Below are 115343 nucleotides of genomic sequence, written 5' to 3' on the forward strand. Positions count from 1 at the left end.
ACTTGAAGCCTCTCAGCACCAATTGAGCAGTGTTTGGGAAGCCTTTGAGGCAGCTCTGTTTCAAGCCAAAGCGGCTCGTGACGATGCCAGCGAACCCATGCCTTCTGTGCCCGTGTGGGCTGAAGAAATTCGCTTGGCTCGGGGTGGACAGTCTAGCCAGTCTAGCCAACCTGGTTATGCCGGGCACTCCGAAGCAGCACCAGCAAAGCAAATGGCAGATGCCGCTGCAACGTCGTCAGATGGCGCTGCAGAAACAAGCGCTGAAACAACTGCACAAGCCAATCCTGCCAAGCCTGCCAAGACGCCCAAAGTGAGCAATACCAAAATGGATCCCGCTCAGCGTTTGGCATTGCGCGAAGCAGCCAATCAAGTGGTAACGGGTGCCATGACTTTGTTGGCCGCTGAAAATAACGAAGCCAACTTGTTGGCATTCAAACAAGTCCTCAAAGAGCACGGTCGCAACATGGACACCCAAATGGACCTGAAGGTTCATGAAGCATTGATCGCTGCGGGTGAGTCAGAAGGCTGGCAACGCCATGTGGCCGATCAATTGCGATTGGCCTTGGTCTTGAAGGCGGAAGGGCTGTTCAAAAAAGTACCTTTGAAAGCGCCCCATCAAACTGAAGCGGCAGGCCAAACCGAAGCCGACAAGCCTGAAGCATCCAGCCAAGATGAAACCAGCCAAGAAGCGACCATCCAAGAAGCGACCAATCCTGAGCCTGTGCAAGCTGATGCGCCAAAAGCAGAGGCTTCAAAAGCTGAAGAGTTCCAACTAGAGCCCACTGTGGGCGGCCGCAAGATGCAAGATGGATTGCGTCAATTGCGTGAAGAATGGAAAAAAGCCGATCAAGGCGGACTGCCCAACCACGCTTTGTGGAAGCGCTTTGATGCAGCTTGCAACCAAGCCTACAAAGTGGTGCAGGCCTGGCTGGATAAGATTAAAAACGAAGCCAGTGAGCACCGTGCTCAACGCCTCGCTCTGATCGAAGAGGTCAAGGCATGGGGTGAAGCCAACGCGCAAAATTCAGATTGGCGCATGCAACTGCGCTCACTGCATCAGTTTGGCGACCGTTGGCGCTCTGCAGGCCATTTGAGTGAGAAGGCATTTGCAGAATTGCAACCCCTGTGGAAGCAGGCTTTGCAGACTGCTGCAGCTCCCTTGGAAGCGGCTCAAAAAGCCAGCACCGAACGCCGCCAAGCTTTGATCGCTGAGGCAGAGCAGTTGGGCGCGGCGCCCATGTTGCGGGTAGATGCTGTGAAAGCTTTGCAACAAAGCTGGCAAAACGAAGCCCAAAGCGTGCCCATGGATCGCCGCATTGAGCAAAAAATGTGGGAAGCTTTCCGCAAACCCATTGACGAGGCATTTAGCCGCAAGACAAGTGCTCGCGAGCAAGCGCCTTCGGCCAACATGTCGGCGCACGACAGGCTTGTTTTGGATGCCTCCAATGCATTGAAAGCGGCCAACGCATCTGGCGATGTTCAGAAAATCAAGACTGCCATGGCGGCCTTGGATGCGGCATTGAAAGGGCAGGCTAATGCTCAAGCTAATGCCCAAGCTAGTGCTCAAGCTACTGTCCAACCTAATGCCCAAGCGAGTGCAGAGGATCAAGCTGCATCACCTGCCAACACAGGCATCATTGCACCTGATGCCGTTGCAGAATCTTCTGAACCCACAAAGTCTGAAGCGCCCCCCAAGCCCGCTCGTCCTTTGGTGGCCATGCGCGGCGATGACCGCCCTGGTCAAAAGAAGTCGGTTCCTGCACCCGCAGGTCGTGGCCCAGGCGATCGCCGCGATGGCAAAGGCGCACCTCGTTTTGACCGTGGTGATCGTGGTGATCGATCAGATCGATCCGAACGCCCCGACCGCGGTCCGCGTTTGAGCGACACCGCCTTCAGAGCGCAACGCGATGCGATGGAGCACGCAGAAATGGCGCTCCGCAAGTTGGCAGCCCAAGCCCACGGAGAATCTCTCACCAATTTATTGACGGCATGGGAAAAACGCCAAGCAGATTTGGTGCCCTCAGCGCCAGATTTGGGACGCAATGTGAATGCAGCAGCCAGAGCTGCTTGGTCGCAAGCCGTTGGCCAGGCACCTAAAGCTTCAGCGGGCGAATCCATTTTGCGTTTGGAAATGGCGGCTGAAGTGCCCACACCTGCCGAGAATTTGAACGAGCGCCGAGCCCTGCAGTTGCAATTGCTCACTCGCAAAAACCAACCCGGCCCCGAGCAAACGTGGGCCTTGGATGTCACAGCAGTGTTGTCTTCTGCGCACGACCCCAAGGTTGCACGCCGTTTGCAAAATGCTTTGAAAAACTTGTTAAGAAGTTAAGAAGTAAAGAAGTTAAGTCAGTTATCGAGCAAGCTGATGCGTTCATGCTTGCCTGTTGAATGCCAGCGCAGCACTTCTGCGCGCGGCATTTCGGCTGCGGCATCCCAGTCGCTCAACACATGGCGTGTTTGGGTCGAACCCAAGCGGTGGTCATCAGGCCGATGGGTATGGCCATGCACCAAGCTGTGTGCCTCGGTCTGTGCCAGCCACTTCGAAGTCCATCCGTCATCAACATCTGCATAGAGGGTGTGAGGGTCTTTCTTGAGCAATTCAGATTGCATCCGAAGTTGCCGTGCAATGCTCTCGCGCTCTGACAAGGGTTTGGCCAAGAATGTGGATTGCCAAGTTTCTTGACGCACCATGAGTCTAAATTCTTGGTAACTGGTGTCTGCCAAACAACCTGCATCGCCGTGCGAAAGCAAAATTTTTTGAGCTGCAAAGTTCAAGAGCGTGGGGTCTTGCAAGTCCTGAACTTGGCATTCATCGAGGAATGATGCGCCTACCAAAAAATCGCGGTTGCCTCGCATGAAGGCCACGTGTTTTGTGGCTGCGCACGACTTCAAGACCGAAGCGCACTGTTGAAGAAAAACGTGATGGGCTACGGCGTCATCGCCCACCCACACTTCAAACAGATCGCCCAAAATAAAGACCGCATCTGCAGTCGTGTTTTGCATGTAGGTTTGCCACACTTCAAATGTGGCCATCTCTTGATCTTGCAAATGCAAGTCTGAAATGAAATCAACCGTGCGCCAATTTTCAGGGGCTTGGAGCACCTGAAAAGGCAACACGGTTGCACTCATGAACAGGTTTGACGCAAAAATTAAAGCGCCACAGCCTTTTCAATGATGACGGGCTCTTGTGGCACGTCGTCGTGGAAACCATTGCGACCTGTTCTAACTTCTTCAATGGCATCCACAATGTCAGTGCCTGACACCACGTGAGCAAACACTGCGTAGCCCCAGCCTTGCAAGGAGGGTGCTGTGTGGTTCAAGAAGTCGTTGTCAGCTGTATTGATGAAAAACTGTGCCGTGGCAGAGTGGGGCGCTTGAGTGCGCGCCATGGCCAAGGTGTATTTGTTGTTCTTCAAACCGTTGTTGCCTTCGTTTTGAATGGCTGCATCGGAGTGCTTTTGCTGCATGTTGGGCTCAAAGCCGCCGCCTTGAATCATGAAGCCAGGAATGACGCGGTGAAAAATGGTGTTGTCGTAATGGCCTTTGTTGACGTACTGCAAAAAATTCTCGGTGCTGATCGGTGCTTTTTCGGCATCGAGTTCAATGAGGATGACGCCTTTGCCGGCGATGTGGAGTTCGACTTGAGGATTGCTCATGGTTATTGCACCAAAGTGATTGATTGAATGACTACAGGGGTTTTGGGAACGTCGGTTCTAAAAGGACCACCCATGCCGGTAGGCGTGGCTCTAATTTTATCCACGACATCCATGCCAGAGGTAACTTTGCCAAAAACCGTATAACCGAAAAGTTGTAGGGCGTTGAGCAAATTTTCACGTGGTACGTTTTCATAGACCTGTCCACGGTATTCAAAGCGTTTAACGGGGTCGCCATCGGGGATGGGCGTAGGGTCTAGAAAAGCGTTGTCCACGGTGTTGATGAAAAACTGGGCCGTGGCTGATTGAGGGTCATTGGTTCTGGCCATGGCCAAATAACCGGTTTGATTTTTGAGGCCCGCCGTCATGGCTTGTCGGCCTTCGTGCTGAACAGGTGCGCGGGTGGGGCGCTCTTTGTACTTGATGTCGTAGCCGCCACCTTGAATCATGAAGTTGGCAATGACCCGGTGAAAAATGGTGCCGTTGTAGTGCTTGTCCTTCACATATTGAAGGAAGTTGGCCACTGTTTTGGGCGCTTTGTCGGGGTATAACTCCACCATGATCTCGCCCATGTTGGTGGTAATTTTGACTTTGGGCGACTCTTGCGCGTGGCCCAGCAAAGGCATCAAGGCCAAGCCCAAAGAGAGTGCCAATGCACTGCAACAGGCTGCTAAGTTTCGGCGAGCTAGGTTTGGATTCATGACTTTAGCGCACAGCGCGAATGTTGGTCGTGGTGGTGGTGGATGCAGCCGGTGCTGGCAAGGGCAGCAGGGCGGGGCCTGCTTGCACGGCTTTGGCCTTGGCGTAGGCTTGCTGGGCCATGGCCGTGTACAAGTCGCCTAAATTTTGATGTGCAATTTTATAATTGGGTCTGGCTTGGATGGCCAAGAGGAAGGCGGTGGTAGCGGCATGGTAGTTGCCCTGCGCCGCATGCAGAACCCCTAAATTGTTGTATGGTTCTGGCAATTCGGGAAACTCTTGAATAAGCGCTTGAAGTTCTTCAATGGCTTTGTCTGATTGACCCAGTCCGGCCAAGATTTGGCTGTTCATGAGGCGCAACTGCGGTGAAACAGCAGAGCCAGGCTTGGCGGTGCTTTGCTTGATGGCAGACTGCAGTTTTTGCTGCGCTTGCGTCCACTGCTTGTTGCGAATGTGTTCTTCAATCTCCAACGTGTCATTGGCCCAAGCCAAGCTGCTGCCTAAAAACAGCGCAACTGTGAAAACTCTCAGTAGAAACCAGTGGAAGAACATGGCGATCGAATTTGAATGGGGCTTTGTCAGCGGCTAATTTGGGCTTTATACTGAGGCAAATTGTAACGGAGGCCTCTCTTTCAGGCTGTCCTTGCAACAATTAGGGGGCTGCGGCCCCTTTTTGCACCCGAACAAGAAAAACAGTTTTTCATGAGCTTGCGCATTTACAACACGCTGACCCGCGCTGTTGCCAATTTCTCTCCCGCAGAAGCTGGCCATGTTCGCATGTATGTTTGCGGCATGACAGTGTATGACTTGTGTCATGTTGGACACGCGCGCTCCAATGTGGCCTTTGACGTGGTTCAGCGCTGGCTCAAAGCCAGTGGCTACAAGGTCACGCACATTCGCAACATCACCGACATCGACGACAAAATCATCAAGCGCGCTGTTGAAAACGGCGAAACCATTCGCGCTCTCACCGATCGCATGATCGATGCCATGCACACCGACTTTGATGCATTGGGCATTGCCCGTCCTACTGCCGAACCACGCGCCACCGAATTTGTACCGCAAATGCTAAGCATGATTGGTACATTGGAAGACAAAGGCTTGGCTTACCGCACGCCCCAAGGCGATGTGAATTATGCGGTTCGCAAGTTTCCGGGCTATGGCAAGTTGTCTGGCAAATCGCTTGACGAATTGCATGCAGGTGAACGTGTGGCGGTGCTCGATGGCAAAGACGATCCGCTTGACTTTGTGTTGTGGAAGAGTGCCAAAGAGTCTGAGCCCTCCGAAGTGAAATGGGACAGCCCATTTGGCCCAGGCCGACCTGGTTGGCACATAGAGTGCTCGGCCATGGCTTGCCAAATGCTGGGCAACAGTTTTGACATTCATGCGGGCGGTGCCGATTTGCAGTTTCCGCATCACGAAAATGAAATTGCCCAAAGCGAAGGTGCCACAGGTGAGACCTTTGCTCGCTTTTGGATGCACAACGGTTTCATCAATGTTGACAATGAAAAGATGTCCAAAAGTTTGGGCAACTTTTTCACCATTCGCGAAGTGCTCAAAGCCTTTGATGCCGAAACCGTGCGGTTTTTCTTAGTTCGTAGCCACTACCGCACACCCTTGAATTATTCCGATGTGCATTTGAACGATGCGCGCGGTGGTTTAAAACGCCTTTACACCGCATTGCAGGCTGCCACGCCAGCACAGGTCAACATTGATTGGGCAAATCCCTATGCGGCGCGTTTCAAAGCCGCCATGGATGAAGATTTTGGCACCCCAGAAGCCGTGGCGGTGCTGTTCGATTTGGCGGGTGAAGTCAACCGCAGCAAGTCAGCCGATCAAGCGGGTTTGCTCAAGGCCCTGGGTGGTGTTTTGGGTATTCTGCAAACAGACCCGGTGGCCTATTTGCAAGCTGGCGCAGGCTTGGACGAAGCAGCCATTCAGGCTCACATTCAAGCACGTGCCGACGCCAAGGCAGCCAAGAATTTTGCGGAAGCCGATCGCATTCGCAAGCTATTGCTCGAGCAGGGCATTGTGCTCAAAGACTCTGCCGCAGGTACCACCTGGGAAGCCGCTCAATGAGCCAAGCCGACGTATTGATGACTCCCGAATATTGGGCCGCCGCTTGCGCGCACTTGTCTAAAAAAGACCGTGTGATGAAGCGAATCATCCCTCAGTTTGGCGACGTATGCTTGGTCTCTCGCGGTGATGCGTTTGTAACCTTGGCCCGCAGCATTGTGGGGCAGCAAATTTCGGTCAAAGCCGCTCAATCTGTATGGAATAAATTTGCGGCCCTGAACAAAAAAATTACCCCTGCAGGTGTTTTGAAGCTCAAAATAGACGACATGCGCGCGGCTGGTTTGTCGGCTCGCAAAGTGGAGTACTTGGTCGATTTGGCGCTGAACTTCCATGGCAAAAATGTCAGCGTCAAAGAATGGCAGCACATGGACGATGAAGCCATCATTGCCGAACTTATTGCTATTCGGGGCATTGGCCGGTGGACGGCCGAGATGTTTTTGATCTTTCACCTCATGCGCCCCAACATCTTGCCCCTCGATGATGTGGGTTTGATCAATGGCATCAGTAAGAACTATTTTTCAGGCGAGCCAGTTAGCCGAAGTGACGCCCGCGAGGTGGCTCAAGCTTGGCAACCCTATAGTACAGTTGCAACTTGGTATATTTGGCGGTCGCTCGACCCATTGCCGGTTGAGTATTGAGTTCCATAAAGGAGGCCCATTTTGGCCAAGCGTACATTTTTAGACTTTGAGCAACCCGTGGCGGAACTCGAAGGCAAAATTGAAGAACTTCGTTACGTGCAAAGTGAGTCGGCTGTCGACATTTCTGAAGAAATTGATCAGCTCACCAAAAAGAGCCAGCAGCTCACCAAGGACATTTATTCCGATTTGACGGCCTGGCAAATTACCAAAATTGCCCGGCATCCCGAGCGTCCTTACACCCTCGACTACATCCGCGAAATTTTCACAGACTTTGTGGAAATGCATGGCGACCGCCACTTTGCCGACGACTTGTCCATTGTGGGCGGCTTGGCTCGTTTCAATGGCTCACCTTGCATGGTGCTGGGTCACCAAAAAGGGCGAGATACCAAAGAGCGTACCCAGCGCAACTTTGGCATGAGCAAGCCCGAGGGCTACCGCAAGGCTTTGCGCCTGATGAAGACCGCTGAGAAATTCAAGCTGCCCGTTTTTACGTTTGTCGATACGCCCGGCGCTTACCCTGGCATAGATGCTGAAGAGCGCAGCCAGTCAGAAGCCATTGGCCGCAACATCTTTGAGATGGCACAGCTCGAAGTGCCCATCATCACCACCATCATTGGTGAAGGTGGCTCGGGTGGTGCATTGGCCATTTCGGTAGCCGATTCGGTGCTCATGCTTCAGTACTCTGTGTATTCAGTCATCAGCCCCGAAGGTTGTGCTTCCATTTTGTGGAAAACCTCAGAGAAGGCAGAAGAAGCGGCCGAAGCACTTGGCATCACCGCGCATCGTCTCAAAGCTTTGAATTTGGTTGACAAAATTGTGAACGAGCCCGTGGGCGGCGCACACCGCGATCATGCGCAAATGGCTGCATTCCTCAAGCGTGCTTTGGGCGATGCATGGCGCCAAGTGACCGATTTGAAACCCAAAGAATTGGTCGAGCGTCGCTATGAGCGTTTGCAAAGCTATGGCCGTTTCACCGACACCAAAGTCAGCAAATAATTCTGCGCTTGCTGGCGCGGCATTGCTTCCGCCAAGCTTTCAGCCTGAACTTCCATTGGCCGTCGCTCTGAGTGGCGGCGCCGACTCAACTGCTTTGTTGTGGGCCTGCGTTCAGCGCTGGCCTGGGCAGGTGAGGGCTGTGCACATTCACCATGGTTTGCAAGATGCAGCCAATTTGTTTGAAGCGCATTGCCGCGCCTTGTGTGAGCAATGGCAAGTGCCCTTGGTGGTGTGCAAAGTGAATGCACGAAACGAAGCTGGACAAAGTCCCGAAGATGCAGCCAGACGAGCCCGCTACTTGGCCATGAGCGAGTCTGTTCACCAGCACCCAGATTTGCAAGGCGTGAAGCACATTGCCTTGGCGCAACATGCAGACGATCAAGTGGAAACCTTGTTGTTGGCGCTGTCTCGCGGTGCAGGTTTGCCAGGTTTGGCTTGCATGCCAAGCCTTTGGATTCGTGATGGCTTGCAATGGCATCGACCGTTTTTGAGTTTGCCAGGCGCCAAGCTGCGTGAGTGCTTGGTTCAAGCCGGTGTCAGTTGGATAGAAGACCCCACCAACCAAGACGAGCAGTTCACACGCAACCGCATTCGCGCGCAACTTTTGCCAGCATTGGAGCGCGCTTTTCCGCAATTTAGAGAGACGTTTGCGCGCAGCGCATCGCATGCAGCGGAGGCGCAAGACATTTTGAACGACATTGCGCAAGTCGATTTGGCAGGCGTGATGGACAATGGCATGCCCAATATCAAAAATCTTCAACTGTTGAGCTCGGCCAGGCAGTCTTTGGTGCTCCGGCATTGGTTGAAAGTGCAGCACCAAACCACGCCCAGTGCGGCACAACTGGCTGAGCTGTTGTCTCAAATTGCGTCTTGCATCACGCGCGGCCACCAATTGCACCTGAAGGTGGGCAGAGGCTATGTGCGCCGAGAGGGTGCTGGTTTAACTTGGACCGCTGAAAGCTAAGCGTATAAACCCTTTAAATATAGGGTTCTCCCGAGTACAATCGACAGGTTTTGCTGAAATTTCCCTTTATTCACTTTTCAAAATGGCACTGATCGTTCACAAATACGGCGGCACTTCGATGGGCTCTACAGAGCGCATTCGAAATGTGGCCAAACGCGTCGCCAAATGGGCACGGGCTGGCCACCAAATGGTGGTGGTGCCCAGCGCCATGAGCGGCGAGACCAATCGCTTATTGGGCTTGGCCAAAGAATTGGCCCCCGCCAAAACAGACACCGCTTACGACCGCGAACTCGACATGTTGGCCGCTACGGGCGAGCAAGCCTCTTCTGCTTTGTTGGCCATCGCTTTGCAATCTGAGGGCATGCAGTCTGTGAGCTACGCGGGCTGGCAAGTGCCCATCAAGACCAACAGCGCTTTCACCAAAGCCCGCATTGAATCGATTGACGACGTTCGCGTGCGTCAAGATTTGGCAGCGGGTCGTGTGGTGATCGTGACTGGCTTTCAAGGGGTAGACCCCGACGGCAACATCACCACCTTAGGCCGCGGTGGCTCTGATACATCGGCTGTGGCTGTGGCCGCTGCCATGAAAGCCGACGAGTGCTTGATTTACACCGACGTTGATGGCGTGTACACCACAGACCCTCGGGTAGAGCCCGAAGCGCGCCGCTTGAAAACGGTGAGCTTTGAAGAGATGCTTGAAATGGCATCGCTTGGCTCCAAGGTATTGCAAATTCGCTCGGTTGAATTTGCGGGTAAATACAAAGTGCCAATGCGTGTGTTGTCTAGCTTCACGCCTTGGGACATCGACATTCACGAAGAAGCCAAGTCTGGCACCCTGATCACTTTTGAGGAAGACGAAAAAATGGAACAAGCCGTAGTCTCCGGCATTGCCTTCAACCGCGATGAAGCCAAAATTTCTATGGTGGGCGTGCCCGACAAGCCAGGCATCGCGTATCAAATTTTGGGCGCTGTGGCCGATGCCAACATTGAAGTCGACATGATCATTCAAAACATCAGCAAAGACGGAAAAACCGACTTCAGCTTCACGGTGCACCGCAACGACTTTGCGCGCACCATGGACTTGTTGAAGGAAAAAGTGATGCCCGCATTGGGCGCCACGCAAGTTACGGGCGATGCCAAAATTTGCAAGGTCTCCATTGTGGGCATCGGCATGCGAAGCCATGTGGGCATTGCCAGCAAGATGTTCCGTTCATTGAGCGAAGAGGGCATCAACATCCAGATGATTTCAACTTCAGAAATTAAAACCTCTGTGGTGATTGACGAGAAATACATGGAATTGGCCGTTCGCGCCCTGCACAAGGCCTTTGACCTAGACCAAGCCTGATATAATTTTCGAGTGCTGGAAACGTGACCGAGTGGCCGAAGGTGCTCCCCTGCTAAGGGAGTATGGGGTGTAGAGCCTCATCGAGGGTTCGAATCCCTCCGTTTCCGCCAGCGACTTCTTTCAATATTTCAATCCTTCAAACGCCTGTTTGCAAGTTGTTGATCTGATTGAATTTTTTCTTCTCAAGCTTTCCCCGATCTTGAAGAAAGTCACCCTTTTAAAGGGTGATCGAACTGTTGAGACGGCTTTCTGCTCAAAACCTCTTGACTTAGCCCGTTCAAAACCTGAATTTGAACCGTACCGATTGCACGCGGTTTTTGCGATGCTGCACACCAACATGAGCCCAAAAAATACTCTTGCGAATGCCAGAATCCCGTCAGTCGTCCCAAGGTTTCTCAGCTTTTGAACCTGTCCGATGCTGATTTGAGATGCCCCTTTGCTTCAACCAGCAGACCGGCCTTCCCTAGACCGAAGGCTGGCATGTTCACGTAAACATTCTCATGAGTACCTGGGCTGGCTTTGTAGGTTTCGTGCCATATGCCAACAATACCGTCCGTACCAACAGCTTTATTGAACGCTTGCCAAGCTGGCAAATGAGCCGAATCTTTGTTCTTTGCGTAATCAATGAGTTGCTCCATTGAACGCCAGTATTGAACCAAAATGATCGTTCGAGAAAACCACATCTCGTGGTGTATCAAGCCCAACTCTGGTTTTTTATAAAGTTCCGTGAGCATTTTGGGCATCGCGTTCAACACAGGCAAATACTTGTGAACGGCCAATGGCTTGTTGATGCGCATACCTATAAGGAAGACAACAAAATCGCCATCCATTCGTGCTGTCATTCGGTCTTTGTGAATCATATGTACTCCAAGAGTCAGATCGTATTTGGATGCCATTCATCCTGTATCTTTACTTTCCTTTTTGGAAAAAATTAAGCTTATTAAAAAAGCTATTGATTTTTCCTAAAAACTCTTTGCCGAGTAATGCGATGCTTAAAACAAACGCGATCTCACCACCCACAATAAGAGCAGTCGTGATGGCCGCTCCCATCTCAATGGATAAATTCAAAAAGGGGAGAATTGAAATTGCTGCCCAAGCTATGAATGACAATACAAAAAGGAAGTAACCAATAACATGTCTCATCGACTTCATTTTTGGCAATCCACTTTCCACGTGAGTTGTCTAGGACTGCGTCAAAGCGAGAACCTGCGTTGGGCTGGAAGGGGTCTTCGAACTAGCTAATCGGCAGCTAAGTTTGGACCCTGAATAGCAGGTGGGCTCACATGCAATGCGGATGGTCCTGAGTGTGAAAACAGCTCTCTGACGGTGTTGACTGCTAGCAGCATGAACATGACGGCGCAAAGGCGGTATGTCAATGCCACCCATTTCTGACCAGCCTTCTTGAAGATCCTGTCGATTGCAGCTGCGCAGAAAACTGCCCAGGTGACAGAAGCAATCATGAATCCGGAAAAAAAAGTCGCATAGTCCTGCATGCTGGGGTCAGCTATTCCAAGCGCTCCCAAAGCACTCCCTAACGCTGCCCAGTACGCTAGATTTTGCGGGTTCGTCAGTGAAAGAATCACGCCTGATTTCAATCCCGATCGCGCTTTTTCATCTTGATTTTCATTTACACTGAATGCAATGGAAGCTGCCTTCCAAGAGTCCCAGGAAAGCCAAATCAAATAGGCTGCGCCAACAAGGCCTACAGGCCATTTCAATGCGTCGACCTGAAGTAGGAGCCCCACCCCCATCAAACCGAGAACAGCCCATGTTGCATCCCCCACAAGTGACCCAATCTGGACGGCGAGAGCGGCCTTAAAACCGCCAGTGGCACCGCGCCGGACAGTCTCAGCAAAAACAGCGCCTGGGGTGGCATTGAACACAAGCCCGAGTAGAAATGCAGCAAACAAAATGGTCATGATAGACATCGATAGAGTGTTTTAAAGAATAGTTATCCTATCTTCAATTCTCCATCGGCCGTCGGTTCGAACCCCGACCCTGCAAAAAAAGGGGTCTGGAAACCCACGCAACGAGTGTCTGTCTCAACCTTTAGAAAGATGAACTGACCCCCAAGTGCTTGATTTGCTTACCCATTAAAAACTTAGGTAGTTTGTGATGACGTATGTTCTGGGCCGCCAAGACTATTTCGAACTGATTCCAAGTCGTTCGAACAATTTACAACCCGTTCGGGGCCTCCTTGGGTGCGCTCCTAGAACACCTTCTGGACCAGACAGGCTTCTTCATAGGCCTCAATGTCTTTGAGCCGGTACAAAACTTTCCCCACGATTTTCAAGTACTGCGGCCCTTCGCCGACGGTGCGCCAGCGCTGAAGGCGTGCGACTGAACACACCCAACGATCGGCAAGTATTGTTTCTGTCAGGAGCTGGCGGGTAGGTTTGGCCGGGACCTCTGGAGCCAGGTGTTGGGGTTCGAACTTGGGTTCGTTGGCTGCGGTTTTGGCGATGCCGCTGGACAAGGCGTCCAGCACGTCACCCATTTTTTCAGTCCGTGGGTTCGAAGACGAGGTGTAGCTAGTAGCCATGGGCTTGCTCCTTGATGCCTATATGCAGTGGTTTCATATAGGTTCATACCGGTTGGCTGGGTTTTTTTCTCAGCAGGGGGTGGTGCATGCCCCGCGAGGTTTTATTTCGACCATTAAAAACGGTGTGTTGTGGGCCTGTCAAAAGCAGTCGCACCTAACAATTTCGCGATTTTGACTTGGACCACGTTGACTTTTGTCATAATCGGGCGATGCATACCCTGCGCAACTCAAAACTCATCGCCAAACTGGTGTTGGTGTGGTTTGCGCTGTTTTTGGGTTCTGCCATCGCCGCCACAGTCATCAAGCCTGATAGCTTGCAAATGGTCTGTACGGCGAGCGGCGGCATGAAAATGGTGGACATAACTGGGGATGACGGGGAGCTCAAAGCCTCGGCTAGCATGGATTGCCCACTGTGTGCTTCAGTAACGGCTCCGCCCCCACCGTTGACCGTTCAATTCGAAAAATTCTCCCCCTTGGCGCATGCCCTGCACCCAATTGCAGCGGCCCACATTGCGTCTGTCACTGCGCCGCCGCTTCCTTCGCGCGGACCTCCGACTTCCCTTCTGTAACTCTCCAAGCGGTCAGTCTCTGACCTTGGTGCATGACTCAGCCAGTTCAATCGCTGGTGCCTTGCGTCGTCCTCGTTCGAAAGTGGGATAGCGATAAGCATCCCCTAAGAAAATAAATTTTGGACTTTTTTAATTTCTACACATTTCAAGAGAAAAATGAAAAATAAAGTCAATTCAATTTAAAAAATTAGTTTTGCAATGACGCCGCTATCGTTAGCGGTATTGGCTGCATTGACAGGTTCGCATGTTTCTGCCCAAGAAACAACGATGTTGGAGCCTGTCATCGTGACAGCGACAAAAGCCGATCAACCATTGCTTGGCACACCTAACTCTGTAACGGTCTTCAATAAGGATCAAGTTGAAAACTATCGAGTTAGGTCAGTTGAAGATTTAGCAAAGTACACACCTAACTTAAAGTTAGACAGTGGCTATGGCGCTGGCTCAAGAGGTTTCTTGTCCATTCGCGGTGTTGGTAACACACCAGGATCAATGGATCCATCTGCATCCGTATATGTCGACGATGTCCCGTATCACGACTTTATGACTTATGCACAACCTTTGTTCGATGTTAAGCAAGTTGAAGTGCTCAAAGGTTCTCAAGGCACACTTTATGGCGGCTTTGCTCAAGCGGGTGTGATTGATATTCGCTCTGTCTTGCCAGGTAAAGAAACTAAGCGCAGTGTTTCTTTAGATGTTTACTCACCTAGAAATACCCGCGCCACTGCTTCCTTGTCTGGTGCTGTGAATGATGTTTTGAGTGTCGGTGTGTCTGTGCTGGATGAGCGCGGTGAATCGTTTATCAAAAACGTGACCCTCGGTAAAAGAAGTGATCGTCAACAAAATGCAGTTCGCCTGCAAGGCGTGTTGAGGCCAGACGCTGACACAGAAGCTTTGCTAACTGTCTTACACCATAGCCAACGAAATAACGGGGGCTCAGACTACCTACCAGTAAACCGAGCGACTTACAACACTTATTCTGGAGTGAGTACAGGTAATTTTGAAATTGCAAACAATATTGAAGGCTACCAAAACCTGGATACAGATGCGCAATCTTTGCGTTTGAAAAAACGCACTTCAGGGGTGGAATACACCGTGGTTGCGGCAAATCGTGAGAGTAAAAGTAAGTCCCTGGTGGACTTCAACTACACACCTACTAGTACAGGAGGTTTGTATGCTTCTTCGAGTGACGACAAAATTACGAATCAGTACTTTGAGACGCGAGTAAGATTATTGCCAACGTCTTCGAACGATGCAGACGTGACATTTGGTTATTCTTGGATGAAGCAAAAGTACGATGTGAACAATGTTGCAAGCACTTCAAGCTTCGGTGGATTCACAGGCGTTTATGACTTGATTAAATCGAACGGCACAAACAACAGTGTGTTTGCGAATGCACGTATGCCTATGAACAAAGATGGGCTGTCGATGATTGGTGGAGTTCGTTACGAAAAAGCAGAGCGGTATGGCCAAAATGGGCCGTCCGACTTCCGGTCAGCGCCCCAGGCACCATACTTTTGGGATGGCATAGTTCAGCCGACTACGATTCAGTCAAATCAAGTGACTTGGAAACTTGGACTGAGTAACATCATGTCAAATGGCGCAGACCTGTACGCTCACGTAGCTACCGGTTGGAGACCGGCCGCTGTGAATTATTACTCAGAGGGGCCGAACCCAAGAACTGTACACAAAGAAAAGTCTATGACCTATGAGGCGGGCTACCGTCATGCCACAGAGTCACAGTACCTTTCAGCGGCTGTTTTCTTGACAAAAATTAATGACTATCAAGAAACAAAATACGGTGCTAACCCTGGCTCTGGTTATTTGGCTAATGTTGCCAAAGTCGAAATTCCTGGCTTTGAAATTGAAGCCAAGCAAGCTGTGACTAAGTCAATCAGTGTTTTCGGCGGCCTTGGCTACACACATGCTCGCTTTGATAAGTATTCAGAATTTCCAGCTCTCGAAGGTAAGCCACTTGGCAACAGACCCGACTGGAATCTGCATGTGGGTTCAGAGTACAAAACAGGTCGTATGACTTACGCTGCAACAGTTGTTGCCACAGATTCCTTTTACTCTGCGTATACAACCGCCGGTGCAACAACCAAAGTTGACGGACATCTGGTGGGCAACCTCCGCGCCACTTACAAGGAAAAAGACTATTCCTTGACTGCGTTTGTCGATAACGTCGCGAACAAAGAGTATTTCTTGAATGCAGGTTATTACAACTATGGAGCTTCACAGCCAAGAGGACAAGTTGGATTGCCTCGCACTGTGGGCGTTAAATTGAGAATGGACTTTTGATGAAGCAACGCCGTAATTTTTTAAGTGCGGCGGTTCTGCTCACCCTGTTTAGGGCGAGCGGAGCGAAGGCCCATGAGTCACAGTCGATGCAATCTACCCCTGCATCCTCAAGCTCAACACATGACATGTCTGGCATTCCTGCAGACTGGCGGGGCAACGAAAAAATTGCCATGTTGCTTTATCCGGGCTTCACGGCTCTGGATTTTGTAGGTCCCCAGTATATGTTCGGCAATTTGATGGGTGCTCAGATTTATTTGGTTTCCAAAACACTTGAACCAGTGATGAGCGATACCCAGATGGCGATCATGCCCAATGCAACCTATGACGATATTCCAAAGGATCTCGACATCTTCTTTGTGCCAGGTGCAGGGTCGGCCATCTTTGATGTCATGAATGATATGTCGACGATGGCATTCATTCAAGACCGCGCGTCTAGGGCCAAATTGGTTGCTTCGGTCTGCACGGGTTCGGTCATCTTGGGTAAGGCGGGCTTGCTGAAGGGCAAGCGAGCAACAGGCCATTGGATCTCTCGTCAAGAGTTAGAGGTGTTTGGTGCGATTCCCGTAAATGAGCGTGTTGTCTGGGATGGTAACTTGGTGACAGGTGCTGGGGTGTCAGCAGGTCTGGATCTCGGGCTGGAGATCATTGGTCGATTGAAGGGAGATTTCTTTGCGGAGTCCATTCAGCTCCTTGCGGAGTACGACCCGAAGCCCAAGTATCAGTCGGGAAGACTGGAGACCGCAAAGCTTGAAGTTCGAAATTTGATGGAGCGCATGTTTGTCGGCTATCGAAAGAAAATTCGCGCTATGGTTCCTTAGTGCGGGACGGAGCAGTTCGAATCCCCGACGTCACCAAAAAAGGGGGGTCTGGAAATTCACGTAAAAAGCGGCTGTCTCAACATTTAGAAAGATGAACTGGACACCAAGTGCTTGATTTGCTTGCCCATCAAAAACTTAGGCGGTTTATGATGAGGTATGTTCTGCCCCGCCAAGACTATTTCGAACTGGTTCCAAGTCGTTCGAACAATTTACAACCCGTTCGGGGCCTCCTTGGGTGCGCTCCTAGAACACCTTCTGGACCAGACAGGCTTCTTCATAGGCCTCAATGTCTTTGAGCCGGTACAAAACTTTCCCCACGATTTTCAAGTACTGCGGCCCTTCGCCGACGGTGCGCCAGCGCTGAAGGCGTGCGACTGAACACACCCAACGATCGGCGAGCATTATTTCGGTCAGGATTTGGCGGGCAGGTTCGGCCGGGACCTCTGGAGCCAGGTGTTGGGGTTCGAACTTGGGTTCGTTGGCTGCGGTTTTGGCGATGCCGCTGGACAAGGCGTCCAGCACGTCACCCATTTTTTCAGTCCGTGGGTTCGAAGACGAGGTGTAGCTAGTAGCCATGGGCTTGCTCCTTGATGCCTATATGCAGTGGTTTCATATAGGTTCATACCGGTTGGCTGGGTTTTTTTCTCAGCAGGGGGTGGTGCATGCCCCGCGAGGTTTTATTTCGACCATTAAAAACGGTGTGTTGTGGGCCTGTCAAAAGCAGTCGCACCTAACAATTTCGCGATTTTGACTTGGACCACGTTGACTTTTGTCATAATCGGGCGATGCATACCCTGCGCAACTCAAAACTCATCGCCAAACTGGTGTTGGTGTGGTTTGCGCTGTTTTTGGGTTCTGCCATCGCCGCCACAGTCATCAAGCCTGATAGCTTGCAAATGGTCTGTACGGCGAGCGGCGGCATGAAAATGGTGGACATAACTGGGGATGACGGGGAGCTCAAAGCCTCGGCTAGCATGGATTGCCCACTGTGTGCTTCAGTAACGGCTCCGCCCCCACCGTTGACCGTTCAATTCGAAAAATTCTCCCCCTTGGCGCATGCCCTGCACCCAATTGCAGCGGCCCACATTGCGTCTGTCACTGCGCCGCCGCTTCCTTCGCGCGGACCTCCGAACTCCTCTCTTTGATCTCCAAGCGGGCATAGCACATAGGTGCTGCCCCTTTTTGGTTGGCGACCTGCTTCTTGCAGGAACTCGCCTGCGATCTTTGAAGGAAAAATCTGTGATTAATTATTTCTCTCCTCGCGGAGCAATGCGCGGCATCGTTTTGGCTGCAGCTACAGCTTTGCTATGGGCCTGCTGGGCCATCGGCTACGTACAAGGCTTTTCTGGGGTCAGTGCCCCTGAGGTCATTTGGATATTAAATTAATTAAGAAAGAATCAAATGAAAAAATTTAACTTAACCCCCATTGCAGCTGTCACGTTGATGTTAAGTGTCAGTGCCTTTGCGCAAGTTTCAATGCAGACGCTTCCCGCAGTCATCGTTACCGCAAGCCCAATTATTGAGTCCAATAACATAGATGGTTTTTCAGGTTTTTCGACAAAAGTTACCGATGCCCAGATCAAAGACTTGGGTGCTTTGGATCTGGCTGCAGCTTTGCGAATGACGCCTGGAGTGCAGATTTCTCGCTACAACGAAGTTGGCTCGTACAGCGGTGATCAAGGCGGTAATGTCTACATTCGCGGCATTGGTGCAAGTCGTCCAGGCAGTGAGATCAAAACCTATTTAGATGGTGTTCCAGTCTACATGGGTATATGGAACCACCCGTTGATGGATTTATTGCCATTGAGCGGCATCGGCTCCGTAGAAATCTACAAAGGACCGCAGAACCTTTCTAGTGGCAATAATTTTGCGTCTATCAACCTTCACACGAAGCGAGCGAAACAGGACGGCGTGCAAGGCGATGTGAATGCTTCGGTCGGTTCTTTTTCAACCAAAGTGATACAGGCCAATTTGCTTGGTCGCAAAGATGATGTTGATTTTTCTCTTGCCTTTGGTAGTGTTGACTCCAATGGCGCAAGGCCAAACTCTGATGGCACTTTGCGTAATGCCATGGGGCGGATCAGCAAAAAGATCGATAGCTCATGGAGCGTGGGCGCAAGCTTTCTATCGGTCGATAACAAAGTTGGTGATCCCGGTGACAACCGATTTGCCGTATCCAATGCAGCGATTGGGCCCTACAGTTTTTCTAATGGTATTGGCAAAAACGATTCGACGACAAATATGTTGACTGCGTTCGTGTCGCATCAGCACGGTGACTGGAAAGGAGAGTTCAAGGTCTACGACAACCAAGGACATAACAATTTGACCAACGATGCCAACTGGGGAACCTTCAACAGCTCTTACAGGATGACCGGTTTCCGTTGGAAGGAGGAGTTCTCTCCGTGGCAAGGCGGTCAAGTGGTTGCTGGTGTTGATCAGGAAATTGTTTCTGGAGCCATTAGCGGCCCTCACGTTGGTTCTGCCGTAGGCACACCGTTTGCGTTTGGTACAGCTGGTTCAGCTGATGTGCCTTCATTCAAAGTTGTCTCAACATTTGCTGGCGTTAATCACAAAATTGACTTGGCCAATGGATGGGTCATGCAACCATCAGTGGGTATGCGGTTTTATAACAGCAACTTTTATGAATCAAAAGCAGCGCCCAATGCTGGTGTTTCTTTGATTTCCGAGGCAGTGGTTATTTATGCCAATTATTCAGAAGCTTTGCTGTATCCAGGTGCGGAGACCTACACCCTGACCCGTGCCATCCCAATGGCGTTTGCTGCAAATAACGGATGGGACCGTTTGTCACCATCGGAAGATAAGCACACTGAAATTGGTCTGAAGTGGGATGTCAGCGCCAAAACGCATATTGACTTCAGCGTTTTCCAAGATGAAATCAGCAAACGTTATGTTTGGACAGGTTTTTATGGTGGTGCGATTGCAAATCCTGCCTCCGGGACTTGGTCAAATAACTTCCCTTCCTACAAGGTCAATGGTGCCGAGTTGTCTGTCAAGCATGAAATTAACAGCCAATGGATGATGTTTGGCGGTGTAACGGTGCTCGACTCATCGTTGAGTAACCTCCCATACGCCCCTAAGACAGCCGTCTCTACTGGCGTGACAGGCACGGTTAGCGGGTACCGCGTAGCCTTCGACGCGCAACATCAAACCAGCATGTATTCTTTGACTCAGGATCGCGGCACTTTCTCACCCAATGAAGTTGCGTCATTGACTGTTGCAAATGCACGAATTGCTTACCCGATGGCTAGCCTTGGCAAAAAAGGTGAGATATATGCAGCAGTCAATAATCTTTTTGATGCCAACTATCAATACAACGCGGGCTACCCTATGCCCGGTCGTAATTTCCGAGTTGGCGTAATAGCAAGCTTCTAATTGAAAGTCGACCCTTATGAAAAAGAATTCACTCTCAACTGTGTTGCTGGTTCTAATGTTTACACTTCCTTGTGTGCAATTGTTTGCACAAGAAGTTAAATCTGCGAATCACTCGGCAACTCATGCTATGACGGATGCTCAATCCATTGAGCATGTGATGAAGGCATTGTTTGAAAAGCCTGATGCACCGTTGAAGGTTTCACCAATTTCAATTGAAGGTGACTATGCCGTTGCAGGCTGGATTCAGGATCAACGGGGTGGTCGCGCTTTGTTAAAAAGAGAGAAAAATAAGTGGTCAATCCAAGTGTGTGGAGGAGATGGGTTGACACAGGCCAATACACTTACCATGACTGGTATGTCAAGCGCTTCAGCAAAGCGCTTGGCAGCCAAAATATCGACTGCAGAAAAAAACATACCAACTGAGCAAGTTAAAAAATTTGCGCTATTCGAAGGAATGGTGAAGGTTGATGGCGGGAAGCATGATCCACATGCGAGCCATGGTTCTAATGCGCATTCGAAATGACACAGTGAAAACTTTCGGTAAAAGAAGATGTCTCAACATTTAGAATGATGAACCGGACCCCAAGAGCTTGATCGGCTTGCCCTTGGGGGATTTAGGCGGTTTGCGATCTGGTATCTTCTAGCCCGCCAGTAACTTCTTTCAAAGCTTCCCCTGATCTTTTACAAAGTCACCCTTCAATGGGGTGTTCCTACCAGGGTGCTGTTGAATCAGGAACTCTATTTTTCTTTTCGAAAAAAATTGAACCTGTTTAAAAAAGTTTTGATTTTTCCTAAAAACTCTTTACCGAGTAATGCGATGCTTAGTACAAAAGCGATCTCGCCACCAACAATCAGAGCGGTCGTGATAGCAGCGCTCTTCTCAATGGATAAATTCAAAAAAGGCAGACTTGCAATGGCTGCCCAAGACATGAATGACAATACAAAAAGGAAGTAGCCAATTACTTTTTTCATTGTTCTTTCTAGTCGGGTTTTGTAATTAACAAGTGTTCATGGCTCACTATTCGTTGAGCTGCTTCTGGAAACAAGCAAGCCACCAAACAGATCGGCTATCGCGCAGGCGGTGGCCTTCGTGTTCACTGCCAAACCTACCTCGCTTCCCAGTTGAAGACCGCTAAACAGCGCCAGCAAAATGGCTGCAGTGCCATCGCTGTCAACCGACTCACGAATCCAACCCTCAGCCATTCCCTGCTCGAGTTGACGCGAGATCATTTGTCGCAATGTTTGGTCTACCGCTAGCAGCCTTTTTCGGCCCTCGCCGTCGCGAGCCAGTTCCAACCAACTGTCGGTGCCGAGCTCGAACCCTTTGGGCTCAATGAGTTGTTCGAGTTCTTCCGCTGTAATTTGCGTCAGCCAGAGAATGCCCTCTTTTGTCGAGAGTTGCGCGATTTCCGATCGCAGGCGCTCGAACTCATCATCGGCGATGGCTGCGATCATCGATCGCTTGTCGGGAAAGTGACGGAAGAGGGTGCCCGCGCTGAGGCCCGCTTCCGCACAGATGTCTTCAGTTCGCGCAAGGTGAAAGCCCTTGGCTTTGAAGACGCGGGCAGCAGCTGCGAGGATGTCCTGTCTGCGCGTCGCATGCAACGCCTCGTCCCGTGTTCTGGCCATGCTTTTCCTCAGCAAAGAATTATGGATGGAGTAATTCGTCGCATTATATTAAAATCTGGCAGGTCTTAACTTGATTGAAGTCTGACATGGTCACCCCTTCATCCTCCTTGCCTATCGCCCCGATGCCGCGTCAGGAGTTCGCTGACGAACTGCGCGGCTTCGCTCTGCTTGGCATCATCTTTGTCAATGCCCCATTCCTCGGTATTTCGGCCGACGGTTTCACTGCAGACTCGGTACTCGCCTGGTATGACCGCGCAGCAGCATTTGCCGTCATAGCGTTGGCACAGGCGAAGTTCTATTTGCTGTTCGCTTTCTTGTTCGGATACAGCATGCACTTTATTGTCAAAGAGGAAGGTGCAACTTCTGTACGCCGTTTCCGGCGTCGACTGCTGGGCCTCGGTGTATTGGGTATTGCGCATGCAGCACTTCTTTTTGTGGGTGACATCTTGTTTTTATATGCAGTTTTGGGAGTCACTCTAATTTGGATGCGCCGTCTGAGTGATCGGGTGGTTATGCGCGTAGTAGTTCTTGCTGGGATTGTTTGGGTACTTCTACTGACTGCTCTCCCGTTGGCAGTGATGTCAGTTATGGCAGAGCCCGCCGGATCTTTTTCTGATGAGGAGTGGATTGTTGCCAGTCAATCGTTTAATCAAGCGATGCGAGAGGGCAGTTTTTTCGAGGCAAGTGCTGCGCGGATTTCTTTCTGGACCTTGGCATCATCATCGATCTTTTTTCTCAACGGCTTGGGCGTACTGGCGGCGTTTGCACTCGGCCTAGTGGCTGGCAGACGCAACCTTTTTGCTCGACCCGAACTTCACAGGCCACTTTGGCAGTCTGGTCTGCGCTGGGGTCTAAGCACCGGACTGTGTCTCGGATTCCTGTCGGCGTGGCTCGTTGTAGGTCCTGGCGCACAGGTCGGCTCTTGGGGGCTGCGCGAAACGGCAGGGATAGCACTCGGATTCGCTGGAGCGCCGCTACTCAGCTGGGGTTATGTATCGGTACTCGCCACAATGCATGCAGGTGGCGTGCGGGGTCTAGCCATCTTCAGGCCGGCGGGTAGGATGAGCCTGAGTTGCTATATTGGAGAGTCGCTCATGCTGTCGTTGGTTTTCTGCGCCTATGGTTTGGGCCTGTTCGGCAAGCTCAATGCGGGAGCGGTATCGGCGCTGGCTCTGGGTACTTGGATTGCACTCGATTTGCTTGCAAAAGCAACGCAATCTCGCTGGGCGTCAGGACCTTTGGAAAGCTTGCTACGGCGATTTAGCGCGGGTTGATGGCTGGTATCTAGGCATCACAAAAAGAGCTCTTAAAAATCACGTTTGTCGCATTGATTCTTAAGTTTTAGAAAAAAGCCGGTGAATAGAGCTGCGCAGCCAAGCATGGCCTGGATCTTTTTGCAGGCGCTGGTGCCAATGAAGCTGAACATCGATCACTGGCGCTTTAACTGGCGTAGGCACAGCGCGTACTTGCCCGTGTTGTACACAAAAGTCGGCCAGGTCTTGGGGTACGGTTGCAATCAAGTCTGTCGATTCAATGATGGGCAATAAGCTCAAAAAATTGGATATCTCCAGAACCACGCGTCTAGTGATGCCTTGTTGCAAAAGGTGTTTTTCAAAAACATGCTCACGGCCATGCGGCTTGACGACCACATGCGAGGCTGCCATGAATTCGTCTAAGCTCATTCGCTCGCCAATCACAGGATGTTTTATTCTGACCAAACTCACATGTGAAGAACGCATCAAGCGCTGCTGAAAAAAGCCCGCCTTCTGCAAATCTGGAAAGTAGCCCATGGCCAGGTCGGCTGTACCAGATTCCAAACTATCGGCGGCAGCATGCCTTGGCATAGCCAAGGTGCACAGTTTCAATTGAGGTGCTTCGTGAGTCAACATGGCCAAGATGCGAGGCAAAAAGTTAGCTTCGCCAATGTCAGGCATCAGTACCGTGAAAGTTCGATTTGACGAGCGCGCTTCAAACTGAGCGGGCTGCAAAATTTCGCTTTGCACCATTTGAACAACCTGCCTCACAGCCGCGCTTAACTGCAAGGCGTGGGGTGTTGGTTTCATTTCTAATCCGGCACGAATGAACAAAGGGTCATCTAGCAAGAGCCGCAAACGACGCAAGGCCGAACTCATGGCGGGTTGACTCAGGCCAATGGCTTCGCCAGCGCGGGTCACATTGCGGTGTTCCAACATGGCGTGAAAGGCCACAAGTAGGTTTAAATCGACGGCTGCAATATTCATCGGCTGAATTCTACCTATTCAAATAATTGTCTGGATGAATTAATTGTAGATCTCTAAACTGGGCAGCTCGGATCTAATTCCAATCTTTGGAGACTCCTAATGAAGGTCCTCAATTGACATGAAGTTGGCGCGCTACCTCAATGAACAGATTGCACAGATGGTGGCCGAATCTTCGGAACGCCTGGTAGGCCCTGCCACTTTGCAGCAACTGGTTAAGACCAATGGTCTGAGATTTTTGGGCTTGCCCTCACTTTCTTGAATAACGATTTATGACCCATGCTTCCTCATTGGTTTCTGCGCTGCGCAGTGTTGCGCTCACTGTTCCAGACCTTACTTTGGCTGAAGAATTTTTCACTCGCACCTGGCATTTGCTGGTGGTCGCCCGAACAGAAAAGGCTTTGTACTTTCGCGGCGCAGGTTCCGACCACCATCTGCTGGCATTGCACCATGCGCCGGGTGCTGCGCAGATTCTGCACATCACGCTAAGAGCGCGCAGTTTGGATGCGCTGGCACTGGCTGCACAAAGGACGGCGGCTGCAGGAGGCCATGTGTTGTCACCGACTGCGCCTTTGAATGAACCCGGTGGGGGGCATTCAGTCACTTTGGCTGACCCTGATGGCCGTGTGTTTCGTTTGGTGTACGACGACGAACAACTCGAAGCCATCGATGCACCCGACATGCCTATGCGCTTGGCTCATGTAGTGCTCAACAGCAGCCATGTTGAAGACACTCGCAAATTCATGGAGACGGCTTTGGATTTCTCTATGTCCGACCGCACCCGCATCATGGCTTTTATGCGTTGCAACAACGACCATCACAGCGTGGCGCTGGGTGATACCGACAACAACGCCCTGAATCACATTGCCTTCTTGATGCCAGATATCGACGCCGTCATGCGCGGTGGTGGACGCATGCAAGAAGCAGGCTTTCCCATCGAATGGGGCCCAGGCAGACATGGCCCGGGCGACAATGCCTTCAACTATTTCATCGGCCCCTTTGATGTCGTCATTGAGTACACCGCCGAGGTCGAGCAAATTGATGACAGTTACCAGACGGGCCAGCCGAGCGACTGGACTTGGCCGCCTGGTCGGTTCGATCAGTGGGGTATTTCGCCACCCCCAAGTGCACGCTTGAAAGAGGCGCAGCGTGCTGTTGTGTTTGTCCGTTGAAGGAGACACCAGTGTTTGATGTTGCCGTCGTTGGATTTGGCCCCACTGGCGCTGTGGCAGCGGGGCTACTGGGTTTGCAAGGCATCCGCACCTTTGTCTGCGATGAACAGACCGAGGTGTATGACAAGCCACGCGCTATTGCACTCGATCACGAAATCATGCGTGTGTTTCAGCAACTGGGTATTGCTGAAGCCATAGAGCCTTTCATGGAGCCCTTCACCAACTCTGAGTTTTATGGTGTTGATGGGCAGCTCATCAAATGCATGTCGACTGTGGCGCCGCCATACCCGCTGGGTTTCTCTCCGTCCCTGGTTTTTACGCAGCCCGCACTAGAAGCGGTGTTGCGCCAACGTGTCAGTGGCATGCCCTCTGTGCAAGTCAAGCTGGGTCATCAAGTGACTGCTTTGCAGACAAGCGATGATGCGGTCTCAATCACCGTCACCAATGCACAAGGTCATAGCAGCCAAGTGACAGCGCGCTTCTTGATTGCATGCGACGGAGCTTCTAGTTTTGTCCGAAAACAGGTGGGCATTGAACTGGAAGATCTAGGCTTTGACGAACCTTGGCTGGTGGTCGATGTCAAGGTGAACGAGAAAGGCATGGCCAAACTGCCCAAGGTCAGCATGCAATATTGCGAACCGCAAAGACCCTGCACTTATGTCATCGGACCCAAAAATCATCGCCGCTGGGAAATCGCCATTAATCCCAATGAGGATCCGAAACAGATGGCAACACCTGAAGCCACCTGGAAGCTTTTGTCGCGCTGGCTGCAGCCTGATGAGGCCACTTTGTGGCGGCAGGCTAGCTATCAATTTCACGCACTCGTGGCCAAAGAATGGCGGCACAAGAGAGTTTTTATTGCAGGCGATGCCGCGCACCAGCAGCCGCCTTTTTTAGGTCAAGGCATGTGCCAAGGTATTCGAGATGCGGCCAACCTTTGCTGGAAACTTGCCCATGTACTTCACGAGCGCGCAAGCGATGCATTGCTCGACAGCTATTGCACTGAACGCAAAGGCCACGTCACTGAGTTGACTTCACGCATCAAGGGCATTGGCCAATTGGTGGGGCAGCGTGACTTGCAAAAAGCCAGGGAGCGCGACGCCAGATTGCTTGCTGAATGCGGCGGTCAGGTAAAGCCCACACCGCGGCAAAACGTTCAGCCTGCGCTTGTCGGAGGCTGTTTGGACTCAGCCAAGCATTTGGCGGTGGGCACTTTGTTTCCACAAGCCTGGATAGAACAAGCTGCCAGCCCAGTTCGCATGGACGATTTGCTCGGTTGTGGCTGGCGCTTGCTGCTCCAATCTGATGTCGATACCAGTTGGGAACAAGCAGCAGCTGCTGCGCAGCCTAGTCTGAGCCTGAAAGTGCAAAGACTGAATGCGCCCGGTTTTCAAGAGTCTTCCGGTGTGTTGGCCTCATGGTTTGAGCGCATGGGCTGCCAAGCGGCGTTGGTGCGACCAGACCACTATGTGTACGGCGCTTTCAATAACGCGCAAGACCTTCAGGCCGCACTAATGGTGTTAAAGCCATGAGTTTCTATTGATTGATTGACCTTATTGACTTCACTTCTATACCCATAAAACCACCATGAAATTTCTCAGCTATTCTTTTCAAAATCAAGCCTCTTGGGGCTTGGCTACCGATACCGGCGTTGTCTCTTTGCACAGTGCCCAATATCCAACTTTACGAAGCGCCCTGGTCGCTGGGGTTTTGGAAAAACTAGGTGCTTCAGTCCTAGGTCAACCCGACACTTGCACGCTAGCGCAAATCCAATACTTACCCGTCATTACCGACCCCGGTAAGATCATTTGCATTGGTCACAACTACGAAGAGCATCGTGTTGAAACCGAGCGCGATAAGACAGAAAATCCCACCGTATTTTTGCGTGTGGCAGATTCACAAACAGGCCACCTGCAACCCTTGCTCATGCCGCCTGAATCAGATCACTTTGACTACGAGGGTGAAATTGCTGTGGTGATCGGTAAAGGCGGCAGACGAATTGCGCGCGATCAGGCTTGGGAGCATGTGGCAGGTTACAGCGCTTACAACGATGGCTCGGTGCGAGACTGGCAACGTCACACCACGCAGTTCACACCCGGAAAAAACTTTGTTGGCACTGGCGCCTTTGGACCTGTCTTGGTCACGCGAGGCGAAATTGCTGATGGTGAGGAGTTGAATTTGACCACCCGTTTGAACGGTCAAGTGATGCAGCATGCCACCACGGCCATGTTGATTTTTCCAATCCCTCGCTTGATCGAATACGTTTCCACTTTCACCACATTGGCACCTGGCGATGTGATTGTCAGTGGCACACCCGGTGGTGTGGGTGCACGTCGCAAGCCACCAGTTTGGATGAAAGAGGGCGATCTGGTCGAGATCGAAGTGTCCAAAATTGGGGTTCTGAGTAATCGAGTTGAAAAAGAAAAAATTTGAAGGTAAGCCCGTTCTTCTGAACGGGGGCCTTCAAAAGCAAGAGTTTTAGACGGGTGTCATATTTTTTAATGAAACAGGAGACAAACATGCAAAGAAGATCATTCAATAAAGCTTTGTTGTCGGCAGCTGCCGCATTGACCGCTGGTACGCAGGGAGTGGCTTTGGCGCAAGCCTGGCCTGCTCGGCCTATCAAGTGGATCTTGTCGCAGCCTCCAGGAGCAGGACCAGATATCTTGGCGCGTTTTGTTGCCGACAATCTGAGCCGACGCTTGGGTCAGCCCATCGTGGTGGAAAACCGACCTGGTGGACAAAACGTCATTGGTGCGCAAGCGGCCATGCGATCTCCGGCCGACGGCTATACCTTTTATTACGCCACCACTGCCGCCATGGTCACCAACGTCTTTACTTTCAAGGCCTTGCCTTACGATCCAGAGAAAGACTTTGCCCCTGTTCGTTTGATTGGTCGCAGTCCGTTTGTCATCGCTGCTGGTCCAGCTTTCAAAGGCAACAACTTGGCCGATGCCATTGCACTTGCCAAAGCTCAACCTGAAAAAGAGGCCATTGCCACGGAAGGTCCCAAAACCTTTTCGGGCATGCTGGCCGATTCTTTCGCCGCCATGGCGGGCTTCAAATACACCCATGTACCCTACAACAAGGCACCCGAGGCTATTCAGGATTTGATCGGTGGCCGTGTGAACTTTATTTGTTTACCTGAGGCAGCACTCCTAAGTTACATTCGCTCTGGTCAGATCAAGGCCTTGGCGGTTAGCTCAGCTCAGCGCACGGTCAACTTGCCCAATGTGCCTACCTTGTCCGAAACCTTTGCTGGTTTTGAATACACCGGTTGGAACGGTCTGTTTGCACCTGCAGGAACACCTGCGGCCATTTTGGAAAACCTTAACCGTGAACTGGAGGCGGTACTCAGGCAGCCCGAAGTGACGCAGCGATTGTTGGCACTGGGATCGATCCCTGAAGCCAAAATGAGTGTGGCTGAGTTTGACGGATTCATGCGTGCTGAAAGGACTCGCTGGGCGGGTATTGTGAAGGCCATTGGCATCAAGCCAGAATGAGTTTGATGGGGGCTCAGGGTTTGATAACCCAAAAGCCCTCTAGGACGCGTTTGGGTAAAGACCCTATTTTCAAGTTGACAGTTCATAAGTGCTCTGGACTTTCTGAAGGGCGCATTGACATTGCGCACACTGCGTTGGTCTGACCCTGTCATCACTCGGGTTTTGTATTTCGCAATGATATGATCTTTGGAAGACATAGATTCACAAGGAGACAAGCAATGAGCCGCAGGAACAGCATTAAATTTCTAGCGACCCTCTCCCTTCTGGCTGCCATGGGCTCTGTTCATGCGCAGGCCAACTATCCGAACAAAGCTATACGTTTGGTCGTGCCTGCAGCACCAGGGGGTGCGGCCGATTTCTTTGCCCGTCTCGTAGGCCCCAAACTTGCCGAAGCCCTAGGGCAGTCAGTGGTCATTGAAAACCGCTCGGGTGCCTCTGGCACCATTGCAGCCGATTTGGTCGCCAAGTCTGCTGGCGATGGCTACACGGTTTTGATTGGTCAATCAACCAGCGTGGTGGTGGCGCCGCACATGTATGCCAAACTCAATTACGACACCCGAAAAGATCTGACACCGATCACGCTGGTAGCCGAGATTCCCAACGTGCTGGTGGTGCACCCCAGCGTGCCAGTTAACAGCGTGCAAGACTTAATCAACCTGGGGCGTTCAAAGCCCGACACTTTGAACTACGGTTCTTCGGGTAATGGCGCACCCACTCACTTGGCTGGCGAAATGTTTGAAATGGCCACCGGCGCCAAAATTCGCCATGTGCCATACCGCGGTGCAGGCCCTGCCACCAATGCCTTACTGGCTGGAGAGGTTCAGGTTATGTTTGGCCCAGCGGTAGCTGTGATGCCGCAAGTGCGTTCGGGCCGAATCAAAGCGCTGGCCGTCACATCGGCGGCCCGTTCGGCCGTAGCCCCCGAGCTCCCCACACTGGCCGAGTCTGGCCTTAAGGATTTTGAAATCACTTCGTGGTTTGGCTTGTTTGTGCCGTCTAGTACACCAGCGGCCGTTGTCGACAAGCTCCACCGCGAAACTGCCAAGGTGCTTCGCTTGCCCGACGTGCAGGAACGCTTTGCCAAAGAAGGCGCCACGGCTGGTGGCAACGCGCCAGCTGCCTTTGCCGAGTTTGTCCGTGCCGAGTACGACAAGTTTGGCAAGCTTGTGAAAAGCAAGGGCATCACTGCCGATTAAAACCACGGGGGCAACCCCTTCTACTGCTCAATTTTCCAGGAACATTCATGAACAAAACCGAACTCTCTTCCTTGCGGCCCCGGGCCGACCAGCCCATGTCGCTCAACATGAAGCTGATCTCGCACAACGAGCTGCAGGGCTTCGGTGGCATGGGCGAGGGCGTTGCCATGCAGATGGCCGACGACGGTCGCCGAATTCTTTGGCTGGCGCATGAATCGGCTCCCAAGAACTTCACCGGTGTTGATGTCACAGACCCCAAAAATCCCAAGGTCATTGTCCAGACTGAGTTGCCGCACATGAAGATGCGATCCAACTCCCTAGACGTGGTGGGCAACATCATGGTGGTGGCCAATCAGGTCAAGGAGCTGGGTGACAAACCCGCTGGCATCAATATCTATGACATCAGCAAGCCTGAGACGCCCAAGTTGTTGTCTCACTTTGATTGCTCTGGTCCTTACTCTCGCGGTGTTCATGCGGTCTGGTTTGTCGATGGCAAAACGGTGCACATGGCTGCTGGTGCGCACGACTTTCAGCCGCGCAATCCCAAAGACGATCAGATCTACCGCATCATCGATATTTCCGATCCCACCAAACCCTTCGAGAAGGGCCGTTGGTGGTATCCGGGCACCCGCGAAGGCGACAGCGCGCCACCGCCCCCACGCTTGCCGGCTCAGTTTGATACAGGCTTCCGTGCGCACAACACCAACGTGTTTCCTGAAAGGCCAGACCGTGCCTATCTCGGTTACATCGATGGCGGCGCCATTGTTCTGGACATCAGCAACCCATCAGACATCAAGATGGTGTCGCACTGGAACCATTCGCCACCATTCAATGGTTTCACTCACACGCTGCTGCCATTGTTCGAACGCAATTTGTGGATCGTCTCGGATGAGTGCGTGCAAGACGACGGCAAAGACTGGCCCAAATTGGTGTGGGTGGTCGACTCGCGCCTAGACAGCAACCCACTGCCTATCGGCACTTTCCCTGCACCGCCCTACGACACCTTTGCCAAGCGAGGTGGCCGCTTCGGCGCACACAACCTGCACGAGAATCTGCCCGTCTCTTGCTCCTTCCGTTCGGAAACATTGTTCATTGGCACGTTCTTCAATGCGGGCGTGCGGGTGTATGACACCTCCAACCCCTACCAGGTGCAGGAAGTGGCGTATTACGTGCCGGCTGCGCCTGCGCTCTCGCCCCAAGGTGCAGTGCAGCTCAACGACGTTTATGTAGACGATCGGAAATTGGTTTACACCGTCGACCGATTCTCGGGTGGTCTTTACATCCTCGAAATGAATGTCTGACGGCTTTGCAACGGCGGGCGCACGTGATGTGCTCGCCAGCAAGATTCCGGTCACCCTGATCACCGGCTTTCTGGGCGCAGGCAAGACCACCCTGGTGAGTAAACTCATACGGCACCCCGATATGGATCGGGTGGCCGTGGTGATCAATGAGGTGGGCGAGATTGGGATAGACAACGACCTGGTCAAGATGTCTACCGAGAACGTGAGCTTGCTGGCCAACGGCTGCCTGTGTTGCAGTGTGCGCACCGATTTGCAAGACACCTTGCGCGAGCTCTTTGGCGAGCGTCGCGCTGGACTCATTCCTGATTTTGACCGAGTCATTATCGAGACCACGGGCCTAGCCGACCCGGGCCCCGTAATTCAGACACTGTCGAGCGACACCATGTTGGGCGCGCACTATCGCCTCGACGGCGTGGTTACGCTGGTCGACGCCATCAACGCACCAGACCAGATGGCTCGCCAGCCAGAGTTTCAACAGCAGGTGGCGCTAGCCGATCGCGTGTTCATCACCAAGTCCGACTTGGCTGAGCCTCAGGCGCTGTCGTCGCTGGCTCAGGACATTGCCAGCATCAACCCGCGTGCCGATATTCAAAGCTGCCCCATGGGCGAGGTGCACCCGCGTGAGCTCAAGGGCTTAGGCCTACAAAGCAATAGGGCGAGTGCCGACACGCTGCGATTTTTGGGTGAGCTTCAAGACAATGCACCTGCCAATGGTGAAGACGGCGTTGCCAAGGAGCCCGGCTACTTGGGTGCCCGGCTGCCAGGTCGGCATCACCCTTCGGTGCGCACGCTGTCATTGCGTTTCGATCAGCCTTTTACTTGGGCCGCTTTCTCTGCGGCCGTGGAGTTGCTAATTTCCTTGCGGGGTCAGGACATGCTGCGCGTTAAGGGCATTGTCAATGTCGATGGCAGCCCGGTGGTGGTGCAGGGCGTGGGGCATGTATTCCATCCACCAGTTACCCTAGATCGCTGGCCCAGTGAGGATCAGACAAGCCGCATTGTTTTCATCACCCGCAATATGGAAGCCGATCGATTGCGGGCGCTGTTTGAGGCGGTGGGTGGCATTGGAAGCAGTACCCCTGATTAATTTATTTAATCAAGTTTGATACCAGTATTGGTAATGATGGTGCCCCATTTGCGGGTTTCGCTGTCAATGAATGTTTTGAAACTGGCTGCAGTGCCGCCGCCAACAATCAAGCCTTGTTTGACCATGCTTTGCCTAAATGCAGGCTCAGCCATGGCCGCATTGATGTCGGCATTCAATCGGTTCACAACATCCGCTGGTGTGCCAGCGGGAGCGAAGATGCCGTTCCAAGCCAAGGCATCAAAGCCAGGAAAACCAGCTTCGGCAACGGTCTGCAAATCGGGGCGTGTGGGCAAACGTTGTTGGCTAGTGACCGCAATCAATTTAAGGCGGCCGCCTTGCACCAGAGAAAGCAATGCTGGTTCTACAGCCAGCAATGCTTGAGTTTCGTTTTGTGCCACAGAGAGAGCGGCAGGGGGCGAACCATTGAACGGAACGTGTGTGGCTTCAAAACCTGCAGAGGCCTTGAGCAATTCCATTGACAAGTGAGAAGAGCTGCCAAGGCCAACAGAGGCATAGCTCACTTTGTCGCCTTGAGATTTAGACCAAGCAATAAACTCTCGCAAATTGTTGGCAGGGTGTGCAGCAGGTACCGCCAACACATTGGGTTGAGAGCTTGTGAGCACAATGGGCAGTAAATCCTTGGCAGGGTCGTATGGCATTTTCTTGAACATGAAGGGTCCAAAAGCGATGGGGCCATTGAAGCCAATGCCAAGTGTGTAACCATCTGCAGGAGCTTTGGCAACCAAGTCCATGCCAATGGTGCCGCCTGCCCCTGGCTTGTTGTCAACCACCAAAGGCTGTCCCCAACGCTTGCTCAAAGTTTCGCTCATGCCGCGCACAATGACGTCCAAAGAACTGCCTGCTGGCGCAGGCACAACAACTTTGACGGGTTTGGTGGGCCAAGTTGTTTGAGCTGCAGCTGGCATGGCCACAAGGTTGATCAAACAAAGGCTGGCGCTGGCCAATGTGGTTTGAAGCAGCGTGCGTCGGGTAGAGGAAGATTTCATGATGGTCTCCATTGGAATTCAAATAATTGGGGTCAGATTAACATTAATTTCCAATCAGTGAGGGCTGAAGGCAAGGGGGCTGAACGATTTCTGGTACTCCAGTATGAGGAAGCCCCCTTGCCTTCAGCCCTCACTGATTGCCTAAATTAATGTTGATCTGACCCCAATTATTCTTATTCGGCTTTGATGCCTGCGCGTCGAATGATTTGGGTATAGCGCTCGAGTTCCACCGCAATGATGCGGCTAAATTCAGCGGGCGTTGTGGCGTACAAGTCAAAGCCAATGTTTTGCAGTTGGTCGCGCACCTCGGGTTGGCTCAAAATGGCGGCAACGGCTTTGTGCAGCTTGTCAATAATGGCGGGTGGTGTGCCGGCTGGGGCTAAGAGGCCTTGCAGGTTGTCAGCCACCACCTCTGGAAAGCCCGACTCAGCCAGAGTAGGTACGTTGGGCATCACGGCGCTTCTGCGGGCGCTGGTTACAGCGATGGCTCGCAGGGTGCCAGCTTTCACGTGTGATGTGGTGGGGGGCAAAGCGGAGCAACCAAAGGTGAGCTGGTTGCCCAACACCGCATTGACCACGGGCGCTGCGCCTTGGTAGGGAACATGAATGGCCTCGCCATTGGCAGCCATCTTCAAACCTTCACAAGCAATATGCGGCGTAGTGCCAACACCAGGCGTGCCATAAGTCGTGGGGTTGCGCTTTTGCTTTAAGTGAGCCGCCAAATCGGCAACATTTTGAATGGGCGAAGAAGGGTGCACGTAAATGATGTTGGGCGATACCGCTGCATAGGTGATGGGCGCAAAATCTTTGATGGGATCAAATGGCGCTTGCATGGCGGGGTTGGACACAATGTTCGAGCTGGAGAACAACAAGGTATAGCCGTCAGCAGGGGATGTGGCCACGCTCTTGATGGCAATGTTGCCGCCCGCACCCGTTCTATTTTCAATCAAGATGGGTTGACCCAAAGAATTTTTGAGGTGGGTTGCAATCACTCGAGCAATGACATCGGTAGGGCCGCCAGCTGCAAAGGGAACTACCACGCGAATGGGTTTGTTGGGGTATCCGTCTGCGCTTTGGGCGTGGGCTTGGGCTTGGGCTTGTATTGGCCCGGTTAAAAACAATGCGCACAGGGCGGCTAGGGATGTGCTGAACAATTTCAATGTCTTCATGACGTATCTCCTCTGAGGTTTAGAGTCTGCTGAACTGGTGAACTGATTTGGCTTTGGATGTGGTTGACTTTGACGTTGACACATCTTCAGTGGCACTGAATTTGTCTGACACCACCAGCCGATAGGGATTGGTAGGAACATAGAGTTCTTGGTACATCACTGCCATGCCGCCGGTTTCTATTGCGAGCAGTTCCATTTTGGCGCCGACGGCATCGGGCTGTACTTCCATAACGCGTTGCAATGCTGCGCTAAATGGCGCCATTGTCATCGACTGCTCAATGTGCGAAATGGCAACTCGGTAGTGCTTGGCCAAAAGCAGCTTGATGTTGGCACTGGCCAACTCTGCTGGCGGGCAAGTCATGAGCAAAGGGAACCGCAGCAGGTCGACATAAATTCGGCTCAGAACATTGAACTCTCGGTTGATTGAAATCTTGCGATCAATTCTCAAAACACTTTGCCCGTTTTGATTCAAAGGCGCAGACCAAGGGCCTTGCGCTTTCATGAGTTTCCTGCCAATGAGTTGAGAGTAAACAGGCAAGAAACCATGTGGCCCCACAAAACGGCAGTGCAGCGGATGCTCTAGCAAGTGTTGAGGGTGCGCCACAAAGCTGCCAGCGCCACGCCGGCGAACCACCAAGCCCTCACTCACCAGAGTGCCGAGTGCGCGCTGAATGGTGCCAATGCTGACGGGAAGCTGTTCGGCCAGCGCTGTTTCTGTGGGAAGTTTTTGTCCGGGCTTGAGCGCGCCAGACTCGATGGCTTCTACAAAGCCAGCATACAGGCCGCCGTGTTTGGGCATGCCTGCAACGGGCTGGTTTAGCTTTCTCAAAACACTCTCGCGCCATGTCATGGTCATGAGCAAAAAACCTTGTTCACATCAGAATCAAATTACTATATAGTAATTAAGGTGTTTCAATCAATGTTTTCTCGCTACGGGCAAACCCACAAGCGCTCACATATCAGTGTCGATAGGAATCCAAGTTGAAGGCGGCTCCCTTTAAATACGTGTTGGCTCAATCACTTGAGCACTGTCTCGAACTGCTGGGCGAGCACGGTGAAGACGCGCGACTTTTGGCGGGAGGGCAGAGCTTGATGCCGTCTCTGGCCCTGAGGCTGAGTGCACCCGCTTTGCTGATTGACATCAACCGTGTGCAAGAGATTTCAGAGCCGCCTCAAAGCACCACCGACGTGGTTCGACTGTCTGCACTCACGCGCCATGCCGATCTGATCACATCGCCTTTGGTCAAGGCCAGTTTGCCATTGCTGCACCGAGCAGCTCCCTGGATTGCGCACCCAGGTATTCGAAACCGTGGAACCATAGGCGGCAGCTTGGCTCTGGGTGATCCGGCTTCCGAATTGCCTGCCTGTGCCGTGGCCGCTGACGCCACTTTCATACTTCAAAGTAAGTCAAGGGGTTCTCGGCGTGTGCCAGCCCGAACTTTTTACCAAGGCATGTTTCGCAACGCCTGCGCAGCCGACGAGATGATCGTGGCTGTTGAGTTTGCGCGCATGGATGCATTGCAGACCGGTTTCAAAGAAGTGGCTCGCCGAAAAGGCGACTATGCCATGGTGGGGTTGGCGGGTCAGGCCAAGCGAAGTGGCCAACGTTTGACGAATGTTGGTTTGAGCTTTTTTGCTGTGGGCGATTACCCCGTATTGGCCGAACCCATCTGTCAGGCCATCGAAGCTGCAGATTCTGCTTCGCAGGCAATTGCCATGGCGCTTGATGTGTACGAACGCGATATGCAAGCATCGGCAGATTTGTGGTGTTCTAGCCAAGCCAAAAAATACATTGGGCGCTCAGTGCTCGAGGATGTCATTCATGACCTTTATCAGTGATCAACAGTCCGATACAGGGCTGAACATCAAGTTGCAAGTCAACGGGCAGCCCGTGCATGCTCAGGTCTCGGTACGCCAGCACTTGGGCGATTTTTTGCGCGAGTCGCAGGGCTTTAAAGGCACGCACATTGGATGCGAGCATGGGGTGTGCGGTGCCTGCACCGTGCAAGTTGATGGCCGTGCGGTGCGCAGTTGCCTCACCTTGGCAGTGCAGGCTGATGCTGCGCAAGTGTTCACCATCGAGGGGCTGTCTGACGATCCCGTGGTGCGTGCCCTGCAAGACAGCTTTGTGCGATGCCATGCCATGCAGTGCGGTTTTTGTACGGCTGGCATGCTGCTCACGGCAGCGGAGTTGTTGCAAGCTCAGCTTGAGCCAAGCCGAGACGAAGTGCGTGAATATTTATCGGGCAACTACTGTCGTTGCACGGGCTATGAGTCCATTGTCAATGCGGTGATGGATGCCGCACAAACTTTGCGAGAGGCCAGTGGTGAATAGCGCAGAACTTCCTTCTTCGCACTTGCACTTGCACTTGCACGATGGCATAGGCGCTGCAGTGCCGCGCGTTGGCGCAAAGCGCTTGGTGCAAGGTCAAGCACGCTACTGCGACGACATCGAACTGCCACGCATGGTCCATGTTTGCTTTTTGCGAAGCCCCTATGCCCATGCGCGAATTCTCTCAATTGACACCAAAGTGGCGAGTGCCATGCCAGGTGTTGTCAGTGTGCTCACCGGCGCCGACTTGAGTGCACATTGCAAGCCATTTTTAGGCGTATTGAATCACTTGCCAGGCATGGTTTCGGCTCCGCAGTGGCCCTTGGCCCATGAGACGGTACGTTGGCAGGGTGAGCCAGTGGTCATGATTGCCGCCCAGACTCGCGCACTGGCCGAAGATGCGCTTGCCATGGTGGAAGTAGACTGGGAGCCACTTGAGGCGGTAGTAGACCCTGAAGCCGCGCTGGCTCAAGACGCCACCGCCATTCACCCAGAGTTGGAAAAAGCCAACTTGGCTTATGAGGCGCGTGTAGATCGTGGTGACTACGCTGGTGAAGTAGCCCGATCGGCTTTGAGTTTGTCTCTGAGTATTTCTACTACCCGTGTCACGGCCGTCACGCTCGAGCCGCGCGGCGTGGTAGCTGATTGGGACAGTGGCCGCGAAGAATTGACGGTTTGGATGGGTACCCAAGTGCCGCACATGATGCAAAGTGTGTTGGCCACGCATTTGCGCCTTGCAGAGAATCGGGTGCGTGTGGTGGCCCTCGAAACGGGCGGTAGTTTTGGTTTGAAAATCCACACTTATCCCGACGAGTTTGCTGCTGTGATGTTGTCTAGATTGCTGGGCCGTCCAGTGAAGTTTATTGCCGACCGACTCGAATCATTCAGCAGTGATGTTCACGCCAGAGCGCACACCGCGCGGGTTGAAATTGCGGTCTCCCAAGATCATCAAATTCGAGCCTTTGGTGTCGATGGGTTGCTGGGTATTGGTGCGTATTCCAAGCATCCTCGCGGCAGCGTGAACGAGGTGCGTCACGTGGTTAATCTATTGGGCGCGCCCTATCAATTTGCAGCTTTGCACGCGCATGTGCGCGTAGCTTTTCAAAACAAAACGCCCTATGGCATGTATCGAGGTGTGGGGCACCCCATTGTTTGTCTGCTCACAGAAATGGCCGTGGAATGTGCCGCTCGCAAACTCAAGGTAGATCCGGTTGAGTTTCGTTTTCAAAATTACCGCCCCGATTCAGATTACCCAGCTGAGCTGCTGTCGGGCACCAAATTAGAAGCACTGTCGCACGAAGCTTGTTTGCGCCAATTGGTAAGCTTGATGGACTATCCTGCGCTGCGCCAAGCGCAGGCAAAAGCATTGGCCGAGGGCCGTTACCAAGGCATTGGCTTTGCCACCTTTGTCGAAAATTCAAACCATGGCTCTGCCACGTATGGCCGAGGCGGAGCGCCCATTGCTGCCAACGATGGATGCACCGTTCGACTCCAAGCAGATGGCACTGTGCTTTGCAGCAGTGGCGCCACCGATACTGGGCAAGGCACTGAAACCGCACTGACGCAAATAGTGGCTCACACCTTAGACCTGCCCCTGTTAGATGTTCGCATGCAGTTGGGTGACACAGCTGCTGCACCGGTGGGTGGTGGCAACTGGGGGTCTAGAGGCACGGGTGTGGCCGGCGAGGCAGCTTTGCAAGCCAGCCTGGCGCTCAAAGAAGAGGTACTGCGATGCGCCAGCGTTTTGTGGGAAGTTCCCCAAGATCGCATTCGCTTGCAAGACAAACAACTGCTTGATGTGCTGGGCGGCCAAGTGCTTGGTACGCTGGCGCAGCTTTGCCAGGCGGCCTATGTGCGGCCAGACTTGTTCAAGTCAGGCCCTGTTCCGCAATTGGCCGTGACCCGCTTTTATGCGCAGCGCGAATACGATGGCGGCATCTATACCAATGGTGTGCAGGCCAGCTGGGTTGAGGTTGATGTTCGCACAGGTTGTGTGCGCTTGCTCAAGCACTGGATCGTTGACGATTGCGGCGTGGTCATTAACCCTGCGCTGGCAGATGAGCAGTTGCGCGGGGCGGTAGTGCAGGGCATTGGTCAGGCTTTGTTGGAGGGTTGTCTGTACGACGATCAGGGGCAGCTGATGAACGCCACCATGGCCGAGTACCTCACGCCCATGGCTGGCGAAATGCCAGACATTTGCGTGGGCCATGTGGTCACCCCTACCCAATCTTCAGAGCTAGGGGCCAAGGGTGTGGCCGAAGCGGGAATCACTGGTGCCATTGCGGCGGTGGTCAACGCGGTCAACGACGCGCTGTTTCCGCTCAACGGACAGGTTACTGATTTGCCCGTCACCCCAGATCGTATTTTGAAAGCCATCGGCGTGATTCACTGATTTTTAAACGGAGGAGTTATGAAATTGATCCAAGTTCGCAAAAAGATTCTGAATATCGAAACCACTTACCACGAGGGGGGTGAAGCTGCGCAAACCCCACTGCAAATTGGTGTGATTGCCGTGGTGGTCAACAATCCATTTGCAGGGCGATTTGCCGATGCCAATGAGTTGGCCGAGTTTGTCAAACAAGGCCGCAACTTGGCCAATGAAATGGTGCCGGAGTTGGTGGCCGCTTTGGGCGGCGCAAGCAACATTGAGACCTACGGCAAAGGCGCTATTGTGGGTGTCAATGGCGAACTCGAGCATGGCGCCACTTGGCATGAGGCGGGTGGTTGGGCCATGCGGGCCGTCTTGACCAACGCCAAGTCGATTGTGCCAGCCAGCAAATTTGTGGGCTCGGCGGGTAGCCGTTTGCATGTTCCCCTGCATCACATCGAGGCCTGCTATGTGCGCAGCCACTTCAATACCGCCGAGGTCAGTGTGTCCGATTCACCGCGGCCCAATGAGTTGCTTTTTGCACTGGCCATGTCTACCGGTCCTCGCGTTCATGAGCGCTTAGGTGGTTTGCGTGTCGAGCAGATTTCTGTGGGCGATGGTCAGCGATGAAACGACTTCTGCAGACAACCAGAGTGTGAACTTATGAGAATTTTGATTTATGGCGCGGGCGCCATTGGCAGTGACTTGGGTGCTTTGCTCAGCGCCAGCGGAGAGGACGTTCAACTGTTGGCACGCGGTGCGCAGTTGGCGGCCTTGCAAGCCAATGGGGTGACTGTGGAGTACCAAGGTCAGCCAAGTGTTCAGGTGCCAGTTAAAGCGCTTTCTGCTGAAGAATCCAGTGGACGCTTTGATCTGATTTTTGTCACACTCAAGTCTACTCAACTGGCTGCCGCTGCAAAGTCCATCGTTTCTCTCCTGGCACCCGACGGTGTGATGGTGATGATTCAAAACGGATTGCCGTGGTGGTACTTTGATGGCGTTGAATCAGCTCACCAAGGCGCACGTTTGTCTTGCCTAGATCCTGATGGCGTGCTTCAGCGGGAGATGCCCTTGAGTCAAGTGCTAGGCGCCGTGATCTACCGGCCTGTGACTCAAACAGCACCAGGAAAAATCTTTTTGCCCAAAGTCATGCCACCGAAACTGCAGATTGGCGAAGTTGACAATCAGCTTTCGAAGCGGCTACAAAGCATTGCCGATTTGGTCAGTCGCGCAGGTTTACCCACAGAAGCGACGCAAGATATCAGGCGCGCCAAGTGGCAGAAATTGATGATGAACCTGATTTGGAATCCCTTGTGCTCAATCACTCAGTCGTCGCCAGGCTATATCGTTCAAAGCGCATTGGCTGCCGACATTGTGGGTTTGATGATGCTCGAAGGAAGTGCTGTGGCTCGCAGCGTTGGCATTGATTTGAAGGTTGATCCGCTGGCCGAGTTAGAGCGTGTACGACACAACTTGGCACAAACACCCTCGATGCTTCAAGACGTTCGTGCGGGACGACCGATCGAGTTTGATGCCATCATGAATGTGGTTGTAGAAATGGCCCAGCTCACAGGGGTAGCTGTGCCTACGCTGAAGTCTGTTGCTGCCATGCTGGATGTGCTGAATGCAGGGGTCATTCGCCAAGGAAAGGGCATTGGCTTTTTGAACAGTTAATAATTGGGGTCAGATCAACATTAATTTCCAATCTGTGAGGGCTGAAGGCAAGGGGGGCTGAACGATTTCTGGTACTCCAGTATGAGGAAGCCCCCCTTGCCTTCAGCCCTCACGGATTGACCAAATTAATGTTGATCTGACCCCAATTATTTTTTTGGAGAAGTTTGTGGCGATGTCCAAACGTTTGATTTTTTGCTTGCGTTCTGCCGTTGGTATGGGCGCTCTTCTGTGTGCATTTTTTGTAAAGGCTCAGCCCGTGAATTCAGCGCTCATCGATCCCCATTTATGGCTAGAAGAAGTGCAGGGCGAGAAGGCCTTGGCATGGGTGCGTGAGCGCAATGCAGTTTCGACGGCTCAATTGCAAGCCGTGCCGGTGTTTGCAGAAAACCGCGCCAAAGTACTCGGTGTGCTCAACAACCGCGATCAAATTCCAGGCATCACACGTCGGGGTGATTACTTTTACAACTACTGGCGAGATGCCAAGAATCCGCGGGGAATCTGGCGTCGCACCACGCTGGATGAATATCGCAAAGCCGAGTCAAAATGGGACGTGCTCTTAGACCTCGATGCACTAGGGAAAGCAGAAAAAGAAAACTGGGTGTGGGGCGGCTCAGACTGTTTGGCGCCTGAATACAACCGCTGTTTGATTTACTTGTCGCGTGGCGGTGCAGATGCCAAGGTATCGCGTGAGTTTGACATCGGCAAACGAGAGTTTGTGAAAGATGGCTTTAACTTGCCAGAGGCCAAATCGCAGCTCGATTGGGTGGACATCAACACCTTGTATGTGGGCACCGATTTTGGACCTGGCAGCATGACGCAAAGCGGCTATGCCAGAATCATCAAGCGCTGGACGCGCGGTACGCCGCTGGCCCAAGCTGAGCTAGTTTATGAGGGCAAAGAAAGTGATGTGGCCGCGTTTGCCACCGTTGACAAAACGCCCGGATTTGAGCGCATCACCTTTGGGCGATCAACAGACTTTTACAACAACGAGATCAATCTGTTGGTTGAAGGCAAGCTGGTCAAGATTGACAAGCCCAGCGACGCAACATTGTCTTGGCGGCGCGAATGGGCTTTTTTGTTGTTGAAAAGTGATTTAAAAGTTGCAAACAATACATTCAAATCAGGGAGCTTGCTGGCCATTCGATTTGATGCTTTGATGAAAGGTGAGCGTAACTTTGAGGTGTTGTTTGAGCCCACAGCAACGCGCTCATTGTCGCGAGGCGGTCCTACTATTACGCGCGATTTTGTGTTGCTCAACATCATGGACAACGTTGCCAGCCGCATTGAAGAGCTCCAATTCCTTGGTGGCAAATGGCAACGCCGCGAAGTGAAAGCGCCATTTCCGGGCGCATTGGGTGCAGCGGGCATGCACGATCCTTTTGTCAAAGATGATCCGCTGGCCAACCACTACAGCATGTCGTACCTCGACTTTTTAACGCCGGCCAGTTTGTTCTTGGCCAAGGCTGGCAGCGATGAACGCGAGTTACTCAAGCGCAACCCGACTTTTTTTGACAACACAGGAATGCGCACGGAACAACGCTTTGCCACATCAAAAGACGGCACCAAAGTGCCTTACTTTGTGGTGTATCCCAAAGGCGCAAAAACCGATGGCACCAACCCAACCGTGTTGTACGGCTATGGGGGCTTTCAAATTTCAATGACACCTTTTTACAGCGGTGGTTGGGGCACCACATGGCTCCAGCGCGGCGGTGTTTTTGTGGTGGCCAACATACGCGGTGGCGGTGAGTTCGGTCCTTCTTGGCATCAAAGCGCCGTGAAGCAGAACAAGCAAAAAAGTTATGACGACTTTGCTGCTGTGGCCGAAGATTTGATCAAAGCTGGCATTACCAAGCCACAGCACTTAGGCATCATGGGCGGTAGCAATGGTGGCTTGTTGGTGGGCGCAGTGATGGTGCAAAGGCCAGAGTTGTTTGGTGCTGTGGTGTGCAGTGTGCCCTTGCTCGATATGCAGCGCTATCACAAGCTATTGGCCGGCAACAGTTGGATGGCTGAGTATGGCAACCCTGACAAAGCCGATGAGTGGGCTTACATCAGCAAGTACAGTCCTTATCAAAATGTCAAAAAAGGCGTGAAGTACCCCAAGGTGCTGTTTGCCACCTCAACGCGCGATGACCGTGTTCATCCTGGGCATGCCCGCAAAATGGCAGCTCGGATGTTGGAGCAAGGCCATGATGTTCTTTATTTCGAGAACATAGAGGGTGGGCATGGCGGCGCTGCCAACAATGAGCAGCGTGCCAATTTGGTGGCGTTAGAGAATACGTTTATGTGGGTTAGTTTGGGCGGACTATGATTAAAGGCGCATGTCCAATGACAGGTTCAGCTGTGGCTTGGCATAGCGGTCAGTGCGTAGGTAATCGCCGTTGGCGTACTGCGAGAAGTTGACCCCGTTGGGTGGGCCAAATTGCTGAACGCCTGCGCTGGCTGCGGCTCTGAAAGACATGGTGGGACTCAAGAACATCAATGCAAACACGTCGACGCTTCGAGCTGATGAGCGTTTGAGAACCAGGTCTTCAGTCTGGCGGGTGTCATAGCCAGGCGTATAGTTGAAGTTGCCGCCAATGCTCAAAGGCAAACCCGTAATCCGTTGATCAAAACCAAAGTTGGCAGACCAAGGCTGTTGGCCATCCAAGCGATTGTTGGGTCCATTCAGGGCGGCAATGCTTGAGTTGTAAATGCTCAGTGAAGTCCGAATATTCAAAGCCTTGGCAGTGCCCAGCAATTTGGGCATCAAATCGGAAGCGCGGCCGCGCAACTCAAACTCAAGCCCACTGGTAACGGCGTCTGAAAAGTTTTGTGGCTGCGAGATCCAACGCGGTGCATTGGCCCAGTTCACTGTGCGCAACTCAGTCACATTCCTCACCACATTGGTGAGGTTGCGATGAAATATGCCGACGCTGAAGATGCCGTCATTGGTTAAATAATTTTCATAAGCGATGTCAATGCCTGTTGCGAGTTCTGGTGTGAGGGCAGGGTTGCCCATGCGATCGGGGGCCAGCGGCGTATTGGTAAGGTTGGTGTTGGTGTATGCCCCGTTGATCTGGGGCCTGGCCAGCAATGTGTTAAGGCCTGGCGCTTTGTAGCTTCGTGTCAAGCTGGCACGAATCATGTCCCGACTTTTGGGGTTGAACTTGTAGGTTACATGGGCCAGCGGCGACAACACACTGCTTTCATTGCGAACTGGAGATGCTGTAGTGGCGCTTTCAGAAATAATGCGCTCATTGCGCAAACCCAAATAGAGTTGCCACTGGGGTGAAATTTCCCACTCGTCTTGAATGTAAAAAGCTTGTCTGCGCACTTGCGCTTCAAAGGGTTGACCTTCAAAGCTTGGCAGCAAAGCATTGCCAGCCGCATCCTTGGTGGTTCGGCGTTCCAGACGATCTCTGTTTTCTAGATCCCATCCCGCAGTCAATGAGTGCGAGCTGCCCAGCAGGTGGCTGTACTTGCCAGACTGCGTGATGGCATCGTCTTGGTTGCTGCCCACGGTGTTGAGCTGCAAAGCGCCTGAGCGCAAGTTGCGCGAGTCAAAAGCAGAGCGTCCTTGCTGAAAGCCCGCCTTGATTTCAATGCGTTGGTCTGGGCTGAAACGATTGACCCAAGTTAAATTGCCGCGTCGATTTTCCCAATAACCATCTTGGATGGAATTGTCGTCAAAAACGGGATTGCCAGAAATGGTGCGGTTGAGAAAATCGTTGCGGAAGTTCCAGTAGCCTTTTTGGAAAAATGTGGCAATGGAGAGGGTTTGTTCATCGCTGAACTTGAAGTTAAAACGCGGAGCAATGTTGTAGCCCCAGCCCCATGAAGTGGCAGTGCCTATTTGTTCAGAAACGGCAGTCTTTCCATCAGTGCCTTCCATTTGACGGTCTATGGTGGTGCGAGTCTGGCGGTCCCACTCAAACAGCGAAACCGGCAGAGACATGTTGAAAGGACCTTTCGATTCGCTGATCGAATAGTTGATGTTGGCCATGGGCCTGTCGCGGCCGTTGCTAACACCAAGGCGCAAGCTTTGTTGTGAACTGCGCGGGGCTTCTTTCAAAATGATGTTGATCGTTCCAGCCACGGCTTGTGCACTTTGATCTGCTGTAGGTGCGCGAAGAACTTCAATGCGCTCAATCTGGGAGGGGCTGAGTTGGTCAAGGTTAAAGCCTTGAGGTGCGGGATCGCCATTGATCAGAATTTGAGTGTAGCCAGCACCCAGGCCACGCATGCGGGGGCCACCCGAGCTGACATTTACCCCTGGCAGGCGGCGCATCACGTCGAGCGCGTTGGTGTCTCCAAAACGATCGAGTTCTTCGCGACCATAAATCTGTTTGGCCACACTGGCCGCACGCCTGAGTTCGGTAGAGCCTTGCCGGCCCACAATCTCAACGCGTTGGATGACGCTGGTTTGTGGGGCAGTGGTGGTTTCAGTTTGGCCACCAACGCTACTGTCTTGGGCCCAAACGCTCATTGGCGCTGTCAGCGCAGCCAGTGCCATCCATGTAACGGGCTGACGCGGGATCATGCCAACAGGTTCACGCCTAATGGCATGGATGGATAAGCTTTTCATGGAATGGGACTTTTAAAAATGTATTGAAATAGTTCTTATTTTCGCAACTGAACAGGGCTTCGCAAGCCAGTATTTGGGATTTGAAAATAGTCAGAACAGGTATTATGCAAATTATTGCAAATCTAATCACTAAATAATGAAATTTATAAAGTTCAATTTTTGTTTTGTCGGTTTTTGCTTGTCTTTTGCTGTCTTTGCCCAATCGAACAAGGCCTTTCACTTTGCCGGCATTGATGTTCCCCCGCCATTGGCAGCACAAAATGTTCAAGATGTTTATTGGGGTGTGGCTGTCAATGATCCATATAGATTTCTAGAGCAAGTCAAAGATCCTGCGGTCGTGAATTGGATGAAAGGGCAGGCAGAAGCAACAGAGTCTATTTTGAAGCAAATTCCCGGAAGAGCTTCCATCTTGGCGTCTCTGAAGGAGAAAGACTCAGTGGGCGGTTCGGTGATTTCGGCTATTACCCGAACCGAATCGGGGCGCTGGTTTTATTTGAAACGCGAGCAAGGGCAATCTCAAGCGAAGCTGGTTTGGCGAGATGGGGTGGCTGGTGAAGAGCGGCTTTTGGTTGATCCAGTAGCAGTGACCAAAGAAAAAGGCAGGCCGCATGCCATTCAAAGTTTCCATCCTTCACCCGATGGCAAATTGCTGGCCTACGGCATGCATGCATCAGGTTCTGAAATTGGCCACATGCATGTGATTGAAGTGGCAACGAGCAAGTCGCTATTGCCGCCCATCGATCGGGTTCGATTTGCGGGTGCCAGTTGGCGCAAAAATGGATCTGGCTTGTTTTTTTCACGTTTGCGTCCAGGTTTTGAGTCTATGCGGTCGACAGAGCGATTTGCAGACACTGGGCGTTATTACTTGGATTTGAATCAGACCAATCCAGACAAGCTGATCTTCAGTGCTTCGATGTATGCCGAACTCAAGCTGCCAAGCTTTGCGACAGGTTATGTACAAGAGCTGCCTGGCACCGATTTGGCGGGCATGGTGGTTAACTTTGGGGTTGACAGGCGCTTGGCCATGTACGTGGCCAACTTGGACGACGTGATGAACGGCAAGGCCAAGTGGCGCGAGGTTTTCAACCAATCGGCCGATATTCGCGAAGTTGACATGGGGCATGGCAATGTCTACTTGCGCAGTGCACTCGACGCGCCTCGTTTCAAAATTTTGAAACTCAAATTGACACAGCTTGATTTGAAATCTGCTGAAACTTTGTTGCCAGAGTCTGAAGGCGTGCTGCGCGCCATGACGGTCAGCCAAGACAGCCTGATTGTTACGCGAAGAGAAGGTGTGAACACGGCATTGCTTCGATTGCCTGTGGCTTCTATCAATGGTTTGGGGAGTTCAAGCTCAAGTTCAAGCGCTAACAAAATAGATGTCCAAAAAGTGTCCTTGCCTTTAGAGGGCAATGTCACTGTGGTGGGCAGCATTGATCATCCCGATTTGATTGTGGCCGTGAGCAGTTGGACGCAATCTTTGCGTCGCTATGTCTTTACGCCAACGGCTTCAAGCAACTCAAATGCCGGTCAGTTTGTTCGTTTGAACTTAGCGCCGCCTGTAGAGCCTGTGCAAAGGGCCGAAATAGTGGCCCGTGAAGTGATGGTGCCCAGCCACGATGGGGTGAGAGTGCCGGTCTCCATCATCATGCGCAAGGATGCAGTTCTAAATGGCAAGAACCCCACCATTTTGTATGGCTATGGTGCTTATGGGACCACTGAAGAGCCAGCCCGAAGCAATGGTGTGATGGCGTGGGTGGAGCGCGGCGGTATTTATGTTTATGCACACGTGCGCGGGGGTGGCGCGCTGGGCAGTCAGTGGCACGAAGCAGGTCACAAAACCACCAAGTTCAATACTTGGAAAGATGGTATTGCTGCGGCCGAATGGCTGATTGCCAATGGCTATACCAGTGCGGCAAAGTTGGGTATTTATGGTGGCAGTGCGGGAGGTATTTTTGTAGGCCGCGCCATCACTGAACGTCCTGATTTGTTTGCTGTGGCAGTACCTTCTGTGCCCGTGTTGGACATGGTTCGTTCTGAGCAGCGTGCCAATGGCGTGGCCAATATTCCTGAATATGGCACCGTGAAAGTGGAGCCTGAGTTTCACGCACTTTTGCGAAACAGTTCTTACCACGCAGTGAAAGAGGGCGTGCGCTATCCTGCCACCATGCTGATGCACGGCGTGAACGATTCCCGTGTGGATGTTTGGCAAAGCTTGAAATTTGCGTCGCAATTGGCCAATGCGCAAAAGGGCGCTCAGCCTGTGTTGCTGCGCTTAGATTATGAAGCCGGTCATGGGTCGGGATCTAGCGCTGAACAGGCGATGCAACGCACTGCTGAGTTCCAAGCATTCATGCTTTGGCAGATGGGTGAATCAGGATTTCAACCGGAACGCAAGTGAGACGTTACAAATTTTTCTTGCTACTTTTGTTGTTGGGTCTGACGGGGTGTGCAAGTCAAACGCGCAATATGGCCGAAAGCATCAATCCAAGTACGCCGCAATTCAGGGAACCGGCTTGTCAGCGTTCGTTTGCATTGGCGCCGCTGCATGATGAGATCAAGTTGGCGCGGACCATTGCAACGCCTTCATTGTTGTTGCTTACAGGAGGTGGCTATTTGTTGCCATTGTTGGGGTTGAACATGGGCTTGGATGCAATCGATCACTACGATGCTTCTTATGTATCAAAGGTGTGTGGAGGCATGGCAACCCCGAGTCGAAATATTTTGGAGAAAGTGTTGTTGGGCGCGGGGTTTAGTTTGTTCACTGGGAATATGAAGGTGTGGTCGCAGTAGTTTTTTGTCTTTGAAATTTGCTGTGCTCGCTGCGGAAGGTTGCATTGGGCAGGATCCTCATACTGGAGTACCAGAAATCGTCACCTGTCCAATGCAACCTCCCACAGACTGCGAACAGTATTCAATTTTTTTGAGAGATTTGCACCCTGCAATCAATTTTGCTTTAGTGGAGTTGTTCACCTGAACTAAGTTGCAAAGCATGGGTGAGGGGGCTGACGATTTCTGGTACTCCAGTATGAGGAAGCCCCCTCACCCATGCTTTGCAACGTTCCCACTCAAAGAAACCAAAAATTAATGTTGATCTGACCCCATTTAAAGCTTCACAACTTGAAGGGACTTAGAGAGGCACTCAACTTCGATGCGAGTTGCAAAACCCAGTGTTTCGCCATCTGCCGCTACGGGTACCAATGTGGTGCAGTGGAGGGTGGCGTTTGAAAAAGCATGGCACTGAATGCGGGGGTGACCCAGATGCTTGCCAATTAAAAGGCGTGGCAGCATGAGCAGAGTTTGCAAACGGTTGAACGTGCCGCCCACGAGCAAGTTGAGTTGACCGTCATTGATGTTGGCATGGGGTACGGCGGGCATACCGCCGCCATAAGTTGGGGTGTTGAGAGAAGACGCTAGCAAGCTTTGCCCCTCGAAGACCTGTTCACCATGGATTTCAATTTTCAGTGGCCAGTTCTTCAAATTGACCAACTCACGCAAAGTGGCAAGCAAGTAACGGGGCAGACCTCTTAGAAATTTAGGCCCTGCCAATGCGCGGTTGCCAACCGAAGCATCAAAGCCAACCGCTAAACTTGAATGAAAAAAAGTAGTTGTATTCTGGTCTAGCACAGCACGACCTATATCGATGGCGCTAACTTGACCTTCAAGTGCATAGGCCAATGCTTGTTGCCAGGTCATGCGATGCAAACCCCATGCGCGTGCGCAATCGTTGCCGCTACCGTATGGCACCAGACCGACTGAATGTCTGCCTTGTAACAAACCGGGCAGCATTTGATTCAAGGTGCCGTCGCCACCTATAAGCACAACGCGTGTTTTGGGCGGCAACTGAGACAGAAGCTCGAGCGCCTTCTCAATGCTGTCGGGAACCACAATTTGGGGCGAATCATTTTGCGGTGGCAGTGCATGGCACCATGCCTGCACGTGGCTGATAAGTTGCTGTGCCCGACCCCCAGCCGCATGAGGGTTGATCAAAATGAGTGCAGTCATGTGCGCGAGCAAACCCTGTTCTAGGAAATTACGCAAGGACAAAGACCCTGCTGTAAACGCAGCTTAGTAATAACCCGAATACGCAGGTCTTTAGAATGAATAATATTGTTAAATAAGATTTTATTGGGAATTCCGCATGTCCAGGTCCAAAACACCCTCCTACAAATTGACCACCCTGACAGTTGCATGCATTGGCCTTTTGGCTTTGACTGCAGTTCAAGCTCAGACACCACCAGCACCCGACTCTCCTCCAGCAGCTCCAGCCGCTCCAGCTGCTCCATCGGCTGCACCAGGCGCCGCACCTGCTACGCCGCCAACCCCTCCCGCTGCCCCAGGCGCATTGAGGCCCATGAAAGACTTTCTGAGGGATGCCAAGGCTACACCCGGGTTTTTTACACTCCACCAAAAGGACGACAAGATCTGGCTCGAAATTTTGCCCAGCCAATTAAACAAACCATTTTTCTTTTCCTACAACATCCCCAATTCAGTGGGTGAGCGCGGTTTGTATGGCAGCCAAATGGGCAGTTCCAGATTGGTTGAATTTAAGAAAATAGGCAATCAAATTCAATTGATTGCCAAGAACACCCAGTTCTTTGCGAAAGAGGGCACACCGCAAGCGCAGTTTGTCTCAGAATCTTTCTCCGACAGTTTGCTAGCCAGCGCAGCTGTGCTTACGCAGCCCCATCCCGAAACCAAATCGGTGTTGATTGAGGCCAACAGTTTGTTGTTTTCAGATATTCCTGGATATCAAACCCGATTGGAGGCAGCATTCAGAATGCCTTTTGCTGTTGACACGCGCAACACGTCTTTCTCTGCTGTCAAAAACACAGACAAGCTCACAGGCTTAGAAGTGAAGGTGCATTTTTCAGTGCCCAGAATTGCTGCGCCGCCCATCATGCCAGGTCCTGGGGCCATGACGTCACCGCCGCGCGCTACGCCCGACCCACGCAGTCTTTTTGTGTCTTTCTATTACAGCCTCATGCCCCTGCCTGAGCCGATGCAAACGCGCATTGCCGATGAGCGGGTGGGTTTCTTTACAGTGGCTCGCACCGACTACACCACCGACCTCAATATCAAACCAAAAACGCATTTCCTCAAACGTTGGCGCTTAGAAAAGAAAGACGTCGCTGCTGCTGTGTCTGAGCCTAAAGAGCCTATCGTTTTTTGGCTTGACAAAAACATTCCAGAAAAATATCGCAAATCGGTTTCTGAAGGTGTTTTGGAATGGAACAAAGCATTTGAAAAAGCGGGCTTTAAAAACGCCCTGGTCGTGAAGCAACAACAGGCCACAGACGACTTCAACAACATGGATGCCAAGCACGCATCAGTTCGTTGGTTCACGGGCGCTGATGTAGGCTTTGCCATTGGCCCTTCTCAAGCCGACCCCCGCACCGGCGAAATTTTGGATGCCGACATTGGTATGTCGGATGTTTTTGCTCGAGGCGCACGTAGGGCTGTGATTGAAGACATGGGTCATGCGCACTCTGCCCACGGTGCCCATGGTGTAAATGGCGAGATGTGCAACCACGCACATTCTTCTGCGCAAGAATTGAATTACGCCCTAGATTTGCTAGAAGCCCGCGGCATGGAGCTAGACAGCCCTCAAGCTGATGCCTTAGCGCAGGCTTATGTCAAAGACGTCATGATGCACGAGGTGGGCCATACCTTGGGCCTGCGTCACAATTTCAGAGCCTCTACGGTGTACGACTTGAAACAAATTCAAGATCCCAACTTCACCAAGATCAATGGCGTGACATCTTCCGTCATGGACTACAACCCCTACAACATTTCACCCAAAGGTGAGAAGCAGGGCGAGTACGTCATGTCCACGTTAGGCGCATATGACTATTGGGCCATTGAGTTTGGTTACAAACAATTTCCACCAGGCCAAGAGGCTCAAGGACTGGCACAAATTTTGGCCAAAGCCAGCCAGCCTGAATTGCAATTCGACTCCGATGAGGATGCAGGCTTTGGCAGCATGGGCGGTGTCGACCCCTTGGTCAATCGATTTGACCTAGGTGCAGACCCTCTGGCTTATTACAAGCTGCGCATGAAACTCTCACGCGAATTGTGGGACCGTTTGCAAAACATGAACTTGGCCACGGGTGACAGTTATGAACGCCTCACAAGGAGTTTCCGAAGCGGCTTTAATCAGCTGAATCGCGTTGCACCATTGGCAGCCAAATACATTGGCGGTGTGCACATTCGCCGGGAGCGCGCAGGCAGCAAAAAAGCAGTGTTTGAGCCTGTGAGTGCTGCGCAGCAAAGAGAGGCATTGGCCGTCATTACCAAAGACTTCTTTGGTACAGACAGTTTCAAATTCAAACCAGAATTTATTGCCCGTTTGGCTACAGATCGATTTGAGCGCACAGAAGCCGAAGGCAGTATGCAGACCTCTGTTGCCGCTTTGGTAGCTGGCGTGCAAAGAGGCATTCTCGATCATGTTTATTCTCCTTCTGTAGCCTCTCGCTTGGCTGAAGTAGGCATGAAGGTGAATGATCCAAAAGAGACTTTGGGTTTGTCTGACGTGTATGACACCATTCAAGATGCCATTTGGTCAGAGGCCAAAACAGGTCAAGAGACCAGTTTGATGCGCCGCAACTTGCAACGCGAACAACTGCGCCGCATGGCCGATGTGCTGGTGAAGCCCGCAGGTCCATGGCCAGCCGATGCCCGCAGCATCATGCGTGAAAACGCACGTCAGTTGGTCAGCGTGTTGGAAAAAGCCAATGCCAAACCCGGTTTGTCTAAAACGACACGTGCGCACTATGCAGATGCACTTGACACTTTGAATGCGAGTTTGAAAGCTTCCATGCAAAGAGCAACGCCTTAAGCCAATTCAGCGTCCTTTGAAGAATCAGCGCTGTAGTGGGCTGCGTCTTCATGGAACGCTGAAGCGAACGATGTTTTCTTGCACCAACATCATGGCTGGGGCATTGGAAGTCGCCAAATAAACGTCGTAAACAATTGAATTGGCGTCACGCACCTTACCGCTCTGGAGAGTCCAGCCACTGGTGTTGACGCGATCGTTGCTGGTGCCATCGATGGCCACTTGATGGTAATTCACACCAGAGGCGCTAAATGATGTACCTGTACTGACGTTTTGCCAACCACCTGCGCCAAGTGTGTTCAATGTACTCAAATTCGCCCAATTGCTACCCGCCATGTCCAAAACATCTGCAACTCGCAGTGTGATTTGGTTGGCAGCCGTATCCGTTCGCAAATCAATGCGTTCAATGCTGTTGATGCGACTGGCACCCTCTATGTTGCCCACTGACGTGTTGCTGATCAAAGAGAAATCCAAACCCAGTCCGCCAGTACCGCCCATGCGCAGCGTATCAATGCCGCCGCCGCCATCGATCTTGGCCAGTTGCGTGGTGTTGCCGCCAGCGCCATAGTTGTTTTGCAGTGCGGTGATCATGCTGCTGTTGACGGTAAAAATGTCCTTGCCCATGCCGCCTAACAAAACGTCGGCACCGCTGGCCACAAACGTGTCATTGCCAGTGCCAGCGGAGAAGCTGCCGCCTGCCAATGTTTGACTGCCAGTGGAGGTGAGGGTGTCGTTGGCACTGGTGCCAGTGTTATCCACCGCAGTGCCAGCTGCAAACGCGCCTGCCTTGCTACCGAAGATGATGTAAGACCGACCTGTTTGAACACCACTGTGAGCTGCGTCATACCCGTGTGCACCCACAATCAAATCGGCCAAGCCGTCGCCATTCACATCCCCAGCAGCTCCTACCGAGTAGCCACTTAAATCTTGCGCACCTTGACCCACGATGGCAAAGCCGCCAATGTTGTTGCCAATGTCCGTTAAATTCACTTGCGTGGTGCTTGACTTGCCATACACCACAAAGCTGTGGCCTGTATTGGCGCCACCACCTTCCGCTTTAAAGGGTGCGCCCAAAATAATGTCGGCCAAGCCGTCGCCATTGATGTCACCTGCACTGCTCACACTGTGACCGCTTTGTTCATCGTCGGTACTTGACACAATGGCAAAACCGCCTACACCCGCGGCTACTTGACCTAAGTCGATGGTGGCATTGGCGGTGCTTCTGCCAAAAACAACATAGGTTTTGCCGCTGTAGGGGTTGGCGTTGGCCGAACCACCGATGATGGCGCCAATGATAATGTCGCCCAAGCCATCGCCATTGATGTCACCGCCACTGCTAACCGACACGCCGCTGAAGTCGGAGGTATTTTCGCCGCGAATAGCAAAGCCACCGATGTTGTTCTTGATGTCTTCAAGGTCAACTGCAGCGTTCCCATTTTTACCCAACACGACATAGGTCATGCCAGCATTGGTGCCGGCGGTGTCATTGAAATAAGCGCTGACCAGCATGTCTGCTTTGCCATCGCCGTTAAAGTCGCCAGCGCTGCTGACGGAAGTGCCACTTTCTTCGCCAGCTTGCCAGCCAGAAATCACAAAGCCTGGCACACTGCCGCCCACACTGCCTAGCGAAATGGTCTGCAGGGCTGACAAAGCAGCACTCCCGTAAACCACATAAGTTTTGCCAGTGTTACCTGCCAAACCCGACACCACTTGAAAGTGCGCACTGATGATCATGTCACTCCAACCATCACCATTCACATCGCCCGCACTGCTGACAGAAAATCCTGCCGTGTCAAAGGTGCTGGTGATGCTGAGGGCGGCTGATGTGGCGCCTAGCGCGACGATGTCTTTTTGGTATTCGGCCAAGCTGCCCGTGGCGTTATTGGCTTTGCCATAGACTAAAAATGCGCCACCTGGGTTTGAGCTGGCGGCATCTTGCGGCATGCCAATTAGCACATCTGCAAAGCCATCTTTGTTCATGTCACCCACACCCGCCACAGAAAATCCCAGCCAACCTTTGGTGACGTTGTAGTACATGTACTGACCATTCACTTGCCCCGTGTCGCTGTACCCTGTAGGGACATTGCTGGTGTTTTGGCCGCCTTGGTAAACAACGGCTGCGCCGCTTTGAGATCTCACGGTGCCATTGCTTTCTGTGAAGTTGCTCAGTGGAGCACCCATCACCACATCGCCATAGCCGTCGCCATTGACGTCACCAGCCAAACTCACCGCAAAGCCAAAGTAGGCGCCCGTGTTGGGAGCTTCAATGGCATAGCCGCCAATGTTGTTGGCAATGTCGTCCAAGTAGATGGCGTTTTTGAAGGTGTTGACGTTGAGGGTGGGGGAGGCGCCTGCAAGGCCCGCATTGCCGGCGGTGTCGGTGTAGCTGCCGGCTGTCACGGTGATGCTTGCTGCAACCAAGGCTGTGTCTGCAAAGGGGGTGTACACCGCTGTGCGCGTGAGGCCTGTACCAGAAATGGCGCTGAGCGTGCCTTGTGTTACCACCACATCGCCAGTGGTGCCATCCCACGCAAAGGTACTGCCAGGGTCTTCACTGAACGTGAAGGTGATGTTGGCGGTTTGGCCCATACCCACGGTTGATAAGTTGGAGGTAATGACCACCGTCGGCACGGCTGTGTCGTAGCTGATCGAGACTGTGCCGCTGGCAGAACCCAAATTGCCTGCGGCATCTTGATAGCTGAGGTTCTTGACGGAGACGGTGGTAGTGCCGGCATTGACGTTGGCGGGTGGTGTGAAATCAAAGCCTCTTATCACGCCCACTTGTTGGCTCGGTACGGTGCTGAGAGTCACGGTACCCGCGCCAGTCACAGTCAAATCGCCAACGCTGCCATCCCACGTGAAGCTAGTCCCTGGGTCTTCACTGAAAGTGAAATAAACCCGTGTGGTTTGACCCGCTACGAGGTTGTTTGAATTGGCGCGACCTGTGACGGTGGGTGCCACAGTGTCAATGCTGAGGCTGGGCGTGGTACCAGCCGCCCCTAAATTGCCTGCAGTGTCTTGATAGCTGAGGTCCGTGACGGTGATGCTGGCGTTGCCACTTGCCAAATTGGCAGTGGGTGTGAACACGGCAGTGCGTGTGAGGCCTGTGCCACTGATGGCCCCCAGTGTGCCGCCGGAAACCGAGACATCACCCGCGGTGCCATTCCAAGTGAAACTTGTGCCAGGGTCTTCGCTGAACGTGAAAGTGATGTTGGCCGTGCTGCCTGCTTTGACAGACGTCACGTTGGAAGTGATGGCCACAGACGGCGCCACCAAGTCGATGCTGATGGCCGGTGTTGTACCTGCAGTGCCATTGTTGCCTGCCAAGTCTTGGAAACTGTTGGCTGCCACCGTGATGCTGGCCGTGCCGCTGGCTGTGTTGGGGGTGGGCGTGAAGGTGGCTGTGCGCGTGAGACCTGTGCCGCTGAGGGCGCCCAAGGTGCCGCCAGAAACACTGACATCACCGGTGCTGCCGTCCCACTTAAAACTGGTGCCCATGTCTTCACTGAAGGTGAAAGTGATGGTGGCAGTTTGGCCTGCCAAAAGGACGCTTCGGTTTGAAGTGATGGCCACAGTGGGGGCTGTGGTGTCGACTTTGTAATTGGCATTGTTGGCCACCGCGCTGTAAATGGTGGACGCCAAGTTGCCGTAGGTGTCTTGCAAAATGGCGCCGTTGTAGCTGATGCCATTGGCATTGAGGCTGATACCGTCAATGTCTGTTTGCCCAGCCTGAATGGTGTATTGGAAGGTCAAGGCATTGACGTCAATGCTCACATAACTGGCTTGCACCACGGTGCTACCAACGGTCAAGGCCAAGGTGGGTAGCCCTCCGCTGGTGATCATCTGCATGTTGAATTTATTCATGTAGACCGAGATGGTCAATACATCACCAGCATTGAGGAAATTGTTGACAACGCCTGAGCCTGATAAAGCAAATCCTGAGGCCAAAGGTGCAATGTTTTCAATGTGGTAATTGGGGCTGGTACCCAGTACGCCTAGGTTGCCAAATGCATCTGTATAGCTATTGGCTACAACAGAAAGTGTGAGGTTGTAAATTTGCGTTGCCGCAGTGGGTGCCGTGAAGGTTGCGGTGCGTGTCAGGCCCGTGCCACTGATGGCGCCGATGCTGCCGCCGGTAAAGGACAAATCGCCAGTCGTTCCATTCCAATTGAAGGATGTCCCTGGGTCTTCAGAAAATGTGAAGGTGATCAAGCTGGTGCGTGTACTAGACAACACGCTGTTGCTCATGCTGATGCTGACACTGGGGGCTTGGGTGTCAATGAGAATGGCAGGCGCTGAACTGGCGACCAAGCTGGCATTTTCGGCGTAGTCCTTAATGGCACCCGCATTCAAAACGATGGACGAGTTGACCAGTTGTTGGTTGGCCGTCGGCGTGAAGGTGGCGGTTTTGACCAGAAGACTGGATACCGTTACCCAATTGCTCAATGAACCGCCCGAAATGACAATGTCGCTGCCTAGACCAAATGTATTGAAGTTTTGAATCCATTCGCTGGCTGTAAAAGTGAACGTCGCTGTTTCACCCGATTTGAGGGCGGTCTTGTTACTGGTGATGATCAGTGTGGGCGCTGTGGTGTCGACGATGTTGCCGCCATTGAGTCTTTCTAAATGGGAGAGTGACGCACTGTTGCCTGATGCATCTTTGATGGTGCCACCGTTCAGGGTCAAGGTGTTGGCCACAATGCCATAGCCGTTGGTATCGGTTTGACCGGCCAAGATGGTGTACCTGAACAGCATTATCTTGCTATTTTGTTGCCAGCTTGGGTCGTAGGTTGCTTTGACGACGGTGCTGCCAATCAATAAATCAATGGTGGGTAAGCCACCTGTCGTCACGATCACTGGTGCCTCAAGAAATGAGACATAAGCACCAATCCTCGTTCCTGCTGCGCTGTAGGAAAGCATATCGCTTTGGAACGAGACGCTCGAAACGCTCATTCCCAACGTATCTAGCGTCATGCTAGGCGTGTTACCTTGTGCACCCGTGTTGCCTGCTGCATCGGTGTAACTGCCCGCATTCACCACCACGGTGGCGTTGCCACTGTTGACATTGGCTGTTGGCGTGAAGACCGCGGTACGTGTCAGACCCGTGCCACTGATGGCGCTCAAAGTGCCATTGCTGAGGGTGATATCGCCCGCGCTGCCATCCCATACAAAACTGCTACCTGGGTCTTCAGAAAACGTAAAGGTGATATTGGCTGTTTGCCCCACCAACAACTGGGTCCTGCTGCTGGTAATAGCTACTGTCGGCGCAGTGGTGTCTACCTTATAGGCTGCATTGTCAGCCCGTGCAATGGCCGTGATAACAGCGCTGTTGCCAGAACTGTCTTTGATGGTGCCGCCGTTGAGCACCAAGGCGTTGGCCGCATAACTCAAACCATTGGCATCATTTTGCCCAGCCACAACCGTGTAGTTGAACAGCAAATCCGTTGTGCCAGAGCCTGAAACATAGACTGTAGCATCCCCTGAACCGCCCACATTCAATGAAACTTTGGGTGAGCCGCCGCTGGTATTCACAAGCACCGCCTCACTGAATGTGGCAGTGATTTGCACCACATCGCCCGCATTCAAGGTGTTGCTCAAAATGCCGCTTGCACCCGAGATGTTCATGCTGGTGAGCGTGGGCACACTGGTGTCAATGGACACGCTGGCACTACTGCCTACTTGGCCTGGGTTGCCGGCCAAATCGGTATAGACCGCTGAGGCTGTAGACACCACACCTGCGGTGGTACTGCCCGCCGTCGGTGTGAAGGTAGCGGTGCTCACATAGTTGGCGCCGCTTAAAACAAAAGGACCGATGGCACTGAGCGTACCGCCGCTAACGGTTAAATCGCCTGCGGTGCCATTCCATGTGAAGCTGGTGCCAGTTTTATCGTTGGCTGTGATGGAGAGCGTGGCTGTTTCACCTGCTTTGAGACTGGCCATATTGAACGACAGTGACACCGAAGGTGCAAGGGTGTCTACCATGTAAACCGAGTTGCTGTTGACTGCGGCAGAACTTATGCTGGCAGAGTTGCCAGCTGCGTCTAGCAGCACCGCACCATTCAAACTCAAAGCGTTCAGTGCAATGGCAATGCCATCGGCATCGTTTTGCCCAGCTGCAATGGTGGTGGTAAACACCAGCGTATTGCTGCCAGCACCCGAAACATAAGTGGCCTGCACGGTGCTGCTGCCCACCAGCAATGCCAGTGTGGGTGAGCCCTCAGTTAAATTTAAGTTAACTGCCTCTGTGAAAGTGACACTCACATTGGCGGTGTCGTTTTCATTGAGGTACGTATTCAGAATGCCCGTTGAGCCACTGAGTGCCAAAGTAGAAATGGTGGGCGCCAGTGTATCGATGGTTAGGCTGGGTGTGCCGCCTGCACTGCCGTTGTTGCCTGCGGCATCTTGATAAGCCCCAGAACTCACAGCAATGCTGGCGGTACCTGTATTCAAGCTTGGCGTCGGGGTGAACACCGCCGTACGTGTGGTGCCTGTGCCTGAAATAGCGCTCAGGGTACCGTTGTTAAGCGTGATGTCGCCGGTGGTGCCATCCCAAACAAAGGTGTTGCCTGGGTCTTCGCTGAAGGTGAAGGTGATGTTGGCTGTCTCACCTGATTTAAGCTGGCCCACATTGGATGTGATGCTCAAAAATGGCGCAGTGGTGTCAACCGTGAAGCTGCTGTTGTCGGCTGTGCCAGGGGCAAGCAAGGTGGTGGTGTTGGTCCGCGGGTCTTGTAAGGTACTGCCGTTCAATGACAAAGCGTTGGCACCAATGGCAATGCCATTGGCATCGGTCTGGCCCGGTTGAATGGTGTACGTGAACAACAAATTGGCAGTGCCTGCACCTGAGGCGTATGTGGCATTCACGGTGCTGCTGCCAATCTGCAAAGCCACTGTGGGCGAGCCCGATGTTGTGTTGAGCGTTTGTGCTTCAGAAAAATGGGCTGTGACAGTCACTATGTCGCCAGCATTCAGGGCGTTGTTTTGAACGCCTGTGGCGCTGCTAACTTGAACGTCCATCAAGGTGGCAGGCGTGGTGTTGAGTAACAAGCCGTCCAGTGTGTTGCCGCTTCCCAAATTACCAGCCGAATCAGTGTACAAATTGTTGCTAACAGTGATGCTGGCATTGCCACCCGACAAACCCTGCGTAGGCAAAAATGTGGCGGTACGGGTTAGGCCTGTGCCAGCTAGCGCAGACAAGGTGCCGTTGACCAAGCTCACATCTCCCGCACTGCCATTCCATGTGAAGGTGCTGCCCGGATCTTCGCTGAAGGTGAAAGTAATGAGGGCGGTTTCGCCGCTTAAAAAGACGCCCTTGCTGCTGGTAATGCTGACCAGCGAAGGTGCCGTTGTGTCCACCAAATAGTTGGCGTTGTCGCCAACGGCGGCAAAGGTCAGAGTGGGTGTGTTGCCTGCAGTATCGGTTAAGACTTTGCCGTTCAAACTCAGGCTGTTGGTGTTGATGGCAATGCCGTTGACATCGGTTTGCCCATTCAAGATGGTGTAGTTGAAAACCAATTGCGCCGTGCCAGAGCCAGAGGCATATTGCGCGCTAACTTCGGTGTTGCCAATGGTGAGGTTAAGGCTGGGTGTGCCTACGTTGGCATTCAAGAAAACAGCTTCTGTAAAGTTAACGGCTACCGACACCACATCGCCTTGATTGAGCAAACTATTTTGAATGCCAGTGGCGCTGAGCAGGGCCACGCTAGAAACTGTAGTCGTGGTGGTATTGATGCTGATGTTTTCCGATTTGTCCGTGACGCCTGCCGATGCTTCTAGGCCAATGTTGCCTGCGGCATCGGTGTAGCTGTTGAGTACGATGGCCACATTGGCCGTGCCTGCACTCACGCCAGAGGCGGGTGTAAGGAGGGCAGTGCGCGTTAGTGGGTTGCCGGTGGTGCTAAGGGCGCTTAAGGTTCCCCCCGTTCCGACTAAGTCGCCGCTGGTGCCATTCCAAGTGAAGCTGCTGCCAGGGTCTTCGCTGAAGGTGAAGGTGATAGTGGCCGTTTGTCCAGAGATCAAAGCACTGGTGTTGCTGGTCACTGTGGCTGTAGGACGGGTGGTGTCTACCAAATATTTTGCATTGTCAGCTACTGCATTAGACGCAATGTTGCTGTTGTTGCCCGAGGCATCTTTCAAGGACCCGCCATTGAGATTGAGTGCGTTGGCACCGATGGCAACGCCATTGCTGTCGTTCTGGCCATTGGCCACTGTAGCTGTGAACACCAAAGCATTGCTACCCGAACCTGAAACATAGGCCGCTTGTACCGTTGTACCCCCCACAATCAGTGCCAAATAAGGCGTGCCGCCACTTGTGTTTACGGTGATCACATCGCTGTAGGTAACGGTAGCGCTGAGCGTATCGCCAGTATTCAAATTGTTGATGGTGGCGTCTGATGCGCTAACCACACCTCCCGAAGATTGACTCAAAGCTAAGCTTGAAATGGTGGGGGCTAACGTGTCTAAATTGAGCGTAGGTGTGGTACCTGCACTGCCATTGTTGCCCGCACTATCTTGATAGCTGTTACTTGTAACGCCAATACTGGCCGTGCCACTGCCTTGGTTTGTAGCAGGCGTAAAAACAGCAGTGCGCGTGAGGCCTGTACCGCTAATGGCACCCAAGCTACCGCCAGTTACCACCACATCGCCCGAAGTGCCATCCCACGCAAAGCTGGTGTCTGGATCTTCAGAGAAAGTAAACGTGATATTGGCGGTGGTACCTACCGTCATAGAGGAAATGTCGGATGCGATGGTGACCGTGGGGGGCGTGGTGTCCACCATGTATGCAGCATTGCTGCTCACGGCCAACAAGCCGATGCTGCTGGTATTGCCATTGGCATCTTTGAGGGTAGCGCCGTTTAACAGAAGTGCACTCGCTGGAATGGCGACACCATCGGTGTCGGTTTGGCCGCTGACAATGGTGGTGGTAAATAGCAAGGCATTGGTGCCTGAGCCCGATACATAGGCTGCAAACACAGTGCTTGCGCCAATGGTCAATTTGAAGGTTGGCTGACCTCCATCGGTGTTTAAAACGATGACATCGCTAAACGTGGCCGTCACACTCAAGGTGTCGCCCGCGTTGAGTGTGTTGTTGAGCTTGCCCGTTGATCCGCTTAAAAGGACGCTACTGATGATGGGTGCCAAAGTGTCGATGCTGATGCTGGGCGTAGTGCCTGCTGTGCCCAAGTTGCCGGCCACATCGGTGTAACTTGAATCGGAAACGGTAATGCTGGCTGAGCCACTGGCCAAATTGTTGGTAGGCGTAAAAGTAGCGCGGCGCACGTTGCCTAGGCCAGTTAGCGCACTGAGCGTGCCGCCTGTTACAAGCACATCGCCTACGCTGCCGTCCCAGGTAAAACTGGTGCCCGGGTCTTCTGAAAATGTGAAACAAATCAAACTGGTTTCACCCTTTATGAGGCTTGCAGCCGAAGAGGTGATGACCACTGTGGGGGCCGTGGTGTCAACGGGGTACAAAATGTTGTCGGCCACGCTGGCATTGCCCAGTGCTAAGTTGTTGCCTGGCACACTTTTTAAAGTGCTGCCATTGAGGGTGAGGGCGGACGATGGAATGGCAATGCCATTGGCATCGTCTTGCCCTGCCAAAATGGTGTAGCCGAATACAAAGTCGGTGGTGCCACTGCCAGACACATAAGCGGCTTGAACCAAGGTGCTGCCAATGGTCAAGCCCAAGGTGGGTGATCCTGCAGTGCTGTTTAAAACGATGGCTTCGCTGAAAACCACTCTGGCCAAAATCACATCGCCCGCATTGAGCAAGTTGCTAACAGCACCCGTGGCGCTGCTCAGACCAACTTGGCTGACGGTTGGGGTGGTTGTGGAAAAGGTGAGCAAAGGGGTAGTGCCGGCACCGCCCGTATTGCCCGCTGCATCTGCGTAAGTGCCTGCATTGACCGAGATACTGGCGGTGCCAGATACCACATTGACATTGGGAGTGAAGGTGGCTGTTCGCGTTAAACCTGTGCCGCTGATATTGCCCAGTGTGCCGCCACTCACTACCACATCACCTGCATTGGATGCCCAAACAAAACTGCTGCCAGGGTCTTCGCTAAAGGTGAAAGTGATGCTTGCAGTTTCGCCTGCTTTTAAAGTGGCCACATCGGAGGTGATGCTGACACTTGGCGCAGTGGTGTCGACCAAATAGAGCGGATTATTGGCTACTGCGATGGACGTGACGACGCTGGTGTTGCCTGCGCTGTCTTTCAAGGTTGCGCCATTCAAGCTGAGCGCATTCAAAGCAATGGCCACACCATCGGTGTCGGTTTGCCCGCTAGCAATGGTGGTGCTGAACACCAAATTGGCTGTACCAGAGCCTGACACATATGTGGCTTGCACCGTGCTACTGCCAATTAGCAAAGCCAGCGTGGGCGAGCCTGCCGTGGTGTTGAGCGTGACCGCTTCGTTGAAAGTCACGGTGGCACTCAGAGTGTCAGTCGCATTGAGCAGTTTGACAGTTGCATCAAGAGGGCTGGCTACAGCGCCAGTGGCGTTGCTAAAGACAAGACTAGAAATGCTAGGGGCAAGGGTGTCGAGGGTGATGTTAGATGAAACGCCAGTGCTGCCGTTGTTGCCAGCAGCATCTTGATAGCTGCTGGCTGTGACGGTGATGTTGGCGGTGCTGTTGGCCAAATTGGGCGTTGGAGTGAATACCGCTGTGCGAGTGGTGCCAGTGCCGCTGATGGCACCCAAGGTGCCGCCGATTATTACCAGGTCGCCAGAGCTTCCGTCCCAGGCGAAGCTTGATCCTGGATCTTCAGAAAATGTGAAGGTGATATTGGCCGTCTCACCGGCTTTGAGCGCAGCTACGTTGCTGGCAATGCTGACTGTGGGCGCTAGGGTGTCGATCGAAATGCTGGGTGTAGTGCCTGCGCTGCCAGAATTACCCGCACTGTCGGCGTAACTCAAATTGGTCACAGTGATGCTGGCGTTGCCACTGGCCAAATTGGCAGTGGGTGTAAACACTGCATTGCGAGTCAGTCCTGTGCCGCTGATAGTACCCAAGGTACCTCCGGTTACAACCAAGTCGCCTGAACTGCCATTCCACGCGAAGCTTGTTCCTGGATCTTCAGAAAATGTGAAGGTGATATTGGCCGTCTCACCGGCTTTGAGTGCGGCAACATTGCTGGTAATGCTGACTGTGGGCGCTAGGGTGTCAATCGAAATGCTGGGCGTGGCGCCTGTGCTGCCAGAATTGCCAGCACTGTCTGTGTAACTCAAATTGGTTACAGTGATGCTGGCGTTGCCACTGGCTAAATTGGCAGTAGGTGTGAATACTGCAGTGCGTGTTAGTCCGGTGCCGCTGATGGCGCCCAAGGAGCCACCCGTTACCACCAGGTCGCCAGTGCTTCCGTCCCAAGCGAAGCTTGTTCCTGGATCTTCTGAAAATGTGAAGGTGATGTTGGCTGTTTCACTGGCTTTGAGCGCAGCTAAGTTACTGGTAATCCTGACGGTTGATCTCAGAGTGTCGATGGCTATGCTTGGAGAAATGCCTGCACTACCTGTATTGCCGGCGCTGTCTGCGTAACTCAAATTGGTCACAGTGATGCTGGCATTGCCACTGGCTAAATTGGCAGTGGGTGTGAATACTGCAGTGCGAGTCAGTCCTGTCCCGCTGATGGCACCCAAGGAGCCACCCGTTACCACCAGGTCGCCTGAACTACCATTCCAAGCGAAGCTTGTGCTTGGATCTTCCGAAAATGTGAAGGTGATGTTAGCTGTCTCACCGGCTTTGAGCGCGGCAACATTGCTGGTAATGCTGACTGTAGGCGCTAAGGTGTCGATCGAAATGCTGGGAGTGACTCCCGCACTGCCAGAGTTGCCCGCACTGTCTGCGTAGCTTAAATTGGTCACAGTGATGCTAGCGTTGCCACTGGCTAAACTGGCAGTGGGTGTGAACACGGCAGTGCGTGTCAGTCCTGTGCCGCTGATGGCACCCAAGATTCCGCCCGTTACCACCAGGTCGCCAGTGCTTCCATCCCACACAAAACTGCTACCAGGATCCTCAGAAAATGTGAAAGTGATGTTGGCCGTTTCACCTGCTTTGAGTGCGGCAACATTGCTGTTAATGCTGACTGTGGGCGCTAGGGTGTCGATCGTAATGCTGGGTGTGACTCCCGCACTGCCTATGTTGCCAGCACTGTCTGCGTAACTTGAGCTGGTTACAGTAATGTTGGCGTTGCCACTGGCTAAATTGGCCGTGGGCGTGAAAGCTGCATTGCGCGTCAGTCCTGTTCCACTGATGGCACCCAAGGTTCCTCCCGTTACCACCAGGTCGCCCGAGCTACCATCCCAAACAAAGCTAGATCGTGGATCTTCAGAAAATGTAAAAGTGATATTTGCCGTCTCACCAGCTTTGAGTGCAGCAACGTTGCTGGCAATGCTGGTGCTTGGCGCGGAGGTATCTACTTTGTAGCCAGCGTTGTCTGGGCTGACAACACTGGCTGGCAAGCTTGTCGTGTTGCCATGGGGGTCATTGATGGTGCTGCCATTGAGTTGCAATGCATTGGCGTTAATGGCAATGCCGTTGATGTCTGTTTGACCGGCCAGGATCGTGTAGCTAAAAACCAAATCTGCTGTGCCTGCACCAGACACATAACTCGCTAAAACTTGGGTGCTGCCGATCTGTAAAGCTAGCGTTGGCTTACCGCCAATGAGGTTGAGAGTTTGGGCCTCAGAAAAATGTGCAGTGACGCTAACGGTATCGCCGGCATTGAGGATGTTGTTTTGCAAACCTACGGCACTGGAAAGTTGCATTGTCTCAAGAGTGGCGGGCGTGGTGTTGAGCAACAGACCCGTGAGGGTGTTGCCGATGCCCAAGTTACCAGCTGGGTCTGCAAATACACCGTTGTTAACGGTGATGCTGGCATTTGCTCCCGTTAAGCCTTGGGTAGGATAAAACGTAGCAGTGCGCGTAAGGCCTGTGCCGATGATGGCTGTTAGAGTGCCTTCAACCAAAGTCACATCGCCCGTGGTGCCATTCCAAGTAAAGGTGCTCCCAGGGTCTTCACTGAAAGTGAAGGTGATGGTGGCGGTTTGACCGCTCAAGAATGTGCTTTGGCTTGAGGCAATACTCACCAGTGTGGGCGCTGTGGTGTCTACCAAATAGCTTGCGTTGTCTGCAACCGCACTAAACACATTGACCGCTGTGTTGCCCGCTGTGTCCGTAAGGGTTCTACCGCTGAGGTTGAAGGTGGGGCTGCTCATATTTCTGGCCAAATTGCTGGCCACAATAGAAATGCCGTTGACATCGGTTTGAGCTGCCAGCACGGTGTAGGCAAATACCAGTGTGTTGGTGCCAGAACCGGAGGCATACATTGCGTCAACTTCTGTGCCGCCAATATTGAGTTTCAGGCTGGGCGTGCCCGCACCAGTGCCTAAAGTGACCGCCTTGTTGTAGTTGGCTGTGATGTAAACCACATCGCCTGCGTTGAGCAAGTTATTTTGAATGTTGTCGGCACTAGAAATGACCACAGAAGACAATGTGGCGGGGGAGGTGTTGACAGTGATGTTGGCCGATTTGTCGGTCACGCCAGCCACTGCTTCTAAGCCCAAGTTGCCTGCGGCATCGGTGTAGCTATTTAAATTCACGGCCACATTGGCTGTAGCGTCAGTAAGCCCCAATGCTGGCGTCAAGATGGCGGTGCGGATCAGTGGGTTGCCTGTGGTGCTCAGAGCGCCTAAGGTGCCCCCTGTCACAAGCAAGTCGCCAACATTGCCGTCCCATGTCAAAGAGTTACCAGGGTCTTCACTGAAGGTTAAGGTAATGATGGCGGTTTGCGCCGCATTCAAAGTACCAGCGTCAGAGGAGATTGCCACTGTGGGGCGGGTGGTATCGACCAAATACTTGGCGTTGTCTGCCACAGATGCAGAAGTGATGATGGCTGCGTTGCCACTGGCATCTTTGAGGGTGGCGCCATTTAGACTGAGCGCATTGAGTGCCAGGGCCACGCCGTTGCTGTCGTTTTGTCCGGCAGCGACGGTGGTGCTAAAAACCAAGGTGTTGGTGCCTGAACCAGAAACATAGTTGGCCTGAACAGTTTCAGTGCCAACTGTGAGCGCCAAAGTGGGAGAGCCCGAAGTGAGATTTAAAAAGACAGGTTCATTGAATGTGACTGAGGCATCGATTTCATCACCTGCATTGAGCCATTGAATGCTTGCGTCGTTGAAGCCGGGCAATGCCCCTCTTGCATTCGTGATTTTTGTGTCATCAATGCTGGCTGACAATGTATCGATGTCGATAGGCGGACTTGAGGCAGCCAAGCCAAGGTTGCCTGCAGCATCTTGATACGTTCCAGCGTTCACCGAAATACTGGCACTGACACCCGATTGGTTTGGAGTCGGTGTGAATGTGGCCGTGCGCACAAGGCCTGTGCCACTTAAGGCGCTCAATGTGCCGCCTGTGACAACAATATCACCTGCCGTGCCATCCCAAACAAAAGAGTCACCAACATCCTCGCTGAAAGTGAATGTCATCACCAGGGTCTCATTGCTTTTGACGGATGTAGAATTGCTTGTGATGACAACGCTGGGAGGGGTGGTGTCGCTTGGAGGTGGAGCGGGTGGTGGTGAAGGAGCCAGAGGAGGTGTAGGAGCAGGTGGAGTTTCATTGCCGCCTTTGCTCCCGGCAAATACGGGAATGCCAATGGCTGTAGCTGCAATTTCCCCCAAACCTACAGTGGCTAACAAAGCAGGTGTTGCGCTTGGCATGAGGCCTATCAAAGAGCCTGGGTTGTATAGAGCTACTTTGCAATCTAAGGCGGAGTCACTTTCAGTCCAAACCAAGCTTTCGGCTACATCAAATATTTCGGGTGGATAGTGCGAAATGACTTGAACCTCAGTACACGACTCGTTTTCTAAGCGGTAGACGGGTGCGTTTTCGACAGGCGTGAGTGAGGCTACAAAGTAATCTTGTATTTGAATGGCCGTTTCGTCATCAAATAAAACTTTCAGGTCTTTGTTTTGTCTTAAAAGTTTTTGACCTTTTTGATGAGCCCCTGTTTCGATGTTCAACAACTTGTACCGCGCACCAGACTCTGCTTTCACCAGCAAAGGTGCATTGACCAAGTTAAAGCCTCCTTTAGGCTCAGATGCATTGACCAGTCGCAAAAATCGTTCGGTGCCATCGGGCATCAAAATGTAAAGGTGTAGCTCATTGAAATTCATGACTTTTAACGCTCGTGAAGCGCTCCTGAAAAAGCTTTCTGAATGGGCTTGGACAGGTATTGCCATACTGACCTAGAGCGAGTGCGAATATCCAAAGAGGCTGTCATGCCTGGCTTCAAATCGGTGGGTTTGATCCGATCTGAAACAGGCATGGGAGCTAACTCAACTTGAATTCGGTAATAGGTTTGTAACGAGCCATTGGATCCAGACTCCGTCAGGGTGTCTGAGCTGATGTGGCTTAGGTTGCCATTGAGCATGCCGTACACACTGAAATCAAATGCATCCAACTTGACAGAGACTGGCAAGCCAACTTTGAGCTCACCAATGTCACTCGGATTGATTTTGGCCTCGATCACTTGGCCACTTTCTGTTGGTGATATTTGCATCAGCTCATCGCCAGCACGCAAGACGCCGCCAACGGTATTGATTCGAATGACTTTCACAATGCCAGCCACTGGTGTGGTGAGCACACTGTGGTCTAGCAAACTTTGGCGCTCATTCAATTTGAATTGATTGGATGAAATTTCTTCTTCTAGGCGCACCAGTTCAAGTTTGGCATCTTGCAAATACTTGTTCTTGAGCGTCAATATTCTTCCTTGACTTTCATGCAACTGTCGCTGCGATTTCATCAGTTCAATTTGACTTAAGTCGCCAGACTTGAAGAGAGATTGGCTAATGCGCAGTTCTTCTTCTGAAAGCAGCAAGCTCGAATTTAAAAGCGCCAAATCTTCGTTCAAGCCTTGCTTTTTTTGCTTGTAAATTTGTTCTTGAGCCAATTTGAATTGACCACGAGCATCAAATTTTTCGTCAAATGTTAAGAGTTCGCCACTGGACTCGGCGTAAGCACGCATTCGCGCAGCTTGCAAAGCCGTTAGCTTGGCTTGAATTTCTTGAAACCCAGCCTCCGATCGGGTGCTTTCTAATTTGGCAACAACTTGACCGGCTTGAACAGCTTGGCCCTCAGATACCAAGAGCTGTGTCAACACGCCGCCATCTGCAGCTTGAATAATTTGATTTCTTGCCACAGCAATGACTTGGCCTGAGCTGCGAACGGTTTGATCCATTTCGGACTGGGTGGACCAAAGCGCAAAAACCAAAAGGGCCATGGCCAATAGACGGGTGGGTGTGATGAGTTGGCGGGCATGAGCCCAAAAATAAAGGCGTGTCATGCTTGTAGCTTTTGAATCACTTGCTCTTTGGGGCCATCCAGCACAATTTGGTGATTGGAAATGACCACCAATCGATTGACCAAGCTCAACATCTCGGGCTTGTGCGTAACCAAAACCAGCGTGTCTTGGGGCCTCAGCGCTTGTTGCAGAGCTTTGGTAACGTGGTCTGCCAAGTTGCGATCCATAGACGCGGTGGGCTCATCCAACAACCAGATGCGGGGTCGTCGCAGAAAAACACGGGTTAAGTTGACCAACTGGCGTTGGCCTCCCGACAGTCCTTGTCCGCCCTCAAAAATGGGCAAATCAAATCCCAAAGGGTGTCGAGCGATGATGGCTTGGTGCAGACCAGTTTGCAGCGACACCCCTTTTAAGATTTCATCGCCCGGATCCAAAATGCCCACCAACAGGTTGTCGCGAAGGGTGCCTTCAAACAAGCGGCCCTCTTGTTGCAAATAGCCTAGCTGCTCTGACAAAAGAGGTTTTGCAATGTAAGTCAGTGCTACGCCGTCTAGCGTGATATCACCTTTTTGTGGTTTGTACATGCCACTTAAAAGGCGAAGTAGGGTTGTTTTTCCAGATCCGATGGGACCCAACACACCAATTTTTTCGCCATCTTGAATTTGCAGCAGTGGCACTTGAAGTGCTGTCTGGGTGTTGTAGCTGTAGGCCACTTCTTTGAAGTGGTAAGCACCTTGCACAGATTGCAAGAGAATGGGTTGTTGCGTCTGGTGGTCGTCAGGAAGATGCCAAATTTGGTCAAGACCTTGAAGTGCCGACTTGCAGTAGCCCCAGTGAATCAACTGGCCTGGCAAAGCAGCCACAGGCTGCAAAATACGACCCGACAAAATGGTGCAAGCGATGAGGCTCCCCATGCTTAATTCGCCCCGACTGATCATCAATGCACCGGCGGCTACCATGCCAATGTAGGCTATTTGTTGAAACGCTTGGATGCTGTGTTGAGCAGATTCACTGATATTTTTCAGGCGCAATTCTTCTGAGCGCGCAGCATCTGAAAGGTTTTGCCAAATACTCAATTGACGCCAGCCGCCTTGTCCTGACTTGAGTGTTTCAGCGCCTTCGATAGATTCCACCAACAAACCAGTTTTGCGCATGCTGGCGAGGGAAGCCTGGTGACTGCGCGCTTCCACTTCATGAATACTTTTGAAACCAATCCAAAGTGACACGAGCAAAAAAATCAGGGGAATTAATGCAATCCAGCCTGCAATGGCAGCAACTATGAAAAAGAAAATAACTGCAAATGGCGCGTCGATGAGCAGCTGGGTGGCTGAGTTGGTTAGAAAACTCCTAACGCTTTCGTAGGCTTTCATCTGCCCTGCCAAACTGCCCACACTGGTGGGTAAAGTGTCTAAGCGAATGTTCAAAAAGCGAAGAAATACCTCGCGTCCTAGGCGCTGATCAATTTGAGCAATGATTTTTTCATGGAGATCAGAGCGAATGGCACGTGTCAGCCACTCAAACAGAACAGCTGCCAGGGCACCCAAACTCAAAACCCAAAGTGTGGCCACCGCGCCTGTAGGAACAACTCTGTCATAAACATGCATGCTGTAAAACGAGATGGCCAATGCCAACACATTGAGCATCAAGCCACCAATGCATGCATCCAGAAACAGCCGTTTGTGTTGTAAAAACTCAAATTTGATCAAGCGCCAAATTGGACTGGCCGAGCGGTCGAAGGGTGTTCGAAAATCAATTTTGACTAACTCAAACGCACGCAAGCTGCTAGTGCTTATTTCGCCTTCAGAGCCCTCAGAGCCCTTAGAGCCTTCAGCGCCTTGAGCGCCTTCCATGATCCATTCCGATTGGGCATTGAAGCTTTTTAATACGAAGCATTCCCCTTGCTTTGAAATAGCCAAACAAGGTAGGTGAGAGGGGTCTAACTGAGAGTTGCTGATCCAACGAACAGATGACCATTGCATCTGCGTTTTGAATTTGGACAAAACTTTTTGGAAACTCAATGGAGGAGAGCTGATGTCTGCAAAGCACATCTGGAGGGCTGTTTTGTCGAGGCTTTGTCGTTGCAATTGTGCCAAGCGCAGAATAGCCATGAGAAAGGCATTCATGGGCTTTCCCATCGTGCAAGGCCAAATGCAAGTATTTGTAAGCGCCAATAACTCAACTGCATAGAAGTGTCGTTCTCGATCAAGCTCATTTGGCTTTGCATGGTTTCTTGCGCCGCATTCATTACTTCAATCCAAGTTTTTCGGCCACTGTCAAATTGCCGAAGCCAAGCCGTTTGAATGTCTTGCAGTGACTCTAAATTCAATTTCAATTCCTCAGCCTTGCTTTGCCTTGCAATGAGGTTCAAAACATCAGATTGAACTGTTTCGCTGAGGAGGCGTTGGGTCAATGCAATTTCATGCTGAGCGCTATCGTGTTTGGCCATCAAGCTGGCCAGCTGGTTTTGCATGCTCAGTCCCGCGCCGGTTGTGGCTGTTACTCCTATGAACAAACGATTGACGTTTTGTGCATTGGCGAAAGCGTAATTGCCGCGTTGGTGTTCTGCCCGCAAGTAAACTTCAGGTTGATAGGCCGCTCGCTTTTCATCAAGCTCTGCCTCTTGAATTTTCAGTTGGCTCTTTAAGCGCAATGCCACCGGGGATTGACTGGTGCTCAGGGCATCCCAGTCGATGTTCTCGGTGTTTTGCAGATGTGCCTGGCTGTCATTTGAAGGGGCTGAAAGTGCATCTGTTGCTTGGCTGAGTGGCTGTGCTTCGGGTACCCATTGCTTCAACCTGAGCCATGCCAAGTCTTCTTGCATTTTGGTTTGGTTCAATAGTTGTTTGACCATCGAAACTCGCAGCCTAGAAAGTTTCACTTCACTTTGTGTTGACAGGCCTTGCTCAGCACGCCGCTCAATTTTTGCTTGCAAATTTTCTAGTTCGTTTTTGGTTTTCAGAAGCGCTGTTTGCTGTCTTTGAAAATTGACAACCTCTGTCCAAGCCTGCAGTGTCTTCAATGCTAAGCCCTGCTGTACTTCAAGCAATCTGGCGACTTCGATCTCTTGGTTTGCAGCGGCTTTGTTTTGCTGTGCACTCAATCGGCCCCCCGTCCACAGGGGCTGTTGCAATCGATAAATGGCAACTTGTGGCGTTCCTGAATAAGAAGGATCGTTGCCACCTTTCGATTGAGCTCGCTCTAAGGTTATGGACGGTGTTGGGTAGAAGGCTTGTTTCGAAACCTCAATGTCAAAGCCTGTCGACTTCAGGTTTTGAACCTGAATCAAAACTTGGGGATGGTGTTGGATGACCTTCTTCCAAAGAAGGTGCAGGTAAGCGGGGGAATGGGAAAAAACCTGCGGCTGCGCGGCCAAGCCAAAATCAGGATCTTTTGCGTTGGAGTAAAGCGGAATGCCGCTTATCAACACAAAAATACATAGCGGTAGATGCCTAAGTACTCTTTTGTATTTGTGAAAATGTATCAGTAAATCAATCAGTTGTGAGTAACTTTATTATCTCACTGATAAAGGAGCCAGCTATTTGAGGCAAATCTGCGCTCAACAAGGCCTTCATTTTATGCGCTAATTAGTATTCATTTAAGAATGCCAGGCAGAACTCTCGCTTAGTCGTTTGCACCCAAAGACAAGGCCACTTCTCTGGACTTTGCGTTGGCTGCCTCAGCATTGGCAACTTGGGAGTGTTGCGTGGGCCAGCCCTGCATGTGTTGCAAGGCAATGCCAGCCAAGGCATCGACCCAAACCGGTTCATCATTCAAGCAAGGGATGTAGTTGAATGTTTTTCCACCCGCATGCAAGAAGGCTTCGCGGCCTTCCATGCTAATTTCTTCCAGAGTTTCAAGGCAGTCGCCGGTAAATCCTGGGCACACCACATCGACACTTTGGGTGCCGCTTTGGGCCAGTGAAATGAGTGTGGGCTCGGTGTAGGGCTCGAGCCATTTGGCTTTGCCAAATCTTGACTGGAATGTCACCATGTACTGTTCGCTGGTGAGGCCTAATTTTTCAGCCAACAAACGACCTGTTTTGTAGCACTCGCAATGGTAGGGGTCGCCCAATTGAAGTGTGCGCTCTGGTACGCCATGAAAACTCATGACCAATTTTTCTGCGCGGCCATGTTGGGCCCAATTTTTTTGGATGCTTTTTGCCAGGGCATCAATGTAGCCGGCGTCATCATGGTAGTGATTGACAAACCGAAACTCCGGCAAGTTTCGTGCTTTCAAACTCCAGCGATACACAGCGTCAAAAACGGGTGCCGTGGTAGTGCCACTGTATTGTGGGTAAGCAGGCAACAACAAAATGCGCGTTGCACCTTCCAATTTCAAAGCATCTATTTGTGAGCCAATGCTTGGAGAGCCATAGGTCATGGCGTACTTCACTGCAACATGATGGCCTTTGGCGTTCAACGCGGCTTGAAGGCCCTGTGCTTGTTTGTCTGTCCAAACCCGAAGGGGTGAGCCTTCTTGGGTCCAAATGCTGGCGTACTTGGCTGCCGATTTGGCGGGTCTGATGCGCAAAATAATGCCGTGCAAGATGAGCCACCAAACCGCTTTGGGAATTTCGACCACACGAGAGTCACCCAAAAATTGAGCCAAGTAGCGACGCAAAGCGGGTGCGGTGGGTTCATCGGGTGTGCCTAGGTTGCAGTAAAGCACACCTGTTTTGGCACTTTGTCCGTGTTTGAAAGGGGGTTCTTTTTGAAAAGCCATGCGTTATTCTCTCTCACCATGATCGATTTTTTAAAAATTAAAGCAATCTCCCTTGATTTGGACGATACTTTGTGGCCCGTTTGGCCAACCATTGGCCGCGCCGAGGAAACCTTGGCAGCTTGGCTGGCCCAAAAAGCCCCGCAAACTGTGGCCTTGTGCGCCATTCCGGGATATCAAAGGAAAATCAGAGAAGAAATGCCTGGGCTGCGTCCCGATTTAGGGAACGACTTGTCGGCCCTCAGGCGCGAATCTATTCGGGTGTTGTTGCAAAGAGCGGGCGAAGATCCCAACTTGGCAGAACCAGCATTCGATGTTTTTTTTGAGGCGCGGCAAAAAGTCGTTTTTTATGAAGACGCCATGCCAGCCCTTGACTTTTTGAAGTCCAAGTATCCCTTGGTAGCTTTGTCCAATGGCAACGCCGACATTCACAAAGTGGGCCTTGGCAATTATTTTATGGCGGCGTTCAACCCTATCAACTTGGGTGTGAGCAAACCCGATGCCAAGATGTTTAATGCCGGCGCTCAAGCCCTCGGTGTATTGCCAGAAGAGGTACTGCACATTGGCGATGATCCACATTTGGATGTGTTGGCTTCACAGCGTGCAGGCATGCAGTCAGTTTGGGTTAACCGTGATGAAAAACAGTGGGCACATGACACACACCCCGCGCCGTTCACGGTGAAGTGTTTGAAATCGTTGTGCGATGCGTGGCCTGTTGCATCAAGGTAATTTTTTGAGGGCTTGAATGGCTTGAATGCCAGACATCACTGCGCCTTCCAAAGTGGCAGGGTAGGGGCCCTCGATGTAATCACCACAAACACTCATGCTGGGGTAGGGCGTGGCCGAAGGTCTTTTTAAATGGGGTGTACAGGCAAACGTTGCCCGCTTTTCAACCACAGTTTGAATCAACTGAAGTTGGTCTGCGTCATGCCCTACATGCCCCACATGCCCCAAGGTTTTCAGTAAGTCTTTGGCCTGTTGCATCACCTGATCTTCAAGCACTGGTTTGCTTTCTCGAACGGCACTGGCCACAAAGGCCAACAAGCCTGGCGTGTTGGCATGCTTGCAAATTAAGCCTCTGTCGAATACGAATTGTGCAGGTGCTTTCTTGTTCGAGATCAGGGCCATCATGGGGTGAGGCAGTTGCACGTGCTCGGGTGCTTGAATGTAAACAGTGGCAATGGCTTCGTATTCAATTTGCTGTGTTTGAGCAGACCATGTTGCATTGAATGGTTCTATCAATCGGGCGGCTTCACTGGCCGTAGTGGCTACCACCACTCGGTCAAAGAAAGCGCCATCGACTTGCCAAGATGGGGTGCTGTTTTCGAGCCATTGCAGGCTTTCAATTCGTGCCCCCAAGCGGCACTCAACGCCTTTGCTTTGAAGCCACTCGATGGCTGCGTGCGGAAAAATTTGACCCAAATCTTGTTTGGGAAGGAGCAGGTCGGCACTGCCAGCAGGCCCCAACAGTGCATCCTGCATGACCCTTAAAAAAACACGGCCACTGGCTTCTTCAGATGGGGTGTTGAGGGCGGCCACACACAGCGGGTCAATCAGATCTTGCATGAGTGTGGGGGTGAGTCCTTGACAAACATCTGCCACGCTCATGTGCGCATCACAAGAGAATGTGTTGCGTTGCCATTCAAAAGCTTTTTGCAACAAACGCAACTTGTCGATCAAGCGCCATCCCTTGGCAGTGGCAATGCCCCAAAGCAAATTCAAAGGGAATGGCAGATTTTTTAAAACCAAGCCAGTGCCGTCTGGCTTGATCAATTGCAAAGGCAATCGCCAAAGCGCTAGATTTTCTTGAACACCGACAGACTTCATGAGGCGCAAACTTTGATGGTAGGCGCCAATCAAGATGTGTTGGCCATTGTCTAGCACCCAATCATTTTTGCCTTGAATGGCAAGGCTGCGTGCGCGGCCGCCCCAATGCCGGCTGGCTTCAAACAAGGTAACTTGATGGCCAGCTTGTGTGGCGCAAATGGCAGCACTCAGACCCGCCCAGCCTGCACCCACAATGGCAATTTTTTGAGAGTGTTTGTGATTCACTGTGGCAGTGGGTCTTAGAGCCGGCCGAGGGCTTGAATTTTCCATGCCAGCCAAAGTTTGCGCAGAGGCGTGAGCGAAACACGTTGATGCAAAACTTGAAAGTTGTCTGCTTCAATCTCACGCAACAATGTTCTGTAAATGCTGGCCATCATGAGGCCTGGTTTTTGAGTTCGTTTGTCGGCGGCCGGCAACAATGCAAATGCTTCTTCGTACAAACTGTGTGCGCGTGCAGCTTGGAATTTCATAAGGGCAGTAAATCGATCTGAATACTGCCGCTGCATCAGATCCTGTGCTTTGACATCAAATTGTTTGAGCTCATCAATGGGCAAATAAATTCTGCCGCGCATGGCATCTTCACCTACATCTCGCAAGATGTTGGTCAATTGAAAAGCCAAGCCCAATTTGTGTGCGTATTGGGTTGTTTGAGGGTCAGTTTGGCCAAAAATTTTAGCGGCCACCTCGCCCACCACGCCTGCCACCAAATGGCAATAACGCTGCAAGCCCACATAATCCAAATAGCGTGTTTGCGACAGATCCATTTGGCAGCCTTCAATGACGGACAACAAATGGTGAGCTTCAATGCCATAGTCGCTGGTATGAACTATCAGTGCTTTCATGACGGGGTGGGTCGCATTGCCCGCAAAAGATTGAAGCACTTCGTTTTGCCACCAAGCCAGAGTGCTTTGGGCCACGCTGGGGTCTGATATTTCGTCTACCACGTCGTCTACTTCTCGGCAAAAAGCATAGAAAGCAGTAATGGCAGCTCGCCGATTGGCGGGTAAAAACAAAAAGGCGTAATAAAAACTGCTGCCAGAGTTGGCCGCTTTTTGTTGAACGTATTCTTGGGGTGTCATGGTGTTTTATTGTCCCACTCTCTGGCTTACATCCAGGTGGCTCTCCAGAAAAGAACGGGTAAGTCCCATGCCTTTAGCGTAGGCCGATGTTGAAAAGCCAAGGGGCCGAGTTTTTCAACTTTTTCTAAAATGCGCAATCCGCCCTGAACCACTCCTCTCAGCTCTAAACCTGCCCGTCCGGGCACCTCATGAACCAAGGGCGCGCCAGACATCATGAGCGCGCGGGCATGTTGGCAAAGCTCTTGAACAAGTTGGCCTCTATCCATTGAAGCTTGTAAATTTTGTGGCACATAAAACCGGCCTCGTGGAATGTCTTCACTCAGGTCCTGCCAAAAATTAATCAATTGAAGGGCGCTGCAAATGGCATCACTTTGGCGCAGTGCGGTTTCATCTTTCACGCCATAAAGATGCAGCAAAAGCCGGCCCACAGGGTTGGCTGACAACTCACAATACTGCAGCAGTTCATCGATGGTTTTAGCTTGGCTGCTTTGCGCTGTGGCCAAGACATCTTGTTCAAATGCCTTGAGCAAATCATTCAAGTGTTGAATGGGCAATTTGAAATCTTGGATCACTTGATGCAAAGGCAAAAAGATTTCTGGATGAGGGCCTTGCTGCGTTGGCCCATGCAAAAGCTCATGTCTGAAACTCTGCAAGGCCTCTAGTCTTTGAGCCGCATTTTCTTGCCCCTCATCGGCAATGTCATCGGCCGCACGGGCGAAGGCATAAATGGCCGCAATGGCGGGCCGAAGGTGAGGCGGACACAAAATCGAAGCCACCGGAAAGTTTTCAGGGTGGGTGACGGGAAGGGCTTGGACTTCCTTCGAATTGGCTTGATGGCTTGGCATGAATCCTTGTATTTTCGCTTGACAAGCATCATGGATTACCCTAGATTACTAACCAGTCAGTCATTAATTTGGATTTTCCAATGCCACAGTCTTTTCCCCGCATTTCTTCTTTGTCCATGGTGTTGCTTCTTTTGAGCTGGGGCTTAACCGCTTGCACGCCCAAACAAGAAACCGCGGAACCCATTCGATCTGTCAAATTGTTCACGGTGGGTGAATCCGATTTGAACGTGCAAGGGGAGTACGCGGCCGAGGTGCGGGCTCGAACTGAAAGTCGATTGGGATTTAGGGTGGGCGGCAAGATCTTGGTGCGCCAAGCTGAAGTTGGTCAGCGGGTTCAAGCTGGGCAAGTGTTGGCCGAAGTCGATGTTCAAGACTACGCGCTGGCTGCCCAGGCAGCTCAAGCCTTGGTGGTAGGAGCACGTTCGCAACGCGATTTGGCGGCTGCAGACTTCAAACGTTATGAGGCTCTGTTGGCCCAAAACTTCATCAGCGCAGCCGAATTGGAGAGGCGATCTACCACCCTGAAGGCCGCGCAAGCTTCATTGGATCAAGCGCTGGCGCAGGCCCAAGCGCAGTCCAATCAAGCAGGGTATGCCAAATTGATGGCCACCGTCTCTGGTGTGGTCACAGCTGTTGAGGCTGAGCCAGGGCAGGTGGTTTCGGCAGGGCAGCCGGTAGTGAGGTTTGCCCACGATGGTCCTCGCGATGCTGTTTTTGCAGTTCCTGAACATGTGGTGGGGCGCCTCAAATTGGGACAAAAAATGACGGTCACTGTGGGCAACACGCCGCAAACCATTCAAGGCCAGGTGCGAGAAATTGGTGCGAGTGCCGACCCCGCTACCCGAACATTCACTGTCAAGCTAGGGCTAGACAAAGCGGAGTCATTGCCCTTGGGCATCACCCTGAATGTGCAAGCGCCCCAACTTGCTGGAAGCCTATCAGATGTGATCAAAGTGCCCACCAGCGCCTTGCGCCAAGAAGCCAATCAGACCAGCGTCTGGGTGTATGACCCTCAAACTGCCACCGTGCTTTCTCAAGTGGTTCAGGTGGCAACTGCTGATGGCAATGAGGTGGTCATTGCTTCTGGGTTGAAGCCGGGTCAACAAATTGTGAGTGCAGGCGTACATGTTTTGTCACCTGGCCAAAAAGTGACGGTTTACAACGCCGCCGCCGCCCCTTCACCTGCAACAAAGTAAATCATGCGCGCAGAACCAAAAACAGGTTTTAACCTGTCAAAGTGGGCCCTTGATCATCCTGCACTCACGCGGTATTTGATGCTGGTCTTGATGCTGTTGGGCGTCTTTGCTTTTTTCAATTTGGGCCAAGACGAAGATCCTCCCTTCACATTTCGAGTGATGGTGGTAAGAGCCTATTGGCCTGGAGCAACGGCCCAACAAGTGGCTGAGCAAGTAACCGATAAACTGGAGCGAACACTCCAAGAAGTACCCTTTGCAGACAAAATTCGCAGCTACTCCAAACCTGGCGAATCGCAGATTATTTTTCAAGTCAAAGACTATTCCAAGCCCTCTGAAGTGGCCAATGTTTGGTACACAGTGCGCAAGAAAATAGGTGACATGCGCGGCAGCTTGCCTACGGGTGTGGTGGGGCCTTTCTTTATAGATGATTTTGGAGATGTGTATGGCGTGATTTATGCCTTGCAAGCAGATGGCTTCACACCAGCAGAAGTGAAGAAATTTGCAGACGATGTCAGGCAAAAAATATTGCGTGTTCAAGATGTTGCCAAGGTTGAACTTTTTGGTGTGCAAGATGAAAAAGTTTTCATCGAAATCTCTCAAAAGAAATTGGCGGTCATGGGCATTGACATGGGGGCAGTCATTGCCCAATTGGCACAGCAAAATGCCATTGAATCGGCGGGCACTTTGAATCTGCCCCAGGATGCTATTCAACTTCGTGTCAATGGGCAATTTAACAACTTGGAGTCACTCCGGCAAATGCCAATTCGCGGCTTTTCAGGGCAGCAAATTAAATTGGGTGATCTGGGAACCATCAAGCGCGATTACATCGATCCACCCCAAGTCAAAGTGCGGCACAACGGTGAGCCGGTTATTGGTTTGGGTGTGTCCATGGCCAAAGGGGGCGACATCATTGAGCTTGGCAAGGCCCTGAAAGTGAGCATTGCCAACATAGAAAAATCACTGCCCGTTGGTGTGAAATTGGTTCAAGTACAAGACCAGCCTCAAGCTGTGTCTAGTTCGGTCAACGAGTTTTTGAAAACATTGATCGAAGCCGTTGCCATTGTGTTGGCGGTGAGTTTCTTGTCTTTGGGTTTGCACAAGCGCCCCGGCATCCATCCATTGTGGCGCCGCTGGACGCTAGACATTCGGCCTGGCTTGGTGGTGGGCATTACCATCCCCTTGGTGTTGTCCGTGACGTTTTTGGCCATGGATTATTTCAACATTGGCTTGCACAAAATTTCATTGGGCTCGCTCATCATTGCCTTGGGCTTGTTGGTGGACGATGCCATCATTGCGGTTGAAATGATGGTGAGAAAAATGGAGGAGGGCTACGACAAAGTGCGTGCAGCCACCTTTGCCTATGAGCTTACAGCCATGCCCATGCTAACGGGCACCCTGATTACGGCGGCTGGGTTCTTGCCCATTGGTTTGGCCAAATCCATCACAGGTGAATACACCTTTGCCATCTTCGCTGTCACCGTCATTGCCTTGTTAATCAGCTGGGTGGCTTCGGTTTATTTTGTGCCTTACTTGGGCACCTTGTTGTTGAAAGCGCCACCGCATGTGAACGCGTCAGAACAAGCGGTTATTCATGAAATGTTTGACACGCCTTTTTACAACGCCTTTCGCAGAGCTGTCACTTGGTGCGTGTTCAATAAATGGAAAACCATTGCCATCACCCTGATTATTTTTGTGCTGGGCTTTGTGGGCATGGGCAAAGTTCAACAACAATTTTTCCCAGACTCCAGTCGGCCAGAAATCATGGTGGAGTTGTGGTTGCCTGAAGGTGCTAGTTTTGTGGCCAGCGAAGAAGTGGCCAAGCGCGTTGAAAAACGCTTGATGGCTGAGCAAGGTGTGAACTCAGTGAGCACGTGGGTGGGGTCTGGCGTGCCACGTTTTTATTTGCCGCTTGATCAAATTTTCCCTCAGTCCAATGTTTCTCAGTTGATTGTGGTGTCCAAAGATTTGAAATACAGAGAGTCGCTGCGAGTCAAATTGCCCGCCGTGTTGGCTGCAGAATTTCCAGAGGTTCGAGGGCGCGTCAAACTTTTGCCCAATGGCCCGCCTGTGCCTTACCCGGTGCAGTTTAGGGTGGTGGGCGCCGATCCTTTGGCGCTACGCTTGAAGGCCGACGAAGTGAAGGCAGCTTTGCGCACCAACCCCAACACGCGCGGTGTGAACGACAACTGGAATGAGTCTGTCAAAGTCATTCGCTTGGAAGTCGATCAAGCCAAGGCGCGTGCTTTGGGTGTTACCAGCCAATCCATTGCCCAAGCTTCTAGAACCATTTCATCTGGATCGACCATTGGCCAATTTCGCGATGGCGACAAGCTGATTGACATTGTGTTCAGACAGCCCCAGTCTGAGCGCGATGCCATTACCGATTTGGCTGGCGCCTATGTTCCCACCGCTTCTGGAAAGTCCATTCCATTGTTGCAAATTGCCAAGCCAGTGTTCAATTGGGAGCCAGGCGTGATGTGGCGGGAAGGGCGAAGCTACGCCATCACGGTCAATGCCGATGTGATTGAGGGTATTCAAGGTGCCACAGTAACTCAGCAGTTGCTGCCCGATTTGAAAAAAATAGAAGCCCAATGGCAGGAAAAAGATGCTGGCGAGTACCGCATTGAAGTGGCGGGTGCAGTGGAAGAGAGCTCCAAAGGCTCTGCCTCCATTGCGGCGGGTATGCCGCTCATGCTGTTTGTCACCTTCACGCTATTGATGCTTCAGCTCCAAAGTTTTAGCCGAGCTTTGTTGGTGTTCATTACCGGCCCACTTGGCATCGCCGGCGTTGCGGGCGCCTTGCTGGTTCTGGATCGGCCCTTTGGCTTTGTCGCTTTGCTGGGCGTCATTGCCCTGATGGGCATGATTCAACGAAATTCGGTCATTTTGATCGATCAAATTGAGCAAGACAGGGCTGCTGGTGTGCCTGCCTGGGAGGCGATTGTGGAGTCGGCTGTCAGGCGCTTGCGGCCCATTGTGTTGACCGCTGCTGCGGCTGTTTTGGCCATGATTCCACTCTCGCGAAGTGTTTTTTGGGGCCCAATGGCCGTGGCCATCATGGGGGGATTGATTGTGGCAACAGCCCTCACTTTGTTGGCTTTACCGGCCATGTATGCCGCCTGGTTCAAGATTGCGCCCCCACCTAAATCAGTCTAAACCCGACGAGGGAAAGGGGGACTTCAGCCCAGAAGTCCTCACTTCCATGGTTAAAATAGAAGGTTGACCGATTCAACCCATATCGATGGGACCCGCGCGGGTGGCGAAATTGGTAGACGCACCAGGTTTAGGTCCTGACGGTAGCAATACTGTGCGGGTTCGAGTCCCGCCCCGCGCACCACTTACTAACAAGAGAAGACCATGGCAGTTACTGTAGAAACATTGGAAAAATTGGAACGCAAAATCAGCTTGTCACTGCCTGTGACGGTCATCCAATCTGAAGTTGATGCTCGTTTGAAGAAAATGGCACGCACCGTCAAGATGGACGGTTTCCGTCCTGGCAAAGTGCCCATGAACGTGGTGGCACAGCGCTATGGTTACTCAGTGCAGTACGAAGTCATGAACGACAAAGTGGGCGAGGCATTTGCCTTGGCCGCCAATGAAGCCAAAGTGCGCGTTGCTGGCCAACCCCGCATTTCTGAAAAAGAAGGCGCACCTGAAGGTGAGTTGGCTTTTGATGCCATCTTCGAGGTGTATCCCGAAGTCAAATTGGGCGACCTCAGTGCTGCTACGGTTGAAAAGCTCAGCGCCGAAGTGACCGAAGAAGCCATTGACAAAACGGTCGATATTTTGCGCAAGCAACGCCGCACTTTCTCGCAGCGCCCAGCTGCTGAAGCGGCCATCGATGGCGATCGTGTGACGGTCGATTTCGAAGGCAAAATTGACGGTGAAGTGTTTTCTGGCGGCAAAGCTGCCGACTTCCAATTCTTGGTGGGCGAAGGCCAGATGCTGAAAGAATTTGAAGAGGCTGTTCGCGGTATGAAAAATGGCGAAAGCAAAACTTTCCCATTGTCATTCCCTGCCGATTACCAGGGTCAAGATGTGGCCGGCAAAACAGCCGACTTCTTGGTCACCGTGAAGAAAATTGAAGCGGCTCATTTGCCCGAAGTGAACGAAGCCTTGGCCAAGTCCTTGGGCATTGCAGACGCTTCTGTTGAAGGCCTGCGTGCCGACATCCGCAAAAACCTCGAGCGCGAAGTTAAGTTCCGTTTGTTGGGTCGCAACAAACAAGCCGCAATGAACGCTTTGGTTGAAAAAGCCGAGCTCGATTTGCCCAATTCAGTGGTGCAGAGCGAAATTGAGCGTTTGAAAGAAGGCGCCCGCGCCGACCTCAAACAGCGCGGTATCAAAGACGCCGACAAAGCCCCCATTCCCGACGACATCTTCCGCCCCCAAGCTGAAAGCCGTGTGCGTTTGGGCTTGGTGGTGGCTGAGTTGGTCAAGGCCAACACCTTGAACGCCACTGAAGCGCAAATCAAAGCCCACATTGAAGAGTTGGCTTCTAGTTACGAGCGTCCCGACGATGTGGTGCGTTGGTACTATAGTGACAACCAGCGCATGTCTGAAGTTGAAGCAGTGGTCATTGAGACCAACGTGGCTGACTTCATCATGTCTAAGGCCAAAGTCACTGAAAAAACCATCTCCTTTGACGAGTTGATGGGTCAACAGGCTTAAGAGCCGATTTAAGCCAAGCGCCTCGCATTTTTCGTATTTACCAACATCTGTTTGGAACCACCATGAATTCACTCGATATTCAAGCCTTGGGCAATGTGCCCATGGTGATCGAAACGTCAGGCCGCGGTGAGCGCGCCTACGACATTTACTCCCGCTTGCTCAAAGAACGGGTGATCTTCTTGGTGGGCGAAGTCAATGACTACACCGCCAACTCGGTGGTGGCCCAATTGTTGTTTTTGGAAAGCGAAAACCCCGAGAAGGACATCTCTTTCTACATCAACTCACCCGGCGGTTCGGTCAGTGCTGGCATGGCCATCTACGACACCATGAACTTCATCAAACCCGATGTGTCTACCCTGTGTACCGGCATGGCAGCCAGCATGGGCGCATTTTTGTTGTCCGCTGGCACCAAGGGCAAGCGTTTTTCATTGCCCAACTCCAAGGTCATGATTCACCAGCCTTTGGGCGGAACGCGCGGTCAAGCCACCGAAATTGAGATTCACGCCCGTGAAATTCTCAAAACTCGCGAACAACTCAACAGAATATTGGCTGAAAACACCGGCCAGCCTTTGGAAAAGATCCAACTCGACACCGAGCGCGACTACTATCTATCGGCCGATGAAGCCAAAGAATACGGTTTAATTGACCAAGTTATTGCAAAACGTCCCTGAGACGCAACAAACCAGGGGTGAAATGAAGATTTCTGCCCTGTTTTTTGAAGACGGCGCCCCCTTTCATGGAGAGCGCCGTTTTTCTTTCGCTATCATAGGGAAAATAGAACCACAGGGCGTCGTTTATGGCCGATAAAAAAGGCTCAGTTACCGAAAAGAATTTGTATTGTTCCTTCTGCGGCAAAAGCCAGCACGAGGTGAAGAAGCTCATTGCGGGCCCGTCGGTCTTCATTTGCGATGAGTGCATTGACTTGTGCAACGACATCATTCGCGATGAATTGCCTGTTACCGAAATTGCCAAAGACGCCAAATCTGGTCTGCCCACACCACTTGATATCAAAAGCAATTTAGACAATTACGTCATTGGCCAAGAAAAAGCCAAGCGCACTTTGGCGGTGGCTGTTTACAACCACTACAAGCGCCTGCGTCACAAAGAAGTTGCCAAGAAAGACGAAGTCGAATTGGCTAAGAGCAACATCTTGCTCATTGGCCCCACAGGCTCTGGCAAAACGTTGTTGGCTCAAACCTTGGCACGCATGCTCGATGTGCCATTCGTCATGGCCGATGCCACCACACTCACAGAGGCTGGCTATGTGGGCGAAGACGTTGAAAACATCGTGTCCAAGTTGCTGCAAAGCTGCAACTACGACGTTGATCGCGCCCAACGTGGCATTGTCTACATCGACGAGATTGACAAAATCACCCGCAAATCAGACAACCCCTCCATCACGCGCGACGTGTCGGGCGAGGGCGTTCAGCAAGCGCTGCTCAAGCTGATTGAAGGCACCATGGCCAGCGTGCCACCGCAAGGCGGCCGCAAGCACCCCAATCAAGACTTCTTGCAAATTGACACCACCAACATTTTGTTCATTTGCGGTGGTGCGTTTGCAGGTTTAGAAAAAGTCATCGAGAACCGCACAGAAGCCTCTGGCATTGGTTTTGGTGCGGTGGTCAAAAGCAAAAAGCAACGCTCTCTGACCGAAGTTTTCACTGAAGTTGAACCCGAAGATTTAATCAAGTTTGGCCTCATCCCCGAATTGGTGGGTCGTATGCCCGTGGTGGCCACCCTCACCGAGCTCACTGAAGAGGCCTTGGTTCAAATTTTGACGGAACCCAAAAACGCCTTGGTCAAACAATTTGGCCAGTTGCTTAACATGGAAGGCGTTGACCTGGAAATCAGACCCGAAGCCCTGCACGCCATTGCCAAGAAAGCCTTGGCACGCAAAACAGGTGCACGCGGTTTGCGTTCTATTTTGGAGCAAGCCCTCATCGACACCATGTTTGACTTGCCCAATACAAGCAATGTCGAAAAAGTGGTGGTTGATGCATCCACCATTGAAGACAACCACACTCCTTTGCTGGTCTACCGAGAGTCGGCCAAGCAAGCTTGAATATTCTCCAGCCCACCCCCTGACCCCGATGAAAAACCCTACTTGTTCAAGGCTTGAAATCGGGAAAACAGGGTCCATCTATCCCCAATAACCTAGGGAATCACATGTCTGGACACACCCCATTGCCCGCCGAATTACTCGACCTGCCCATGTTGCCGCTGCGCGATGTGGTGGTCTTTCCACACATGGTCATCCCGCTCTTTGTGGGTCGCCCCAAAAGCATCAAAGCGCTTGAAAGCGCCATGCTCACCGATCGCCGCATCATGCTGGTGGCGCAAAAAACGGCCGCCAAAGACGAGCCTGAGGCTACCGACATGTTTGAAGTGGGCTGCGTGTCCACCATCTTGCAAATGCTCAAGCTGCCTGACGGCACCGTCAAGGTGTTGGTTGAAGGACAGCAGCGCGCCAAAGTGAAAAACATCACCGATGGCGAAGCGCATTTTGTGGCCACCGTTTTGCCGGTGGAAGTTGCGGCAGAAAAGGCCGAGCAAAGCAGCGAGATTGAAGCGCTGCGCCGTGCTGTGATGCAGCAGTTTGACCAATACGTCAAACTGAATAAAAAGATTCCGCCAGAAATACTCACCTCTATTTCCAGCATCGATGAACCCGGCCGCTTGGCCGACACCATTGCCGCTCACTTGCCCTTGAAGTTAGAAAACAAGCAAGTGGTGCTCGACTTGGCCAGCATTCGCGATCGCCTTGAAAACTTGTTTACCCAACTCGAGCGTGAAGTCGACATTCTCAATGTGGACAAAAAAATCCGTGGCCGCGTCAAGCGCCAGATGGAAAAAAATCAGCGTGATTTTTATTTGAACGAGCAAGTTAAAGCCATTCAAAAAGAACTCGGTGAAGGCGAAGAGGGCGCCGACATCGAAGAAATTGAAAAGAAAATCAAAGCCGCCAAAATGCCTGCTGAAGCACGCAAGAAGGCCGATGCTGAATTGAAGAAACTCAAGCTCATGTCACCCATGTCAGCTGAAGCTTCAGTGGTGCGCAACTACATTGAGGTGCTGACTGGTTTGCCGTGGAGCAAAAAGACCAAAATCAAACACGACTTGGGCAATGCTGAAGTGGTGTTGAACGAAGACCACTATGGTCTTGAAAAAGTCAAAGACCGCATCATGGAATATCTGGCGGTGCAGCAGCGCGTTGACAAAGTGAAAGCGCCTATTCTGTGTTTGGTTGGACCTCCAGGTGTGGGCAAAACATCTTTGGGTCAATCGATTGCAAAAGCCACTGGCCGCAAATATGTGCGCATGGCTTTGGGTGGTATGCGCGATGAAGCCGAGATTCGGGGTCACCGCCGTACTTACATTGGCGCCATGCCAGGCAAAGTATTGCAAAGCCTCACCAAGGTGGGCACTCGCAATCCATTGTTCTTGCTTGATGAAATTGACAAGCTGGGCACCGACTTTCGCGGCGATCCCTCCAGCGCATTGCTCGAGGTGTTAGACCCCGAACAAAATCACACCTTTGGCGATCACTATGTGGAGGTAGATTTTGATTTGAGCGACGTCATGTTCGTGGCCACCTCCAACTCCATGAACATTCCTTCTGCGCTGCTAGACCGCATGGAAGTGATTCGTTTGTCAGGCTACACCGAAGACGAAAAGACCAGCATTGCCATTAAGTATTTGCTACCGAAGCAATTGAAAAACAATGGCGTTAAGCCAGAAGAACTCAATATCAGCGATGCTGCGGTGCGTGATGTGGTGCGCTACTACACCCGTGAGGCTGGCGTGCGTTCACTTGAGCGCGAGTTGTCTAAAATTTGCCGTAAAGTGGTCAAGAGCTTGTTGCTCAAACAAATGACAGCGCCTGTGTTGGTCACCCCCGACAACTTGAACGATTTCTTGGGTGTACAAAAGTACACCTATGGCCGCGCAGAAGCTGCCAACCAAGTGGGCCAAGTGGTTGGCTTGGCTTGGACCGAAGTGGGTGGCGATTTGCTCACCATCGAGGCCGCCCTCATGCCTGGTAAAGGCGTGATCACACGCACTGGCTCCTTGGGTGACGTGATGAAAGAGTCGGTAGAGGCTGCTCGCACTGTGGTGCGAAGCCGTGCTCGCATGTTGGGCATCAAAGACGACGTGTTTGAGAAAAAAGACTTGCACATTCACGTGCCCGATGGCGCAACCCCCAAAGACGGCCCAAGCGCTGGCGCTGCCATGACCACGGCCATGGTGTCGGCCATGACCGGCATTCCTGTGCGGGCCGATGTGGCCATGACGGGCGAAATTACATTGCGCGGCGAAGTGACAGCCATTGGCGGCTTGAAAGAAAAACTGCTGGCCGCTTTGCGCGGTGGCATCAAGACGGTTTTGATTCCAGAAGACAACGTGAAAGACCTGCAAGACATTCCCGAGAATGTCAAAAATGGCCTAGAAATTGTGCCTGTGAAGTGGCTAGACAAAGTTCTTGAAGTTGCCCTTGAAAAGATGCCCCAACCCTTGCCAGAAGAAGAGCTTGCTGCAGTAGAAGCACCGGTGGTTTCAGAGGCAAAGTCCGATCCCAAAGCAGGGGCCATCAAGCATTGAGCAAAATTTTTGAGAGGCTTTAATTTCTCACAAAAATTGCGCTACAATCCGTCCAACGCTGTCAAACTGGCATAGAATGCTGAGTTGATTGCAAATGCGGGATTAGCTCAGTTGGTAGAGCGATACCTTGCCAAGGTATAGGTCGAGAGTTCGAGCCTCTTATCCCGCTCCAAACATTGAACTATGAACCAACATTGTTCAGCAAATAAGGGAAGCAACAGCTTCCCTTTTTTGTCATCAAAAATGGCGCGGTAGCAAAGCGGTTATGCACCGGATTGCAAATCCGTGTAGGTCGGTTCGACTCCGGCCCGCGCCTCCATCATTTCTCTTTTGAAATTAACATTTAGCCCCGCAAGGGGCTTTTTGTTTTGTGCGTTTTAGTCGTATTCTTCCGGGGTTAAAAGGACAAGGGAAGGACAGAATACCAGTTCTTGAAAATGGCATCAACCTTTTAGCTCAACGATGCCGCGCACCATACGCATACTGGATTTCTGTATTCTCAAGACCCCGCCCACTCCCCACCCCCCGTTTTCGAGGTGGTCCTATCCAGACTGGTTAATCACTGTTCTTCAGCCGCAATATAAAAATCCAAGAATCTTTGTCCAACCTTGGACAAAGTGGTTTCGAGTTTTAGGGCTTCCTCATACTGGGGTACCAGAAATCGTTCAGCCCCCCCCCCTTAGTCTTTATCACCCCTGATTGGAAATTAATGTTCATCTGACCCATTTATTGACACCAATTAGCCAATTAAGTTTAGTAACATCAAATCCAAAATCTGTTGTATCTATCCAAATTTGAACAGGGACGCGATGATGATCGAAACAACACAAGTTGAAATATCAGACAGCAATCTGCTTGCGCTGACTGTTCTGGCTAGTGCCTCTGCGCTCTCAGCATGTGGGGGTGGCACTGGCGCCGCTACAAACACGGCCTTAAATTCTCTAAGCCCCGCAGAGCTCAATGCCAAATTAACAGACGCTTCTCGTTTTCTTCGTCAAGCCACATGGGGCGGAACTCTGGCAGAAATTCGAGACTTGGCATCTACAGGTTCACAAAACTGGATCAATGGCCAAGCCGCTACGCCCACCAGTCTGAGCATGACGCGTTGGCTCATTAACAAGGGATTTAACGACGCTGCGGTGAGCACCAATGTGAATGGCGACGGGGGTTGGTCTCAAGCCATGTGGGCCAAATTGTTTGGGGCCACCGATCTCTTGCGCCAACGCGCAACGTTTGCCTTGTCTGAGCTTTTTGTTGTATCGTATTTGGGTCTGCCCATAAACTGGCGCAACTTTGCACTGGCCAATTATTGGGACGTTCTTGAAAAAAATGCATTGGGCAACTATCGCGATTTGTTAGAGGGTGTCACCTTGTCCTCGGCCATGGGTACGTATCTCAACATGAAGGGCAGCCAAAAATTCAATGCCACCACGGGCAGAGCGCCCGATGAAAACTACGCGCGAGAAGTGATGCAGTTGTTCACCATTGGCCTTTATGAACTCAACTCGGACGGAACCCAAAAATTGGATTCACTGGGCAAGCCCATTGAAACGTACGACAACAACGATGTGCTGGGCTTGGCCCGCGTTTTTACAGGCTGGGACAATGCCACCGGCACAGACCCACAAGCTGAATTGGCAGCGACCGCCTACCGACATGGCCTGCCGATGAGCTTGAATGCCAGTCTTCACAGCCCCGAAGAAAAAAGATTTTTAGACGTGGTGATTCCTGCTGGCACAGATGGCATTACAAGTCTCAAGACAGCGCTGGACGCCCTTTTTAATCACAACAACACTGCGCCGTTTGTGGTCAAACAATTGATTCAGCGCTTGGTCACCAGTAACCCCTCGCCCGCCTATGTGGGCAGAGTTGTGAAGGTTTTTGAAAACAATGGCAAAAACATTCGAGGCGATTTGAAAGCTGTGTGGTCGGCCATCTTGACGGATGCGGAAGCCAGGCAAACCAATCCTCCCCCAAGCTTTGGCAAGCTCACAGAACCTGTTGTGCGTCTTTTGCAATGGGGCCACACCTTCAACGCCACATCCTCTGATGGTGCTTGGACTTTGGGTAATACAGACACCGACACCACGCTAGGACAAATGCCGCTGCGTGCACCCAGCGTGTTTAATTTTTTCAGGCCCGGGTACATGCCGCCACAAACACAATTGGCCGCGCAAAATTTGCTGGCACCTGAGTTTCAAATTTTGACAGAACCCACCGTGGTGAGCTATATCAACTACATGGCGGTCACCGTGAACAATGCGCGCAATGTCAAAGCAGATTACAGCTATGAAAAAACCTTGGCAGCAGACCCGGTCAGTTTGGTGGCACATCTCAACCTGTGCCTTGCTGCTGGCAATGTGTCTGACGCCAATCTAAGCCTCATTTCTTCAGCCGTCGGCAGCATTTCGGCCGCTACAGATGTAGGTGTTCTCAATCGCATTTACGCTGCCATTCTGATGCTAATGAGCAGCCCAGACTACCTCATTCAAAGGTGAATTTATGCGCCACTCTGCTGACAATCCGCAACACTGGAACCGCCGGTCTATATTAAAAAGCAGCGCGGTTATTGCGCTGCAAAGATTGGGTATGCCCATGGCCAGCAGCCTGGGGCTGATGGCCAATGCGGCAGCCCAATCGGCCAACGATTACAAGGCCTTGGTGTGTGTGTTTTTATTTGGTGCCAACGACCACTACAACACCGTCATTCCCTACGACCTCAGCACCCACAGCACCTACTTCAACATCCGCAAAGGCACCATCACGGCTGGGAGCATTTACGATGGCATTGCCATCCCGCGCGATGCACTGGCCGCTACCGCATTGAGCACGCCATTAAGTGGTGGCCGACAAATGGCCCTCAATCCAGAAATGTCTGCATTGAAGTCTGTCTTTGAAAACAAGCGGGCCTCTGTCTTGATGAACATCGGCCCCTTGCTTGTACCCACTTCACTGGCCCAATACAACAACAAGTCGGTGCCCTTGCCACCCAAGCTGTTTTCGCACAATGATCAGCAGGCTTATTGGCAATCTTCTTATCAAGCAGAAGGTGCTGCCACGGGCTGGGGCGGACGCGCTGCCGATCTTCTCATGAGCGGCAACTCGCGCTCTGCTTTAACCTGTATATCGGTCAATGGCAATGCCCTGTTTTTGTCTGGCCAAAATGCAATTTCGTACCAAATGAGCACCTCGGGCGCCACCACCGTCAATGCCATTAGGAGCAAATCTTTGTTTGGCTCTGTAACATGTGCCAATGCGCTGCAAACATTGATCACTCAATCAAGTGCCATTCCAATGGCCAACGATTATTCAACGGTTACCAAACGTGCACTGGACACCTACGATGGTATTCTTTCGGCCATCGGCACCACGGCATCCACCACTGTCAATTCATTGTTTCCCACATCTGCAACCAACTCTCTTTCAGCGCAGCTCAAAATGGTGGCCAGACTGATAGAGCAGCAGTCCGTATTGGGTATTAAGCGGCAGGTCTTTATGGTGGGAATGGGGGGCTTCGATCTGCACGATTTTTTACCAACGCAACATCCTGCCTTGCTTCAAAAATTGAGTTCCGCCATGAAGGAGTTTGACGATGCCATGATTTCCTTGGGTAAAAGCAACCAGGTGACTTCATTCACGGCATCAGACTTTGGCCGAACACTGGCCTCCAACGGCGATGGCTCGGACCATGGCTGGGGTAGCCACCATTTTGTGATGGGCGGCGCGGTCAATGGGGGTCGATATTTTGGCATTGCGCCAGAAATTGGATTGACCCACACCCAACAAGTTGGCAGTGGCAGGCTGTTGCCTTCTACCGCCATTGAACAGCTTGGGGCAGAACTGGCAACGTGGTTTGGTGTGAGTTCTACCGACGTCAAAACAGTATTGCCCAACGCCAGCAAATTCGACCTGAACAAGTTGGGGCTGTTTAAATCTTAAGCCTCAGCTAAAACTTTGACTTGACCCATCAGTTTTTCAAAGTGCGCTAAGTCTGGCGTGGAGTGGCCCGGTATTTTGGCCAAGTCGTCATAACGACAAAGTCGTAAGATTTCGGCGTAAAAAGCCAATTTTCAAAATCACCTATTTGCTTTTCGTTAAATGCCCCGCCCTGAAGCTCAAGGCTGTGCTTGGACGCAGGTGAAAGATCGGCTCAATAGCCTTGATCGACAGCACACAAATCACTGTTTTGCAGACGTAATCTAAAAATTCAAGAATCTTTGTCCAACGTTGGACAACAGGGGAGTATGAGCATGTAGCTCGGCAAAGTTGGATTGTTTCATAGCCGCTATTCTCCGAAATTAGCGGACTTTGTTCCATCACTTTGGTACGGCAGGGAGGGGGCAGGTCACTTTGGGGTCCAGCGCCTGCGGCGCTGAAGACTGGTGACTACTTCACCCGGGTAGGTCTTATTCATGACAAAGTCATATCCATATTCTTATTCCTAGTTGTTAGTTTGTGGAATACCGATGGGACTTTAATTCAGGAGGTTAACTCACCGAGATTTTGTGGTTGAATCTCACAAAACTAAACCTTGATTTAAAAGGCGTGATACTGGCACTTCGCTTTGAGAGTCAAATAAAGTTTCACGGTGGAAACGCCACTGTTAAGTTGCATGCGAAGAGCAAGTTTAGTCATAGTTTTTAAACAACCATTCCGAGGAGACAATCATGAAAAAATCAAACAGTGTCATTCAATTTAAAGTTTCAGCACTCATCGGCGCGATAGCCCTGAGCGCGTCTTTTGCCGCTCAAGCGCAAGCTTGGCCAAATAAACAAATTACATTTGTGGTGCCATTTACACCAGGCAGTGCCACCGACATCATGGCGCGTGTCATCGGTGAAAAGTTAGGCCCCCGTCTTGGTCAAACTGTGGTGGTCGAAAACCGCGTGGGTGCAGGTGGCACCATTGGCACTTCCGCGGTTGCCAAGTCAACACCAGACGGTTATACGTTTGTGGTGGTTTCAACGGGTCACGTGGTCAATCCGGTTCTGTACAGCAAGCTTAATTACCAATTGAAAGACTTGGCTGGTGTCAGTCCGCTGGGTACCTTGCCCAGTGCCTTGGTGGCAGCGCCAGGATTGGGCGTGAAGACTGTCAAAGAGTTGGTTGAAAAAGTAAGAGCTACGCCAAACGGTTTGAACTACGCCAGTGCAGGCGTTGGCAGTGCAGCGCATGTCAATGCAGAAAAATTTGTAGTGGGTTTGAAACTCAAAGGTAACCACGTACCTTACAAAGGGACGCCACAGATGTTGGTTGACATTGCAGGTAACAACGTCGATTACGTGTTTGCACCCCTCATTTCTAGCGTGACCATGATCCGCGAAGGCAAGGTGGTGCCATTGGCCGTAAGCTCCGAAAAACGTGCTGTGGCTTTTCCCAATATTCCCACCATGGCAGAGGAGGGCTACCCACAAGGTCAATTCAATTTCTGGATTGGCATGTTGGCCGCAGCACAAACACCCAAAGCAATCTTGGACAAAATGAACGATGAAATCAATGCCATTGTCGACTTGCCGGATGTGCGTGATCGCTTTGAAAAACTGGGTGCATTGCCTTTCAAAATGAAGCCCGCTGCGTTTGACAAATTCATTCAAGATGAAGCAGCAACGCTTGGTGAAGTTATGAAGGCCAGCGGCGCTAAATTGGACTGAGCTGTGAACCCTTCATCAAACTCTGCCCTTCGGCTTGCCTATATTTCTGGAGGCTTTCCAGTCTGGGCTTTGTTTGTTGCTGAAAGCCAAGGCTTTTTTGAAGCGCATGGTGTGCAATGCAGTGTTACGCACACAGGCGCTTCTACAGTGCAAATGCAAGGCTTGCGCGAGGGAAAATTTGATGTTGGGTTACAACTGCCCGACCATGTGGTTCGTGCAGGCTTGAATGGCACCAAGCTGTGTGTGCTGGCCGCTCAGTCACATCCCCCCGATGTGGCGCTTGTGGCTTCGCCTTCCATTCAAAATATAGAACAACTCAAAGGCCATCGAATAGCCGTTGATGGTGCCCGAAGTGGTTATGCATTGTTGCTGGTTCAGTTGTTGTCCTCTTTGGGATGGACATCCAACGATTACCAATTGGTAGAAGTCGGTGACAGTCAGCAACGCGTTCAAGCATTGCGCAGCGGTGAACTGATGGCCAGCTTCATTAATCCACCCTTGGACAAAGCCTTGGTCAATGATGGCTTTGTCCGTTTGACCACCACACGCCAAGCCTTCCCTAGTTACCCCGGCCCCGTGGTTGCTGCCCGAAGCGAATGGGCTGAGTCGCATCCTCTATTGGCAAAGGGATTTCAAAGCGCCTGGGCTGAAGCTTGGCGTTGGCTTTTGGAGCCTAGCAATCAAGCACAAGCCATCGAGATTGCGCTCAAACATTTAGGTGCTGAAGCCCCCTCTGCACTTAACGCATTGCAAAATTTGCAACGTCAAGGCATGCCTCAAATTTCTGCAGAAGGCATGTCTCAGGTCATTGACTTGGTTTGGCGCAATGAATCAGTCGGCCAGAAACCAAGGCCCGAACCTGCCAGTTATTTCTTTTAATTTTGGACTCACCATGAACCCGATCGCATTGATACCCCGCCAAACTGTGCCTGCTCTTGATTTGGCTTTGACCACCGGTGGCCGCTATGTCAGCGGTCAAAATTCTGGTGAGCGTTTCGATTTGCTGGTTTTTTATCGAGGCTTGCATTGCCCCATTTGCGCCAAATATTTGTTGGAGTTGGAGCGCTTGGGAGAAGAGTTTCAAAAACGTGGCGTGCGAATCGTTGCCATCAGCAGCGATGAGGTCACACGAGGTCAGGCCATGGCAGACAAGGTGCAAGGCCGTTTCATTGAGTTTGCCTACGGTTTGGGTCTTGGCTTGGCCAGGCAATGGGGCTTGTACATCAGCACATCCAAGGGCAAAACTTCAATTGGATTGGATGAGCCAGCCTTGTTCAGCGAACCCGGTGTTTTTCTGATCAAGCCTGACCAAACCCTCTACTATGGATCCACGCAAACCATGCCTTTCGCGCGCCCATCCTTTTCCGATTTGCTAGCGGCCGTCGACTTTGCAATTCAGAAAGATTATCCCGCTCGCGGTGAGTACACAGGCGAGGTTTGAACATGGCCGACAGCATTCACCGCACCGACGCCATTGATGGCCAAGGCTATCCACTTTGCTTCAAAACCCAAGCAGGACAAAACCGGCCAGGCGTGCTGGGCATCCACGACGCCCAAGATGTGTTCATCACGCATGCGCGCGCCATGGGGGGTCATCAGAAAGAAGCTGTGGTGAAAGAGGGGCAGACGGGCTCGAGCTGGCGCATGGTCAGTGACGAGGGGCCCGCGCTCAAGGGCACAGACCTTGCACCGTTTCCGCTGGGCTACATGTCTGCTGGCTTGCAAGCCGATCTGCTGCAACGCGTTAGACAACTGGCACAGGCGCAGGACATTTCTCTGACTAGCTTAAGCAGCAGTCTGGAAAACGACTACATGTTCGAGGGCTCATTCTTCAAAGGTACCGGTGTGGGGCATGCTTATGCGCCGCGATTTCAGGTGCGTGCTCAAAGCTCAGCGTCTGCTCAGCAGGTACAGGGTCTGGTGCGGCAGGCGGTGGCGGCTTCGCCCCTGTTGGCTTCGTGGGCCACGCCTTTGCACAACACCTTTGCTTTGTACGCCAATGGACGGCGCGTAACCTTGCGCGAATTGGCCTCTAGCACGGCCACGGTTGATGACCCTTTCAAAACTTGGTCTCAGGCGCCCACCCCGCTGGCTAGCTCTGCCAATACCGATACGCTGCAAGACATCGTCAGCAAAACCCAGCCCGTTGAAGTTAAAAACCCCACATCGCCTTCAGGCTGGGAGGCAGGGCGTGTGGATATTCCTATTCATGGTCATTCCGAATTGGCCGATGGTTTGGGCCGCAGCGTCACTTGGGCCAATAGGCTGGGCGGCTCTGCCTTCGCCATTCAAAGCGATGACCGCCTTGTGGGCGACCAAGCCCCAAGTGCACTTGCGCATGCCTATGCTGGCATTGCGTTTTGTTTCATGACGCAATTGCTGCGTTATGTAGAGCACCATCACATGAAAGTCAGGGCGCTGCGCATGGTGCAGCTCAGCCCTTGCCGCATTGAATCAAGTGTGGCTCAGGCCCAGCCTTTAGACACACACGTGTTTGTTCAGACCGACGAGACCGATGAGGTGATGGAACGACTCATGCAAATGTCGGCCCGCACCTGCTACTTGCACGCAGCTTTAGGTCAGTCATTGGCGCCCCAGGTGAGCTTGGTTTTGAATGGTCAAGCGGTGTCATAACGCCTTTTGAAATTTCAAAAATTTCAAAAATTTCAATTGGCCTGTACGCCAGCTTTAATCAGCAGGCCGCCCAAGGTTTCAATCTCATTTTTCAAATGAGCTCTTAGTGCATTTGGTGTGGCTTGCTCAACGCTTACCGCTGATACACCCATGCCATCCAAGCGTTTGATCACATCTGGATCGGCAACAGACTTTTGCAAAGCAGCGGTCAGTTTGTCCAATACAGGTTTGGGTGTGCCCTTAGGTGCATAGAGGCCAAATGAAATGTTGATGTCAAAGCCTCTCACCCCAGCTTCTGCAATGGCAGGAGTGTCTGGCAAGGAGGGCAGTCTGCTTTTGCCGGCTGCAGCATAGGCCTTGATTTTGTTGGTCTTCACCGAGGGGACGGTGCCAGAAGTTTGATCGCACAGAATATCGACCTGTCCACCCATCAAGTCAGTGAGCGCTGGGCCTGTGCCTTTGTATGGAATTTCATTAAGTTTGACGCCCAACACATTCATCATCATCAAACCACACAAGTGTGAGGCAGAGCCAACGCCTGCATGCGCAAGGCTGACTTTGTTTTGATTGGTTTTGAGGTAGGCCACAAATTCATTCAAATCTTTGGGTGGAAATTCGTTTCTCGCCACAATCACCATGGGGCCACTGGTGGCCGAGCCAATGGGTTCAAAATCATCAACGGGGTGATAACTTAAATTCTTGTACATGGCCAAGTTGGTGGCATGGCTCACATGAATCATGAGCAAGGTGTAGCCATCTGGTCTAGATCTGGCAACCTTAGCTGTTCCAATGCTGCCAGAAGCGCCAGCTGTGTTGTCAACCAAAATTTGTTGGCCCAGTATTTTTTGCATCGAGCCTGCAAACAGTCGGGTAATGGTGTCGCCAGGGCCGCCAGCCGCATAGGGCATCACCATGGTAATGGGCTTGGCTGGAAAGTCTTGCGCAGACACACAGCTGGCAGCGCCAAGCAGCAATACACCCACTACCTTGCAAAGCTTGGCTTGAAAAGATCGCGCTGAATTGAATGTCGAGTTCATGGTGAAGGTCCTGTTGAATTCAATGAAAAAATGTTTTTACCCCAGTAGGCGCTGTCTGATTTCGATGGGGTCAAGCACTTCCAGTGGCCATGCGCCGCCACCAGGAATGCCAACCTGTGTGGCGTTTAGTAGCATTGAAACCATCACATAAGTGCCCGACAGCACCGTGAGATCAACAACCGCTTGCTCGCCCATTTTGTCTACGGCTTCTTGCCAAAGTGCATCGGGCACTCTGTGATTCAAGCTGAGCTGAACACAGTAGTCGTAAACCAAGCGCTCGTCTTCTTGCATGCTGGTGGGGCGTTTGCAAAGTTGCAAATCTTTCATCACTGCATCAGACAAACCGGCTTTTCGGGCAATGGTTTCGTGAGCCCACCATTCGTATTGCGCATTTGAAATTCTGGCTTGAATCAAAATGGCAAATTCGTTCAAGCGCTTGTTAACGCTGGTTCTGAATCGAAGGTAATCTAGAAAATCAAAACAGCGCCTTGCCATGTCAGGACTTCGCAGCAATGCGTTGTAGGGGCCCCCAAGTGCGGCACTGGAAACTTTGAGAATGTCATCAGCCAAGGGCCGAACTGAATCTGGCAATTCAGAATAAGAAATTTGAGTTAGGCGTTCGTTCATCCTCAAATTCTAGGAAGAACCAAGGAAAGAGGTGGGGGTACAAACCCGAACGTTGAATGACTGAGTCAAGTTGCTATTGCCTTAAGTTTTTGGTTTAACAAGATTGTTTTTAGGATCAAACCCTAAGCAGGGGCGGCCATCAGTGTTCATCACTTGAATGCAGGGCAAGGCTTGAGATTTGAACCCAAGTAATTTGCAGGAGTAGGGCATCTTAGGGTCCCAGCTCGTAGCGAAATGCTTGCACTGCCAGCAGTTGACTTTTTCTAAAGGTGATGGAGCGGCGGTCACTTGAGTTGTCAATGAAGTTGATGACTTATCTCATCATAAACAATCGTGAAATCATTTGAAATTTGGGTTGCATTTGATCAAGTGCTCAAGGTTTGAGGCAAAATTGTTTTTTTGAATCTGATCAGAGAACATCATGCAACCTTTCCACTTGGCATTTCCCGTAACGTCTTTGGCAAAAGCCAGGGCTTTTTATGGCGATTTATTAGGCTGCTCTGAAGGGCGCTCCAGCGATGAGTGGGTCGACTTCAACTTTTATGGCCATCAAATTGTGGCGCACTTAAGTCCTTCTGAAGCCGGCCATCACAATACGAGCGCCGTCGATGGCGACAACGTGCCTGTCAGGCACTTTGGCTTGGTCATGGAAATGGGCCAGTGGGAAGTGCTTGCAGAGAAACTGAAACAGGCAGGAACCAAGTTTGTGATTGAACCCCACATTCGATTCAAGGGCCAAGTGGGTGAACAAGCCACTATGTTTTTCTTGGACCCCTGTGGCAATGCGGTGGAGTTCAAAGCCTTTGCAAACCCAGCCAGCTTGTTTGCCAAATAAAGCAGTGATGGCAAGCAAGGCCAAATGCTGAATTTCAGCCTTCGATTCAATTCATGAATTTTAAAATGTCAGACAAATCGCTGTTTGCGATTTTGTTGCGCTCGCCTTGGTGGTATAGCTTTTTAATTGCTGCAGTGCTCATGCTGCTAGCGCGCGTGTTCTTGCCCGAGGCCTTTCGCGCTATTGGGATGCTCAGCTCACTTCCCTTTGCCGTGTTGGGCATCATTGCCGCTTGGCGGCAGCGCGACAAGCCATCAGCTGAACGCGTATCCATGGCTTTAGACCAATTGGCCAAAATGTCGTGGAAGCAGTTTTTGCCCATCATGGAGCAAGCCTTTGTTCAGCAGGGCTTCACCGTAACACCTCTGAACTCAAATTCGGCAGACTTGCAATTGGAAAAAAAGGGCAGGGTTACCTTGGTCAGTTGCAAACGCTGGAAGGCCGCCACCTTGGGGGTGGAGGTTTTACGCGATTTGAAGGCCATGCAAGTTGCCGAAGAAGCCTCTTATGCGGCTTGTATCAGTTTGAGCTTGCCCACCGGCGTGGCCCTTAAATTTGCCAAAGAAAACGCAATTCAATTGATCTGCCAAGACGAGCTGGCATCACTCTGTCTCAAGGTGATGAAAGACTAAAGCGCCACCCAAGACTACAAAGCCCGCATGATGTGCGCTATGCAGTCGTTGGTTTTGGCGGCATCAATCCACCGCAGGATACACACCAGCTCCAACTGGGGGTCGACCCATGTGATGGACGAGCCGGCGCCAATGGCAAACCAAGAACTGCGCGGCGCGTCTTTGAACAGTGCGCCATCTTTGTTGAGCCAAATGAGGTAGCCGTAGTAGGGCGCAACATCGCAGGGTTGTTGCATCATGTGCATCCACTTGGCCGAAAGTATTTGCTTTCCTTTGTAATGGCCATTGCCCATGAGCATCAAGCCAATGAGGGCTTGGTCCATGGCTGAAATTGAAATACCACCGCCCCAATGGCTGCCGCCCGGAACTGACATCATGCGTTGGCCATTGACTTGCGTCCAACCTTGTTCGTAGCCCACCCATTGAAACTCATCTGAGCAACCCAAAGGTTTGCGGAAAAATTCTTCAAACACTTCTGGCAGCGGGCGCTTGAACAAATGCAACAAGGCCAAAGACAGTTGGTTGATGCGAACGTCGTTGTATTCAAATCTTGAGCCTGGCTCGCCCAAGGGTCTGGGGTCGCCTTTGGTGCCGCCAGCTTCTCCGGTTTGGTAAGTTAACCAACGATATCGGTCGACCTGCTCGGGAATGCCAAGGCATGTGCCTTCCCACTCGCTGGTTTGCTGCAAAAGGTGGTGCCATGTGATGCGCGATAAGCGCTCTCCCTCAAAGCCAATGCCAGGACATTGTTGAACCACCGGTGTGTGAACGTCTCTAATCAGACCTTGATCAAATGCAAGGCCCGCCAACAAAGCCAAATAGGTTTTGGCCACACTGAAGGTGAGATCGGCCTTGTGCGCTTGGCCCCACTTTGCGAGCAATTGGTTCTTGTGAAACAGAACGCCAGACACAGGGCCACGACCATGAACCGGTCCATACAAGCGGTTGTAGGGGGGCGGATCGGCTTCGTGAATGCCCCAGGGTGGTGAGGTATCACGAGACCAGGGCGATTCGCACTGCTCTGTGAATTGAGTGGCTTTTTGAAGTGCAGGCGTCATGTGGGTTTTTTCTTGTAGGGTTATCACTTGAAGCCCGTTATTGTTCTGATAGATAATATTGTTTCGAGCTATAATTTTTTTGATTTAAAGTTTAACAGGAGACAAAATGACCACAGTTCAGCAAGACGTTCAAGTAAGCGATAGCCCCATGGCCAGTCGTCGCCGTTTCTTTGGCAAGGCTGCAACAGCTGCCGTGGCTGCCCCATTGATGGGCGCGCCACTCATCGCTGTCGCTCAAGCGCCTATCGTTTTCAAGATGCAAGGTTCTTGGGGTACCAACGAAATTTTCAGCGAAATGGCGCAGCAATACGTCACACGCGTTAATGAAATGTCCGGTGGCCGCCTCAGAATTGAATATCTGCCAGCAGGCGCTGTGGTTAAGCCATTTGAAATCATCGATGCCGTGAGCAAAGGCGTGCTCGACGGTGGCCACCACGTTTCTGGCTACTGGTACGGTAAGAACAAATCTGCTTCTTTGTTTGGCACAGGCCCTGTGAGCGGCGCTACCCCCGAAATCGGTTTGAGCTGGATTCAGGCTGGTGGTGGTCAGCAGCTTTGGGACAAATTGGTTGCCAAGATGAACCTCAATGTGGTTGGTTTCTTCTCCTTTCCAATGCCATCACAGCCACTGGGTTGGTTCAAAAAGGCGCCACCTAAAAAGGCGTCTGACTTGAAAGGCTTCAAGTACCGCACCATTGGTTTGGCTGCCGACATGTTGCAGGAAATGGGCATGGCCGTTGCTCAATTGCCAGGCGGCGAAATTGTGCCCGCCATGCAGCGCGGTGTGATTGATGCCTTCGAATTCAACAACCCCACCGCCGACATGCGTTTTGGCGCTCAAGACGTGGCCAAGTTCTACTCCATGGGTTCCTTCCACCAAGCCCAAGAATTCTTTGAAATTATTTTCAACAAAGACAAGTACAACGCTTTGCCCGCAGACTTGAAGGCAATTTTGAAGTACGCTGCTGAAGCTGCATCTACCGCATCTACAGCGTTGGCCCACGAAAACTACTCAAAGGATTTGCAAGAGCTCATCGTCAAGCACAAGGTGCAGGTGTCTCGCACCAGTGCAGATGTCTACAAAGGCCAATTGGCTGCATGGGACGTTGTCACTGCAAAACTGGAAAAAGAAGTCGACATGTTCAAGGAAGTGAACGATTCGTTCAAGGCCTGGTCACGTCGCGTGGGCTTTTACCACTTCACCAACGAAGCCAACTACCGCATGGCTTACGAGCACGTACAGAAGACCAAGCTGCCAGTCTGATCTTGGCTTAAAATCCGAAAGCTGCCGAAATTCGTTTCGGCAGCTTTTCTTTTTGTATGAATAGGTTAATCAAATGGAATTTTGGATTCGAAGGATTGACATCCTCAACAAGTCAATTGGTCACGCATTTTCTTGGTGTGTGTTAATCCTCACCGCATCCACCTGCTTCGAGGTGTTCATGCGTTATGTGCTCAACAGCCCCACCGTGTGGGCGTTTGACATGAGCTACATGTTGTACGGTGCCATGTTCATGATGTCGGGCGCATATGCCCTCTCACGCAACTCGCACGTGCGGGGCGACTTCTTCTACCGCAACTGGTCCAACCGCACACAAGCCAAAGTAGATTTGGCTTTGTACTTCTTGTTTTTCTTTCCTGGCATTTTTGCCATGGTGTTCACAGGTGGTCAATACGCTTACGAAAGCATTCGTATTTTGGAGTCCAGCGTGAACAGTCCTGCAGGTGTGCCAGTTTGGCCCCTGAAGTCGATCATTTTTGTAGCCGGCATTACGCTTCTCATTGCGGGTGCGGCTGAAGTCATGCGTTGCCTGGTATGCATTCGCACTGGCGAGTGGTTGTCGCGCGGCACCGATGTCGAAGAACTTGAACAAGTGTTGATCCAACAACACGCTGAGAAAGAATAATCATGAGTGATCCGTTTGTCGCCCTCCTAATGTTGGGGCTCTTTATTGTCTTTATTTTCTTCGGATTCCCCATTGCCTTCACCATGATGGCCATGGGTATGGGTTTTGGCTTTTACGCCTACTTCACGCCTGACCAGTTAATCTGGGACAACCGCATCTTGTACCTGTTCACACAAAACACCTTCAGTGTGATGAACAACGATGTGCTTATATCGATTCCCTTGTTTCTCTTTATGGGATACATCATTGAGCGAGCTAACATCCTAGACAGGTTGTTTTTGAGTTTGCAGGTTGGCCTACGAGGTGTTCCCGGCTCTATGGCCGTGGCTGCATTGGTTACTTGTACGCTTTTTGCCACAGCCACCGGTATTGTGGGCGCGGTGGTGGCCCTGATGGGGCTGATCGCCTTGCCGGCGATGCTTAAAGCCGGTTATGACGAAAAACTGGCCAGTGGTGTGATTACTGCAGGTGGCACTTTGGGTATTTTGATTCCACCCTCCATCTTGCTCATTGTGTACGCGGCCACAGCCAGCGTATCGGTGGTCAAGATGTACGCCGCGGCCATCATCCCTGGCTTCACATTGGCATTTCTTTACCTCATTTACATCATCGTGCGTGCCACGCTCAATCCCTCTTTGTGTCCCAAGCCCAAAGATGTGTACGATTACTCCGTCTGGGAAAGCATTGTCATGGTGTTGAAGGCTTTTGTGCCTTTGGCCGTCTTGATCATGTCGGTATTGGGATCTATTTTGTTTGGTTTGGCCACGCCCAGCGAAGCGGCCGCCATGGGCGTTTTGGGTGGCATTATTTTGGCCATCGTCTACCGCGCCTTCACTTGGGAGCGGCTGCGCGAGTCGGTTTACCTCACGGCCCGCACCTCGGCCATGGTGTGTTTCCTTTTTGTAGGTTCGGCCACTTTCGCATCGGTTTTTGGTTATTTGGGCGGTGAGCATTTGGTCAAGGACTTCATGCTGGCATTGGACCTGTCGCCTTTGCAGTTCTTGCTCTTGTCTCAGTTCATAATTTTCATCTTGGGCTGGCCTTTGGAGTGGAGCGAGATCATCATCATCTTCGTGCCCATCTTCCTGCCTTTGCTGCCCTTGTACAACATCGATCCCATCTTGTTTGGCATCTTGATTGCAGTGAACTTGCAAACCGCTTTCTTGACACCGCCCATGGCGATGTCGGCCTATTACCTGAAAGGGGTTGCACCCAAGACGCTGCAATTGAACACCATCTTCAGTGGGTGCATGCCTTTCGTGTACATCATTTTGTTCACACTGGCCATGACTTATGTCTTCCCAGCCATGGTTACTTACTTGCCAGACCAGTTCTTCAACCAGTCGGTTGAGATGGAACGCGACCCCAACGACGAGTCGGTGGTCAACCCCGACTTCTTCAAGACGAACTGATGGCTGAACCTACAAAAAATGTGTCCGATCTGACCGCTTTGGAGGTGCGCGAGCACCTGCTCAGCGGCCAGGAAACGGTGCCAGAGTTCATGGCCAAACTAGGTCGTTTTGTGGATGGCGCAGACAAGGCCATCCACGCCTTTGCACACCGCGATGACCGTGTGGTTGATTTGCAAGCAGACAACCTGCAGCGTGATCGCGCGGCGGGGCACTTGCCTGGCCCCTTGTACGGCGTACCGGTGGGGGTCAAGGACATCATTGACACAATGGATTTCCCGACTGAATACGGTAGCCCCATTCATGCAGGGCGCTATTCGGTAGGTGATGCCACTGTGGTGTCCCGCTTGCGTGCCGCAGGCGCCGTGATATTCGGTAAAACCGTTACCACCGAGTTTGCCACCACGCATCCAGGCCCCACCTGCAACCCCCACAATCTGGCACACACCCCTGGTGGTTCTTCCAGTGGCTCTGCTGCGGCAGTGGCAGCGGGCATGGTGCCCGTGGCGCTGGGCACTCAAACCAATGGCTCCGTCATTCGCCCGGCTTCGTTTTGCGGTGTGTATGCGCTCAAGCCCTCGCGAGGTCTTTTGCCACGCACGGGTGTGCTGGACCAGTCGCCCTCTTTGGACGAAATTGGTGTGTTTGCACGCAACTTGGAAGACATTGCCAAGCTTACCGAAATCATGTCGGGTGACGACGGCCACGACAGCGCCAGTGCGCGACAAAGTCCACGCAGGCTCTACGATGTGGCAGTGTCTCAGCCGCCCTTGCCACCCAAGTTTTGTTTTGTCAAAACCCCATGGTGGGACGACGTCGAGCCTGAAGCTCGCGAGGCCTACGAGGCTTTCGTGGCCCACATGGGCGAAAACGTTGAAGTTGTGCAACTGCCCGACATTGTTAAGCAAGTGGCGCCTTGGTTGGTCACAGTTAACGAAATTGAGCTTGGCGTGTGCCTGCAAAAAGAGTGGTTGCACCACCGCGAGTTACTGAGTGAACCGCTGCGTGCGCGCGTCGAAAAATCCATGACGATGCCAGGTACCAACTACCTTATTGCCAAAGACCGCATGTTCCACGTCATGAATGCCTTTGACGAGTACTTTGCTACTTACGATGCTATTTTGTGTCCTGCGGCTTTAGGCACGGCTCCCCACAGCTTGGCTTCCACTGGCAATCCAATTATGCAAACCGTCTGGAGCTTTGCTGGACTGCCCAGCGTGAATTTGCCGCTGCTCACCTTGTCCAATGGTTTGCCCTTGGGGGTGCAAGCGGTGGGCTCTTACCAAAACGATGCTCGCTTGTTGCGCTCCTCGCGCTGGCTGGTCTCTGAATTTATCAAAAGGAATATGGCATGAAATCCTGGCAACGCCTTACTGGCTTTATCGGCCTCACATTGATGGCTGCGTTTTTGCTGCCCTACATTTTTAAACTTCCACAATTGGACATCACATTGATATTGATGGGCGGCCTGAGCTTGGCTGTGTTCGATTTTTTCTCGTCTAACAAAGGCGAATAAAATTTATTGAGTGCTTCAGCTTCTGAGGCCCGATCAATTTAGGGCCTCATTGCGATTGGCAGACATCCACCCATTCAGCTTGGGTCATGTCTGCCATTTTTTCTGGGCTGATCCGAACAGCGCTGTTCACCGAACCCGCAGCAGGTATGACCTCTTTGTATATTTTCAAAGAAACATCCAAGTAAACGGGCAGTGGCGACGCCAAACCAAACGGACAAACGCCACCCACTGGATGACCTGTGATTTCTGCAACTTCATCAAGCCCAAGCATTTTCCCTTTGCCAAATGCGTCCTTGAATTTTTTGTTGTCAATGCGCGCATCACCTTTGGCAACCACCAATACCACTCGGCCATCGTTCAATTTGAATGCCAGTGTCTTGGCAATTTGACCTGGTTCAACCCCATGGGCCTCTGCGGCCAAAGCGACTGTGGCCGTGCTCACGGGAAGTTCGATGATTTCTATGTCAATATGACGCGCAGAAAAGAAGTCTTTGACAGATTGAAGGCTCATAGCATTTTTGAAAAACTGAGAAATGTGTAATGCGAAAAGTTGAAGATACCAGACAAATCTCTTGTTAGTATTGCGCCAATGAGTTCACATTCCAATGCATTGCCGCCTGCATTTCAGAAGCTGGCGTTCTCTAATTTGATGGCGCAATCGGCTGAGCAACTGACCTTGGCCGCAGTCCCCATCGTCGCTGTCCTTTTGCTGCAAGCAGGGCCGGGTGAGATTGGCGTCATTGCGGCAGTCCAATCACTGCCATTCTTATTGCTGTCCATCCCTTTGGGCTTGCTTGCAGATCGGATGTCTCGCAAGAAACTCATGCTCATGTCGGAGTGGCTGCGCGTGGGCGCCTTACTGGTGCTCATTGCTGCTATGTTGCTCAACCTCATCAGTGTGCCCTTGTTGGCATGTGTTGGATTTCTAGCGGCTGTAGGTACCGTTGGTTTCAGTGTGAGTGCGCCTTCATTGGTTCCCGCTTTGGTGGACAGTCAACAATTGGCGCAAGCCAATGGGCGGCTAGAGTTGGCCCGAAGCATGGCCTTTGCAGGTGGGCCAGCGCTAGCGGGTGCATTGATTGCTTGGTTGGGTGGGTCAACATCGTTTGTTCTTTCTTTGATGTTGTCTCTTGCAGCGCTAGGATTTCTCAGTCAAATTCAAGAGCCTATTCGCCAGGCCGGCCCCGATCGCCATCCCTGGCTAGAAATCAAAGAGGGTGCACATTTTGTGTGGTCAAACTCTCTCATGCGCCCCATTTTGTTGACATCAGTGGCGTGGAATATCTCATGGTTTGTTCTTCAAGCCATTTATGTGCCCTATGCCATTCGCACCATTGGCATGAACCCCAGTGAGGTTGGTCTGACATTGGCCTGCTATGGCGTCGGCATGGTCATGGGCTCTCTGTTGGCATCACGCGTGGTATCAATGATGCCGTTTGGTGTAGCCATTCTGTTGGGGCCCTTTTTCTCGGTGCTTGCCGCCATTGTCATGGCCTTGAGCCTTTGGGCGCCCTATGTTGGCATGGCCGCCTTGTCTTACTTCTTGTTTGGATTTGGCCCCATCATCTGGACCATTACCTCCACCACATTGCGCCAAAGTGTGACGCCCAACAGCATGATGGGCAGGGTGACTGCCATCAATATTGTTGCAGGCACTGGCGCAAGGCCAATTGGAGCGTTGCTTGGCGGCATTGTTGGCGAAATGGGTTCCGATCTGACCAGTCTGATGGTTGTTGTTGCTGGCTTTGGTGTGCAAGCCGTTGTGATCACCTGTTCCAAGGTAAGAAGTCTCAAATCTCTTAGCCATGCTCGGGATGGCGCGACCGATTGAAGGCTAATTTTGAAGCTTGGCCCAGAGAGGCCTCGAATCTGTGGCTTAATATCGCCTTGAACTTTTTTTCCTGGAGCCACTGATGGGCAATAAGATCGTTACCGAAGCCGACCGCAAATTCACCCCCCCTTTGAAGCCACTGCCTGGCGTCACATTGCCCACCAGCGGCCGCGGTCAGCGTGTGAGCTTAGAGCGCGGCGTTGCCACACGCAGCAAGAAAAACCCTGGCAAGCGTGCCAAAAAAGGCGGTTAATGCCCTTGTGATCATTGAGAGCCAAGTTTTTTCTATGGCCTCAACAAAAGCCCTCGCACGAGGGCTTTTTAATGTCAAAAAGCTCAACTTAAAGGCACAATAGAGCTTTAGCCCCGGTGGTGAAATTGGTAGACACATCGGACTTAAAATCCGCCGCTTTCGTGAATAACGGGCGTGCCGGTTCGATTCCGGCTCGGGGCACCACTGACCTTAAGTAGACAGACATGACATCTTTCAGCACCCCCTTTGAAATTCATGTTCATGGTGAAGTCGCGTTGCGAGATGATGTCGACTTCAAAGCCCTGCAAGAGGCCACCAAACCTCTATGGAAATATGCAGGCGCCAAATCTCTCACCGAAGGGGCCCAAAGTCTTTACGAAGAAGAACTCGGCATCCGTTTTGAAGCCGCCGACCACAAGCTTCAACTTTGCTGGACGGTTAGGGGCAACGAAGACTTCCGACAAGTGCTTGACGACTTGTGCATGAACATCAATGAGGTTTCTGCTGCTGGTGCACAGCTTGAAATTACTTTCTACGACACTGAATTTGAAGACGATGAAGAAGCCCGCGGCGCCGAATCGCGCGACGACTTTTTTGTTGTCTTTGTTGGGCCCGATCCAGCCGCCATCATGCAAGCGCAGCGCGATTTGCTGGTTCAAGATGTGGTCGGTCTCATGGAGCGCCACTTTGATGGCTCTGAGCTGAGCGGTGTTGTCCATGAAATCGATAAACTCTTTTCAGAACGCTTTAACGACTTGGTTAGCTCTCTTGAATTGGGCAAGCCCCCTAGGGGCAATGGTGGGGGCCCTCAAGGTGGCCATGGTGGTGGTCGCAGACCTCGGCACTTGCACTAAGCCGCCAGACAAGGCAGCGACTGTTTTTTAACCCTAGGGTTATTCACTCATGAGCTTCAACGACCTGCTCAATCCCGGTGTCAAACGCAGAGAAGTGTTTGGCTGGGCCATGTACGACTTTGCCAATTCGGGCTACACCACGGTGGTGATCACAGCCGTTTTTGCGGCTTACTTTGTGGGCGCCGTGGCCGACAAGGCTGATTGGGCCACATTGGCTTGGACCAGCGCTCTGAGCTTGTCCTATGCCATCGTGATGTTCACCATGCCTGCCATGGGTGCATGGGCCGATCGCCATGCAGCTAAGAAAAAACTGCTGATGCTCGTCACAGTTGCTTGCGTTGTCAGCACTGCGGCTTTGTCTTGGGTGGGGCCTGGGCAAGTCACTTTGGCAATCATTTGCATCGTGATTTCAAATACCTTCTACTCTTATGGCGAGTCGCTCACTGCATCTTTCCTTCCTGAGTTGGCCAAACCCGAAGGCATGGGGCGCATCAGTGGCTGGGGTTGGGCGTGGGGGTATTTGGGCGGCATGCTCAGCTTGGGCATTTGCTTGGCCTATGTGCTTTGGGCCCAAGCGCAGGGACAAACAGCGGGGCAATTTGTACCTGTCACCATGTGGGTTACCGCGGGTATTTATGCCCTTGCAGCCACGCTCACATTTGTATTCTTGAAAGAGCACGCGCAGCCTCAATTGAGCAGAGAGCGCGCCGCCAGCCAATGGCAGCAATTGCGCCAAACATTTCAAGAAGCCAAAGCCTACAAAGACTTTATGCAGCTGATGGCATGCGCGGTGGCGTACCAAGGGGGTGTGGCAGTGGCCATTACCTTGGCAGCCATTTATGCTGAACAAGTGATTGGCTTTCAGCCCCAAGAAACCATGATGCTGATTTTTGTCCTCAACATTGCCGCCTTGGTGGGCGCCTTGGTGTTTGGCTATGCTCAAGACAAAATCGGTCACAAATTGGCTTTGTCCTTAACCCTGCTGGGTTGGAGCATCACGTGCATCATGGCGGCGCTCACCAGCAGCAAAGAAGTCTTTTGGTGGGCGGCTGCCTTGGCAGGTGTTTGCATGGGCTCTAGCCAGTCAACAGGAAGAGCCATGGCGGGAATGCTCATTCCAACCCATCGATTGGCGGAGTTCTTTGGCTTGTGGACCTTTGCCATTCGGTTGGCCAGTATCGTGGGGCCCTTGGGCTATGGCTTGATCACTTGGCTTACAGACGGCAACCAGCGCTTGGCCATTGCCAGCACCACCCTGCTGTTTGTTGTGGGCTGGCTCTTGTTGTTGCCTGTCAATGTGCAGCGCGGTCAGCGTCAAGCTTCAGGCCTGTCTTAAGGCCATCATTGCTGAGCGCATCCTTCGTGAGCCCATCCTTCAAATACTTGCAAGCCTACCCAGACACATTGCTGCAGCAGGTGCAAAAAATCATTGATGGCCCAGGGCTTAGTGCTTGGTTGCTCTCGCGCCACCCCGCGGCACATGGCATGCGCACAGACTCTGCTTTGTATGCCTATGTCATGGCTTTGAAGAATGAGTTTCTAAGGCAAGCTGAGCCCATCAATAAGGTCAGTTTTGACAGCAAGCTGCACATCATTCAACACGCACTGGGCTTGCACACCACCACCTCGCGCATTCAAGGAAGCAAACTCAAGTCAAAGCGCGACATCAAAGTGGCGGCCTTGTTCAAGGACACCCCTATGGCCTTTCTGCAAATGATTGCCGTTCATGAACTGGCCCATTTGAAAGTGCGTGAACACGACAAAGCCTTTTACAAACTGTGCCACCACATGGCCCCAGACTACGCACAATCTGAGTTTGAACTGCGCGTGTACCTCACCCACCTTGATGCGGGTGGCGAGCGTTTGTGGGCTTCAGCATAATTAAACAGCTAAATTATTTGGCGCTAGGTGTTTGAAAGAGCTGACAGTGATGGGCAGGCAGGTCAAGCCAGCGACTTGCAGCCAACTGAAGTGCTTCCAATGAACCTGTGGTCCAAAGCTGAATTTGGTTTGAAACCTTGGTGGTTTCTGTGTGGCTGCTTGTAGGAGTTGTGAGCCGCTTGGTTTGTTTGGCCACGGCTTCGCCAGTTGAAATGATGTTGACATCAGGTCCAACCAATTTGCGCAAGATATCTTGCACAAATACATAGTGGGTACAACCCAAAACCAAAGTGTCAATTTGGCCAGGTTCTAAACCAAAGCTGCCCATGCATTGAACATGCTGAGCACACAAATCTTCCAGTGCCTGTGTGTCTTCCAAAGATTTTTCGGTTTGTTGCTCAATGGCAAGTGCCAAGCCTTTACAGGCCTGCAGCACAAATTCACAGGTCTTGGGTTTGGCATCTGCCAAAACAGACCTCAGCAATTTGTCAAAACGCAAGCTGCTCAGGGTGCCTTGTGTGCCCATGACACCCACGCGAAGGGTTTGTGTTTGCGCTAAGGCAGGTTTAAGGGCGGGTTCTACACCAATGAACGCCAAATTGGGAAATGTGGCACGCAAACTTTCGATGGCCACAGCCGTGGCAGTGTTGCAAGCCACCACAAGCGCTTTCAAAGAGCCTTGCGCCAACAATTGTTGTGTGACGAAATGGGATCTTTCAATCACAAACTCGTCACTGCGCTCACCGTAAGGTGCAAAGCCGCGGTCTGCCCAATAAACAAAACGCTCTTGCGGCATTTCTGCACGCAAGGCTTGCAACACACTCAGGCCCCCAATGCCGCTGTCAAAAACGCCAATGAAGCCTGACTTGTTAGGCTCAATTTGCGCCAACTTTGATGCCTTTGAACTCACCCGTGGCAATGCGTTTTTGCCATTCAGCTGGGCCCGTAATGTGAGCGCTGGTACCACCCGCATCAACCGCTACCGTAACTGGCATATCGACCACATCAAACTCGTAAATGGCTTCCATGCCGAGGTCGGCAAAGCCCACCACTTTCGATTGCTTAATGGCTTTTGACACCAAGTAAGCTGCACCGCCCACAGCCATGAGGTAGGCAGACTTGTGCTTTTGGATGGCTGCAATGGCTTCAGGTCCACGTTCGGCTTTGCCGACCATGGCAATGAGGCCAGTTTGGGCCAGCATCATCTCGGTGAATTTGTCCATGCGCGTGGAGGTGGTGGGGCCTGCAGGGCCGACCGCTTCGCCCTTGATAGGATCGACTGGGCCAACGTAGTAAATGATGCGGTTGGTGAAATCAACTGGCAACTTTTCGCCTTTGGCCAGCATGTCTTGAATCCGCTTGTGAGCCGCATCCCGGCCAGTCAGCATCTTGCCGTTTAAAAGCAATGTTTGGCCGGGCTTCCAGCTGGCCACTTCGGCAGGCGTGAGGGCATTCAAATCGACGCGCTTGCTCTTTTCTGTGTTGGGCGTCCAGCTCACATCAGGCCAGAGATCAAGCGATGGCACGTCCAAGTAAACGGGGCCAGAGCCATCCATCACAAAGTGTGCGTGACGGGTTGCCGCGCAGTTTGGAATCATGGCCACAGGTTTGCTGGCAGCGTGCGTGGGATACATCTTAATTTTGACATCGAGCACGGTGGTCAGGCCGCCCAAACCTTGCGCGCCAATGCCCAAGCCATTGACCTTGTCATATATTTCCAAGCGCATGTTTTCAACTTGCGTGAGCTTCTCGCCTTTGCTTGACTTCTCGAGCAATTGGTACATGTCCAAGTCGTCCATCAAACTTTCTTTGGCCATGAGAACTGCTTTTTCTGCAGTGCCCCCAATGCCAATGCCCAGCATGCCGGGAGGGCACCAACCCGCACCCATGGTGGGCACTGTTTTTAAAACCCAATCGACAACGCTGTCGCTGGGGTTGAGCATGACCATTTTGGATTTGTTTTCGCTGCCACCCCCTTTGGCCGCCACGGTGATGTCTAGCTTGTTGCCAGGTACCAGTTGGGTGAAGATGACGGCAGGTGAATTGTCTTGTGTGTTTTTGCGAGCAAATTCGGGATCAGAAACGATCGATGCACGCAACATATTGTCTGCATAGTTGTAGCCGCGGCGCACGCCTTCATTGATGGCATCTTCCAGGCCGCCCTTGAAGTTATCGAACTTGACGTCCATGCCGACTTTTAAAAATACATTGACGATGCCGGTGTCTTGGCACATGGGGCGGTGTCCAATGGCGCTCATTTTGCTGTTGGTCAAAATTTGAGCCAGGGCGTCTTTGGCCGCAGGACTTTGTTCGCGGTGATAGGCGCTTGCTAAATGCGAAATGAAATCGGCGGGATGGTAATAGCTGATGTACTGCAAGGAAGCAGCAATCGATTCAATCAGGTCTTCTTCTTTGATCAAAGTCGTCATGTCTTACTTTCAATGATTGTTGTGGTGTGACATCAGCTTGTCGGTGTAGGCAATGGCCAAAGCGCTGAAAAGGAAGGTGACGTGAATGATGGTTTGCCACATCAGCACTTGCTCGGTGTAGTTGGCTGCATTGATGAACGTTTTCAGCAAATGAATGGAACTGATGCCGATGATGGCCGTGCCCAATTTCACTTTCAAAACAGATGCATTCACATGACTCAACCATTCTGGTTGATCGGGGTGGTTTTCTAAATCCATGCGCGATACAAAAGTTTCGTAACCACCCACTATCACCATGATGAGCAGGTTGGAAATCATGACCACGTCAATGAGTGCCAAGACCACCAGCATGATGATGGTTTCGTTCAAATGTGTGATGGGCGCATCAACTTTGTAACCGATGCCATCGATCAAAGCTTGGAGGGCGGTTTGGCTGCCAAAAACGGCCTCCAAAAGGTGCACCAGCTCCACCCAGAAATGGAACACATAAACGCCTTGCGCCAATATCAGGCCTAGGTACAGGGGGAGTTGCAGCCAGCGACTGGCAAAAATCAGCTTGGGGAGAGGGCGGAGGCCCGCATTATTGGATTGGGGTTGGGGGTTGGAAGCCATGGTTAATCTTTAGGAGAGTTTGGGTGATTTTAAAGCCGTCCATTTGCCGAAATGTGTCGGAATTAACAAGATATGAAAGAATACTGTCAGTCAGGGCTTTGTAAGAGCCAAGCACGACATTCGGTACCACTAATTTGAACAAGTTCCCAAGGAGAGACATAATGAGCGCCACCGTATATCAGCCCAGTGCTGACTTCGTCAAAAATGCCCATATTTCCGGCATGCCAGCTTACCAAGCCCTGTGCAAAGAAGCTGAAAACGATTACGAAGGCTACTGGGCGCGCTTGGCCAAAGAATTCATCTCCTGGAAAACACCGTTCACCAAGGTTTTGGATGAGTCCAAAGCGCCTTTCTTCAAATGGTTTGAAGACGGCACGCTAAATGCCTCCTACAACTGCTTAGACCGCAACATTGAAAAGGGCCTGGGCAACAAAACGGCCTTGATTTTTGAAGCCGATGGCGGTGAAGTCACGCGCATCACCTACAGCGAATTGCTCACCAAAACCTGTCAAATTGCCAACGGCCTCAAATCGATTGGTATTCAAAAAGGCGATCGCGTTGTTATCTACATTTCCATGTCCATTGATGGCGTGGCCGCCATGCAAGCTTGTGCCCGCATTGGTGCCACACACTCTGTGGTCTTTGGTGGTTTCTCTGCCCAATCATTGCGCGATCGCATTGAAGACACAGGTGCCAAAGCCGTTATCACAGCCGACCACCAAATTCGCGGTGGCAAGCAGTTGCCCTTGAAATCCATTGTTGACGAAGCCATTGCTTTGGGTGGTTGTGACAGCATCAAAAACGTGCTGGTGGTCAAGCGCAGTGGCGCCGATGTGGCCATGATTGCTGGCCGCGACACTTGGATGCACGAGTTGGTGGCCAAGCAAGCCACTACTTGTGAGCCCGAGTGGGTGGGCGCCGAGCACCCCTTGTTTTTGCTTTACACATCGGGCTCTACTGGCAAGCCAAAGGGTGTTCAACACTCTACGGGCGGCTATTTGTTGCACGCTGCACTCACCACCAAGTGGACCTTCGACTTGAAACAAGACGATGTGTTCTGGTGCACCGCCGACATTGGTTGGGTCACGGGTCACACTTACATCACCTATGGCCCCTTGGCTCTGGGCGGTACAGAAATTGTGTTTGAGGGTGTGCCCACATTTCCAGACGCAGGCCGTTTTTGGAAAATGATTCAAGACCACAAGGTCTCTATTTTTTACACGGCACCTACCGCCATTCGTTCTTTGATCAAAGCGGCAGAAGCCAACGATGCGGTGCATCCAAAGAGCTACAACTTAAGCAGCTTGCGCTTGCTGGGTTCGGTGGGCGAGCCCATCAATCCTGCTGCTTGGGAGTGGTATCACAAGCATGTGGGCGGCGGCAATTGCCCCATCGTAGACACCTTCTGGCAAACTGAAACGGGTGGCCACATGATCACGCCACTGCCTGGCGTGACACCCATGGTGCCTGGTTCTTGCACATTGCCTTTCCCAGGCATTCAAGCGGCCATTGTGGACGAAACGGGCAAAGACATGCCCAACGGCCAAGGCGGTATTTTGGTGGTCAAGCGCCCATGGCCTTCCATGATTCGCACCATCTGGGGTGACCCCGATAGGTTTGTGAAAAGCTACTACCCCGCAGACTTCCAAGGCAAGTACTACTTGGCCGGCGACGGTGCCATTCGCGATGCCGAAACTGGCTACTTCACCATTACCGGCCGCATTGATGACGTATTGAACGTGTCGGGTCACCGCATGGGCACCATGGAAATTGAATCGGCTTTGGTGAGCTGCACTGAACTGGTGGCCGAAGCCGCTGTGGTGGGTCGTCCCGATGAAACCACTGGTGAAGCTATTTGTGCTTTTGTGGTGCTCAAACGCCCCTTGCCCACAGGCGACGAAGGCAAGGCCATTGCCAAACAATTGCGCGATCACATTGCCAAAGAAATTGGCCCCATTGCCAAGCCCAAAGACATTCGATTTGGCGAGAACTTGCCCAAGACCCGTTCTGGAAAAATCATGCGCCGCTTGCTGCGCAGCTTGGCCAAAGGCGAGCAAATTACGCAAGACATCAGCACCTTGGAAAACCCAGCCATCTTGGGTCAACTCGGCCAAGCGTATTGATTTAAAGAAGCTTTAAGCGCTAGAAAAGGCTCATTCTGAAAAGAGTGGGCCTTTTTAACTTTCGGACTAGAAGCTTGTTCCCTTATGATTTAAATATTAAAAGTACTTCATATTGCGAAAATGAAAAATTGGCGTTTAGTTATCTTTGGTTTAGTTTTAACTTTGGCTGCAGTATTTGCAGCAGGCTATTTCTTTGGTAGCTATCGAACAAGCAAACTACTTGAATCGCAAATTCTCATTGGGGACAAATACAGGGTAGTTAGAACCCCAGGGGGCATGCTTCAAGTTGCCACCCTGATTAAACAAGAATCACTAGCTTGGCAGACATCATGGACATGTCCAGTCAGCTTGTGCAATTTCTTACCTACTTCAAATTCTCAAATTTCAGTCGAAGCACAATACACATACAGAATTCCATTATCTGAATATTGGGTTCTAGAAAAAATTAGTGAAAGTCCGTTGCGTTACAAATTAAAGGTTCCAAGGCTTGAGCCTCAGTTACCAGTAACTGTTAATTTGCCAACAATACGAATTCAAAATAGTGGAACAGTATTTTCTCCGTCTGGTCCTACACAACAAAAAATGCAAACTTTCCTTCAGCCCGAATTGGAAACGAGGTCCAAGTCTGCGGCCTATTTACAAATAGTACGTTCAGATGCTGAAAAAACAATCAAAGAGTTTGCTCAAAAATGGCTGAGGGATGGAGACGTAAAAATTCCTGTTGGAGCTGAGATAGAAGTTGTTTTGTG

89 protein-coding genes and 5 tRNA genes (2 of these 94 cut by a window edge) are annotated in these 115343 nt (G+C 51.9%); 62 read left to right on the top strand and 32 right to left on the bottom strand.

The window, feature by feature from the left end; all coding sequences use genetic code 11:
* Positions 1–2329, top strand: partial view of a DUF349 domain-containing protein gene (locus B9Z32_RS08465; protein ID WP_233248140.1) — the 3' portion only. It extends 614 nt beyond the left edge of the window; 2329 of the gene's 2943 nt are visible here — the last part of the coding sequence; the start codon falls outside the window, past its left edge; it ends in the stop codon at positions 2327–2329.
* A gap of 17 nt (positions 2330–2346) precedes the next feature.
* Here B9Z32_RS08465 and B9Z32_RS08470 read toward each other — a convergent pair whose 3' ends face one another.
* From B9Z32_RS08470 to B9Z32_RS08485, 4 genes are read right to left on the bottom strand one after another with little or no spacing between them, the layout of a single operon-like run.
* A complete protein-coding gene (locus B9Z32_RS08470) occupies positions 2347–3129 on the bottom strand; it encodes a UDP-2,3-diacylglucosamine diphosphatase (protein ID WP_108420786.1) in 783 nt (260 codons plus the stop codon).
* Between the two features lie 20 nt (positions 3130–3149).
* Positions 3150–3656 (bottom strand): peptidylprolyl isomerase, encoded by a 507-nt coding sequence (locus tag B9Z32_RS08475; protein ID WP_108420787.1) that lies wholly within the window; start codon positions 3654–3656, stop codon positions 3150–3152.
* Between the two features lie 2 nt (positions 3657–3658).
* A complete protein-coding gene (locus B9Z32_RS08480; RefSeq protein ID WP_108420788.1) occupies positions 3659–4354 on the bottom strand; it encodes a peptidylprolyl isomerase in 696 nt (231 codons plus the stop codon).
* Between the two features lie 4 nt (positions 4355–4358).
* Positions 4359–4904 (bottom strand): M48 family metallopeptidase, encoded by a 546-nt coding sequence (locus B9Z32_RS08485; RefSeq protein WP_108420789.1) that lies wholly within the window; start codon positions 4902–4904, stop codon positions 4359–4361.
* A 150-nt stretch (positions 4905–5054) separates the two neighbouring features.
* Here B9Z32_RS08485 and cysS point away from each other — a divergent pair, with 150 nt between their 5' ends.
* From cysS to B9Z32_RS08515, 6 genes are all read left to right on the top strand, one after another.
* Positions 5055–6431 (top strand): cysteine--tRNA ligase, encoded by a 1377-nt coding sequence (cysS, locus tag B9Z32_RS08490; RefSeq protein WP_108420790.1) that lies wholly within the window; start codon positions 5055–5057, stop codon positions 6429–6431.
* Entirely contained in the window at positions 6428–7066 is a 639-nt protein-coding gene (locus B9Z32_RS08495) for a DNA-3-methyladenine glycosylase (RefSeq protein ID WP_108420791.1), read from the top strand. Before cysS ends, B9Z32_RS08495 begins: the two co-directional genes overlap by 4 nt.
* A 21-nt stretch (positions 7067–7087) precedes the next feature.
* Positions 7088–8062 carry an acetyl-CoA carboxylase carboxyltransferase subunit alpha gene (locus B9Z32_RS08500; protein WP_108420792.1) on the top strand — a complete coding sequence of 325 codons (975 nt, stop codon included), beginning with the start codon at positions 7088–7090 and terminating at the stop codon, positions 8060–8062.
* Positions 8028–9026 carry a tRNA lysidine(34) synthetase TilS gene (gene tilS, locus B9Z32_RS08505; RefSeq protein WP_199219961.1) on the top strand — a complete coding sequence of 333 codons (999 nt, stop codon included), beginning with the start codon at positions 8028–8030 and terminating at the stop codon, positions 9024–9026. The genes B9Z32_RS08500 and tilS overlap by 35 nt, the downstream gene beginning before the upstream one ends.
* Positions 9027–9108: 82 nt before the next feature.
* A complete protein-coding gene (locus B9Z32_RS08510; RefSeq protein ID WP_108420794.1) occupies positions 9109–10371 on the top strand; it encodes an aspartate kinase in 1263 nt (420 codons plus the stop codon).
* Between the two features lie 17 nt (positions 10372–10388).
* Positions 10389–10481, top strand: a tRNA-Ser gene (locus B9Z32_RS08515).
* 285 nt (positions 10482–10766) lie between these two features.
* Here B9Z32_RS08515 and B9Z32_RS08525 read toward each other — a convergent pair.
* From B9Z32_RS08525 to B9Z32_RS08540, 4 genes are all read right to left on the bottom strand, one after another.
* Positions 10767–11231: a DUF4188 domain-containing protein gene (locus tag B9Z32_RS08525; RefSeq protein ID WP_108420796.1), complete on the bottom strand. Its 465-nt coding sequence runs from the start codon at positions 11229–11231 to the stop codon at positions 10767–10769.
* Between the two features lie 49 nt (positions 11232–11280).
* Entirely contained in the window at positions 11281–11544 is a 264-nt protein-coding gene (locus B9Z32_RS08530) for a transporter suffix domain-containing protein (protein WP_146179473.1), read from the bottom strand.
* 65 nt (positions 11545–11609) lie between these two features.
* Positions 11610–12299: a LysE family translocator gene (locus B9Z32_RS08535; RefSeq protein WP_233248142.1), complete on the bottom strand. Its 690-nt coding sequence runs from the start codon at positions 12297–12299 to the stop codon at positions 11610–11612.
* Between the two features lie 281 nt (positions 12300–12580).
* A complete protein-coding gene (locus B9Z32_RS08540) occupies positions 12581–12868 on the bottom strand; it encodes a hypothetical protein (protein ID WP_108420798.1) in 288 nt (95 codons plus the stop codon).
* A 221-nt stretch (positions 12869–13089) separates the two neighbouring features.
* On the opposite strand from B9Z32_RS08540, the gene B9Z32_RS08545 reads away from it, so the two are divergent.
* The 3 genes from B9Z32_RS08545 (at position 13090) to B9Z32_RS08555 (ending at position 16598) form a co-directional block, all read left to right on the top strand.
* A complete protein-coding gene (locus tag B9Z32_RS08545) occupies positions 13090–13482 on the top strand; it encodes a DUF2946 family protein (protein ID WP_233248143.1) in 393 nt (130 codons plus the stop codon).
* A gap of 198 nt (positions 13483–13680) precedes the next feature.
* Positions 13681–15780, top strand: coding sequence for a TonB-dependent receptor (locus B9Z32_RS08550; RefSeq protein WP_108420800.1), 2100 nt, complete (start codon positions 13681–13683; stop codon positions 15778–15780).
* Positions 15780–16598: a DJ-1/PfpI family protein gene (locus B9Z32_RS08555; protein ID WP_108420801.1), complete on the top strand. Its 819-nt coding sequence runs from the start codon at positions 15780–15782 to the stop codon at positions 16596–16598. Before B9Z32_RS08550 ends, B9Z32_RS08555 begins: the two co-directional genes overlap by 1 nt.
* Positions 16599–16841: 243 nt before the next feature.
* On the opposite strand, the gene B9Z32_RS08560 is transcribed toward B9Z32_RS08555, so the two are convergent.
* A complete protein-coding gene (locus tag B9Z32_RS08560) occupies positions 16842–17129 on the bottom strand; it encodes a hypothetical protein (protein WP_108420802.1) in 288 nt (95 codons plus the stop codon).
* 221 nt (positions 17130–17350) lie between these two features.
* Here B9Z32_RS08560 and B9Z32_RS08565 point away from each other — a divergent pair, with 221 nt between their 5' ends.
* The 3 genes from B9Z32_RS08565 (at position 17351) to B9Z32_RS08575 (ending at position 20514) form a co-directional block, all read left to right on the top strand.
* Positions 17351–17743, top strand: coding sequence for a DUF2946 family protein (locus B9Z32_RS08565; protein ID WP_233248145.1), 393 nt, complete (start codon positions 17351–17353; stop codon positions 17741–17743).
* A gap of 256 nt (positions 17744–17999) precedes the next feature.
* Entirely contained in the window at positions 18000–19991 is a 1992-nt protein-coding gene (locus B9Z32_RS08570; protein WP_108420804.1) for a TonB-dependent receptor, read from the top strand.
* 16 nt (positions 19992–20007) lie between these two features.
* Positions 20008–20514, top strand: a complete 507-nt coding sequence (locus B9Z32_RS08575) for a copper uptake system-associated protein (RefSeq protein WP_108420805.1) — start codon at positions 20008–20010, stop codon at positions 20512–20514.
* 215 nt (positions 20515–20729) lie between these two features.
* On the opposite strand, the gene B9Z32_RS08580 is transcribed toward B9Z32_RS08575, so the two are convergent.
* Positions 20730–20963, bottom strand: a complete 234-nt coding sequence (locus B9Z32_RS08580) for a transporter suffix domain-containing protein (protein WP_108420806.1) — start codon at positions 20961–20963, stop codon at positions 20730–20732.
* A 36-nt stretch (positions 20964–20999) separates the two neighbouring features.
* On the bottom strand, positions 21000–21620 hold the full coding sequence (locus B9Z32_RS08585) for a TetR/AcrR family transcriptional regulator (RefSeq protein ID WP_108421100.1): 621 nt from the start codon (positions 21618–21620) through the stop codon (positions 21000–21002).
* A gap of 86 nt (positions 21621–21706) precedes the next feature.
* On the opposite strand from B9Z32_RS08585, the gene B9Z32_RS08590 reads away from it, so the two are divergent.
* Positions 21707–22894 carry a DUF418 domain-containing protein gene (locus B9Z32_RS08590; RefSeq protein WP_108420807.1) on the top strand — a complete coding sequence of 396 codons (1188 nt, stop codon included), beginning with the start codon at positions 21707–21709 and terminating at the stop codon, positions 22892–22894.
* Between the two features lie 60 nt (positions 22895–22954).
* Here B9Z32_RS08590 and B9Z32_RS08595 read toward each other — a convergent pair whose 3' ends face one another.
* Positions 22955–23860: a LysR family transcriptional regulator gene (locus tag B9Z32_RS08595; protein WP_108420808.1), complete on the bottom strand. Its 906-nt coding sequence runs from the start codon at positions 23858–23860 to the stop codon at positions 22955–22957.
* A 118-nt stretch (positions 23861–23978) separates the two neighbouring features.
* Here B9Z32_RS08595 and B9Z32_RS14130 point away from each other — a divergent pair, with 118 nt between their 5' ends.
* From B9Z32_RS14130 to B9Z32_RS08630, 8 genes are all read left to right on the top strand, one after another.
* Positions 23979–24119, top strand: a complete 141-nt coding sequence (locus B9Z32_RS14130; protein ID WP_158268191.1) for a hypothetical protein — start codon at positions 23979–23981, stop codon at positions 24117–24119.
* 10 nt (positions 24120–24129) lie between these two features.
* Entirely contained in the window at positions 24130–25029 is a 900-nt protein-coding gene (locus B9Z32_RS08600) for a VOC family protein (RefSeq protein ID WP_108420809.1), read from the top strand.
* Between the two features lie 11 nt (positions 25030–25040).
* The gene (locus B9Z32_RS08605; RefSeq protein ID WP_108421101.1) at positions 25041–26561 is read left to right on the top strand and encodes a bifunctional 3-(3-hydroxy-phenyl)propionate/3-hydroxycinnamic acid hydroxylase; all 1521 of its coding nucleotides are present in this window, start codon (positions 25041–25043) and stop codon (positions 26559–26561) included.
* Positions 26562–26616: 55 nt separating this feature from the next.
* On the top strand, positions 26617–27462 hold the full coding sequence (locus tag B9Z32_RS08610; protein WP_108420810.1) for a fumarylacetoacetate hydrolase family protein: 846 nt from the start codon (positions 26617–26619) through the stop codon (positions 27460–27462).
* Positions 27463–27548: 86 nt separating this feature from the next.
* Positions 27549–28532 (top strand): tripartite tricarboxylate transporter substrate binding protein, encoded by a 984-nt coding sequence (locus tag B9Z32_RS08615; protein ID WP_158268192.1) that lies wholly within the window; start codon positions 27549–27551, stop codon positions 28530–28532.
* A 218-nt stretch (positions 28533–28750) separates the two neighbouring features.
* Positions 28751–29728: a tripartite tricarboxylate transporter substrate binding protein gene (locus B9Z32_RS08620; RefSeq protein WP_158268193.1), complete on the top strand. Its 978-nt coding sequence runs from the start codon at positions 28751–28753 to the stop codon at positions 29726–29728.
* 47 nt (positions 29729–29775) lie between these two features.
* Positions 29776–31029 (top strand): LVIVD repeat-containing protein, encoded by a 1254-nt coding sequence (locus B9Z32_RS08625; protein WP_199219962.1) that lies wholly within the window; start codon positions 29776–29778, stop codon positions 31027–31029.
* A complete protein-coding gene (locus tag B9Z32_RS08630) occupies positions 31022–32116 on the top strand; it encodes a GTP-binding protein (RefSeq protein ID WP_108420813.1) in 1095 nt (364 codons plus the stop codon). Before B9Z32_RS08625 ends, B9Z32_RS08630 begins: the two co-directional genes overlap by 8 nt.
* A 5-nt stretch (positions 32117–32121) precedes the next feature.
* On the opposite strand, the gene B9Z32_RS08635 is transcribed toward B9Z32_RS08630, so the two are convergent.
* The 3 genes from B9Z32_RS08635 to B9Z32_RS08645 all read right to left on the bottom strand — a co-directional run bounded on the left by B9Z32_RS08635 (position 32122) and on the right by B9Z32_RS08645 (position 35148).
* On the bottom strand, positions 32122–33123 hold the full coding sequence (locus tag B9Z32_RS08635) for a tripartite tricarboxylate transporter substrate binding protein (protein ID WP_108421103.1): 1002 nt from the start codon (positions 33121–33123) through the stop codon (positions 32122–32124).
* 173 nt (positions 33124–33296) lie between these two features.
* Positions 33297–34292: a tripartite tricarboxylate transporter substrate binding protein gene (locus B9Z32_RS08640; RefSeq protein ID WP_158268194.1), complete on the bottom strand. Its 996-nt coding sequence runs from the start codon at positions 34290–34292 to the stop codon at positions 33297–33299.
* 19 nt (positions 34293–34311) lie between these two features.
* Positions 34312–35148 carry a GntR family transcriptional regulator gene (locus B9Z32_RS08645; RefSeq protein WP_108420815.1) on the bottom strand — a complete coding sequence of 279 codons (837 nt, stop codon included), beginning with the start codon at positions 35146–35148 and terminating at the stop codon, positions 34312–34314.
* 149 nt (positions 35149–35297) lie between these two features.
* Between B9Z32_RS08645 and B9Z32_RS08650 the strand changes: the two genes are divergently transcribed.
* The 6 genes from B9Z32_RS08650 (at position 35298) to B9Z32_RS08675 (ending at position 42977) form a co-directional block, all read left to right on the top strand.
* Positions 35298–36131: a xanthine dehydrogenase family protein subunit M gene (locus B9Z32_RS08650; RefSeq protein ID WP_158268195.1), complete on the top strand. Its 834-nt coding sequence runs from the start codon at positions 35298–35300 to the stop codon at positions 36129–36131.
* A complete protein-coding gene (locus B9Z32_RS08655; protein ID WP_369909834.1) occupies positions 36124–36627 on the top strand; it encodes a (2Fe-2S)-binding protein in 504 nt (167 codons plus the stop codon). The genes B9Z32_RS08650 and B9Z32_RS08655 overlap by 8 nt, the downstream gene beginning before the upstream one ends.
* Positions 36620–39016 carry a xanthine dehydrogenase family protein molybdopterin-binding subunit gene (locus tag B9Z32_RS08660; protein WP_199219963.1) on the top strand — a complete coding sequence of 799 codons (2397 nt, stop codon included), beginning with the start codon at positions 36620–36622 and terminating at the stop codon, positions 39014–39016. The genes B9Z32_RS08655 and B9Z32_RS08660 overlap by 8 nt, the downstream gene beginning before the upstream one ends.
* A gap of 18 nt (positions 39017–39034) precedes the next feature.
* On the top strand, positions 39035–39622 hold the full coding sequence (locus tag B9Z32_RS08665) for an amino acid synthesis family protein (RefSeq protein WP_108420819.1): 588 nt from the start codon (positions 39035–39037) through the stop codon (positions 39620–39622).
* Positions 39623–39655: 33 nt separating this feature from the next.
* Positions 39656–40666 (top strand): ketopantoate reductase family protein, encoded by a 1011-nt coding sequence (locus tag B9Z32_RS08670; protein WP_108420820.1) that lies wholly within the window; start codon positions 39656–39658, stop codon positions 40664–40666.
* Between the two features lie 172 nt (positions 40667–40838).
* Positions 40839–42977 (top strand): prolyl oligopeptidase family protein, encoded by a 2139-nt coding sequence (locus tag B9Z32_RS08675; protein WP_233248148.1) that lies wholly within the window; start codon positions 40839–40841, stop codon positions 42975–42977.
* Here the strand turns inward: B9Z32_RS08675 and B9Z32_RS08680 are convergent, their stop codons facing one another.
* The gene (locus B9Z32_RS08680; protein ID WP_108420821.1) at positions 42978–45233 is read right to left on the bottom strand and encodes a TonB-dependent siderophore receptor; all 2256 of its coding nucleotides are present in this window, start codon (positions 45231–45233) and stop codon (positions 42978–42980) included.
* A gap of 178 nt (positions 45234–45411) precedes the next feature.
* Here B9Z32_RS08680 and B9Z32_RS08685 point away from each other — a divergent pair, with 178 nt between their 5' ends.
* Positions 45412–47634 carry a prolyl oligopeptidase family serine peptidase gene (locus tag B9Z32_RS08685; protein WP_158268196.1) on the top strand — a complete coding sequence of 741 codons (2223 nt, stop codon included), beginning with the start codon at positions 45412–45414 and terminating at the stop codon, positions 47632–47634.
* The gene (locus tag B9Z32_RS08690) at positions 47631–48026 is read left to right on the top strand and encodes a hypothetical protein (RefSeq protein WP_108420823.1); all 396 of its coding nucleotides are present in this window, start codon (positions 47631–47633) and stop codon (positions 48024–48026) included. Before B9Z32_RS08685 ends, B9Z32_RS08690 begins: the two co-directional genes overlap by 4 nt.
* A gap of 312 nt (positions 48027–48338) precedes the next feature.
* Here the strand turns inward: B9Z32_RS08690 and B9Z32_RS08695 are convergent, their stop codons facing one another.
* A complete protein-coding gene (locus B9Z32_RS08695; RefSeq protein WP_108420824.1) occupies positions 48339–49238 on the bottom strand; it encodes a diacylglycerol kinase family protein in 900 nt (299 codons plus the stop codon).
* Between the two features lie 136 nt (positions 49239–49374).
* Here B9Z32_RS08695 and B9Z32_RS08700 point away from each other — a divergent pair, with 136 nt between their 5' ends.
* Positions 49375–52071 (top strand): zinc-dependent metalloprotease, encoded by a 2697-nt coding sequence (locus B9Z32_RS08700; RefSeq protein ID WP_108420825.1) that lies wholly within the window; start codon positions 49375–49377, stop codon positions 52069–52071.
* 48 nt (positions 52072–52119) lie between these two features.
* Here the strand turns inward: B9Z32_RS08700 and B9Z32_RS08705 are convergent, their stop codons facing one another.
* The 5 genes from B9Z32_RS08705 to hemH all read right to left on the bottom strand — a co-directional run bounded on the left by B9Z32_RS08705 (position 52120) and on the right by hemH (position 73091).
* A complete protein-coding gene (locus tag B9Z32_RS08705; RefSeq protein ID WP_108420826.1) occupies positions 52120–67242 on the bottom strand; it encodes an Ig-like domain-containing protein in 15123 nt (5040 codons plus the stop codon).
* Positions 67243–67247: 5 nt separating this feature from the next.
* Positions 67248–68411: an HlyD family efflux transporter periplasmic adaptor subunit gene (locus B9Z32_RS08710; RefSeq protein ID WP_108420827.1), complete on the bottom strand. Its 1164-nt coding sequence runs from the start codon at positions 68409–68411 to the stop codon at positions 67248–67250.
* Positions 68408–70492, bottom strand: a complete 2085-nt coding sequence (locus B9Z32_RS08715; protein ID WP_158268197.1) for an ATP-binding cassette domain-containing protein — start codon at positions 70490–70492, stop codon at positions 68408–68410. Before B9Z32_RS08715 ends, B9Z32_RS08710 begins: the two co-directional genes overlap by 4 nt.
* The gene (locus tag B9Z32_RS08720) at positions 70489–71796 is read right to left on the bottom strand and encodes a TolC family protein (protein WP_108420829.1); all 1308 of its coding nucleotides are present in this window, start codon (positions 71794–71796) and stop codon (positions 70489–70491) included. Before B9Z32_RS08720 ends, B9Z32_RS08715 begins: the two co-directional genes overlap by 4 nt.
* Before the next feature lie 194 nt (positions 71797–71990).
* The gene (hemH, locus tag B9Z32_RS08725) at positions 71991–73091 is read right to left on the bottom strand and encodes a ferrochelatase (protein ID WP_108420830.1); all 1101 of its coding nucleotides are present in this window, start codon (positions 73089–73091) and stop codon (positions 71991–71993) included.
* Between hemH and B9Z32_RS08730 the strand changes: the two genes are divergently transcribed.
* The gene (locus B9Z32_RS08730) at positions 73080–73817 is read left to right on the top strand and encodes an HAD family hydrolase (protein WP_233248150.1); all 738 of its coding nucleotides are present in this window, start codon (positions 73080–73082) and stop codon (positions 73815–73817) included. The two genes, hemH and B9Z32_RS08730, sit on opposite strands and share 12 nt — an antisense overlap.
* On the opposite strand, the gene hpnE is transcribed toward B9Z32_RS08730, so the two are convergent.
* Genes hpnE through hpnC form a run of 3 tightly spaced genes read right to left on the bottom strand, consistent with a single transcriptional unit; the run spans position 73809 to position 76839 of the window.
* On the bottom strand, positions 73809–75140 hold the full coding sequence (gene hpnE, locus B9Z32_RS08735) for a hydroxysqualene dehydroxylase HpnE (protein WP_233248151.1): 1332 nt from the start codon (positions 75138–75140) through the stop codon (positions 73809–73811). The two genes, B9Z32_RS08730 and hpnE, sit on opposite strands and share 9 nt — an antisense overlap.
* Positions 75141–75154: 14 nt before the next feature.
* A complete protein-coding gene (gene hpnD / locus B9Z32_RS08740; protein WP_108420832.1) occupies positions 75155–75994 on the bottom strand; it encodes a presqualene diphosphate synthase HpnD in 840 nt (279 codons plus the stop codon).
* Positions 75995–76020: 26 nt separating this feature from the next.
* Complete coding sequence (gene hpnC / locus B9Z32_RS08745; protein WP_108420833.1) at positions 76021–76839, bottom strand: squalene synthase HpnC; 819 nt, start codon at positions 76837–76839, stop codon at positions 76021–76023.
* Positions 76840–76919: 80 nt separating this feature from the next.
* Between hpnC and B9Z32_RS08750 the strand changes: the two genes are divergently transcribed.
* From B9Z32_RS08750 to B9Z32_RS08820, 15 genes are all read left to right on the top strand, one after another.
* Positions 76920–78035, top strand: a complete 1116-nt coding sequence (locus tag B9Z32_RS08750; RefSeq protein ID WP_108420834.1) for an efflux RND transporter periplasmic adaptor subunit — start codon at positions 76920–76922, stop codon at positions 78033–78035.
* A gap of 3 nt (positions 78036–78038) precedes the next feature.
* Positions 78039–81191 (top strand): efflux RND transporter permease subunit, encoded by a 3153-nt coding sequence (locus tag B9Z32_RS08755; RefSeq protein ID WP_199219964.1) that lies wholly within the window; start codon positions 78039–78041, stop codon positions 81189–81191.
* A 94-nt stretch (positions 81192–81285) separates the two neighbouring features.
* Positions 81286–81372: transfer RNA gene (locus B9Z32_RS08760), tRNA-Leu, on the top strand.
* A 20-nt stretch (positions 81373–81392) separates the two neighbouring features.
* Positions 81393–82706 (top strand): trigger factor, encoded by a 1314-nt coding sequence (gene tig, locus B9Z32_RS08765; protein ID WP_108420836.1) that lies wholly within the window; start codon positions 81393–81395, stop codon positions 82704–82706.
* Between the two features lie 62 nt (positions 82707–82768).
* On the top strand, positions 82769–83377 hold the full coding sequence (gene clpP, locus B9Z32_RS08770; protein WP_028820264.1) for an ATP-dependent Clp endopeptidase proteolytic subunit ClpP: 609 nt from the start codon (positions 82769–82771) through the stop codon (positions 83375–83377).
* Positions 83378–83502: 125 nt separating this feature from the next.
* Positions 83503–84768 carry an ATP-dependent Clp protease ATP-binding subunit ClpX gene (clpX, locus tag B9Z32_RS08775; protein ID WP_108420837.1) on the top strand — a complete coding sequence of 422 codons (1266 nt, stop codon included), beginning with the start codon at positions 83503–83505 and terminating at the stop codon, positions 84766–84768.
* 104 nt (positions 84769–84872) lie between these two features.
* Positions 84873–87305 carry an endopeptidase La gene (lon, locus tag B9Z32_RS08780; RefSeq protein ID WP_108420838.1) on the top strand — a complete coding sequence of 811 codons (2433 nt, stop codon included), beginning with the start codon at positions 84873–84875 and terminating at the stop codon, positions 87303–87305.
* A 96-nt stretch (positions 87306–87401) separates the two neighbouring features.
* Positions 87402–87477: transfer RNA gene (locus tag B9Z32_RS08785), tRNA-Gly, on the top strand.
* 73 nt (positions 87478–87550) lie between these two features.
* Positions 87551–87624, top strand: a tRNA-Cys gene (locus B9Z32_RS08790).
* Between the two features lie 493 nt (positions 87625–88117).
* Positions 88118–89803 carry a DUF1800 family protein gene (locus tag B9Z32_RS08795; protein WP_158268198.1) on the top strand — a complete coding sequence of 562 codons (1686 nt, stop codon included), beginning with the start codon at positions 88118–88120 and terminating at the stop codon, positions 89801–89803.
* Positions 89804–89807: 4 nt separating this feature from the next.
* A complete protein-coding gene (locus B9Z32_RS08800; protein WP_108420840.1) occupies positions 89808–91244 on the top strand; it encodes a DUF1501 domain-containing protein in 1437 nt (478 codons plus the stop codon).
* Between the two features lie 728 nt (positions 91245–91972).
* Positions 91973–92956: a tripartite tricarboxylate transporter substrate binding protein gene (locus tag B9Z32_RS08805; protein ID WP_108420841.1), complete on the top strand. Its 984-nt coding sequence runs from the start codon at positions 91973–91975 to the stop codon at positions 92954–92956.
* A 3-nt stretch (positions 92957–92959) separates the two neighbouring features.
* The gene (locus tag B9Z32_RS08810; RefSeq protein WP_108420842.1) at positions 92960–93835 is read left to right on the top strand and encodes an ABC transporter substrate-binding protein; all 876 of its coding nucleotides are present in this window, start codon (positions 92960–92962) and stop codon (positions 93833–93835) included.
* Between the two features lie 13 nt (positions 93836–93848).
* Positions 93849–94397: a redoxin domain-containing protein gene (locus B9Z32_RS08815; protein WP_108420843.1), complete on the top strand. Its 549-nt coding sequence runs from the start codon at positions 93849–93851 to the stop codon at positions 94395–94397.
* A 2-nt stretch (positions 94398–94399) separates the two neighbouring features.
* A complete protein-coding gene (locus B9Z32_RS08820) occupies positions 94400–95590 on the top strand; it encodes an OsmC family protein (protein ID WP_108420844.1) in 1191 nt (396 codons plus the stop codon).
* 32 nt (positions 95591–95622) lie between these two features.
* Here the strand turns inward: B9Z32_RS08820 and B9Z32_RS08825 are convergent, their stop codons facing one another.
* Together B9Z32_RS08825 and B9Z32_RS08830 are read right to left on the bottom strand one after the other, a co-directional pair.
* Positions 95623–96627 (bottom strand): tripartite tricarboxylate transporter substrate-binding protein, encoded by a 1005-nt coding sequence (locus tag B9Z32_RS08825; protein WP_108420845.1) that lies wholly within the window; start codon positions 96625–96627, stop codon positions 95623–95625.
* 36 nt (positions 96628–96663) lie between these two features.
* On the bottom strand, positions 96664–97254 hold the full coding sequence (locus tag B9Z32_RS08830) for a carboxymuconolactone decarboxylase family protein (protein WP_108420846.1): 591 nt from the start codon (positions 97252–97254) through the stop codon (positions 96664–96666).
* 421 nt (positions 97255–97675) lie between these two features.
* Between B9Z32_RS08830 and B9Z32_RS08840 the strand changes: the two genes are divergently transcribed.
* Both B9Z32_RS08840 and B9Z32_RS08845 read left to right on the top strand, forming a co-directional pair.
* On the top strand, positions 97676–98089 hold the full coding sequence (locus B9Z32_RS08840; protein ID WP_108420847.1) for a VOC family protein: 414 nt from the start codon (positions 97676–97678) through the stop codon (positions 98087–98089).
* Positions 98090–98154: 65 nt separating this feature from the next.
* Complete coding sequence (locus tag B9Z32_RS08845) at positions 98155–98721, top strand: restriction endonuclease (RefSeq protein ID WP_233248153.1); 567 nt, start codon at positions 98155–98157, stop codon at positions 98719–98721.
* 14 nt (positions 98722–98735) lie between these two features.
* Here B9Z32_RS08845 and B9Z32_RS08850 read toward each other — a convergent pair whose 3' ends face one another.
* Positions 98736–99779 carry a serine hydrolase gene (locus B9Z32_RS08850; protein WP_108420849.1) on the bottom strand — a complete coding sequence of 348 codons (1044 nt, stop codon included), beginning with the start codon at positions 99777–99779 and terminating at the stop codon, positions 98736–98738.
* 106 nt (positions 99780–99885) lie between these two features.
* Here B9Z32_RS08850 and B9Z32_RS08855 point away from each other — a divergent pair, with 106 nt between their 5' ends.
* From B9Z32_RS08855 to B9Z32_RS14135, 5 genes are all read left to right on the top strand, one after another.
* Positions 99886–101043, top strand: coding sequence for a TRAP transporter substrate-binding protein (locus B9Z32_RS08855; protein WP_108420850.1), 1158 nt, complete (start codon positions 99886–99888; stop codon positions 101041–101043).
* A gap of 73 nt (positions 101044–101116) precedes the next feature.
* Positions 101117–101686 (top strand): TRAP transporter small permease subunit, encoded by a 570-nt coding sequence (locus tag B9Z32_RS08860; RefSeq protein ID WP_108420851.1) that lies wholly within the window; start codon positions 101117–101119, stop codon positions 101684–101686.
* Between the two features lie 2 nt (positions 101687–101688).
* Positions 101689–103098 (top strand): TRAP transporter large permease subunit, encoded by a 1410-nt coding sequence (locus B9Z32_RS08865; protein WP_233248154.1) that lies wholly within the window; start codon positions 101689–101691, stop codon positions 103096–103098.
* Positions 103098–104450 carry an amidase gene (locus B9Z32_RS08870; RefSeq protein WP_108420853.1) on the top strand — a complete coding sequence of 451 codons (1353 nt, stop codon included), beginning with the start codon at positions 103098–103100 and terminating at the stop codon, positions 104448–104450. Before B9Z32_RS08865 ends, B9Z32_RS08870 begins: the two co-directional genes overlap by 1 nt.
* Complete coding sequence (locus B9Z32_RS14135; RefSeq protein ID WP_158268199.1) at positions 104447–104611, top strand: hypothetical protein; 165 nt, start codon at positions 104447–104449, stop codon at positions 104609–104611. The genes B9Z32_RS08870 and B9Z32_RS14135 overlap by 4 nt, the downstream gene beginning before the upstream one ends.
* 46 nt (positions 104612–104657) lie before the next feature.
* Here the strand turns inward: B9Z32_RS14135 and B9Z32_RS08875 are convergent, their stop codons facing one another.
* The gene (locus B9Z32_RS08875) at positions 104658–105122 is read right to left on the bottom strand and encodes a YbaK/EbsC family protein (protein ID WP_108420854.1); all 465 of its coding nucleotides are present in this window, start codon (positions 105120–105122) and stop codon (positions 104658–104660) included.
* A gap of 78 nt (positions 105123–105200) precedes the next feature.
* Between B9Z32_RS08875 and B9Z32_RS08880 the strand changes: the two genes are divergently transcribed.
* The 6 genes from B9Z32_RS08880 to B9Z32_RS08900 all read left to right on the top strand — a co-directional run bounded on the left by B9Z32_RS08880 (position 105201) and on the right by B9Z32_RS08900 (position 109430).
* Positions 105201–106442, top strand: coding sequence for an MFS transporter (locus tag B9Z32_RS08880; RefSeq protein ID WP_108420855.1), 1242 nt, complete (start codon positions 105201–105203; stop codon positions 106440–106442).
* An 82-nt stretch (positions 106443–106524) separates the two neighbouring features.
* A complete protein-coding gene (locus tag B9Z32_RS14175; RefSeq protein ID WP_194942722.1) occupies positions 106525–106695 on the top strand; it encodes a hypothetical protein in 171 nt (56 codons plus the stop codon).
* 110 nt (positions 106696–106805) lie between these two features.
* A tRNA-Leu gene (locus B9Z32_RS08885) sits at positions 106806–106899 on the top strand.
* Positions 106900–106919: 20 nt separating this feature from the next.
* On the top strand, positions 106920–107549 hold the full coding sequence (locus B9Z32_RS08890; protein WP_108420856.1) for a DUF6806 family protein: 630 nt from the start codon (positions 106920–106922) through the stop codon (positions 107547–107549).
* A 49-nt stretch (positions 107550–107598) separates the two neighbouring features.
* Positions 107599–108885, top strand: coding sequence for an MFS transporter (locus B9Z32_RS08895; protein WP_108420857.1), 1287 nt, complete (start codon positions 107599–107601; stop codon positions 108883–108885).
* 26 nt (positions 108886–108911) lie between these two features.
* Positions 108912–109430, top strand: coding sequence for a YgjP-like metallopeptidase domain-containing protein (locus B9Z32_RS08900; RefSeq protein ID WP_233248156.1), 519 nt, complete (start codon positions 108912–108914; stop codon positions 109428–109430).
* Positions 109431–109443: 13 nt separating this feature from the next.
* Here the strand turns inward: B9Z32_RS08900 and murI are convergent, their stop codons facing one another.
* The 3 genes from murI to B9Z32_RS08915 are packed head-to-tail and all read right to left on the bottom strand — an operon-like array spanning position 109444 to position 112471.
* On the bottom strand, positions 109444–110319 hold the full coding sequence (gene murI / locus B9Z32_RS08905) for a glutamate racemase (protein WP_233248158.1): 876 nt from the start codon (positions 110317–110319) through the stop codon (positions 109444–109446).
* Positions 110306–111859 (bottom strand): fumarate hydratase, encoded by a 1554-nt coding sequence (locus B9Z32_RS08910; protein ID WP_108420860.1) that lies wholly within the window; start codon positions 111857–111859, stop codon positions 110306–110308. The genes murI and B9Z32_RS08910 overlap by 14 nt, the downstream gene beginning before the upstream one ends.
* A gap of 9 nt (positions 111860–111868) precedes the next feature.
* Positions 111869–112471 carry a TIGR00645 family protein gene (locus B9Z32_RS08915; protein WP_108420861.1) on the bottom strand — a complete coding sequence of 201 codons (603 nt, stop codon included), beginning with the start codon at positions 112469–112471 and terminating at the stop codon, positions 111869–111871.
* 161 nt (positions 112472–112632) lie between these two features.
* Here B9Z32_RS08915 and acs point away from each other — a divergent pair, with 161 nt between their 5' ends.
* Positions 112633–114594 carry an acetate--CoA ligase gene (acs, locus tag B9Z32_RS08920; RefSeq protein ID WP_108420862.1) on the top strand — a complete coding sequence of 654 codons (1962 nt, stop codon included), beginning with the start codon at positions 112633–112635 and terminating at the stop codon, positions 114592–114594.
* A gap of 120 nt (positions 114595–114714) precedes the next feature.
* Positions 114715–115343 carry the 5' portion of a hypothetical protein gene (locus B9Z32_RS14100; protein ID WP_146179474.1) on the top strand. 1 nt of this gene lie beyond the right edge of the window, so 629 of the gene's 630 nt are visible here — the first part of the coding sequence; the start codon lies at positions 114715–114717; its stop codon straddles the right edge of the window (only 2 of its three bases are visible, at positions 115342–115343).

Source organism: Limnohabitans sp. MMS-10A-178, from assembly GCF_003063375.1.
In the GTDB taxonomy this organism is placed as follows: domain Bacteria; phylum Pseudomonadota; class Gammaproteobacteria; order Burkholderiales; family Burkholderiaceae_C; genus Limnohabitans_A.

Coding starts and splice junctions, on each gene's coding strand:
- hpnD (WP_108420832.1), bottom strand. CDS start 75,994: ATGACACCCCAAGAATACGTTCAACAAAAAGCGGCCAACTCTGGCAGC.
- clpP (WP_028820264.1), top strand. CDS start 82,769: ATGAATTCACTCGATATTCAAGCCTTGGGCAATGTGCCCATGGTGATC.
- cysS (WP_108420790.1), top strand. CDS start 5,055: ATGAGCTTGCGCATTTACAACACGCTGACCCGCGCTGTTGCCAATTTC.
- B9Z32_RS08600 (WP_108420809.1), top strand. CDS start 24,130: ATGACCCATGCTTCCTCATTGGTTTCTGCGCTGCGCAGTGTTGCGCTC.
- B9Z32_RS08540 (WP_108420798.1), bottom strand. CDS start 12,868: ATGGGTGACGTGCTGGACGCCTTGTCCAGCGGCATCGCCAAAACCGCA.
- B9Z32_RS08820 (WP_108420844.1), top strand. CDS start 94,400: ATGGCCGACAGCATTCACCGCACCGACGCCATTGATGGCCAAGGCTAT.
- B9Z32_RS08850 (WP_108420849.1), bottom strand. CDS start 99,779: ATGACGCCTGCACTTCAAAAAGCCACTCAATTCACAGAGCAGTGCGAA.
- B9Z32_RS08830 (WP_108420846.1), bottom strand. CDS start 97,254: ATGAACGAACGCCTAACTCAAATTTCTTATTCTGAATTGCCAGATTCA.
- hemH (WP_108420830.1), bottom strand. CDS start 73,091: ATGGCTTTTCAAAAAGAACCCCCTTTCAAACACGGACAAAGTGCCAAA.
- B9Z32_RS08560 (WP_108420802.1), bottom strand. CDS start 17,129: ATGGGTGACGTGCTGGACGCCTTGTCCAGCGGCATCGCCAAAACCGCA.
- B9Z32_RS08670 (WP_108420820.1), top strand. CDS start 39,656: ATGAGAATTTTGATTTATGGCGCGGGCGCCATTGGCAGTGACTTGGGT.
- B9Z32_RS08710 (WP_108420827.1), bottom strand. CDS start 68,411: ATGACACGCCTTTATTTTTGGGCTCATGCCCGCCAACTCATCACACCC.
- B9Z32_RS08585 (WP_108421100.1), bottom strand. CDS start 21,620: ATGGCCAGAACACGGGACGAGGCGTTGCATGCGACGCGCAGACAGGAC.
- B9Z32_RS08640 (WP_158268194.1), bottom strand. CDS start 34,292: ATGAAGACATTGAAATTGTTCAGCACATCCCTAGCCGCCCTGTGCGCA.
- B9Z32_RS08610 (WP_108420810.1), top strand. CDS start 26,617: ATGAAATTTCTCAGCTATTCTTTTCAAAATCAAGCCTCTTGGGGCTTG.
- tilS (WP_199219961.1), top strand. CDS start 8,028: ATGGCCGTTTCACCGACACCAAAGTCAGCAAATAATTCTGCGCTTGCT.
- B9Z32_RS08630 (WP_108420813.1), top strand. CDS start 31,022: ATGTCTGACGGCTTTGCAACGGCGGGCGCACGTGATGTGCTCGCCAGC.
- B9Z32_RS08695 (WP_108420824.1), bottom strand. CDS start 49,238: ATGACTGCACTCATTTTGATCAACCCTCATGCGGCTGGGGGTCGGGCA.
- B9Z32_RS14135 (WP_158268199.1), top strand. CDS start 104,447: ATGAAATCCTGGCAACGCCTTACTGGCTTTATCGGCCTCACATTGATG.
- B9Z32_RS08890 (WP_108420856.1), top strand. CDS start 106,920: ATGACATCTTTCAGCACCCCCTTTGAAATTCATGTTCATGGTGAAGTC.
- B9Z32_RS08645 (WP_108420815.1), bottom strand. CDS start 35,148: ATGACCATGACATGGCGCGAGAGTGTTTTGAGAAAGCTAAACCAGCCC.
- acs (WP_108420862.1), top strand. CDS start 112,633: ATGAGCGCCACCGTATATCAGCCCAGTGCTGACTTCGTCAAAAATGCC.
- B9Z32_RS08615 (WP_158268192.1), top strand. CDS start 27,549: ATGCAAAGAAGATCATTCAATAAAGCTTTGTTGTCGGCAGCTGCCGCA.
- B9Z32_RS08575 (WP_108420805.1), top strand. CDS start 20,008: ATGAAAAAGAATTCACTCTCAACTGTGTTGCTGGTTCTAATGTTTACA.
- B9Z32_RS08580 (WP_108420806.1), bottom strand. CDS start 20,963: ATGAAAAAAGTAATTGGCTACTTCCTTTTTGTATTGTCATTCATGTCT.
- B9Z32_RS08855 (WP_108420850.1), top strand. CDS start 99,886: ATGACCACAGTTCAGCAAGACGTTCAAGTAAGCGATAGCCCCATGGCC.
- B9Z32_RS08875 (WP_108420854.1), bottom strand. CDS start 105,122: ATGAGCCTTCAATCTGTCAAAGACTTCTTTTCTGCGCGTCATATTGAC.
- B9Z32_RS08795 (WP_158268198.1), top strand. CDS start 88,118: ATGATCGAAACAACACAAGTTGAAATATCAGACAGCAATCTGCTTGCG.
- B9Z32_RS08840 (WP_108420847.1), top strand. CDS start 97,676: ATGCAACCTTTCCACTTGGCATTTCCCGTAACGTCTTTGGCAAAAGCC.
- B9Z32_RS08550 (WP_108420800.1), top strand. CDS start 13,681: ATGACGCCGCTATCGTTAGCGGTATTGGCTGCATTGACAGGTTCGCAT.
- B9Z32_RS08475 (WP_108420787.1), bottom strand. CDS start 3,656: ATGAGCAATCCTCAAGTCGAACTCCACATCGCCGGCAAAGGCGTCATC.
- B9Z32_RS08620 (WP_158268193.1), top strand. CDS start 28,751: ATGAGCCGCAGGAACAGCATTAAATTTCTAGCGACCCTCTCCCTTCTG.
- B9Z32_RS08480 (WP_108420788.1), bottom strand. CDS start 4,354: ATGAATCCAAACCTAGCTCGCCGAAACTTAGCAGCCTGTTGCAGTGCA.
- lon (WP_108420838.1), top strand. CDS start 84,873: ATGTCTGGACACACCCCATTGCCCGCCGAATTACTCGACCTGCCCATG.
- B9Z32_RS08865 (WP_233248154.1), top strand. CDS start 101,689: ATGAGTGATCCGTTTGTCGCCCTCCTAATGTTGGGGCTCTTTATTGTC.
- hpnC (WP_108420833.1), bottom strand. CDS start 76,839: ATGCCAAGCCATCAAGCCAATTCGAAGGAAGTCCAAGCCCTTCCCGTC.
- B9Z32_RS08555 (WP_108420801.1), top strand. CDS start 15,780: ATGAAGCAACGCCGTAATTTTTTAAGTGCGGCGGTTCTGCTCACCCTG.
- clpX (WP_108420837.1), top strand. CDS start 83,503: ATGGCCGATAAAAAAGGCTCAGTTACCGAAAAGAATTTGTATTGTTCC.
- B9Z32_RS08880 (WP_108420855.1), top strand. CDS start 105,201: ATGAGTTCACATTCCAATGCATTGCCGCCTGCATTTCAGAAGCTGGCG.
- B9Z32_RS08815 (WP_108420843.1), top strand. CDS start 93,849: ATGAACCCGATCGCATTGATACCCCGCCAAACTGTGCCTGCTCTTGAT.
- B9Z32_RS08590 (WP_108420807.1), top strand. CDS start 21,707: ATGGTCACCCCTTCATCCTCCTTGCCTATCGCCCCGATGCCGCGTCAG.
- B9Z32_RS08805 (WP_108420841.1), top strand. CDS start 91,973: ATGAAAAAATCAAACAGTGTCATTCAATTTAAAGTTTCAGCACTCATC.
- B9Z32_RS08860 (WP_108420851.1), top strand. CDS start 101,117: ATGGAATTTTGGATTCGAAGGATTGACATCCTCAACAAGTCAATTGGT.
- B9Z32_RS08910 (WP_108420860.1), bottom strand. CDS start 111,859: ATGACGACTTTGATCAAAGAAGAAGACCTGATTGAATCGATTGCTGCT.
- B9Z32_RS08755 (WP_199219964.1), top strand. CDS start 78,039: ATGCGCGCAGAACCAAAAACAGGTTTTAACCTGTCAAAGTGGGCCCTT.
- B9Z32_RS08535 (WP_233248142.1), bottom strand. CDS start 12,299: ATGTCTATCATGACCATTTTGTTTGCTGCATTTCTACTCGGGCTTGTG.
- B9Z32_RS08845 (WP_233248153.1), top strand. CDS start 98,155: ATGTCAGACAAATCGCTGTTTGCGATTTTGTTGCGCTCGCCTTGGTGG.
- B9Z32_RS14175 (WP_194942722.1), top strand. CDS start 106,525: ATGGGCAATAAGATCGTTACCGAAGCCGACCGCAAATTCACCCCCCCT.
- B9Z32_RS08495 (WP_108420791.1), top strand. CDS start 6,428: ATGAGCCAAGCCGACGTATTGATGACTCCCGAATATTGGGCCGCCGCT.
- B9Z32_RS08715 (WP_158268197.1), bottom strand. CDS start 70,492: ATGAATGCCTTTCTCATGGCTATTCTGCGCTTGGCACAATTGCAACGA.
- B9Z32_RS08705 (WP_108420826.1), bottom strand. CDS start 67,242: ATGAATTTCAATGAGCTACACCTTTACATTTTGATGCCCGATGGCACC.
- B9Z32_RS08665 (WP_108420819.1), top strand. CDS start 39,035: ATGAAATTGATCCAAGTTCGCAAAAAGATTCTGAATATCGAAACCACT.
- B9Z32_RS08700 (WP_108420825.1), top strand. CDS start 49,375: ATGTCCAGGTCCAAAACACCCTCCTACAAATTGACCACCCTGACAGTT.
- B9Z32_RS08525 (WP_108420796.1), bottom strand. CDS start 11,231: ATGATTCACAAAGACCGAATGACAGCACGAATGGATGGCGATTTTGTT.
- B9Z32_RS08895 (WP_108420857.1), top strand. CDS start 107,599: ATGAGCTTCAACGACCTGCTCAATCCCGGTGTCAAACGCAGAGAAGTG.
- B9Z32_RS08825 (WP_108420845.1), bottom strand. CDS start 96,627: ATGAACTCGACATTCAATTCAGCGCGATCTTTTCAAGCCAAGCTTTGC.
- B9Z32_RS08625 (WP_199219962.1), top strand. CDS start 29,776: ATGAACAAAACCGAACTCTCTTCCTTGCGGCCCCGGGCCGACCAGCCC.
- B9Z32_RS08635 (WP_108421103.1), bottom strand. CDS start 33,123: ATGAAATCTTCCTCTACCCGACGCACGCTGCTTCAAACCACATTGGCC.
- B9Z32_RS08510 (WP_108420794.1), top strand. CDS start 9,109: ATGGCACTGATCGTTCACAAATACGGCGGCACTTCGATGGGCTCTACA.
- B9Z32_RS08595 (WP_108420808.1), bottom strand. CDS start 23,860: ATGAATATTGCAGCCGTCGATTTAAACCTACTTGTGGCCTTTCACGCC.
- B9Z32_RS08675 (WP_233248148.1), top strand. CDS start 40,839: ATGTCCAAACGTTTGATTTTTTGCTTGCGTTCTGCCGTTGGTATGGGC.
- B9Z32_RS08680 (WP_108420821.1), bottom strand. CDS start 45,233: ATGAAAAGCTTATCCATCCATGCCATTAGGCGTGAACCTGTTGGCATG.
- B9Z32_RS08485 (WP_108420789.1), bottom strand. CDS start 4,904: ATGTTCTTCCACTGGTTTCTACTGAGAGTTTTCACAGTTGCGCTGTTT.
- B9Z32_RS08570 (WP_108420804.1), top strand. CDS start 18,000: ATGAAAAAATTTAACTTAACCCCCATTGCAGCTGTCACGTTGATGTTA.
- tig (WP_108420836.1), top strand. CDS start 81,393: ATGGCAGTTACTGTAGAAACATTGGAAAAATTGGAACGCAAAATCAGC.
- B9Z32_RS08800 (WP_108420840.1), top strand. CDS start 89,808: ATGCGCCACTCTGCTGACAATCCGCAACACTGGAACCGCCGGTCTATA.
- B9Z32_RS08915 (WP_108420861.1), bottom strand. CDS start 112,471: ATGGCTTCCAACCCCCAACCCCAATCCAATAATGCGGGCCTCCGCCCT.
- B9Z32_RS08750 (WP_108420834.1), top strand. CDS start 76,920: ATGCCACAGTCTTTTCCCCGCATTTCTTCTTTGTCCATGGTGTTGCTT.
- B9Z32_RS14130 (WP_158268191.1), top strand. CDS start 23,979: ATGAAGTTGGCGCGCTACCTCAATGAACAGATTGCACAGATGGTGGCC.
- B9Z32_RS08470 (WP_108420786.1), bottom strand. CDS start 3,129: ATGAGTGCAACCGTGTTGCCTTTTCAGGTGCTCCAAGCCCCTGAAAAT.
- B9Z32_RS08870 (WP_108420853.1), top strand. CDS start 103,098: ATGGCTGAACCTACAAAAAATGTGTCCGATCTGACCGCTTTGGAGGTG.